This is a genomic window from Pseudomonas sp. NPDC089547 (genome assembly GCF_050280665.1).
In the GTDB taxonomy this organism is placed as follows: Bacteria; Pseudomonadota; Gammaproteobacteria; order Pseudomonadales; family Pseudomonadaceae; genus Aquipseudomonas.
Map to the genome: position 1 here is coordinate 57,672 of NZ_JBNNVS010000006.1, position 109,677 is coordinate 167,348.

Sequence of the window (109,677 nt, forward strand, 5' to 3'; positions counted from 1 at the left end):
GCCGAAGTAGAACAGGCCCAGCGCCTGGGCGCGGCTGCGGGCGGGGAACCAGTAGGTGAGGTAGAGGATGATGCCGGGGAAGAAACCAGCCTCGGCAATGCCCAGCAGGAAGCGCAGTACATAGAAGGTGGAGGCTGTGTCGGCGAACATCATTGCCGCGCTTACCAGCCCCCAGGTGACCATGATCCGGCACAGCCACACCCGCGCGCCAAGGCGGTGCAGCATGAGGTTGCTGGGCACTTCGAAACAGGCGTAGCCGATGAAGAAGATACTGGCGCCGAAGGCGAAGGCCGCATCGCCAAGGCCCGTGTCGGCCTGCAGGAACGCACGGGCATAACCGACGTTGGCGCGATCGATGAAGGCCAGGACGTACATCAGGATGAGAAAGGGCAGTAGCCGCGCGCGGCTGGTGGAAATGGCCGAAGCCAGGGTGCTGGCATGATCGCTCATGGAGGAGTTCCCCGTTTTTGCCTTGATCGCCCCGCGTAGTGCCTGGGCGGGCTTCTTGTTGTTGGTGTTGGGCTGACTGTAGAGGGGTCCAGGCCATGCGGATAATCACTTATGCGTATCCATCGATAGCCTGGGGTAATACTTTTTGCCGGGTTGGTAGTGACGAGGTTATAGGGGCACGCAGCCCCGGTTCGCTTAGAGCAGCTTCAGCGTGTAGCTGAGGATCAGCCGGTTCTCGTCCACATCGGCCACATGGTTGGAGCGCACCGTAGCGTTGCGCCAGCGCAGGCCAAGGTTCTTCAATGGCCCGTCCTGAATCACATAGGTGATATCCAGGTCGCGCTCCCAGGCCTGGCCGCTGCTGCCGCCCGCCACCTGGGCATGGTCACCGCTGACGTAGCGGGCCATCAGCGCCAATCCGGGGATGCCAAGGGCGACGAAGTCGTAGTCGTAGCGCGCCTGCCACGAGCGCTCCCCTGCGGTGGTAAAGTTGCGCACCTGAATGTCGTTGACCAACGGGGTGCTGGTACCGGCGATGTAGATCATCCCGTCATCACCATACATGCGCTGGTAGCCGACGCCCACGGTGTGCCCGCCGCGCCTGGCGCTGAGGAAACCGGTCAACGCCCGGTTGTCGAGGGCGCCGAGTGCTTCGCTGCCGTCCTCGCGGGTGGTGAACCACCCGGCGTTGGCGCTCAAGGTCCACTCGCCAACCTTCTGCTTGTGGCTGACGCTGTAGTAACGCTGCTGGTAGATATCCTCCAGCCGGGCCTGCCATAGACCGACCTGGGTGCGGTCGGCATTAAAGCGGTATTCGCCACCGAAGTAGTCGAAGCGATCGGCGAACACCCCGCCCCGACCATCCACCGAAAGGTCTTCATGGTTGGTGGAGTTGCGCTGGCTCAGTGAACGCATCTGCCCGGCCTGCAGGTGCAGGCCGTCGATTTCCCTGGAGCTGAGCATGCCACCCTGGAACGTCTGCGGCAGCAGGCGCCCATCATTGCGCAGCAGGATGGGCAGTTCAGGCATCAGTTCGCCGAACTTGAGTTCGGTTTTCGACAACTTCAACCTGGGCGCCACGCCGAGGCGCGAAAACTCGTCTGCCGCTCGGCCGTCGCTGTGCCGAGGCAGCAACCCCGAGCCACTGCGCGCCGGGCTGCTGTCGAGCTTCACTCCCAGCTGGCCGATCAGGTCGATACCCACGCCCAGCACTCCGGGCGTGTAACCCGAGCTGGCCTGCAGGAGAAAGCCCTGGGCCCATTCCTCCTGCCTGGACTGCGCCGCACCCGGTTGGCGAAAGTCGCGGTTGAAGTACAGGTTGCGCAGACCCAGGGTGACGCTGGCGTCGTCGACGAAACCCTCGGCATGGGCGCCCTGTGCCAGGGTGGCCAGCAGGCACGGGGCAAGTGCACCGGCGCTGCGCAGGTGAGAAAAGGCTTTTGTCATTGTTGTTTTTCCTTTTTCCGGGGTGAAACCGGCCGTGGAGCCAGCAGGCTCCAGGCACGGGTTGAGGTCAGAAAAGAGGCAGCCCCGAACGGAGCCGCCGAGTACTCAGCGGGCGTTGCGCCCCATGCGGCAGGCGATTTCGAATGCCTGGCGGGTGGCACCGACATTGGCCTTGCCGAGGCCTGCGATGTCGAAGGCGGTGCCGTGGGCCGGGGTGGTGATGGGGATAGGCAGGCCGCCTTGCACGGTCACGCCACGGGAGAAGCCCATCAGCTTGATGGCGATCTGGCCTTGGTCGTGATACATGGTCACCACCGCATCGAACGCCTGGGCGTCACCCTGCACCTTGAGGAAGATGGTGTCGCCCGGGTACGGGCCATCGGCATCGATGCCCTGCTCCACCGCCCGCTGTACGGCCGGGCCGATGATGTCCAGTTCCTCGCGGCCAAAGCTGCCGTTGTCGCCATTGTGCGGGTTCAGCCCGCAGACACCGATGCGTGGTCGCTGCAGGCCGTTGCGCTTGAGCGCGGTATCGATCAGGCCGATGGCCTCCAGCACCCGCTGCTGGCTGAGCAGGCCCGGCACCTCTGCCAGGGCCACGTGCGAAGTGACCCGCGAGGTCCACAGCGCATCGAGCACGTTGAATTCACAGAACGGCCCGGCGAAGTCCAGGCGCTCGGCAAACCAGTGCAGTTCATCGCTGTGGCCCATCCCGGCCATGTGCAGCGAGGTCTTGTTCAACGGGCCGAACAGAATGGCGTCGGTCTTGCCCGCCTGGGTCAGCTCCAGCGCGACCGCCAGCGTGTCCAGGCTGTAGCGCCCGCCGACCACGCTGGCTTCGCTGCGCGGGAAGGCGCCCTGGGCGTCACCGCGATAGTCAAACAGCAGCGGCGTTTCGTCGCTGAAGTCCAGTGAAGCCAGCGCGTCGATACGCCGATAGGGGAATTCGCACCCGGCAATCTGCATGCCCCGACGCAGCTCCTGTTCGTCGGCAATCAGTACCACGTGCGCCTTCGCCCGTACCTCTGGCTCGGCCAGCAGGCGGGCGATCAGCTCGGGGCCGATACCGGCCGGGTCACCCAGCACCATGGCCAGGCGCGGGAGGGGTTGGTTGCTCATGCGGGGGTCCTCTTGTCGGTCGACACCTGGGCGTGGCGCAAGGTGTCGGGCACGGTGCGGTAGATGCGCCGTGCATTGCGGTAGAAAAGCTGTTCCTGGGACGTGCGCGGCAGGTCGGCGACGATGCGCTTGAAGCCGCCATAGATGTCATCGAAGCTGCCGCACAGGCCGTCGACCGGGAAGTTGCTGGCGAACATCGCCCGCTCGCTGCCGAACAGTTCGATCACCTGATGCACGATCCAGGCGTTGTCATCGGCGCGCCACGGCGTGCCAGGCAGGCCGATGCCGGAAATCTTCACCGCGACGTTGGTGCATTCGGCGAAGCGCGCCATGGCCGCCTGCCAATTGGCCAGGCCCTGCTCGCTGCGGTCCGAAGGCAGCCCGGCGTGATTGAGGATCAGCAAGGTGTCCGGAAAGTCGCGGGCCAGCTGCGCCGCCTCGTCGAGGTTCCACCACGGGGTCTGCAAGTCGAAGTGCAGACCGTGGCGGCCAAGTTCGGCATAGCCCCGGCGCCATTGCTCATCGCTCATCAGGCTGCGCGAGCGGCCGGCTTCTGAGGGGTGAGTCGGCCCACCCGGCTTGTGGCGCACGCTGCGCACCCGCTCGAAACCTGCCTGGGCGGCGATTACGTCGGCGGCATCAGGGGCGTGCAGCCAGGCCTGGGCGACCACCGCGTTTGGCGCGCCATAACGCGCGGCCAGGGTATGGATGAAGCGGGTTTCGCCAATCGGGTCGCGTGGGTCCCATTCGGTTTCCACATACACCGTCTCGATCACCCGATGCGTGCCGGCATCGGCAAAATAGTCCTGGGGGAAGTAACGGCGCTTGATGGCGCTGTAGTCCCCATAGCGGAACGGGATGTTCTCGCTGCCGGACAGCCACGGATGGGGGTTGTTGGCAGGGTCCCAGAAATGATGGTGGGCATCGACGATCGGCCCGTCGTACAGCTCAGCCATGGTTCACCTCGGTCTTGTCCAGCGAAATCAACAGGGTGCCGACGATGAACAGTGCCGAGCACAGGGCAAAGAAACCGAGCACTGCTGGGTAGCCCCCCAAGTGCTGCAACAGCACGCCCACCAGGATCGGCACGACAATCCCGCCCAGGCTGCCCGCCAGGTTCATCACGCCGCCGATCAGGCCGACTCGCGACGGTGCAGCGAGCAATGCCGGGAAGCTCCAGTACAGGCTGCCCCACATCAGGAAGAAGGCGGTCAGTGACAGCAGCGCGACGGCAGCGTAGGCATCGCTCAGGCCAGGCAACAGCAGGAAGGCGCACAGCGCAACCAGGCCAGACAAAGTCAGCAGGCCCTTGGCGGCAAGGCCGCGGCGCACGCCCTTGCGAATCAGCAGGTCGCACAGAAAACCGCCGACCAGCGAGCCCAGCGCTCCACACAGGAAGATGATGAAGGTGGCAGCGCCGATGCCCTTGATATCGAAGCCGCGGGCATGCGCCAGGTAGCTCGGCCCCCAGGTCAGCAGGCCGAAGAACACCATGGCCCAGCTGGCGCGGCCGAGCAGGATGCCCGTTAGCGAACGCGCGGCGATGCCCAGGCCCTTGGCCGTTTGCCGGGCGGCATCCGCCAGCGGCACTGCGCGGCCCTGGTTGATCGTGTCCAGCTCAGCCTGGTTGACCGCCGCATGTTCGGCGGGGTTGTCGCGCAGGTAGTGCCAGGCCAGCCAGGCCATGGCCAGGGTGGCGATGCCGGCGACGAAAAAGGCGGTGCGCCAGGAACCGAGCACGGCGATCAGGTAGGCGATGATCAGCCCGCCCAGCGCAGCGCCGAGCGGGCCACCGCAGTCCATCAGCACCGCCCCGCGGCTGCGCTCGTTGGCACCCAGCCACAGCGAATTGAGCTTGCCGCCCGACGGGAACAGTGGCGCCTCTGCAGCGCCCAGGGCCACCCGGGCGAACATCAGCGACAGGCCCCCGGTGGTGAAAGCCGCCAGCGTCTGGAAGGTGCCCCACAGGCCGGTCGACCAACCGATCACCCGACGCGGGCCATAGCGATCGATCAGCCAGCCGCCCGGGATCTGCAGCAAGGCGTAGGCCCAGAAGAAACTGCTCAGGATCAGCCCCTGCATGCTCGGCGTCAGGGCGAACTCGGCGGCTATGGTGGGCATGGCGATCGACAGGGAAACACGGTCGATCAGGTTGATCACCGTGAGCGCGAAAATGATGGCGAAAATACGCCAGCGGACGTTGCTGGCCTTCAGGGCAGTGGCCTGGTCGGCCGAGCGCCCGGCGTTAAGCACAGCGGTTTGTGCCTGAGCCATGGGAGGTACCTCTGGTTGTTATTGTTGTGTTCGGGTGTTTTCCGGCCTGGCCACTATGGGCCGTGGCAACGATAACCGTCTAATCAAAGCTGCTCATACAGCCATTGCCTGTGGTTATCGCTCTGCCATAACCCTGGGCTATCGATGTATAGGCAATTTTGAGTAGACGCTTATCACCGCCCTTCGCACACTCCGCTGACCCATAACAAAGACAACAAAGAGGTCACCCATGCGATACGCCTACGCGCGTCACCTGTCGTCGTTCCTGGCCGGCTGCAGCCTGTTCTGCGCCACTGCCCTGCCCGCCGCCGCCGAGGCCTGGAAACCCGAGAAGAACGTCGAGATCCTCGTCGCCGGTGGCCCCGGCGGTGGTACCGACCAGCTGGCGCGGCTGATCCAGTCGGCGATCAGCCAGCACCACCTGCTGGACGTCAACACCGTGGTCCTCAACAAAGGCGGCGGCAACGGCGCCGAAGCCTTCCTCGACATGAAACTGGCTCGGGGCGACGCGAACAAGCTGGTGATCGGCACCAACAACGTCTACCTGTTGCCGCTGGTGGCCAAGCTCGGTTACCAGTGGACCGACCTGACTCCGGTGGCGGCGGTCGCCGAAGACGACTTCATCCTCTGGACCTATCAGGACGCCCCCTGGGCCGACGCGGCCGCGCTCAAGGGCGCGTTGGCCGACAACACCAGCAAGCTGCGCTTTGGCGGCAGCCAGTCCAAGGATGTCGACCAGACCCTGGCCTTGCTGATCGGCAAACAAGTCGGCAACAAACTTACCTACATTCCCTTCAAGAGCGGCAGCGAAGCCTCGATCCAGCTGGCCGGCAAACACATCGCCGCCAACCTCAACAACCCCGCCGAAAGCCTTAGCCAGTGGCGCGGCGGCCAGGTGCGGCCGCTGTGCGTGTTCAGCCGTGAACGCATGATCTACCAGGAGAAGGTGACCGCCGAACAGTCCTGGGCCGATATCCCTACCTGCCATGAGCAGGGCCTGGGCATCGACCAGTACCGCTTCCCGCGCACGGTGTTCCTGCCGGGCGGCATCAACGACGCGCAACGCGCTTTCTACGTCGAACTGCTGCGCAAGGTCAGCCAGACCCCTGAGTTCAAGGCTTACGTCGAGCGCTCGGCACTGGCCCCGACCTTCCTCGAGGGCCCGGCGCTGGTGAGTTACATCGAGCAGGACCGTGCGCGGGTCATCCCGCTGTTCAAGGATGCCGGCTGGCTGCGCCAGTGACCGGCGCAAGGGAGAGCATCATGAACATGACCGCAGACAAGCCGCTGATCACCACCCGCTGGGTGGAGATTGGCCTGGCGCTGTTCACCGCCGCATTGGGTGGCATCGTCATGCACGGCAGCCTGGCAATCGGCATCGGTTGGGGCGATGCCGGCCCAGAGGCTGGTTACTTCCCCTTCTACATCGGCCTGCTGCTGACCTGCGCCAGCCTCGGCAACCTGCTGCCAGCCCTGCTGCACCGGCAAGCCATGACGCAAGCGTTCGTTGGCCGCCAGGCGTTCCGCCGGGTGCTGGCGGTGTTTCTGCCGATCGCCGCCTATGTCGCCGCCATGCCGTTCGCCGGTATCTACCTGGCCTCGGTATTGTTCATCGCCTGGTTCATGTGGCGCGCGCGCAAGGCCGGCCAGAGCCATGGGCGCCTGACCATCGCCCTGGTGGCCTGCGGCGCGGCGCTGGCCAGTTACCTGATTTTCGCGGTGTGGTTCAAGGTGCCGCTGGAAGCCGGCGTGCTGGGTGACCTGGCCAGCTACCTGGGAGGGCTGCGGCCATGAGCGAAATCGATTCGTTGATGCAGGGCATGAGCCTGATCCTCACCGCACACCACCTCGGGCTGATGGTAGTAGGCGTGCTGCTGGGCATTCTGGTCGGCGTGCTGCCAGGGCTGGGCGCGCCGAACGGCGTGGCACTGCTGCTGCCGCTGACGTTCACCATGGAACCGGTGTCTGCAATCATCCTGTTGTCGTGCATGTACTGGGGGGCGTTGTTCGGCGGTTCGATCACTTCGATCCTGTTCAATATCCCGGGTGAGCCGTCCTCGGTGGCGACCACCTTCGACGGTTATCCAATGGCACGCAACGGCCAGGCCGGCGAAGCGCTGACGGCCGCGTTCACCTCGGCGCTGCTCGGCGCCCTGGTCGGCGTGCTGTTGCTGACCTTCCTGTCCACGCGCATCGCCAGCTTTGCCATGGAGTTCAGTTCGCCGGAGTTCTTCGCGGTCTACCTGCTGGCGTTCTGCACCTTCATCGGCCTGAGCAAGAACCCGCCGCTGAAGACCGTGGTGGCGATGATGATCGGCTTTGGCATGGCCACGGTCGGCATGGATACGGTGTCTGGCGAGTTGCGCCTGACCTTCGACCAACCTTGGCTGCTGTCTGGCCTGAGCTTCGAGGTCGCGGTCATAGGCCTGTTCGGCATCGGCGAAATCCTCTGCACGGTCGAGGAAGGCCTGGTGTTCCGTGGCGAACGGGCACGCATCACGCCGATGGTGATCCTGCGCACCTGGGCCAAGCTGCCGCGCTATTGGTTGACCTGGCTGCGCAGCGCCTTGGTCGGCTGCTGGATGGGCATCACCCCCGGCGGCCCGACCGCAGCGTCCTTCATGAGCTACAGCCTGGCGCGGCGCTTCTCCAGGCACCGCGAGCGCTTCGGCAGTGGCGAGGTGGAAGGTGTGATTGCCCCGGAAACCGCCGACCACAGCGCCGGCACCAGTGCCCTGCTGCCAATGCTGACGCTGGGTATCCCTGGCTCGGCAACCGCGGCAGTGATGCTCGGCGGCCTGATGATCTGGGGCTTGCACCCAGGGCCGACGTTGTTCGTCGAGCAGCACGATTTCGTCTGGGGGCTGATCGCCAGCATGTACCTGGGCAACGTCGTCAGCCTGATCGTGGTGCTGGCCACCGTGCCGCTGTTCGCTTCGATCCTGCGCATCCCTTTCTCGATCATTGCGCCCATCATCATCATGGTCTGCGCCATCGGCGCCTACTCGGTGCACAACTCGATGACCGACGTGGGCCTGATGCTGGTGTTCGGTGCCCTGGGCTATCTGTTCAAGAAGCTCGGTTACCCGATCGCGCCACTGGTGCTGGCTGCGGTGCTTGGCGACAAGGCCGAGGACGCCTTCCGCCAGTCGATGCTGTTTTCCGACGGGGAACTGTCAATCTTCTGGTCCAACCCGCTGGTCGGCAGCCTGACCGGCGCGGCACTGCTGATGCTGTGCTGGCCGTTGCTGGCCAGGGCAGTCGCCGGGCTGCGTGCCGGCGTCGGCCGCCACCTGGCACGCCGTAACGCCTGAAAACGGCCAGCGGTGGGGGCGTTGCCTGCCCCCATCGCTGGCGCCCTCTTGCATTTCTTGTCAATCTTGGCGACCTCCATGACCACGAGCCAGACCATGTCCCGCATCCCCGACGCCAATATCATCCACAGCCGCCTGCGCCTGCGGCAACTGCGCCTGATGCTGGCCCTGGACGAACTCGGCTCGCTGCGCCGTGCCGCCGAGGAGATCGGCATGACTCAACCGGCCGCGACCAAGATGCTGCACGAGGCCGAGGACCTGCTCGGCGTCGAACTGTTCGAGCGCCTGGCCCGTGGCATGCGCGCCACGCCGTTTGGCGAGACACTGATCTACTACGCACGGATGATCTTCGCCGAGCTGTCCGGCATGCGTGAGGAAATGGTCGCCCTCGAGTCAGGCAACCTCGGCCGGGTCACCATCGGCGCCATTCCGGCCCTGGCCTCCGGGTTGCTGACGCGCACCATCGCCACGCTCAAGCAGAGCCACCCGCGCTTGTCGATGAGCCTGCAGGTCGACACCAGCGACGTGCTGGTGCAGGCCCTGCAGCAGGACCAGCTCGATGTGGTGCTGGGCCGTATCCCCAGCAATGCGCGCGCCGAAGACCTGCAGTTCGACAGCCTGGGCGAAGAGGCCCTGTGTGTGATCACCGGCGCCCAGCACCCCCTGGCCAAGGCGAAAAAGATCGCCTGGACCGAACTTCAAGAAATGACCTGGGTATTGCAGCCGCATCCAAGCCCAATGCGCAACATCGTCAACCAGGCTTTTCACAACGCCCGTATCGACCTGCCCAGCAGCATCGTCGAGACCACCTCGATCATGACCTTACTGGCGTTGCTGCAGCAGACCGACATGATCGGCATTACCCCACGCTCGGTGATCGATGACTACCCGGGTCGCCATCTGCTGGCGATACTGCCGATCCTGCTGGAGCCCCGCTTACCGCCTTATGGGCTGATTACTCGGCGCAACCGGGTACTGTCCTCGGCGATGCAAACTTTCATGGCCGCAATACACGAACAGCAAAGGCAATCAGAGCGGCTTGGGTGATTCGTGTAACGGTCATTGCAGCCTTGATGTCAACCCGGCGCACCAGGCTCATCCTGAGCCAGGCAAAGGCTTTTTTCGAGGGGAACAAGCTTTGAGCACCTTGGAGAATACATCGGTGCCGGGTGGTCGGCATAGCCTTGGAGAGGGCCTCCACCGAACAGAAAACCGGAGCACGTTCGCGCCTCCGGCCTCGGCTTCGGTGAGTCTGGCCATGTTTCCTCGAAGTACAAAAAAGCCCGCTCGCGGCGGGCATAAGTCAGGCTGGAAGCATCAATTCGGCTGGATGCCTTTAATAAGCTGTAGCCGCATCGGGTAGCCTTGGGCAGGCTGTACCACGGTCTCGGTTTCAACGGTCTGCAGCACCTTGCCTTCAGCATCTTTGGTGACGGCAATTGTCCTGCTGTAGGTGCTTTGAACAACACAACCCGTCAACGTGACGCTCGCAGTGATAAGCGCCAGCCGGCTCATGGCCGCGACGGTCGGGTCGATCTTGCCCAGTAACTCTTCCAGCGTCTGGCCTTCGTCCCGATGCGCGCCGGCGGACTTCCTCGCCGCCTCCGCCTGGCGTTCCTCCGTGGCGATGAGTGCCTGGGCCCGGCTGTTGATGGACGCCTGACGGCAGGCACTGTCCGACAGAACTGCGTTCGCCCGGGCGGTGACCTCGGCGCTCTGCTCAGTCGCCCGGTTCAGCGACTGCACATACTGGCTGGCCTCCAGCGAGGCCTTGGCCACAGCCAGGATCCTGGCCTGTTGCTCGTCGGCGGACTCGGCAGCGTGCCGGCGTCCGTCAACTGATCGAAGTTATCCTTGGCCTCGACAGCATCACCGGAGTCGATCTGCAGGCCTAGGGAGGCGATGGTCGTCATGGTCAGCTCCAAGCGGACAACAAAAAGCCCGCACGGGGCGGGCTATAAAAAAAGGGGAACCAATCAGTTAGGAAGGCTGGAATCTCGTGTGACAAGCGTGGCACAACCAGGTACGGCGCCACTCCTCATATTCATCATATTGCTTCACGTTGTATCGACAGTGCCGCACAAACCCGATCACACCAACGATGATGAACGTCCCGCCGATGAAAAATCTGGTCCAATCCACCTCCCAAGACAGTTTTAGGCCATCGTATAGGATGATTGTGCCTACCCCAGCCAGGATAACTGGACCAAGCAGACGTTTGGCCCCAGGCGGGGCCACACTAGCAGCGAGGTTGGTTTGCTGACGTCCGGTCGTTCCAATACTCACACGCGGCCCGAAACCTGAGTGTGCTTCGTGAGTGGCTTGGATATGAGAGGTACCCGCGGCATGAATGGCAGACAGAAGCTGCACATTTTGACCCTGACAGTGCGGGCAGGTAATGGCGTTTTGACTCACCACAATTCAGTCCTTTGACATGGAAGAGCGGCGAATTCTAAGACAGATTTGGACACGAGCGCACCTTTACAGTCACTCAGTCTGGCTCAACCATAACCGCCAGAGCCTCGGCCTCCATATCACAACTCCATTGTTAGACGAGCAAACTATATGGAGTGCGGATATCTCGAAGTTGTGGAGCGGCAACGGGGACACTCGATTGAGGGCCTCATTAGCCTTGTCGGCGGCCTGGTTGGCGGTCGTGGCCGCCTTCGACGCTTTGGTTGCGGCGCTCTCCGCCTTGCTTGTGAGCTCGTCCAAGCGCTTGTCGCGCTCAGCCATGGCAGCATCGCGTCCATCAGGGTTCACGATTCTATTCTGGTGCGGAGCTGGGGCAGCTGATAGAGACGGCAAACAAAGTTTCAGCGACGGACTCGCGTGGGCCGGTGCTGACGATTCTGAAGAGAAGGCAGGCATAAAAACCTGAGAAGTCACGCAAAAGTCACGCAAAGGAAAAAGGCCACCCCTTTCGGAAATGGCCTAAGTCCTTGGAGTATTTGGTCGGGACGGAGTGATTCGAACACTCGACCCCTTGCACCCCATGCAAGTGCGCTACCGGGCTGCGCTACGCCCCGACTACATCCTCATAACCTCTGAGAACGATGAAGAATCTACCCTAACCTTTTGATAAATGGAAGCTTTTTCTCAAAAAAATTTCCACTCATCAGAAAAGCCCAGGCTCACTTCTTCAACACCACCAATACATCCTCCAATTCAACAATCATCTGCCGAATCAGCTGCTTGTACTGGCTGGATTCATCTTTAGCCTCATCACTGGAAAGCCGCAACCGCGCCCCGCCAATGGTGAACCCCTGGTCGTACAGCAGCGCACGAATCTGGCGAATCATCAGCACATCCTGCCGCTGGTAATACCGCCGGTTCCCCCGCCGCTTCACAGGGTTAAGCTGGTCGAACTCCTGCTCCCAATACCGCAGCACGTGTGGCTTGACGGCACACAACTCGCTCACTTCACCAATGGTGAAGTAGCGCTTGCCCGGTATGGGGGGCAGTTCGTCGTTATGGCTTGGTTCCAGCATAGGCCTCAACCCGGGCCTTCAACTTCTGCCCTGGACGAAAGGTGACGACGCGCCGTGCGGTGATCGGGATCTCTTCCCCGGTCTTGGGGTTGCGGCCCGGCCGCTGGCGTTTGTCGCGGAGGTCGAAGTTGCCGAAACCGGACAGCTTCACCTGCTCGTTCTCTTCAAGTGCGTGCCGAATTTCTTCGAAAAACAGCTCGACCAGCTCCTTGGCCTCACGCTTGTTAAGCCCCAGCTCCTCGTACAGCCTTTCGGCCATCTCAGCTTTCGTCAGAGCACCCATGCCGTTATTTCCTTAACGTGGTGTTCAACCTTTGTTCAAGCGAGGTGAGGATGTTTTGCAGGGTAGTGTTCACCTCATCGTCATTAAGAGTGCGCGATGGATGCTGCCAGGTCAAGCCGACGGCAAGGCTTTTTCTATCAGGATCAATGCCTTTACCTTGGTAGACATCAAACAGCCTGAGGTCTGTGAGCCATTCGCCTGCATTGTCACGAATTAATTCAAGCACCGCGCTAGAAGCAACATCACGTCCTGCAATCAAGGCCAGGTCGCGGCGGGTTTCCGGGAACTTGGACAGCTCGCTGAATTTCGGCAGGCGGCCTTCGACCACGTCGCCCAGCACCAGCTCGAACAGGAACACCGGGCGATCCAGGCCCAGGGCTTTGGCCAGCTCTGGGTGGATGGCGCCGAGATAGCCGACCAGTTTGCCGTCGCGCTCAATGGCGGCGGTCTGGCCTGGGTGCAGGGCTGGGTGTTTGCCGGCGCTGAAGGTGAAGTCGCTCAGGGCACCGGAGTAACCCAGCAGGGCTTCCACGTCGGCTTTAACGTCGAAGAAGTCGACGCCGTCGCGGCCGTTGGCCCAGCCTTCTGGCAGGCGGCTGCCGGTGATGACGCCGGCAATCATTGGCTGCTGCTGCAGGTCGCCGAGTTGGCCGACGAAGCGCAGTCCGCTTTCGAACAGGCGTACGCGGTCTTGCTGGCGGTTCAGGTTGTGTTGCAGTGCCTTGACCAGGCCCGGCCACAGCGAAGCGCGCATGGCGGCCATGTCGCTGGAGATAGGGTTGGCCAGCAGCAGTGGCTCTACGCCCGGGCTGAACAGCTCGAACAGTTTCGGGTCGATGAAGCTGTAGGTGATGGCTTCCTGGTAGCCGCGGGCAACCAGCAGGCGGCGCAGGGTTGGCAGGTCACCGCGGGTTTCCGGCTTGCCCTGTGGGGCCAGGCGGGCTTGCGGGTAACGAACCGGCAGGTTGTTGTAACCGTACAGGCGGGCCAGCTCTTCGATCAGGTCCACTTCCAGGCTGATGTCGAAGCGGTGGCTTGGGACGTTGACGGTCCACTGCCCTTCCCCGCTCTTGGTCGTGGTCAGCTCCAGGGCGTTGAGCAGTTGCTCGACCTGGGCTGGGTCCATTTGCATGCCGAGCATCTGGGTGATGCGTTCGTCGCGCAGGATGACCGGGGCCACTTGAGGCAGGTGCTGTTCGCTGACGGCTTCGACTACCGGGCCGGCTTCGCCGCCGACGATGTCCAGCACCAGCTGGGTGGCACGCTCGATGGCTTCGCGGGCCAGTTGCGAATCGACGCCGCGCTCGTAGCGGTGCGAGGCATCGGTGTGCAGGCCGTAGGAACGGGCTTTACCGGCAACGGAAATCGGCTCGAAGAAGGCACTTTCCAGGAACAGGTCGCGGGTTTTTTCGGTGTTTACACCGCTGTGCTCGCCACCCATGACGCCGGCGATGGCCAAGGCGCGGGTGTGGTCGGCGATGACCAGGGTGTCGGCGCGCAGGGCAACTTCCTGGCCGTCGAGCAGGACGAGTTTTTCGCCCTCTTCAGCCATGCGTACGCGGATGCCGCCGTTGATTTCTGCCAGGTCGAAGGCGTGCATCGGCTGGCCGAGTTCAAGCATCACGTAGTTGGTGATGTCGACAGCGGCGTCGATGCTGCGTACGTCGCTGCGGCGCAGGCGTTCGACCATCCACAGGGGGGTCGGCTTGCTGAGGTCGACGTTACGGATAACGCGGCCCAGGTAGCGTGGGCAGGCAGCCGGGGCGCTGACTTCCACCGGGCGCACTTCGTCGTGTGCAGGCGCTACGGCTGGCACCACCGGGCGGGTGACCGGGGTGTCGTACAGGGCGCTGACGTCGCGGGCCAGGCCGGCGATGGACAGGCAGTCACCGCGGTTCGGCGTAAGGCCGATTTCGATGCTGGCGTCGTCCAGGTTGAGGTAGGTGCGAATGTTTTCGCCAACCGGGGCGTCGGCAGCCAGTTCCAGCAGACCGTCGTTCTCTTCGCTGATTTCCAGCTCGGCTGCCGAGCACAGCATGCCGAAGGACTCGACGCCACGCAGCTTGGCCTTTTTGATCTTGAAGTCGCCAGACAGCTCGGCGCCGATCATGGCGAACGGAATCTTGATGCCTGGGCGGGCGTTAGGCGCGCCGCACACGACCTGGAAGGTTTCCTGGCCGTTGGTTACCTGGCACACGCGCAGCTTGTCGGCGTCCGGGTGTTGTTCGGTGGCGAGGATTTCGCCCACGACAATGCCGCTGAACTGGCCGGCAGCGGGGGTAACGCTGTCGACTTCGAGGCCGGCCATGGACAGGCGGGCGACCAGTTCGTCACGGGAGACCTGCGGGTTTACCCAACCGCGCAGCCACTGTTCACTGAATTTCATGCTGTTCTCCTAGAAGTTGCGTCGATTGGCCTAGCGGAATTGGGCTAAGAACCGCAGGTCGTTGTCGAAGAACAGACGCAAATCGTTGACGCCATAGCGCAGCATGGCCAGGCGCTCGGCGCCCATGCCGAAGGCGAAGCCCTGGAACTCTTCAGGGTCGATGCCAGACATGCGCAGCACGCTTGGGTGCACCATGCCGCAACCCATCACTTCCAGCCAGCCGGTTTGCTTGCACACGCGGCAGCCGTTGCCGGAACACATCACGCACTGGATGTCGACTTCGGCGGACGGCTCGGTGAAGGGGAAGAACGATGGGCGGAAACGTACCGCCAGTTCTTTTTCGAAGAACACGCGCAGGAATTCTTCGATGGTGCCCTTGAGGTCGGCGAAGTTGATGTCGCGATCGATCAGCAGGCCTTCGACCTGGTGGAACATCGGCGAGTGGGTGATATCCGAGTCGCAGCGGTATACGCGGCCTGGGCAGACAATGCGGATAGGCGGCTGGGTGGACTCCATGGTCCGCACCTGCACCGGCGAGGTGTGGGTACGCAGCAGCATGTTGGCATTGAAGTAGAAGGTGTCGTGCATCGCCCGGGCCGGGTGGTGGCCGGGGATGTTGAGCGCTTCGAAGTTGTGGTAATCGTCTTCAACCTCTGGGCCTTCGGCAATGCCGTAGCCGATGTGGGTGAAGAACTGCTCGATGCGCTCGAGTGTACGGGTGATCGGGTGCAGGCCACCGGTGGCCTGGCCGCGGCCTGGCAGGGTGACGTCAATGCATTCGGCTGCCAGGCGAGCGCTGAGCTCGGCTTCTTCAAAGGCGGCCTTGCGGGCATTGAGCACAACGGTGACGCGCTCTTTGGCGTCGTTGATCAGCGCGCCGACTTTCGGCCGCTCTTCGGCTGGCAGGTTGCCCAGGGTCTTCATCACCTGGGTCAGCTCGCCCTTCTTGCCGAGATAATTAACCCGGATCTGTTCCAGGGCGTTGATGTCTTCAGCGCGTTCCACGGCCTCTAGGGCTTGGGAGACCAGCGCATCCAGGTTTTCCATGTACAGACTCCAGATACGAAAATAGGGGAAGAGCTTTGAAGGCTCTTCCCCTATCGATGACGTTCAATGCCCGACGGCGCCAGCGCCGCCGGGTGATTGTCGCGGGTACTTAAGCCAGAACGGCTTTAGCTTTCTCGACAATCGCAGCAAACGCCGCTTTTTCGTTCACTGCCAGATCAGCCAGAACCTTACGGTCGATTTCGATCGAAGCCTTTTTCAGGCCAGCAATCAGACGGCTGTAGGACAGACCGTTGGTGCGGGCACCGGCGTTGATACGAGCGATCCACAGTGCGCGGAACTGACGCTTCTTCTGGCGACGGTCGCGGTAGGCGTATTGGCCTGCCTTGATGACCGCTTGCTTGGCTACGCGGAATACGCGCGAGCGTGCACCGTAGTAACCTTTAGCCAGTTTCAGAATTTTTTTGTGACGCTTACGAGCGATAACGCCGCGCTTAACACGAGCCATGAGTAACTTCCTCTATCTTAACCAGAATTAACGAACGCGCAGCATGCGCTCGACTTTTGCCACGTCGGACGGGTGCAGCAAGCTGGCACCGCGCAGTTGACGCTTACGCTTGGTCGACATTTTGGTCAGGATGTGGCTCTTGAAAGCGTGCTTGTGCTTGAAGCCCGAAGCTGTCTTCAGGAAGCGCTTCGCAGCACCGCTCTTGGTTTTCATTTTTGGCATGTTGAACTCCGCATTCGAAAAAAATTACACAATAATCATCAGGCCTGCCGTGCCCGGGAGATTACTTCTTCTTTTTGGGGGCGATGACCATCATAAGCTGGCGTCCTTCCATCTTCGGATGCTGCTCAACGGTGCCGTATTCGGCGAGGTCGGCTTCGACCCGCTTCAACAGCTCCATGCCCAGCTCCTGGTGGGCCATCTCACGGCCGCGGAATCTCAGAGAGATCTTGGCCTTGTCCCCATCGGTAAGGAAACGTACCAGGTTGCGTAGTTTTACCTGGTAATCCCCATCCTCCGTCCCTGGACGAAACTTGATTTCTTTGATCTGGATCTGCTTCTGGTTTTTCTTGGCTTCGTTGGCCTGCTTCTTCTTTTCGAAGAGGTGCTTGCCGTAGTCCATGACCTTGCAGACCGGTGGTACCGCGTCTGCAGAGATTTCTACCAGGTCCAGCTTCGCTTCATCAGCGATACGCAGCGCTTCATCAATCGAGACGATGCCAACCTGCTCGCCGTCTGCGCCAATTAACCGAACCTCGCGGGCCGAGATATTCTCGTTGATCGGGGCCTTCGGTACAGCACGCTTATCGTTTCTCATTTCACGCTTAATAGTCATTACTCCGATTCTTGGCGACCACGCCGGGAAACCGCTTGTGTCAGAAGCTCGGCGAATTGGGCGACGGGCATGGAGCCCAGGTCTGCGCCTTCGCGAGTACGCACTGCGACGGTTTGCGTTTCGACTTCGCGGTCCCCTATAACCAAAAGGTACGGGACCTTGAGCAAAGTATGCTCGCGGATTTTAAAGCCGATCTTCTCATTTCTCAAGTCCGACTTGGCACGGAAACCGCTACCGTTCAGAGATTTCTCAACCTCAAGGGCGAAATCGGCCTGTTTGTCGGTGATGTTCATGATCACGGCCTGGGTAGGTGCCAGCCAGGCCGGGAACACGCCAGCGTAGTGCTCGATCAGCATGCCGATGAAGCGCTCGAACGAACCGAGGATGGCGCGGTGCAGCATGACCGGGCGAATTCGGCTGTTATCTTCGGCGATATAGCTGGCGTCCAGACGCTCTGGCAGGTTCGGGTCGTACTGCAGGGTACCGCACTGCCAGTTACGGCCGAGGCAGTCACGCAGGGTGAACTCGATTTTCGGGCCGTAGAAGGCGCCCTCGCCTGGCTGGTATTCCCACTCCAGGCCGGATTCGTTCAGGGCGTCGGCCAGTGCGCTTTCGGCACGGTCCCACAGCTCTTCGGAGCCCACACGCTTGGCCGGACGGGTCGACAGCTTCATGGCGATGTCGGTAAAGCCGAAGTTCTTGTACACATCCAGGGTCAGCTTGATGAAGTCGGCGGCTTCTTTCTTCACCTGTTCTTCGGTGCAGAAGATGTGCGCGTCGTCTTGCACAAAGCCACGCACGCGCATGATGCCGTGCAGGGCGCCGGACGGCTCGTTACGGTGGCAGGCACCGAACTCGGCCAGGCGCAGCGGCAGGTCGCGGTAGCTTTTAAGGCCCTGGTTGAACACCTGCACGTGGCACGGGCAGTTCATCGGTTTTACCGCGTAGTCACGGCTTTCCGACGAGGTGGTGAACATGTTCTCGGCGTAGTTGGACCAGTGGCCGGAACGCTCCCACAGGATACGGTCGACAACCTGCGGGGTCTTGATTTCCAGGTAGCCGTTGGCGCGCTGGACCTGGCGCATGTACTGCTCGAGCACCTGGTACACCGTCCAGCCGTTGGCATGCCAGAACACCATGCCTGGGGCTTCTTCCTGCAGGTGGAACAGGTCGAGCTGCTTGCCGATCTTGCGGTGGTCGCGTTTTTCGGCTTCTTCGATGCGCTGGATGTACGCAGCCAGCTGCTTCTTGTCGGCCCAGGCGGTGCCGTACACGCGTTGCAGCTGCTCGTTCTTGGCATCGCCGCGCCAGTAGGCACCGGACAGCTTGGTCAGCTTGAATGCCTTGAGGAAGCGGGTGTTCGGCACGTGCGGACCGCGGCACATGTCGACGTATTCTTCGTGGTAGTACAGGCCCATGGCCTGCTCATCCGGCATGTCTTCGACCAGGCGCAGCTTGTAGTCTTCGCCACGGGCCTTGAACACGTTGATGACTTCGGCGCGCGGGGTCACTTTCTTGACCACGTCGTAGTCTTTTTCGATCAGCTCCATCATGCGCTTTTCGATGGCGGCCATGTCTTCAGGGGTGAAGGGGCGCTCGTAGGCGATGTCGTAATAGAAGCCTTCGTCGATGACCGGGCCGATGACCATCCTGGCGGTCGGGTACAGCTGCTTCACCGCGTGGCCGACCAGGTGGGCGCACGAGTGACGGATGATCTCCAGTCCCTCTTCATCTTTAGGGGTGATGATCTGCAGGGTGGCGTCGTGGCTGATCAGGTCGCAAGCATCGACCAGTTTGCCATCGACCTTGCCGGCAACGGTGGCCTTGGCCAGGCCGGCGCCGATGGAAGCGGCAACGTCGGCTACGGATACGGCGTGATCAAACGAACGTTGACTGCCATCGGGAAGAGTAATAACGGGCATGGCGCCTCCTCTCCTAGTGGTGACCCCTACCAAAGGTCACGTGGGTTGGGATGAGCCAGTACAAGATCCGACCTGCCTTCCTGAATAAGGAAGCCTGCCTCACAGTGGCAGAAGCCTTTCGGCTTGCAAGGGACGAACCAGAGTGACTGGAAAGAAATAAAGATAGCTGCAGGCTGGAAGTTGTCAGCTGCAGGCCGGGCATGCTAGCACGCGGGTTGCACCCCAGGCAGAAATATTTGGTAATTGCAGCTTTCGGGTGAACTAACGCGGAAAAATTCCTATCAGACCTTGGGAGGCAACCTACTCTTGATGAGACCTTAACCCAAGGAGTAACTGGTTATGCGAGTTCCGTCTCTTCTGGCCCTGGCGGCCGCTGGGGCCCTGCTGCTGCCGATGGCCGCGAATGCTGGCAACTTCCCACCAGGCAAGGAAGCTGGCTATATGGCTCAGTGCACGCAAGTGGCCAGCGGCCAAGGCGTTGACGCGGCCACCGCAAAAAAACACTGCGACTGTGGCGCCCAGGCGATCAAAAAGAATTTTACCGACGCAGAGATTGCTGACCTGGACAGCAACGATGGCGTAGATGCCAAGCTGATGCAGAAGGCCCAAACGGTCGTGCAACAGGCCTGCACGGCGAAGCGCTGAACCCTTAAAGCTGGGGCTGATCAGCTTTTTTTTGCGCTGGATCAACATCCGGTGGAGGTAAAAGGGGCTACATCCGCAGAATTAGACTATGATGTCACCTGTGCCAGACTGCTCAGGCGTCTATGGCACTTCGAAAAATATCAAGTTTCTGGAGATTCATCCCATGTCCAATCGCCAAACCGGCACCGTCAAATGGTTCAATGATGAGAAAGGCTTCGGCTTCATCACCCCACAAGGCGGCGGCGACGACCTGTTCGTTCACTTCAAAGCCATCGAATCCGACGGCTTCAAGAGCCTGAAAGAAGGTCAGACTGTTTCCTTCGTCGCCGAGCGCGGCCAGAAGGGCATGCAGGCTGCTCAGGTTCGTCCGGAGTAATTCGGAAGCTGCGAAAAAACCCGCCCTTGTGGCGGGTTTTTTTATGGGCGCTTGCCTGGCAGCATACGCTTGCTCTTTGTAGGAGCGGCCTTGTGTCGCGATGGGCCGCAAAGCGGCCCCGGCATTTAATGCGGCGAAGCTAAAAAACCGGGGCCGCTTTGCGGCCCATCGCGACACAAGGCCGCTCCTACAGGGACCGCATTAACGCCTAGTGCTGCATCAACCGCAGTTGACGCGGGTCACCACACCTTGCTCGTTCACATTCAGGTTCAGCCGCTCGGAGCGGTACTCCAGTGTTACCACATCATTTGGCTTGAGAATGCGTGCCATCTGCGAGCCGCTGGCCTTGCGCGCTTGCTCCAGCAGTTCGGCACTGCCCTGCTTGCCAATGGCAAAATCGGCACCACTGGCTTCGCAGCGGCCATCGTTGCCGGCCGACGCCGCAGGCGCGTTACCGCCATCAGAACTACCACCAGTGCTGCAACCAGCCAGGACAGCAGCCACCGCCAGGGTTGCCAGGTAAGCACGGGTACGGAACATGAAGCCTCCTAAATCGATCTGGGAACTGTCTGTTCCGACAGCTCCACCAAGAATTCGTTGCAAAACCGCGCAAGTCTGCCTGAACCATGCGCCCTGAGTGAAAGGCAATCGTGACCGAATTTTACCGGTCGGCCGACGAGGCGCTTGGTTTGCGCTGCAAAGTCATGATTTACTTTAGGAAGTGAAGGCACAGTGCCTTCCCCCGAATACCAGGATCCGGTATTCGCCCCTCCGCCCCGGGCCCCAAGCGAGAGCCTTTCATGAGCAACCACAGCATCGATGCCGATATCAAGGTCAAATGGGCCGAGGGCCAGAGCGCGTACAGCCCTGGCACGCCGGAGGAGTTGCTGTTGATCGCCATCGACCTGCTGGTGCGCGACAACGGTGCCGAAGCGGCACGCAGCTTCATCGACCAGGTGTTCGAGCGCTACGCGCCGCACGCGGCTATTCCAATCGCGCCAAACGGGCGCTGAGCAGGTCGAACAGGCCTTGCGCATCGCCCTGCTCCACCCACATCACGTTGGCGGGCTGCTTGAGCACGCCGTACCAGTCAGCGAGGGTCTGGCCGAAGGTCGGGCCTTCGCGGCTGTCGATGCTCATGTGGATGCGCCGGCCGCTGAACAGCTCGGGCTTTAGCAGATAGGCAATGACGCTGGCGTCATGCACCGGGCCGCCGGGCATGCCGTACAGGTCCATGTCGTGGGTGATGTAGGCGTTGAGGATATCCACCACCCGTTTGCTGGCCTGGTTGTTCACGGCGGCCAGCTGTTTCAGGCGGGCATCGCTGGTCAGCAGCTTGTGCGTGACATCCAGTGGCAGGTAGGTGAGTTGCACGCCACTGGCCAGCACCACCTGTGCAGCATGCGGGTCGGCGTAGAGGTTGAATTCCGCGGCCGGGGTGATGTTGCCGCCGTTGAAATGGGCGCCGCCCATGACCACCACTTCCTTGATGCCTTTGGCGACGTCCGGGCGCTGAACCAGCGCCAGGGCCAGGTTGGTCTGCGGGCCGAGCATGGCGACAGTGATGCTGTGGGGTTTCGCGGCGCCCAGGGTGTCGACCAGGTATTGCACGGCATTGCCATGGGCCAAGGGCTTTTTCGGTTCATGTACTTGTACGCCGGTCAGGCCTTCTTCGCCGTGGACATCGGCGGCGTAGATGGGCGATCGCACCAGTGGGCGGCCGGCGCCGGCGTACACGGGAATGTCTTCGCGGCGGGCCCATTCGCGGGCCAGCCGGGCGTTGCGGGAGGTTTTATCCAGGCGCACGTTGCCGGCCACGGTGGTGATGGCGCGGATGTTGAGTTCCTCGGGCGAGGCCATGGCCAGGAACAGCGCGACCACGTCGTCGGCACCGGGGTCGGTGTCGATGATCAGGTCGATCGGGGCGGCCTGGAGGGCGGTGGCTGTGGCCATGAGGGCGAGTCCTTGTAGCAGGGGTTTAAGCATGGGGTGGCACTCCTGTTGCCGGTACAAAACTCGCAAACACCGCGATCCCTGTGGGAGCGGCCTTGTGTCGCGATGGGGCGCGAAGCGGCCCCAGGATCTCAGCTTCGCCGCATGAATTGCCGGGGCCGCTTCGCGCCCCATCGCGACACAAGGCCGCTCCTACAAAAAGCACCGTGTTTCGACTGTTAGAACGTAACGCCAGAGATCAGGGCAATGTTGCTGTAGGGCTGGCACTCACCCGTGCGCACCACGGCGCGGGCACTGCGTGACAGCACCTTGAATTCTTCATGGCTCAGCCATTCGCGCTTGCCCAGCTTGCCTTTCAACCGTTCGATCTCGACCAGTGCCGGCGGTACCACTTTCTGCATTTCTTCAGCCAGCACGTGCCGCTCTACCTGCAATTCGCTCAGCACTGCGCGCAACACACTGGCGAAATCCGGCAAGCCTGCTGTGACAGCCAGGTCGATCAGTTCCACACCCGGCGGCACCGGCAGGCCGGCATCGCCGATCACCAGGATGTCGCCGTGCCCCATGCCGGCGATGGTTCGCGACAGGGCGACGTTCAGCAGCGGGGTTTTCTTCATGGTGCAAGCTCCGCCAGGTAGGGAATCGATGGCTGGGCGCCAGCACGGGTCACCGACAATGCCGCCGCACGCTGGCCGAAGGCGATGGCGTCGCCCTCCCCCAGGCCCCGCACCAGGCCTGCGGCGAAGCCACCGATGAAGGTGTCGCCTGCCGCGGTGGTATCCAGCGGTTGTACCCGCGGCGCCGGGAAGTGCTGGTGGCCTTGGTCTGTCACCAGCAAAGCCCCTTGCGCCCCCAGGGTGATGATCACTTTGCCCGCCCCCAGTTGCAGCAAGCGCTCGCCTGCGCGCCGGGCACTGTCCTGGTCGGTCACGGGCATACCGGTGAGGGTTTCGGCCTCGCTTTCGTTGGGCGTGAGGTAATCGATGCGGGCGAACCAGCCCGCCGGCAAGGGGCCGGTGGCAGGTGCCGGGTTGAGGATGACTTGCTTGCCCAGCTCGCGTGCCCTGGCCAGGGTCCAGGCCACGGTGTCGACCGGCACTTCCAGCTGGCAGATGACTACCTCGGCCGCCTGCAACAGCGCATCGAAGCGCTGCACCGACTGCGGCGTCAGCAGGCCGTTGCCGCCAGGAATGATGACGATGCAGTTCTGGCTGGCAGCGTCCACGGTAATCAGCGCCACGCCACTGGACACCCCAGGGCAGGTGCTGACGCCCTGGCAATCGATGCCCTCGACGTACAATGCCCGGTGCAGTTGCCGACCATAATCATCGTCGCCCACATTACCGATCATCGCCACGCTGCCACCCAGCCGCGCCACAGCCACGGCCTGGTTGGCACCCTTGCCGCCCGGCACGGTGAAAAAATGCTCGCCGGGAAGGGTTTCGCCGGCCCGGGGCAGGCGCTGGGCGCGGGCGACCAGGTCCATGTTCAGGCTACCCACTACCACGACCTTGGCACTCATGACATTTCCTTAGCGTTAGCGGTAATCGTTGAACAGATCCGGGCGCGGCCCGGTGGACTCGCGCAATACGATGCGCGGGGCAACGATGCGTTGCTCTGCCGCGCCCTGGCGGGGCGTGACGATGCGCGCCAGCAACAACGACGCGGCGTTTTCGCCCAGCTCGCGGATGGACTGGCCCACGGTGGTCAGCGGCGGGTACACGTAGCGGCTGAGTTCGATGTCGTCAAAGCCAATGACCGAAAGCTCGCCGGGGACGTTGATATTGCGCTCGGCCGCAGCGCGCAGCACGCCAAAACCGATCATGTCGTTGCCGGCAAAAATCGCCGTGGGCGGCTTGCCCTCCAGCAGCTGCGCCGCCGCTGCATGGCCGCCGGGGCTGGTGAAATCGCAATGCAGCACCCGGTTACCCTGCACCTGCGCCCCGGCCTCGGCCATGGCCCGGCGGAAACCGCTCAGGCGTAGCTGGGTAACCCCGGTTTCGACGGGGCCGCCGATGTAGGCGATGTCCCGGTGCCCCTGCTCCAGCAGATGCCGGGTAGCCAAGTAGGCGCCCTGTTCGTGGTCGATGCGCACCAGGTCGGCATCGACACCCTCCAGCTCGCGGTCGACGATGACCATCGGTGTGCGCACGCTGGCCAGGCTTTGCAGCAGGTCGCTGTCCTGGCCTACCGAGGCCACCACCAGGCCGTCGACGCGCTTTTCCAGCAGCACGCGCAGGTAGTTGCGCTGCTTCTGCGGGTTGTCGTCGGAGTTGCACAGGATCACGCAGTAGCCGTTGCGCTCGCAGGCGTCTTCGATGCCCCGCGCCAGTTCGGCAAAGTACGGGTTGACGCTGTTGGGCACCAGCAAGCCGATGGTGGCCGTGCTGCGCGCCTTGAGTGAGCGCGCCACGGCGCTGGGCACGTAGTCCAGTTCGAGGATGGCGGCTTCAACCTTCACCCGCACCTGTTCGCTGACCGGTCGGGTCTTGTTCAATACATGGGACACGGTGGTGTAGGAAATACCCGCCAGTGCCGCGACGTCTTTGATGGTTGCCATGTTTTCAGTTCCGCCGGCCTGCACGCCGGCTACGGTAAGTGTCGAGCACCACGGCGATGACGATTACCGCCCCGGTGATGATGCGCTTGGTGGGTTCGCTGGCACCGATCTGCGCCAGCCCGGCGGCCAGCACCGAAATGATCAGTACGCCAAAGAACGTGCTGATGACCGAGCCGCGCCCGCCCATCAGGCTGGTGCCGCCGATCACCACGGCGGCGATCACCTGCAGCTCCAGGCCGGAGCCGGCATTGGGGTCGGCCGCTTCAAGGCGCGAAATCTGGAACAGTGCGGCCAAGCCGGCGAGCAGGCCCATCAGGGCGAACACCAGCACCTTGTAAGGGCGCGGGTCGATACCGGCCAGGCGCACGGCCTCCTCGTTGGTGCCGATGCCGATCAGGTAGCGGCCGAACACGGTGCGGGTCAGCACCAGCTGGGCCAGCACGATCACCAGCAAGGCAATGATGAACGCGGGTGATATGCCAAAGGCGACCGGGTTGGAGAACCAGGCATAGGCATCGCCGATGTAGGCGGTGCGCGAGTCGGTGAACTGGTAGGCCAGGCCCCGGGCCATTTCCAGCACGCCAAGCGAGACAATGAAGGACGGAATGCGCCAGGCCACTGTGACGCCACCGGTAATGCTACCGGCCAGCGCAGCCACGGCCATGCCCAGCAACGCCGAGGGCAGTACGCCCCAGCCCCAGCCCAGAATCGCCACGCTCACCGTGGAGGCAGCCAGGGCCAGTACCGAGCCTACCGAAAGGTCGATGCCGCCGATGATCAGCACAAAGGTCATGCCCACCGCCAGCACCATCAGGTCGGGGATCTGGTTGGCCAGGGTGCTGAAGGTGTTGTACGACCAGAAGTGGCTGCTAAGGAACGAGAACAGCACGATCATCGCCAGCAAGGCGCCGGCCAGGCCCAGGTAGGTGCCCAGGCCAAAGTAGGTGCCACTGCGGCGCACGGGGGCGGCGCCTTGGCTGTCGAGCGGGGTGGTTTTCATGCATCCATCCTGGGGGCTGCATCGTGCAGCAGTGCGTCACGTTTCTGATAACCGGCAAAGGCGGCGGCCAGCAGCTGGTCCTGGCTCCAATGGTCGCGGTCGAAGGTGTCGATCAGGCGACCGGCAGACAGCACGGCGATGCGGTCGCAAATCAGCATCAGCTCGCGCAGGTCGCTGGACACCACCACCAGGGCCTTGCCCTGGCGGGCCAGTTCGGCCAGCAGGCCATAGATGTCGAACTTGGCGCCAACGTCGATGCCACGGGTAGGCTCGTCGAACAGCAGCACCTGGCAGTCGCGCTCCAGCCAGCGGCCGATCACCACTTTCTGCTGGTTACCGCCAGACAGCTCGCCCACCACTTGCTGCGCGCCGGCACTGCGAATGCGCATGGCCTGGATCTGGCGGTCGGCCAGGGCCTTTTCTGCCTCCCCGTCCAGCACCCCGGCACGCGATACCGCGCCCAGGTTGCCCAGGGCAATATTGGCGCTGATCGATTGCGTAAGCAGCAGGCCTTCGCCTTTGCGGTCTTCGGTAATCAGTGCAATACCAGCCCGTACTGCGGCCTTTGGCGAATCGATGGTGACCGCCTGTGGGGGAGTGCCCAGCGCAATGCTGCCGCTGTCGGCGCGGTCGGCACCGTAGATCAGCCTCAGCAGCTCGGTACGGCCTGCGCCGATCAGGCCGGAGATGCCAAAGATCTCCCCTGCCCTGACTTCGAACGACACCTCACGCACCTTGTCGGCACGGCTGAGCTTGTCGACCTTGAGCAGTGGCGCACCGATCTGCCGGCGGCCAAGGTCGATATGCTCGCCCAGCTCGCGGCCGACCATCAGGTTGACCAGTTCGGCGCTGCTGTAGCGCTGGATAGGTTCGTCGCACACCCGCTTGCCGTCGCGCAGCACGACGATGCGCTGGGCCACACGCTGCAACTCTTCAAGGCGGTGCGATATGTAGACGATGGCCACGCCGCGCTCGCGCAGGCGTTCGATCTGGGTGAACAGCAGCTCCACCTCGCGGGCGGTGAGCATGGCGGTGGGTTCGTCGAAGATCAGCACATGGCAGTCGCCGATCAGGTTGCGGGCGATCTCGACCATCTGCTGGTGGCCGATGCCCAGCTCGCCAACCGGGGTGTCTGGGTCGATGGCATCGAGCCCGACCTGGGCCATGGCAGCCGTGGCCAACTGGCGCAGGCGTTTGTGGCTGATCCAGCCGAAGCGGCTGGGCAGGTTGTCGAGAAACAGGTTTTCCGCCACGGTCAGCGTGGGCAACAGGTTGAGTTCCTGCATGACCATGCGCACACCCAGGCGCTCGGCCTCGCTGCGGCTGCCGGGCGCGTACGCCTGGCCGCGGTAGGTCATGTGCCCGGTGGTGGGCGTTTCCAGGCCACTGATGAGCTTGGACAGGGTGCTCTTGCCCGCGCCGTTTTCACCGGTAAGGGCCAGCACTTCGCCGGCCCGCAGGTTCAGGCTGACCTCGCCGAGCACGGGCTGGGCGTAAGTCTTGCCCAACCCGTTGGCGGCGAGTATCACTTCGTTGGCCGATGCAGCCATGGCCGCTTCTCCTGCCAGCAATCAGGGCTTGGTAATGAGTTCGACCGGGGTCTGGATGACGTTGTCGGCATCCACGTCCGGCTTCTCGCCCTTGACCATCTTCAGCGCGGCCTGGATGCCGAACACCGCCTGCTGACTGGCTGCCTGATCGAGGGTGGCGAGCACACGGCCATCCTTGAGCATGGGTTTGATGGCATTGATGTTGTCGTAGCCCACCACTTGCACCTGGCCGGCCTTGCCAGCGGCGCGCACGGCCGACACCGCGCCCAGGGCCATGCTGTCGTTGCCCGCCAGCAAGGCTTTCAGGTCGGGGTATTCGTTGAGCATGGAGGCGGCGACGGCGTTGCCTTTGTCGATTTCCCAGTTGCCGCTTTGCACCGAGACGATCTTCATCTGTGCCGCTTCCATGGCGTCCTTGAAGCCGGCCGTGCGTTGCTGGGCATTGGTGGTGGTCGGCACACCTTCGATGATGCCTACCTGGTCACCGGCCTTGAGTTTCTGGCTGGCCAGGTAGTCGCCAACCAGGCGCGCGCCCTTGCGGTTGTCGGGGCCGACAAAGGGCACGCTGATGCCTTTGCTCTTGAGCAGTTCAGGGTCCAGGCGGTTGTCGATGTTGATCACCACCACGCCTTGGTCCATGGCCTTCTTCACTGCCGACACAAGCGCTTTGGAGTCGGCCGGGGCGATCACCAGGGCCTTGGCGCCAGCGTTGACCATTTGCTCGACGATGCGGATCTGCTCGCCGGTGTCGGTCTCGTTCTTGATGCCGTTGGCGATCAGGTCGAATTCGTTGGAATGGGCCTTCTGGTAGTCCTTGGCGCCGTCTTCCATGGTGCGGAAGAACTCGTTGGCCAGCGATTTCATGACCAGGGCGACCTTGGGCTTGTCTTCGGCATGGGCGACAGACAATGGCAGGGCGAGCGAAAGGGAGGAAACGACAGCGAGGGCCAGCAGACGGCCGGGGAACGGCAGTTTCATGGACGATGACTCCGAATCTTGTTTTTTTATCGGATCGCAAACGTTTGCGGTACCTAACTATGGAAACAGGACCGGGGTTTGTCAAATCCGTTTTGCGGTCGGAGGCAAAAGACTACTGGTGCTGATTATCCAGAATTTTTCCGAAAAGCCGAACACCTTTTCCTATGCTTGTTCGGAATGTCGAATGGAATCCCCGTTGTAGGAGCGGCCTTGTGTCGCGATGGGCTGCGCAGCAGACCCGGCAATGTGTGCTAAGGCACCAATTCTGGGGGCGCTACGCACCCCTTTCGCGACACAAGGCCGCTCCTACAAAAAGCAGTACGCGCAAGCTGGTATGAAACATGCCTTGAGTCGTGTGCGACATACAAAAAATCTCACTAGGAAGAGAGAGAACAATAACGATGAATGCTACACTTAAAACCTTCGCCCCCAGCGCCCTCGCCCTGCTGCTGATCCTGCCCGCCACCGCCTCGGCCAAAGAAGCCGAAACCCAACAGAAACTGGCCAACGTGGTCATCCTCGCCACTGGAGGCACCATTGCCGGCGCCGGCGCCAGTGCCGCCAACAGCGCCACCTACCAGGCTGCCAAGCTGGGCGTCGACAAGCTGATTGCCGGCGTACCGGAACTGGCCGACATTGCCAACGTGCGTGGCGAGCAGGTGATGCAGATCGCCTCGGAAAGCATCAGCAACGAAGACCTGCTGAAGCTGGGCAAGCGTGTCGCCGAACTGGCCGAGAGCAAGGACGTCGACGGTATCGTCGTCACCCACGGCACCGACACCCTGGAAGAAACCGCCTACTTCCTCAACCTGGTGGAAAAGACCGACAAGCCGATCGTGGTGGTCGGCTCGATGCGCCCGGGCACCGCCATGTCTGCCGACGGCATGCTCAACCTGTACAACGCCGTGGCCGTGGCCAGCGACAAGCAGTCGCGTGGCAAGGGCGTACTGGTGACCATGAACGACGAGATCCAGTCCGGTCGTGACGTGAGCAAGTCGGTCAACATCAAGACCGAAGCCTTCAAGAGCGCCTGGGGCCCGATGGGCATGGTGGTGGAAGGCAAGTCCTACTGGTTCCGCCTGCCGGCCAAGCGCCACACGGTCAACTCCGAGTTCGACATCAAGCAGATCAGCAGCCTGCCGCAGGTGGACATTGCCTATGGCTATGGTAACGTCACCGACACCGCCTACAAGGCGCTGGCGCAAAACGGTGCCAAGGCGCTGATCCATGCCGGTACGGGCAACGGTTCGGTGTCGTCGCGGGTGGTGCCGGCGTTGCAGGAGCTGCGCAAGAATGGCGTGCAGATCATTCGCTCGTCGCACGTAAACCAGGGCGGGTTCGTGCTGCGCAACGCCGAACAGCCAGATGACAAGAACGACTGGGTCGTGGCCCATGACCTGAACCCGCAAAAGGCGCGGATTCTGGCGATGGTGGCGATGACCAGGACTCAGGACAGCAAAGAGTTGCAGCGGATCTTTTGGGAATATTGAGCCCTGATAGGGTGTGCCGGCGCATACATCGGCGTCGGCCACCTCACGAGGCAGATCGAGGCTCTACCGGAATTCATCTGCCATTCTGGCGGCAGCTGGCCCAAGTTACGCAGCGTCTGGGCCATTGTGATCAATCGCCATAACAGTTATCCCATCAGGGGCGCAGGTTGCCTGCGTGTATGAAGTGGGATATGAGGCTTGCCATTAAGTGCCGAGGATTCGACGGACGGCCACCGGCGTACACAGCTAACGTACGCTCAACGGCTAGACGCAGAGGGAGTCAGCGGTTGAGTGACAGCGAGTCTTCAAGCACCCTCAGCAACGCGGCAGCTCGCCGTTCATAGGCGGCGGGGCCGGCGTACATCAGTTCCACATACAGGCTGTCGATGATGCCCTGATAGGCATCGGCATACAGCGCCACGCGATCGTACCCGGCTGTCCGGCCGTGGCGAGCTTGCAGGGCCTGGCAGAACCCTTCACGGATGCCGTCCAGATATTGTTCAAATCCCGATGTAACAATCGGCTTGATGCTCGCTGGGGGCAGGAATGCGGTGCGCAGCACGAAGCGCAGCTGGGCCGAGCCGCAATAACGTTCGGCCAGGTGCAAGGCCAGCCAGTGCCCGGGCGCCAGGCCGTCGTCGGCTTCCTGCGCGAATGCGTGCTCGACAAAGGCCGTTTCCTGTAGGAGTGCTCGCTGGTAAACCTCCACGAACAAGGCATCCTTGTTGGCGAAGTGCGCATACAGGGAGGCCTTGCGCATGCCGGCCAGCTGGGCGATTTCGTTTAGCGAAGAAGCGTCGTAGCCGTACTCGGCAAAGTGGCCGACGGCGGCATCGCACACGCGCACCGCAGAAGGGGAAAGGTCTTTCAACTGCATCGCTCCGTCAGAGGCGCGGCGGGCCGCGTGCGTCTTGAGCAGGGGATTGTGGTGATCGAAATTGCTCGGGTCAATGCTTCTAAGGAAATTTGACAGCCCCATGAAAAGCCCCTGTTTGACCTTGCCGGGCTCGGCGCATAATATCCGACAACCTACCGGACGGTAGGATAAGAACCAGTCAGAGACAACCATGCAAGCAAATCCCTCTCCTCCGCTACCTTTCCGCTTCGCCCTGGGCCTTGGCCTGGTCGGCGCGCTTGGCCCATCCGCCGTCGACATGTACCTGTCGAGCCTGCCGGAAATCGCCAACCACTATCAGGCCAGCTTTACCCAGGTACAGCTGACACTCACCTTCTTCCTGCTGGCCATGGGCGCCGGCCAGCTGGTCTTCGGTCCCATCGTCGACGCCTGCGGCCGACGCAAGCCGTTGTTGGCCGGCCTGATGCTGTTCATCATCTGCTCGCTCGGCGCCGCAGCCGCCCCCAGCCTCGACACCTTGATCGCGCTGCGCTTCTTCCAGGGCCTGGGCAGTGCACTGACCCTGGTGGTGATCATGAGCATGGTCCGGGATGTAAGCCAGGGCGTCGAAGCCACCAAATTGTTTGCCCTGCTGATGACCATCGAAGGTGTGGCCCCCATTTTGGCGCCGGCTCTGGGCGGTATGATCGACACCCATTTCGGCTGGCGTGCGGTGATGCTGGTACTCGCCGGCATGGGCCTGGCGGTGCTGGCCAACAGCCTGTTCAACCTGCCTGAAACCCTGCCACCCGGCAAACGCGAACCCCTGCGCCTGGGCCACGCCTGCCGCACGTACATTGCCCTTCTGGCCGACCGCCGCTTCCTACGGCCGACCCTGGCAGTGGCGGCGGTGTTCTTCTTCCTGTTCGCCTACATTGGCGGCGCCACGCTGGTGTACCAGGCCCACTACGGCTTGAGCGCCCAAGCCTTTGGCCTGCTGTTCGGCGCCACCGGCGTATCGGTCCTGGTCGGCGCCATGGCCGCCAGCCGCCTGATCAACCGCCTGGGCCTGAAGACGCTGACACGCCTGGGCGTGCTGTGCATGGCCGGCGGTGCCTGCATCAGCCTGCTCGGCGCCCTCACCGGCCTGGGCCTGCCAGGTGTGGCCGGTGGCATGGTGGTGGCACTGTTCGGCCTGGGTATTGCCGAATCGACGCTGATGTCGTTGGTGATGGCTTCGCAGCAGAAGTCGCTGGGCTCTACAGCGGCCATGCTGGGTGCCATCCAGTTGTCGGTGTCTGCCAGTGCTGCACCCCTGGCCGCAGTGGTACTCAACCACGGCCCCACCGCCTGGGCCGCATTGCTGGCGCTGTGCACCCTGGTGGTGTGCCTGCTGACCGCCCAGAGCCTGCGCGACACCCCTGCCAGCTTTTCCCTCGCCGGGCATTGATGCCTAGGCACTGAGGGCTAATTCGCCTGATTATTGGCTAACGGCTCGAACCCTTCCACAATGATCACCTCGGCCGTCGCCACTCCCTGGCGATGGCTGCACGCCTCCTGGTACAGCGCGGACCGGTAGCACGCCACCGCCTGCTCGTACGAATCAAACTCGATCACCACGCTACGCTGAGGGGTAGGCCGCCCTTCCATCGCCTCGCTGCGCCCGCCACGGGCCAGGAAGCGGCCGCCGAACGCCTTGAAGGCAGCCGGGGCGCGCTGGGTGTACTGCTGGTATTGCTCGGGGTCGGTCACATCCACGTGGGCGATCCAATAGGCCTTCATGCGCTGCTCTCCTGTTTCGGCGATATTTGTGTATGATGGTATACCATAAAAATCACCCCACCACAGTGAGTGTGCAACATGGCTTTCAACACCATCGAGGAACTTCTCGAGGACTACCGGCAAGGCAAGATGGTCCTGCTGGTGGATGACGAGGACCGGGAAAACGAAGGCGACCTGCTGATTGCCGCCGAGCGTTGCGATGCCCAGGCCATCAACTTCATGGCCCGCGAAGCGCGCGGCCTGATCTGCCTGACCCTGACCGACGAACACTGCCAGCGCCTGGGCCTGGAGCAAATGGTACCGGCCAACGGCAGTGTATTCAGCACGGCGTTCACCGTGTCGATCGAGGCCGCCACAGGCGTGACCACCGGCATTTCTGCCGCCGACCGGGCACGCACCGTGGCCGCTGCCATGGCCGCCAACGCCCGCCCCGAAGACCTGGTTCAACCTGGCCACATCTTCCCCCTGCGCGCCCGTGAAGGCGGGGTATTGACCCGCGCCGGCCACACCGAAGCCGGTTGCGACCTGGCCCGGCTGGCCGGTTTCAGCCCGGCCTCGGTAATTGTCGAAGTGCTTAACGACGATGGCACCATGGCCCGCCGCCCGGACCTTGAGGTATTCGCGGCACAGCATGGCATCAAGATCGGCACCATCGCCGACCTGATCCACTACCGCCTGAGCACCGAACAGACCATCAAGCGCATCGGCGAACGTGAACTGCCGACCGTGCACGGCACCTTCCGCCTGGTCACCTATGAAGACCGTATTGAAGGTGGCGTGCACATGGCCATGGTCATGGGGGACATCCGCCGCGAGCAACCCACGCTGGTGCGGGTGCATGTGATCGACCCGCTACGTGACCTGGTGGGTGCCGAATACGCCGGCCCGGCCAACTGGACGTTGTGGGCGGCCTTGCAGAAGGTGGCCGAGGAAGGGGCTGGCGTAGTGGTGATCCTGGCCAACCATGAATCCTCCCAAGCCTTGCTGGAGCGCGTACCACAGCTGACCCAGCCGGTGCGGCCTTATCAGCGTGGGCAGTCGAAGGTGTACTCCGAAGTGGGCACCGGGGCGCAGATTCTGCAAGACCTGGGCGTGGGCAAGCTGCGCCATCTGGGGCCACCGCTGAAATATGCGGGGTTGGCGGGGTACGAGCTGGAGGTGGTGCAGAGCATTCCGTTCGAGCCCGGGATGGCAGGTTGACGCAGCCCCCCTGAGCGGCCTTGTGTCGCGACAGGGCCGCAAAGCGGCCCCAACAATTCCAGTGTCGACGCTGAAATCCCGGGGCCGCTTCGCGGCCCATCGCGACACAAGGCCGCTCCTACAAAGGTTCGCGGCAGCGTGCAGAGGACGGAGTGATGGCCGGTCGCCTCATGCCTCTTGCGAAAAGTTTGGAATACCATAATATGATATCCCGTAGACCTTGAATCTGCAGGCCGGCACCTACAATTACAAACGGCCACCCAGACACTTTGTTTTAGCTGCTCCCCGAATACTGTTGGCGGGCGCTCCAAAAGCCCCGCCTCGAATAACAAAAGCAACGAGGGCGTAACCATGCTGTTGAGCAAACGTGTAACCGCAGTGCTGTCCGCCAGCCTGCTGACCCTGGCATGTCAGGCCGTCCAGGCCGCTGACAGCCTGAATTTCGTCAGCTGGGGCGGTACCACCCAGGACGCCCAGAAAGAAGCGTGGGCAGTCCCCTTCACCAAAGCCACCGACATCAAAGTCGTCCAGGACGGCCCCACCGACTACGGCAAGCTCAAGGCCATGGTCGAAAGCGGCAACGTGCAATGGGACGTGGTCGATGTCGAAGCCGACTTTGCCCTGCGCGCCGCCAGCGAAGGCCTGCTGGAACCCCTCGACTTCAACCAGATCAAACGCGACAAGATCGACCCACGTTTCGTTTCCGACCATGGCGTGGGCTCGTTCTTCTTCTCCTTCGTGCTGGGCTACAACGAAGGCAAGCTCGGCGCCAACAAGCCGGTGGACTGGACCGCGCTGTTCGACACCAAGACCTACCCCGGCAAACGCGCCCTGTACAAATGGCCGAGCCCAGGCGTGCTGGAACTGGCCCTGCTGGCCGACGGCGTAACGCCCGACAAGCTGTACCCGCTGGACCTGGACCGCGCCTTCAAGAAGCTCGACACCATCAAGAAAGACATCGTCTGGTGGGGCGGTGGCGCCCAGTCGCAACAGCTGCTGGCCTCGGGTGAAGCCTCGCTCGGCCAGTTCTGGAACGGCCGCGTCTACGCCCTGCAACAAGATGGCGCGCCAGTGGGCGTGAGCTGGAAGCAGAACCTGGTCATGGCCGACTTCCTGGTCGTCCCCAAAGGCGCCAAGAACAAGGACGCGGCCATGAAGTTCCTGGCCAACGCCAGCAGCGCCGAAGGCCAGGCCGAGTTCGCCAACAAGACCGCCTACGCGCCGGTGAACGTCGACAGCGTGGCCAAGCTCGACAAAGACCTGGCACCGAACCTGCCGACCGCCTACGTGCAGGACCAGGTCACCCTGGACTTCGCCTACTGGGCGAAGAACGGCCAGGCCATCGCTGCCCGCTGGAATGAGTGGTTGGTCAAATGAAAGTCGCCATCAACGCCCTGCATAACGCGCAAGGTGCCCCCACGGGCGCCGGCGCCCCGGGTACGGCCCCCCGTCGCGCCAGCCTGACCCAGCGCTGGAAAGGCAGCCGCAACCTGCTGCCGGCCCTGCTGTTCCTTGGCCTGTTCTTCTTTGCCCCGCTGGTCGGCCTGTTGCTGCGCGGGGTGCTGGAGCCAACGCCGGGGCTGGGCAACTACGAGCAGTTGTTCGCCAACTCGGCCTACGCACGGGTGCTGTTCAACACCTTCTCGGTGGCCGGTGTGGTGACCCTGATCAGCGTGCTGCTGGGCTTCCCGCTGGCCTGGGCGATCACCCTGGTACCCAAAGGCTGGGGCCGCTGGCTGCTGAACATCGTGCTGCTGTCGATGTGGACCAGCCTGCTGGCGCGCACCTACTCGTGGCTGGTGCTGCTGCAAAGCTCGGGGGTGATCAACAAGGCGTTGATGGCCATGGGTATCATCGATACCCCGCTGGAAATGGTGCACAACCTCACCGGCGTGGTGATCGGCATGAGCTACATCATGATCCCGTTCATCGTGCTACCGCTGCAGGCGACCATGCACGCCATCGACCCGATGGTGCTGCAAGCCGGCTCCATCTGCGGCGCCAGCCCGTGGACCAACTTCTGGAAGGTGTTCCTGCCGCTGTGCCGTTCGGGGCTGTTCTCCGGGGCGCTGATGGTGTTCGTGATGTCGCTCGGTTACTACGTCACCCCGGCGCTGCTGGGCGGGGCGCAGAACATGATGCTGCCCGAATTCATCATCCAGCAGGTGCAGTCGTTCCTCAACTGGGGCCTGGCCAGCGCCGCCGCCGCACTGCTGGTGGTCATCACCCTGGTGCTTTTCTACCTGTACCTGAAGCTGCAGCCGGAATCCCCGGTTGGCAACGCGAGGTAAACCGCCATGCTCCTGTCTCCCAATGCCATGGGTCGCCCGCTGCGTACGGGCCTGTACCTGACCACCGGGGTCATCGCGGCCTTCCTGCTGCTGCCGGTGGTGTTCATCGTGTTGTTGTCGTTCGGCTCGTCGCAGTGGCTGGTCTTCCCGCCGCCTGGCTGGACCTTCAAGTGGTACGGCCAGTTCTTCTCCAACCCGGAGTGGATGGACGCCGCACTGGCCAGCCTGAAGGTAGCCGTGCTGACCACCGTCGCTGCCGTGCTGCTGGGCCTGCCCAGTGCATTTGCGCTGGTGCGTGGCCGCTTCCCGGGCCGTGAGCTGCTGTACGGGCTGTTCACCATGCCGATGATCGTGCCGCTGGTGATCATTGCCGTGGCGGTGTATGCGCTGTTCCTCAAGCTCGGCTACACCGGCACGCTGTTCGCCTTCGTGGTCAGCCACGTGATCGTCGCCCTGCCCTTCACCATCATCTCGATCATCAACTCGCTGAAGCTGTTCGACCAGTCGATCGAGGATGCCGCGGTAATCTGCGGTGCCTCGCGCCTGCAGGCCATCTTCAAGGTCACCTTCCCGGCCATTCGCCCGGGGATGATCGCCGGCGGCCTGTTCGCCTTCCTGGTGTCGTGGGATGAAGTGGTGCTGAGCGTGATGATGGCCAGCCCCGACCTGCAGACCCTGCCTGTGAAGATGTGGACCACCCTGCGCCAGGACCTCAGCCCGGTCATCGCCGTGGCCTCGACCCTGCTGATCGGCCTGTCGCTGTTTGTGATGTTCATTGCCGCCGCCTTGCGCCGGCGCACCGAAACAAACGCCTGAGCGCGCGGAGAAAACAACAATGAGTGCAGTGATCAAAGACAACGCGCCCGCCAAGACCCTGGTCAGCCTGCGCGGCCTGAACAAGCACTACGGCGACTTCACCGCCGTGGACAACCTCGACCTGGAAATCCAGGACGGCGAATTCCTGACCTTCCTCGGCTCCAGCGGCTCGGGCAAGTCCACCACCCTGTCGATGCTGGCCGGTTTCGAGACGCCCAGCAGCGGCGAGATCCTGGTCGATGGCCAGTCGCTGGTGAACGTGCCGCCGCACAAGCGCGATATTGGCATGGTGTTCCAGCGTTACTCGCTGTTCCCGCACCTGAACGTGCGCGACAACATCGCCTTCCCGCTGGCCATCCGCAAGCTCAACGCTGCCGAGACCGCCAAGCGGGTCGACGCCATGCTCAAGCTGGTGCAGCTGGAGAAGTTCGCCCACCGCAAGCCCTCGCAAATGTCCGGTGGCCAGCAGCAACGCGTGGCCATTGCCCGGGCGCTGGTGTACGAGCCACGCATCCTGCTGATGGACGAACCACTTGGCGCGCTGGACAAGAAACTGCGTGAAGACCTGCAGGACGAATTGCGCCAGCTGCACCGCCGGCTGGGCATCACCATCGTCTACGTCACCCACGACCAGGAAGAAGCCATGCGCCTGTCCCAGCGCATCGCCATCTTCAGCCATGGCAAGATCGTCGGCCTGGGCACCGGTTACGACCTGTACCAGAACCCGCCGAATGCCTTCGTCGCTTCGTTCCTGGGCAACTCCAACTTCCTGCGTATCAAGGCCAGCAGTAATGGCGCGGGCAGCTTCGAAGGCCAGCCGGTGGCCATTCGCCTGACCCCGGGTCTTACCGCCGCGCAGGACGCACTGATCATGGTGCGCCCGGAAAAAGCCTTGGCCCTGACCGCCGAACAGGCCGCGCGCGAGCCGCTGCCAGCGGGCTGGAACGAAGTCAGCGCCAAGGTTGGCGAAGTGCTGTTCCTGGGCGAGAGCCAGACCTGCCATGTGGTGACGGCGGGCGGTACCGAATTGACGGTAAAGGCGCTTTCGGCGGCGGGCATGCCGATGCAGCCGGGTGATAGCGTGAAGGTGCGCTGGGCAGTGGCGGATGCCTGCATCTATACCGAGTGGGCCGAGAGTGACTTGAGCAAGTCGGCCGGGGCGCATTGAGATCGCCGGGGCCGCTGTGCGGCCCCAGCAACCACCGCCCCACTGACTGTCACATTATCATCACGCCACTGTCGTAATCTGCCGGCCAACTCTATGCCATAGGCCACCCGGCATGCCTCGCCTGCTTGTCTTGCTGCTTACCTTGCTACCACTGGCGACCCTGGCCGAGCCCACTCACCTGCGCGTGCAAGGCTCCAACACCATCGGCGCGGCCTTGCTGCCGGCGCTTGTCCAGGGGCAACTGCGCGCACAGCACGCCACCGCCATTGCCCAGCAACCTGGCAACGTTGCCAACGAAACCGTGATCACCGCGCAGGACGCGAATGGCCAGCCGGTGCGCATCGATATTGCCGCCCACGGCTCCAGCACCGGCTTCGCCGCCCTTGGCCGGGGCGACGCCGACCTGGCCGCCGCCTCACGCCCGGTCAGCGACAGCGAAGTACGCCAGCTGCGGGCCTTGGGCGACCTGCGTGCGGCCAGCGCCGAACAAGTCATCGGCCTGGATGGCGTCGCGGTTATCGTTCACCCCGACAACCCGCTACCACAACTCTCCACGGCTCAACTGGCACAGGTTTTCTCCGGGCAGATCCAGCGCTGGGAGCAATTGGGCGTTGCTGGCGGTGCCATCCACCTGTACGCCCGTGACGACCGCTCCGGCACCTACGAAACCTTCAAGGCATTGGTACTGGAGCCCCAGCACGCTGAGCTGTGGAGCAAGGCCCAGCGCTTCGAGTCCAGTGACGAACTGGCTTTGCGAGTGGCCACCGACCGCCAGGCCATCGGTTTCAGCAGCCTGGCCGCCGTTCACGGTGCCAAGGTGCTGGCGGTGGCCGAAGGCGACGCGCCAGCCATGTTGCCAGAGCGTGCGCTGGTGGCCAGTGAGGACTATCCGTTGTCGCGCCGGCTGTTTTTCTACCTGCCGGCCAACCCCAAGCCGCAGGCCAAGGCGCTGGCCGACTTCGCCCAAAGCCCGGCTGGCCAGGCCATCGTCGCCCAGCAGGGTTTTGTGTCGCAGCAGATCAACGCCCAGCCGGTGTCGCTTCAGGCCGACATGCCGCCGCGCTACCGTACCCTGGCCCAGCAAGCGCAGCGGTTGAGCGTGAACTTCCGCTTCCAGGAAGGCAGCGCCAGCCTCGACAACAAGGCCCTGCGCGATGTGCAGCGGGTGGTCGAATACCTGCGCCAGGCCGGCAAGTTGCAGAGCAAGGCGGTGCTGGTAGGGTTCGGCGACCCCAAGGAAACACCCGGGCGAGCCGCGCTGCTATCGCGCCTGCGGGCCCAGGCAGTGCGCCGCGAACTGGCGCGCGATGGCGTGGAGGTGCTGGAGGTGACCGGGATGGGCGATGAATTGCCGGTGGCCGGAAACGAGCTTGAGCAGGGGCGGCTGCGTAACCGCCGGGTCGAAGTGTGGGTGTATTGATCTACAAAACGTCCCTCTGCCCTGTGTAGGAGCGGCCTTGTGTCGCGATGGGCTGCGAAGCAGCCCCGGCAATTCTGTGGCAACTCGGAAATCCTGGGGGTGCTTCGCACCCCTATCGCGACGCAAGGCCGCTCCTACAGTTGACCGCATTACCAAATCACTCGAGGTCGCCCTGGCAAAGAAATGTAACAGCTCCCCATTCGGTATCCCCTGCAAACGGGTCTAGGCTCAAATTCATGTGATACCGGGCCCCTCTGACGGCTGCCAAGCCGTGATGTCGGATCACTGTTGCCATGCAACGTCGACATTCAAGGAGGGGCTCATGACAGCTCTGCAAGCATTCCTCACCACCCCTGTACTCGGTACCAGCGCCTGGTTGTGGCTGGTATTCATGGCCATCGTCATCGGTTTGCTGGTGCTCGACCTGGGCGTGCTGCACCGCCACGACCGGGAAATCGAAATGCGTGAAAGCCTGCTGCTGTATTCAGGCTACTTCAGCGTCGGCGTGCTATTCGGCGTCGGGGTCTGGTACCAGTTGGGCGCGCAGTCGGCGCTGGAGTTCTACACGGGCTTTCTGGTCGAGCAGTCGCTGTCGATGGACAACGTGTTCGTCATGGCGATGATCTTCAGCTACTTCGCCATCCCCCGCCGCTACCAGCACCGCGTGCTGTTCTGGGGCATCCTGGGGGTGGTCTTCCTGCGGGCGATCATGATTGGCGTGGGCGCCGCGCTGGTGCAGAACTTTGCCTGGGTGCTGTACCTCTTCGGCGCCTTCCTGTTGTTTACCGGGGTGAAGATGGCGCTGTCGAAGGAAGACAGCCACCCGGACCTTGCCAACAATCCGGTCATCAAGTTCGTGCGCCGGCACATGCGGGTCACTGACCAGATCCACGGCTCGCACTTTTTCATACGCCAGACCCCGCCCGGGCACAGCAAGGCACTGCGCTATGCCACCCCGCTGTTTCTGGCACTGGTGCTGATCGAGCTGGCCGACCTGGTGTTCGCCGTCGACAGCGTGCCTGCAATCTTCGCCATTACCCAGGACCCGTTCATCGTCTACACCTCCAACATCTTCGCCATCCTTGGGCTGCGCTCGCTGTACTTTGCGCTGTCGGCGCTGATGCACCGGTTCGTATACCTGAAGTACGCGCTGGCGTTGGTGTTGATCTTTATTGGCTGCAAGATTTTCTACCACGGCATGGTAGGTAAGGTGCCGGCGTTGCTGTCGCTGGGGGTAACGTTCGGGTTGCTGCTGGGTGGGGTGGTGGTTTCGTTGGTCAAGACCAGAGGACAGAAAGTGGCGGCCGAGTCTGAGCAACCGAATCCTGTTTCGAATGCGACCACGACACGAGAAAAAGACGAAGACCCGCAACTGCGAGTCTGATTTGCTGTGATGCAGCCTGACGAGGGTGGATTTTTCCTAATCAATCCAACGATTTTTCCTACGCAGGGTATGCGAGTGGCCTGATTGTGAACACAGGGACAGCTTCGCCAGCATGGTGACTTTCCGCACAAGGAGTGCTCCATGCAAAAGCTGTCTGTTCCTGACCTTTCCCAATTTCGTATCAACCACAAGCTGGTTGCAGTCGTTGGCATCCCGATCCTGGCCGCTGGCTTACTCGCAACAATGTTCAATGGAGTGTTTTTCTATAACGAAGCGGGTCAGATGACCCACGTACGCACGATCTTTGGCGAAGAGAAAGTGGTCGAAGACGTTGGCTACGCCACAAAATGGTTCGGCCGCAGTACAGCCTGGCGCCGTACCATCGGCGTCCAATCTTCCTTGCGCATGGACAATCCGGAAGACGTTCGCGGCGGGCATCCGTCCATCACACTGGACAATCTGCCCATCGTGTTTCTGGGCAATGTCGATGCGAAGGCAGAATTCAGTACCCAGTTTCGCCTGCCTTCAGGTGAAGCCTTCTTGAAAATCGCCCAAGAGTACCGCACACCAGACAACTTCCTGCAACGTGCATTATTGCCGGCGGTAAAGGAAACGCTGCAAGCCACGGCCTCACTGATGAGTGCCGACGATTACTATGCGGGTAACCGTAGCCACTTCGGTGCCGAATTCGAGAATCAGCTGCGCAACGGCCTGTACTTGACCAGCCGCAAGGAGATCCGCGTTCAACGTGAAAATCATCCGGCCCAAACCGCGATTCTGCAGGCCGGCACCGAACAGGGTAGTTTCGGGGACAACAGCGCTACCCGTTTCGTCATCGAAAAGAAACTCGACAAAGATGGTCGAGAGTTGCGCAAGCAACAGCAATTCCGCCTGTTTGGCGTCGAAGTTGTCGACGCGCGTGTCACTCATATCGACCCTAACCCGCAGTATCAGCAACGTATGGTCCGCGTACAACAGGCGCTGGCCGAACTGGCCGTGGCCCGGCAAAACCGGCTCAAGGAAGAAGAAGAGAAGGAACTGGTCTCTGCCCGTGGCGCCAAGGACGTCGAGGCCAAACGTCAGGAAAGCCTGCGCCAGCAAATCGAACGTACCACCGAAGCCGAGACCGAGAAACAGCTTGCGCTGATCAACGCGGAACGTGAGAAGCGCCGCGCCGAGATCGACAAACAGACGGCCGAACTGCTTCGGGACAAGGCCCGTGTCACGGCAGAAGCGACCAAGATCACGGCCGATGCCGAAGCCTACGCCCGTGAGGCCACGCTCAAGGCGGATGGCGCCCTGCAAACCAAGCTGGATGCGATGGTGAAGATCAACCGGGCCTGGGCAGAGGCTGCTGCAAGGGCGCCAGTGCCGAGCGTAATGATGGGGAGCCCCGAATCAGGCATTGGGCGGCAGGATGAAATGAGCAAGCTCATGAGTGTACTGGCTACGAAAGCCGCCAACGATCTGGTGATTGACCTGAAGACTCAGTAAGCCTTCGCTGGCCTCTTCGCGGCTTAAGCCGCTCCCACAGGGATCGAGTACGCCCAAGACTTGCACAGTACCTGTGGGCGGCTTAAGCCGCGAAGAGGCCAGTACGAGCTGGCGAAGAGTCAACTTCTGTCACCACTAGAGCGCTCCCAGGTGACGTACCGCCGCCTGGAAGCCGCTCTAATGAGAATTGACGGGCCTGAGCAGTGATCATTTCTTGATAATGAAATAACCCACCGCCGCCCAGACTGATGAGATCAGGATCAGCCAAAGAGCTGCCCCTAATTTTCGCCTCAACTTGGGCGGAAACCTTTCAAGTTCCGCCTCGTCCAACCATCCCAAACGCAAATGAAGCCAAGGAAATGTGACCAAAGCGCTTACCGCGCTCATCAGTAGACATCGAGACCTCAGATTCCCTCCGCCCCATACGGGCTTCATCTGTTCCAGGTAGGGATTGCTGGTAATCGCTGAAAGAGCGATATCAAAATCCGTCGACAGCGCTATCTGAACATTCACAGCAATACCGACAAGGCCGATGATGAAGGGCGCAACTAAGAAAGCTATTCGCAGGTATGGCGACCAGCTATCAAAGTCAATCACCCTTCACCTCATAAATCATTTCACCCACCTTCTCGCCAGCTGCGCCAATACCAATAGAGCCTGCCGCAGAGCCGGCGCCAACTAGGACGATCCCGCATACGGGAACGCCAAGGCCGCCGGTACCCACCGCGAAAACACCGCATAGCGTCGTAGCGGCAGCACCTGCGATGTAACCTCCCACCATCCCTCCTCCTAAGCCACCAGCGAAACTACCCGTTTCGCCCCTGTTCGAACATAGTTGACGGCTGACTACGCTTTGGAAAGCTCGACTACTGCAACTGCAATAGCAATCCAGACAAACCCGACAATTGACAGCCACGCCGATATCCCAAGCCTTCGTTTGAGTTTTGGAGGAAATGTTTTTAACTCATTAATATCCAGCTTGCCGTATCGCAAAGCCAATCCGGGGAACGTAACAAGACCACCTATACTGCAGACCAAGAGCCATCGCCACTTCAAACTTGAAGTTCCCCAAGCCACCTTCACTTGCTCCACATATGGGTTACTCGTAATCGCTGAGCAGACCACATGAAAATCACGTGTTAGCGTGATGTAAAGGCTAATGAAGACCCCTATGAGGGAAACCGCGAAGGGAATAATCAGGAATAGTATCTTCAGTACGACAGGCCAGCTTTCAAAATCCATCACTTGAAACCTCATAGATGAATTCCCCCAACGACCCGCCCGCTATTTCCCCTACTTTTGCTCCAACGAGACTACCTGTTCCCGCAACAACTATGCCACAAATCGGAAGGCCTATCCCCGCAGTACCTGCAGCAAAGACTGCACACAATGTACCAACGGCAGTGCCAGTCAATGCTGCCCCCGCCGCAGCGCCACCTACCCCCATACTGAACGCTCCGGTTTCAACATATTGGATCCTTTCACAAGTTTCTGCGTTGCCGGCACGACAACCCTCCTGCACTTTTAAGTACGAAGAAGTCCCACCCAGCCCAATCGCAGCGTACCCGCCATATTCAAGGTACTTGCTCAGCCGCGCCACCTTATCCAGATGCGTCGCATACCCCGGAATCTGCCCCGGCCCACCGGCCTTCGACCAGTGGTGCACAAGGCTCTTGGTCGAGATATTCAAGCTCTTCTTCAGCCGCTCATAGCTACCCAAGTTCAGCTGTTTGTTAAGCAATGCCGTTTTCAACTGTCCATCCAGCATTCCTAGCAACCGCCGCCGTTCGGCAAAGAAGCTTGGACTGTTCAGGTGGCCGTGGCGCATGAACTCCCGCTGGTGCAGTTGCTCGATACTGGTCAGCGTCTGACTGACCTGCTTCAGGCCTTGCTCCAGCATGTCCTTGCCCACGCCCATGGACAGGCTAGCGTCGCTGAGCAACCCCGCAATCTCGGCCTGATGCTTCATCATGAAGTCCGCTTCGGCGAAATCGAGCACCGCCAGCGCACGGCGTGCGTGCTGCGCCGCCGCCATCAGCTGGCCTTCCTCGCGGGTGCAGGCGTCACCATTATCTGGGTCACCAATAACGAAAATTTCCCCGGCCTTGAACCCCTGTTCGAACGTAGGGTTAAGCCGCTGCAACCGGGAAATTGGCAACGTGGCATCGTGTTCGGCCAGCTCCAGCAGTACCTGTGCAAATGACATGCGCCGCGGAACAACGTAGAAGCCAGGCTCCAGGGTACCGGGCATGGCTACGGCAATGGGTTGCGAGAAACGTTCGGGGTAAACGGGGGTTGATGGCTGGGCAACGTGGGTATTCGCGCGCACTGCAATGGAATGCCTGGACGGCGGTACTTCATTTACTGGTGCAACCACCCGATTGCTACCCGGCGAGCAACCACAGAGCACCAGCGCACCGTCCATGGCCACCCGGCGGCCATCGGAAATAAAATGGTCCACGCCTTCGGCGACCATTCCCACCTGCCCACAAACAGGGCATGCCGTGGTGTGGTCGCCTTCGCGCAGCACCATTCGACCCTCGTCGAGATAGCCGGCACCCGTCGCAATACACACGGCCCCCGTTGTGGTCACATCACCATCTACCGCCTGACCTTTTCCCTCTAGGCTGACGCGCATCTTCAAGCTCCCTGTGGGTGGATAGGGTTGGAAACCTAACACCCACCGGGCGGCCTTAAGCGCTTGGAGCGGAGAATCAGAAGCGTCCTACAAGTTATCCTGAACTGGCGGTAGCAACCCGCTATCGCCCGCTGCGCAACATCTCCACCGGCACATACTTGCCAATCTCATACTTGCCAATCGCCGCCCGGTGCACTTCATCCGGCCCGTCAGCCAGGCGCAGGGTACGCTGCATGGCGTACATGTAGGCCAGCGGGAAATCGCCGCTCACCCCTGCCCCACCATGCATCTGGATCGCCCGGTCAATGACCTTCAAGGCCACGTTAGGCGCCACCACCTTGATCTGCGCGATTTCGCTGCGGGCCACCTTGTTGCCGACGGTGTCCATCATGTACGCCGCCTTCAGTGTCAGCAGCCGGGCCATGTCGATCTCCATGCGCGAGTCGGCAATCTTGTCGACGTTGCCGCCCAGCCGTGCCAGTGGCCGGCCAAAGGCCGTGCGTTCCACCGAGCGCTTGCACATCAACTCCAGCGCACGCTCGGCCATGCCGATCGAGCGCATGCAGTGGTGGATACGCCCAGGCCCAAGGCGCCCTTGGGCAATCTCGAAACCGCGGCCTGCGCCAAGGATCACGTTCTCATACGGCACGCGCACGTTCTCGAACAGCACTTCGGCATGGCCATGCGGCGCGTCGTCATAACCAAACACCGGCAACGGGCGGACGATCTTCACACCGGGCGCATCGGTGGGCACCAGCACCATCGAGTGCTGCAGGTGGCGTGGCCCTTCAGGGTCGGACAGGCCCATGAAGATCATCACCTTGCAGCGCGGGTCGCAGGCGCCGGAGGTCCACCACTTGCGGCCGTTGATCACCCATTCGTCACCGTCACGCACGGCGGTGGCGGCCATGTTGGTGGCATCCGAGGAGGCCACGTCCGGCTCGGTCATGGCAAATGCCGAGCGGATCTCGCCGCGCAACAGCGGTTCCAGCCACTGGCGTTTCTGCGCTTCGCTGCCGTAGCGCACCAGCACTTCCATGTTGCCGGTATCCGGCGCCGAACAGTTGAACGGCTCGGGCCCGAGCAGCGAGCGGCCCATGATTTCGGCCAGCGGCGCATAGTCCAGGTTGCTCAGGCCAGCGCCGTATTCCGACTCGGGCAGGAACAGGTTCCACAACCCTTCGGCGCGGGCCTTGGCCTTGAGTTCTTCCATGATCGCGGTGGGCTGCCAGCGGTCGCCTTCGGCAACCTGGCGCTCGAACACGGCTTCGGCGGGGTAGACATAAGCGTCCATGAACGCAGTAACGCGCTCACGCAGTGCCTGGACCTTGGGCGAATAGGCGAAATCCATCGGGGCTACCTTCACGGTTCGGAAAACATGGGCCTGAGCCTAGAGCAGCAAGCGCCCATCCACCTAGTCTATTTTCCGCGTGTATAAACATTCATAACCGATATATGATCGGCCCATAATTCCAACAAAGAGCGGCGCCCATGAACCTCAGCAAGGTCGACCTCAACCTGTTCATCGTGTTTGACGCGATCTACACCGAAGCCAACCTGACACGCGCCGGGCAAATTGTCGGCATCACCCAGCCGGCGGTGTCCAACGCCCTTTCGCGGTTGCGCGAAACCTTCAACGACCCGCTGTTCGTGCGCACCGCGCAAGGCATGGTGCCGACGCCCATGGCGCAGAACATCATCGGCCCGGTGCGCAACGCGCTGGCGCTGTTACGTACGTCGGTGCAGGAAAGCCGCATCTTCAACCCGCAACAGGCCAACAAAACCTTCCGCATCAGCATGACCGACCTGACCGAAGCGGTCATCCTGCCGCCTCTGTTCCAGCGTTTGCGCCGCCTGGCGCCGGCGGTGCTGATTGAAAGCTTTCTGTGCAAGCGCCGCGAGACCACCAAGGAACTTGCCGCCGGCCGCCTGGACTTCGCCATCGACGCGCCTCTTAACACCGACCCGCAGGTGCGCCACGTCAAGCTGATGCAGGACCGCTACGTCTGCGCCCTGCGCCAGGGCCACCCGCTGGCCGACAGCAAGCTGACCCTCGACAGCTATCTGGGCATGACCCACATCCATATTTCCAGCCGCCGCAATGGCCTGGGCTATGTCGACCTGGCCCTGGGCAAGATGGGCGTGCAGCGCAAGGTTGCCCTGCGCTCGCAGCACTACCTGATGGCTTCGCAGGTGTTGCAGCAAACCGACATGGCCATGACAGTGCCCGAACGCTTCGCCCGCCGTCATCAGCTGCGCTACCACCCTCTCCCGGTAGAGGTACCCGCGCTGGAAACGCACCTGTACTGGCATGAAAGCACCGACCAGGACCCGGCCAACCGCTGGATGCGCGAGCAAATCACCGAATTGTGCGAACGCGTGGTGGCAGAGGAAGAAAGAGCCCTGGAGCCCGCCTGAAGGCACGAACAAGGGGCGTTCAACGCCCCGCTTCAGAGAAATAAATCCTGCAAAACCTGAGTTTCATAGAAAGTTTTCTTCATTCAATTCAGAAAAACGCTACGGGAAGCGAAAAATATCTCGCAGGCACCGGATACGCTTACTCCATCAATCGCCGATTCCACGGCGACAGACATGGACCTGCCCAGATGCCTAGCGCCCCGCTCTACTTCGATTATGCCGCCACCACCCCCGTCGATGACCGGGTCATCGAAACCATGCTCGCTTGCCTTGGCAGCCAGGCCAACTTTGGCAACCCGGCGTCCAGTGGCCATGCCTACGGCCAGGCTGCCCGACATGTCGTGGAACAAGCCCGCCAGCAAGTGGCCGAGCGCGTTGGCGCGCAGGCCCAGAGCCTGGTCTGGACCTCGGGCGCGACCGAATCCAACAACCTGGCACTCAAAGGCATTGCCCAAGGCTTTGGCCAGCCCGGTCACCTGATTACCAGCCAGCTGGAGCACAAGGCCGTGCTTGACACGGTGGCCGAACTGGAGCGCCAGGGCTGGGCCGTTACTCGCCTGGCACCGGATGCCGCTGGTCTGATCCAGCCAGCCAGCGTACAGGCAGCGTTGCGTGCCGATACCCGCCTGGTATCGCTGATGGCGGTCAACAACGAGCTGGGCACGGTCACCGATTTTGCCGCCATTGGCGAGCGGGTGCGTACACACGGTGCCTTGCTGCACGTGGATGCAGCGCAGGCCGTGGGCAAGCTGGCCATCGACCTGAACGCAATGGCCGTAGACCTGATGTCGTTTTCGGCACACAAGGTTTACGGGCCAAAGGGCATCGGTGCGCTGTATGTCGGGCCACGCGCCCGTACGCTGATGCGCGCGCAGATGCACGGCGGCGGCCATGAGCAAGGCCTGCGCTCCGGCACCTTGGCCACCCACCAGATCGTGGGCATGGGTAGCGCCTTTGCCTTGGCCGGCCACCCCGGTGACAGTGAGCACCAGCACCTGGCACAGATGGCAACACGCCTGCGCGAAGGCTTGCTGGCCTTGCCCGGCGTAAGCCTGAACGGCTGCGCCAGCCAACGCATACCGCACACCCTGAACCTGTGCATCGACAGCAAAGGCTTCAACAGTGCAGCGCTGGCCAGCGAGCTGGCATTGTCGACCACCTCGGCCTGCAACTCCGCCAGCAATGCTGCCTCGCATGTGCTGCTGGCACTGGGGCTGGATGAGCGCCAGGCCCGCAACAGTGTGCGCTTGAGCATCGGGCGCTTTAGCAGCGAGGCCGACGTGGACAAGGCGCTTGAGGTGTTCGGCCGGGTGCTGGCGACTGCCTCGGTCGCGTTGTGGTGAACGTCAGCACGCCGTGCTATCAACCCGGTAAGTCGACCACCACCGCGTCGCCAATCGCATAAAAATGCCCACCCGCCACATAGTGCAAACTGCGCCACTGCGGGTCGGCATGTTCATAAGCCCAGTGCCCATCGCGGAACACCCGGTCATCGGCCCAGGCCGCCACCACTTCGCCAATGAACAGGTCATAGGTGCTCTGGTTGTGCGGTTCGTCGATTACCCGGCACATCAACCACGCTGAACACCCCTGCACCAGTGGTGCCGCATGCCCCTCGACCCGGGCCAGCTGCACACCGATGCTGGCCAGCTTGTCGGGTTGGTCGAACAAGCTGCGGGTACCCACCTGATGGGTCAGCTGCGCCTGTGCTGCGGTCGGTACCTGGATCACGAACCAGCCACTGCCCTCCACCAGCTGCCGGGTGCGGGCGATCTTGTCGAGCACCACCGTCACCTTGGGCGGGTCGAAGTCCAGCGCACACGCCCAGGCAGCTGCCATCACGTTGTCCACCCCTTCATGGCTGGCCGAAACCAGCACCGTAGGGCCGTGGTTCAGCAAGCGATAGGCCTTTTGCAGGTCGACGGGCTGGAAATGGCTGTTCATGGCAATCCTCGGCAAAACGGGTATCAGACGGCGAATTGTGCCGCAGGCCTCCACGACCTGCCAGACAGGGCTGGCATTTCGGCGCCTTCAGAAATTTCCCACAACACTCTCGGACGCATCCTACTTGCCGCCCCGGCGCACGGAAAACAAGATCGTCACTGGACAACGCCAGGTCGCGATCCAGAGGAGGCTCCGTATGCACCTGTACGCCCGCTCCATTGCCGAACTGCGCAGCAGCCTGCGCGAAATGCTAACCCATGACATCAGCAACCCCGATGAAGACCCCCACCTGTCCGGGGTGATGTTCTTCTGCGCTACCGACGAACACTCCCGGCAATTGGTCGAACGTATCGAGTTGCTGGCCAGCGAGGTGTTCTTCGACCCGAACGGGCGGGCCATCTCACAGCATATGAAGGCTGCGACGGTGGATGGCGTGCGCATAAAGCGCAACCGCAAGGCACCGACCGATGAGACGGTGATACGCATCGCGGTGGCGGATAAAGGCTACATCACCGTAAGCACCGCCCGGTTCTGACTTTTCGGGGCTGCCTCGCGGCCCCATGCCCTTCCCCGACCAATCCGCTATCCTGAGCACTCCCCCGCTTCGGACCGCCCCATGGAACTGCACATTCGCCTGGAGGGCCGCAAAGGCCTGGCCGACCAGCTCTACCAGCAACTGCGTGCCGGTATCGACAGTGGCCACCTGGCCGCCGGTACCCAGCTGCCGCCCACCCGCCTGCTGGCCGAGCAACTGGGCGTATCGCGCAAGACCGTGGCCGAGGCCTATTCGCGATTGACCTACGACAACCTGCTCAGCGGCGTGGTCGGCCGCGGCACGTTCATCAGCCCGCGCCAACCCCTGCGCCCCCCTGCATCCACCACCATCCCCCTGGCCGGCGCCGCGTCGCTCGAACGCTGGCAGCAGCGTGCCACCGTGCTCGGCCAGCGCCAGCTGCAAGCACCGTCGCGGTATGACTTTGTCGGCGGCGCATCGAGCAAGGCGCAGTTCCCGTTCGACCAGTGGCGCAGTTGCCTGAACTACGCCCTGCGACGCAGCCAGCGCCACCCCGAGCGGCAGTTCACGGCCCAAGGCTTGCCGGAACTGCGCGAGGCCATTGCCCACCACATCGCCTACGCCCGCGGCGTGCATTGCAGCGCGGCCGACCTGCTGGTGTGCAACGGCGCCCAGCAGGCGCTGGACCTGATCGCCCGGGTGCTGGTAGAGCCGGGTTGCCAGGTGGCCATGGAAGACCCAGGCTACCCGCCGGCACGGCAGCTGTTCCTGGCCTTGGGCGCACGCCTGCAATCCGTGCCGGTGGATGACGAAGGGCTATGCGTGGAGCAGATCGCCGAGGGCACCCGGCTGATCTACGTAACGCCTTCGCACCAGTTCCCACTGGGCATGCCGATGAGTGAGCCACGCCGGCATGCCCTGCTGGCACGGGCCGCCGAGCTGGGTGCACTGATTATCGAAGACGACTACGACTGCGAGTTCCGCTACCACGGGCCGGCCCCGGATGCCTTGCAGCGCCTCGACCAGCATGGCCTGGTGGCCTATGTGGGCACCTTCTCCAAAACCCTGCTGCCCGAGCTGCGCCTGGGCTATGCCGTGTTGCCGCCTGCAGTCTTGCAGGCCGCCTGTGTGGCCAAGCACCTCAGTGACTGGCACAGCCCGACCTTGCTGCAATGGGCGCTGGCGCGCTTTTTGGGCGAAGGCCACTTGAACAAGCACATCCGCCGCTGCCACGAAGTCTACAGCGCCCGCCGCGAACGCATCCTGACGCGCCTGGGTGGCGACCTGTCACCGTGGTTCAGCGCCATCCCCGCCAGCGCCGGCTTCCACCTCAGCGCACTGGCCAAACCCGGGGTTGATATCGAGTTGCTGGCCAACCTGGCGCGCAAGGTGGAAGTCGGCCTGTATTCGCTGGCACCGTTCTTCAGCGAGGCACCGGTGCGCCCGGGGCTGTTGCTGGGCTTCGGGGCCATCGAGCTGCTGGACATCGACCCGGCACTGGACCGGGTGCGCGACACCTTGCAGGGCCTCAGCTGACCGATGCGACCTTGCCCGGCGCGGGCGTACGTGCAACGGCTGCGGCATAACCACGGGGGTTGAAGCAGGTGGTTACCAGCAACATGGCCACCACAGTCACGGTCAGCAGCGTCCACGATGCCTGGAAGTTGCCACTCATGTCACGCAGCCAACCGGTGATATAGGGCACGATACCGGTGATGATAAAGCCAACGCCCTGTACGAATGCTGCCAGGCTGCCGGCCTCGGCAGGCGTTTTCAGGTGTTCCAGGGTCAGCGTCAGGCACTGGCTGAAGCAGGCGCCCAGGCCGAAACCGATCATCGCTACCCACAGCCCCGACGCCAGCGTTGGCGCCAGCAGCAGGCCAAGGAAACCCACCAGCTGGATGGCCAGCGCCAGCCACAAGCCCGGGCGGCGGTCTGCCAGGCGGCGCAGCAGCAACGGCAAACCCAGTGCACCCGCCACCTGGAAAATCGTCATCAAGCCGACCAGGTCTGCACCGCCCTGGGCGCTGCCGCCGTGCTCGATGTGGTACGCCGGCAACCAGGCCACCATGCTGGTGTAGCCACCGTTGATCAGGCCAAAGTACAGGGCCAGCAACCAGGCCCGGCGCGTGCCGAACCAGTGCCCGCCTGTTGCACCCGCCAGCTTGGGTGCCTCCTGACGTGGCCGCAGCACAGCCCAGGCCAGAACCGCCAGCAGCGCCGGTATCGCCCACAGGCCAAGGCCAGCTTGCCAATGGCCGAAGTAGCCACTGATATGTGGGCCGAGTACGGCGGCCAGGCCGCCGCCCGTCATCAGTGCCGCCGAATACAGGCCCATCGCCCCGGCCAGGCGCCCGGGGAACCAGCGGTTGACCAACCCCGGCATCATGCCCTGTACCACCGCCACTCCCAGGCCGGCGAACACCGCACTGGCAATCAGCGCCCACGTGCTGTCCAGTTGCAAGCGCCACAGGCAGGCCAGGGCAATGGCAGCCAGGCCACCGAGCATGCCGCCATGCTCGCTGATCCAGCGCCGCAACCACGGTTGCAGCAACGGCACCAGGCCCATGCACAGTACCGGCAACGCCGTCAGCAGGGCGGCCTGCTGGTAGCCCAGGCCGGTACTGGCGCGCATGGGTTCGAGCAAGGGGCCGATACTGGTCAGGATCGGCCGCAGGTTCAGCGCCAGCAGAATCACCAGCAGCAGGTTCAAGGCAGCTCTCATTGCGAATCGGTTCTCTGGTAACAAGATCCGGCCATTATCCCGGCTCGACCGGCCAGGCAGAAATGAAGAGATTGGATGCTTGTCAGTGGCCACCTGAATGGTCGATTGGCCTCCTGCTTATGCGCACGATTGGCTATCGGGGAGGCCAATGGGCGGCGTTACAGTAGCGCCATCCCCACTGCACACCCTTTTGGAGACAGCCATGCACAACCGTATCGAATGGGCCAAACACGCACCCGAAGCCTACAAGGCCATGGTCGGCCTGGAGCAGGCCCTGGCCAAGAGCGGCCTTGAGAGTTCCCTGCTGGAGCTGGTGCGCCTGCGGGCTTCGCAGATCAACGGCTGCGCCTACTGCGTCAACCTGCATGCCAATGATGCACGCCAGGCAGGTGAGACCGAAGCACGCTTGCAGACATTGTGCGTGTGGCAGGAAACCGCCTACTTCACCCCCCGCGAACGTGCGGCGCTGGCCTGGGTCGAGAGCCTGACCCGCTTGCCTGAACAGGGCGCGCCGCAGGGGCAATATGAAGCCCTGCAGGAACACTTCGAACCGGCCGAAGTGGCCAACCTGACCCTGGCGATTGCCACGATCAATGCCTGGAACCGGTTTGGTGTCGGGTTTGCCATGGTGCCGGCCTGATCGTTGATCGCTAGCCTGTGCCGGCCTCTTCGCGGGCTTGCCCGCTCCCACAGGGACCGCACCGAGCCTGAAACCGGTGCAGTACCTGTGGGAGCGGGCAAGCCCGCGAAGAGGCCAGTGCAGGTAACCGCTAACGCCCGGCCAGCCGCGCCCGGTAGCTGCCAGGGCTGTGCCCGGTCCATTTCTTGAACGCCCGGTGAAACGCACTGGGCTCCTGGAACCCCGCCTGTTCGGCGATCTCGGCAATACTCAACACCCCTTCACGCAAGCGCTCGAACGCCATTGCCCGGCGCACCTCGTCCTTGATCTGCTGGTACGAACGCCCCTCCCGCTCCAACTGCCGCCGGAACGTACTGGCACTGATCCCCTGCTGCTGCGCCAGCGCCGTCAGCGTCGGCCACTGCCCATAACACCGCGTGCGCAAGTGCCGGTACACCTCGGCCACCAGCCCGTTCTGGTTACGAAAGCGAATAACCAACCCTTGTGGCGCACTGCGCAGGAAGGTTTTCAAGGCGACCACGTCCTGCACCACCGGCAAACGCAGGTAGTCACTGTCGAACTCCACCTCGGTACGCCCGCTGCCCAGGCGCAGGTCCGGCCCCCACAGCAGCAGGTCGTCCTCCTGGGCCGGGCGCGCCACTGCCAGCTCGGTGCGGTCGATGGCGATGCGCCGCCCGGCCAGCCAGCACAGCATGCCGATCATCAGTACCAGGTAGGTTTCTTCGGCATACACCCGGGTCAACGGGTCGGCAATGCTGGACTGCACACTGATCAGCGCCCGCCCGCCCCGCACCGTCAGGCTGCCGCGCAGGTCACGCAGGAAAAGGCCGAAGCCGGCCATGCACTGGCGCAAGGCCTTTTCCAGGTTGGGTTCAAGTATCAAGCCCCGGCAGATCAGGGCAAAACTGCCCAGCGGCATGCCATGGCTGTCGAGGCGGAAAAACTCGTCGTTCAGGCGCTGGATCATCGCCAGCCAAAGCTCGGCGAACGCCTTGGCCGGCACACGCGCCTGTGGCTGTTCAAGCAGCCGTGGGTCGATGCCCACCGCACGCAGTTGTGCATCACGCTCGGCTGGGCTGTCGCGCAGGGCATGGAGCATGGCGTTGAGAAAGTACACGGCGACCGAATCGCTATCGCGCATGGCGGTTTTCGCTGTCTATGCTGAGTGGCAAAAAGTGCCAGGTTGTATGAACAGTTCCGGCATAGGCTGAAACAGAGCCTTTGCCTAGACTCGATCCCACTCCGGGACCGCCGGCCATTCTCGCAGAGCCAGGCCCGGTCCCGCCATGCCTTCGCAATCGGAGCCCCTATGAGCAACGCAGAAATCTACGTCGTCAGTGCCGTCCGTTCATCCATTGGTGGCTTTGGCGGCTCCCTCAAGGACCTGCCGCTGGCTGACCTTGCCAGCACCATTACCCGCGCCGCCATCGAGCGCTCTGGCCTGGCCGCCGAGCACGTGGGCCACCTGGTGATGGGCACGGTGATTCCGACCGAGCCGCGCGATGCCTACCTGGCCCGGGTGGCGGCGATGAACGCCGGCATCCCCAAGGAAACCCCGGCGTTCAACGTCAACCGCCTGTGCGGCTCGGGCTTGCAGGCCATCGTTTCCGCGGCCCAAGGCCTGTTGCTGGGGGACACCGATGTGGCTGTAGCAGCCGGCGCCGAATCCATGAGCCGTGGCCCCTACCTGCTGCCACAGGCGCGCTGGGGCGCCCGCATGGGTGACATGCAAGGCATCGACTACACCGTCGGCGTGCTGCAGGACCCGTTCCAGCACTTCCATATGGGCATCACCGCCGAAAACGTCTCGGCCAAACACGGCATCACCCGCGAGATGCAGGACGAACTGGCCCTTGCCAGTCAGCGCCGCGCCGCCCGTGCCATTGCCGAAGGCCGCTTCGACAGCCAGATCGTGCCGCTGGAACTGAAAACCCGTAAAGGCAGTGTGCAGTTCAGCGTCGACGAACATGTGCGTGGCGAAGTGACCGCAGAGCAGCTGGCCGGGATGAAACCGGTGTTCAAGAAAGACGGCACCGTCACCGCCGGCAACGCCAGCGGCATCAACGATGGCGCCGCCGGCCTGGTGCTGGCCACGGGTGATGCAGTGCGCCGCCTGGGCCTGAAACCACTGGCACGCCTGGTGGGTTACGCCCATGCCGGTGTCGAGCCCGAGCTGATGGGCCTGGGCCCGATCCCGGCCACCCGCAAGGTGCTGGAAAAGACCGGCCTGACCGTGCAGGACCTGGATGTGATCGAGTCCAACGAAGCGTTCGCCGCCCAGGCCTGCGCCGTGGCCCGCGAGCTGGGCTTCGACCCGGAAAAGGTCAACCCCAACGGTTCCGGCATCTCCCTGGGCCACCCGGTGGGCGCCACTGGCGCGATCATCGCCACCAAGGCCATCCATGAGCTGCAGCGCATCCAGGGCCGCTACGCGCTTGCGACCATGTGCATCGGTGGCGGCCAAGGCATTGCCGTGGTCTTCGAGCGCGTTTGAGGGAGACTGACACATGAGCATTGAACAGATCGCGGTGATCGGCGCCGGCACCATGGGCAACGGCATTGCCCAGGTGTGCGCGGTAGCTGGCTATCAGGTGCTGCTGGTGGACGTTTCCGACGCGGCGCTGGAGCGCGGCGTGGCCACCTTGAGCAAGAACCTCGAACGCCAGGTCAGCAAAGGCACGCTGGATGCGGACAAGGCAGCCGCCGCCAGGGCCCGCATTCGCACCAGCACGGACTATACCCAGCTCAGCGCGGCACAGCTGGTGATCGAAGCCGCCACTGAAAACCTGCAACTCAAGCAGCGCATCCTGCAGCAAGTGGCGGCCAACGTCGCCGCCGACTGCCTGATCGCCACCAACACTTCGTCGCTGTCGGTCACCCAACTGGCCGCCAGCATCGAGCACCCCGAGCGCTTCATTGGCGTGCACTTCTTCAACCCGGTGCCGATGATGGCGCTGGTGGAAATCATCCGTGGCCTGCAGACCAGCGACAGCACCTACGCCCAGGCGCTGGTGGTGACAGAAAAGGTCGGCAAGACACCGATCACCGCGGGCAACCGCCCGGGTTTCGTGGTCAACCGCATCCTGGTGCCAATGATCAACGAAGCCATCTTCGTGCGCCAGGAAGGCCTGGCCAGCGCCGAAGACATCGACACCGGCATGCGCCTGGGCTGCAACCAGCCCATCGGCCCGCTGGCGCTGGCCGACCTGATTGGCCTGGACACGCTGCTGGCGATCATGGAGGCTTTCCATGAGGGCTTCAACGACAGCAAATACCGCCCTGCCCCACTGCTCAAGGAAATGGTCGCGGCCGGTTGGCTGGGGCGCAAGAGCGGCCGCGGTTTCTTCACCTACTGAGGACCATGCGCCATGCCCCCGGTCAATGCCGCAATGCGCTGTGCCAGCTTTGAAGAGCGACGTGACCAGGCCATGGCGCTGTTTGCCGAAAAGGGCTTTGGCCAGGTCAGCATGCGCGAACTGGCAGCCCATATCGGGCTGACGGCTGGCTCGCTCTACCATCACTTCCCCAGCAAGCAGGACCTGTTGTACGACTTGATCGAGGAGTTGTACGAGGAGCTGCAGGCCACCCTGGAGCAAGGCCGTCGGGCCATGGCCCGCGGGGCGTCGGCGTTGAGTTGCCTCATTGCGGCGCACTGGCAGTTGCATGCCGAGCGGCCCCTGCAGTTTCGGCTGGCCGAGCGGGATTTGTGCTGCCTGAGTGACGAGCAGCGGGCGCGTTTAGCGTTGTTGCGTTCGCGTTATGAGGCAGGGCTGCTGAGGTTGATCGCGCCACAGGCAAAGTTGCAGGGGGAAGCGCTGGTGGCGACGGCGCATGTGGTGGCGACGCTGCTGAACCAGTTGCCGGGGATGCTGAAGGCATTGCCCGAGGAACAGGGGCTGAGGTTGATGGAGAGTATGCTGATGGGGGGAATAGAAAGAACCTTGAGGTAAGCGCAGATCCTGTAGGAGCGGCCTTGTGTCGCGAAAGGGCTGCGCAGCGGCCCCGGGGTATCAAGCCAGATGCAAAAAATGCCGGGGCCGCCTTGCGGCCCTTTCGCGACACAAGGCCGCTCCTACAGGGACCGTATCCTGTCTCGAGATGTCTGATCTCAGCGCAGCAGTGCCTGGATCTGCTCATGCAAGGTATCCAGGTCAAACGGCTTGGCCAGGATCGGTGCCTTGCGGGTGATCGGGCTGCCGGATTCAAGAATCTCAGCCGGGTAGCCGCTGATGAAGATCACCTTCAGATCCGGCCGCAGCTTGACCGCTGGCTCGGCAATGTCCACCCCGGAGATCCCCCCGGGCAAGCGGAAGTCCGTCACCATCAGGTCCAAATGGGGTTTGCTGGCCAGAATCGCGAACGCCTGTTCGCCGTCTTCGGCTACCAGCACGTGATACCCCTCACCCGCCAGGTAATCACGCAAGATCATGCGAATCGCTGGTTCATCCTCGACGACCAGCACCACATCTTGTGCATCTTCACTCATGTTAACGCCTTGAAATACTTACAGTTGGCCATCAGACCCCAAGCTCATGCAGAGGTTGCCCGCGCCTGGTCGTTTTGTTGTTCGTATGCTGCCAGCGGCAGTTGCAAGGTAAAGGTGGCACCTTGGCCCTCTGCACTTTCAACCTTTATGCAGCCGCCATGGGCGTGCACGATCTGTTCCGATATGTACAGCCCCAAGCCCAACCCGCCACTGGCCTGTTGAGCAGCCACCCGCTCGAACTGCTGGAAAATACGTTGCTGGTTGGCCGCACCAATACCGATACCCTGGTCCTGCACTTGCACGCACGCCACGCCGTCCTGCCTGAAAACACGGACGTGAACCGGCTTGCGTTCACCGTAACGCAAAGCATTGGACAACAGGTTGGCCACCACTTGTTCAATGCGAAATTCGTCCCACTCACCTTGCAGTGGCTCACAGCGTTGCAACTCGATGTGCGTGTCCAACGCGGTGGCCTGGGCCGCAAAATTCTCCACCAGGCCACGCACCAGCTGGCTCAGGTCGAAAGCTTTGGGCCGCAGCGACAGCTTGCCGGTACGGATACGCGACACATCGAGCATGTCTTCGATCAGGCGGATCAGGCTGTTGATCTGCCGTTCGTCGCGCTCGACCATCGCCTGCAACTTGTCGCCACTGAACGCTGCAAGGTTGCCACGGGCCAGGTGCATCTTGCGCAGCTGGGTTTCCAGGATCAAGCCATTGAGCGGCGTGCGCACCTCGTGGGAAACGATCGACATGAAGTCATCGCGCATACGCACAGCGTGCTCCAGTTCAGCGCGTGCGGCCTGTAGCTGGGCCAGCAGCAGTTCCTGCTCCTGGCGGCTGCGCTCCAGCGCCTGCAACTGGCGGTCGAGCACCTTGCGCTGGCGGTACAGGTCGACAAACACCGATACCTTGCTTTTTACCGCCATGGTGTCGAGCGGCTTGTGCAAAAAGTCCACCGCGCCACTTTCGTAGCCCTTGAAGGCGTAGTTCATCTCGCGCCCGGCAGCAGTGACGAACACGATGGGAATATTGCGTGTCTTTTCGGTGCCGCGCATCAGCTCGGCCAGCTCGAAACCGTTCATGCCCGGCATCTGCACATCGAGGATGGCCAGGGCGAACTCGTGTTCGAGCAACAGCGACAGCGCGGCTTCTGCAGACTGGGCCTGGTGTACCTCGCGGTCTTCACCCTGGATCAGGGCGTCGAGGGCCAGCAGGTTCTCCGGAAGGTCATCGACGATCAGCAGTTTGGCGATGGTGTGGCTTAACATGCGCTGGGTTCCAGGGCGGCGAGCAACTGCTCGATGCCACTCAAAGGAAGAATATGGTCAGGCTGGTGCAGGGCCAGGGCGGCCTCGGGCATCAGCGCAACCTGTGCGTCGCGAGGGTCCTGAACGATTGTCCGGCCCCCGCTGTTCTTGATGTAGGCAAGGCCTTCGGCACCATCTTCATTGGCACCGGTCAGCAACACGCCAAGCAGGCCTTCACCGTAGGCATCGGCCGCCGACATGAACAGGAAATCGATCGATGGCCGGGAAAAATGCAGCGCTGGCTCCTGGCTCAGCGACAAGGTGAAGTCGCGTTCTACCGACAAGTGGTAACCAGGCCCGGCCACATAAACCTGCCCGGGCTCGACCGGTTGCTTGTCGCGGGCCTCGCACACCGGGCGCTGCAAACGCCGTTGCAGCACCTCGGCCAACTGGCTGTGGCGGTTATCGGGCAGATGCAGCACGCAGATGACCGGGATACCGAAACCGATGGGCAACCCACCGAGCACGGTGAACAGTGCCGTCACCCCGCCCGCCGAAGCGCCGATCACTACCGCGCGCACGCCGTTCATGATTTGCGGTAGATCCGTTCAGGCTTCACCAGCGGTTCGAAATGGTCGCCGTAAGCCGAAAAGTCCACCGATTCCTTGCTGCCCAGTACCAGGAAGCCGCGGTGGCACAGCGACTCATGGAACAGGCCCAAAGCACGGTCCTGCAGCGCTTTGTTGAAATAGATAAGCACGTTGCGGCACGACACCAGCTGGGTTTCGGAAAACACACTGTCAGTGGCCAGGCTGTGGTCGGCGAAGGTCACGTTGTCGCGCAGGGTGCTGTCCATGATGGCGTTGCCGTAGGCCGACGTGTAGTACTCGGAAAAGTCCCGGCGCCCACCGGCGATGCGGTAGTTTTCGGCGTACTCGCGCATGCTCTGCATCGAATAGATGCCCTGCTTGGCCTTGTCCAGCGAATGCGGGTTGATGTCGGTGGCATAGATGATGGTGCGCTCCAGCAGGCCTTCCTCGCGCAGCAGGATGGCCATGGAATACACCTCCTCGCCTGTGCTGCAGCCCGCAATCCACACCTTGATCGACGGCCAGGTGCGCAACAGCGGCACCACTTCGTTGCGCAGGGCCAGGAAATGCCCCGGGTCCCGGAACATCTCGCTGACCGGGATCGTCAGGTACTGCAGCAACTGCATGAACATGCCCGGGTCGTGCAGCACGCGCTCCTGCAGCGCCGACACCGTCAGGCAGTCGAACTGGCGCAGCGCATGCAGGATCCGGCGCTTGATCGAAGCGCCGGAGTAATTGCGAAAATCGTAGCTGTACTTGAGGTAGATGGCCTCGATCAGCAAGCGGATTTCGATGTCGGTGTTACGTTCGCTAGTCAAATTCGCTCCAGTTGCGGCAGCCATACACGGATCAGCGAGAACAGGCGGTCCAGGTCGATCGGTTTGGCCAGGTAATCATTGGCGCCCGCCTGCAGGCAACGCTGCTGGTCATCCTTCATGGCCTTGGCGGTCACGGCGATGATCGGCAGCTTGCGCCAGCGCGGTTGCTGGCGGATCAGGCGGGTGGCCTCGAAGCCGTCCATTTCCGGCATCATCACGTCCATCAGCACCAGATCGATGTCGTCATGCTGCTCCAGGCGCTCAATGGCCTCACGCCCATTACGGCCGATCTCGACGATCGCGCCCTTGTGCTCCAAGGCACTGGTGAGGGCGAAGATATTACGAACATCGTCGTCCACCAGCAGCACCTTGCGGCCTTCGAACACCTTGTCGCGGCTGCGTGCTGTCTTGAGCATGCGCTGGCGTTCGTTGGACAACTGCGACTCGACTTTGTGCAGGAACAGCGTCACTTCATCCAGCAGGCGCTCCGGCGAGCGTGCGCCCTTGATGATGATCGAACGCGAATACTTGAGTAGGTCGGCTTCTTCTTCGCGGGTGAGGTTGCGACCGGTATACACGATCACCGGCGGGAATGAACGGATATCCTCGGCGGTCATGCGCTTGAGCAGCTCGTTGCCGAGCATGTCGGGCAGCTTGAGGTCGATGATCATGCAGTCATAGATGTTCTCGCGCAGCAGTTCCAGGGCATCCTGGGCCATCGCCACGGCAGTGATTTCCACATCGTCGTCGCCAATCAGCAGGGCAATGCTCTCGCGCTGCAGGTCGTCGTCTTCCACCAGCAGGATGTGCTTGAGCTTTTGCGTCAGCTTGGCCTCCAGACGGGCGAACACTTCTTTCAGTTCTTCGCGGCTGGTGGGTTTGACGGCATAACCGATGGCGCCCATGTGCATGGCGGCCTCGACCCGGTCTTCGACAGAAATGATATGCACGGGAATGTGCCGGGTGCCGGCCTGCTCTTTCAGGCGTTGCAGCACGGTCAGGCCAGAATGGTCGGGCAGACGCATGTCCAGCAGGATTGCATCGGGAATGTACTGGGCAGCCAGCTCGAAGCCTTCGTCGGCACCCTGCGCCACCAGGCAGCTGTAACCCAGTTCGTGGGCCAGGTCGAACAGAATACGGGCAAAGTTTGGCTCGTCCTCGATCACCAGGATGCAGCGGTTGCCGAACGGCGCACGCTCGCGGTCGTCATCAAACGCCAGCAGCGGGCGTTTCGGGGCTGCCAGCACCGGCACCTGCGGTGCGGGTGGCAGGGTGTCGACTGCCGGGCGCAGGCTGAGGGGTTCGATATCCTGCCCGGCACGCTCGAAGCGTTCGGGCAGGATCAGGCTGAACACGCTGCCTTGGCCGGGGCTGCTGTCGACGCTGATCTGCCCACCGAGCAGATGCGCCAGGTCGCGGGAAATCGACAAGCCCAGGCCAGTGCCGCCATAGCGGCGGTTGCTGGTGCCATCTACCTGGTGGAAAGCGCCGAAAATCGCCTGCTGCTGGTCGGCAGCAATGCCGATGCCGGTATCGCGCACGGCAAAGACAATGCCTGTGCCGGGCTGGTAGCCGATGTTCAGGCTGACCCGGCCCCGTTCGGTAAACTTGATGGCGTTGGACAACAGGTTCTTGAGGATCTGCTCCAGGCGCTGGCGGTCGGTGAACAAGGTGGCCGGCACGTTCGGTTCGGCATTTACCTCAAAAGCCAGGCCCTTGTGACCCGCCAACGGCTCGAACATACCACGCAGGCCCTCGACCAGTCGCTCCACCTGGGTGCTTTCCGGGCGCACTTCAAGTTTGCCAGCCTCGACCTTGGCGATGTCGAGAATGTCGTTGATCAGGTTGAGCAGGTCATTGCCCGCCGAATAGATCGAATCGGCGAACTTGACCTGCTCGTCGCTAAGGTTGCCCTCGGCGTTCTCCGACAGCAGCTTGGCCAGGATCAGCGAGCTGTTCAGCGGCGTGCGCAGTTCGTGGGACATGTTGGCCAGGAATTCGGACTTGTACTTGCTGGAGCGTTGCAGCTCGTCGGCACGCGCCTGCAGTTCATCCTGGGCCTGCATCAGCTCGTCGTTCTTGCGGTCCAGCGCCTCGGTGCGCTCGGACAACTGCTCGTTGGTCTGCTCAAGTTCCGCCTGCTGGGTTTCAAGGTAGGCCTGCGACTCCTTGAGCACACGGGACTGTTCTTCCAGCTCTTCGTTGGCGGTTTTCAGCTCTTCCTGCTGCACTTGCAGCTCTTCGTTCAGTTGCTGGGTCTCGGCCAGCACTTCCTGCAGGCGCTGGCGGTAGCGGGCGCTTTCGATGGAAATGCCGAGGTTGCCGCCCAGGCGCTCCATCATTTCGTGATCACGCGCCTCCAGGGGGCGCAGGAAGCCCAGTTCAATCACACCGTTGATATGGCCGTCGTCAGTTGCCGGCATCAGCAGGGCATTGCGTGGCAGGCCGCTGCCCAGACCGGAACTCATGCGGTAATAGTCTTCAGGCAGGTCCTCAAGGCATAGCAGACGACCTTCGCGTACGGCCTGAGCCAACAAGCCGTCATGATCACCTTTAACTTGCTCCCGTGCCTGTTCTTCTGCATCCAGGCCATAGGTAGCCACCCGCACCAGCCGCCCGTGCTCGTCACGCACATAGACCGCCCCCACCACGCTACTCAGGTAGCTGGCAAAGAAACGCAATATGTTGTCACCCAGCATGGGCAGCGTCAGTTGGCCCAGCACCTGCTCGGCCAGTTGGGTCTGGCCATTGCGCAGCCAGGCCTGATGCTCCAGGCGCTCGGCCGCGCGCTGCTGCGCCTTGAAGTTTTCTTCGTAATTGTTCGACAACGCCAGCAGGTCGCGACGGCCCAGGTAAGCCAGCAAGGCGCTGAGGCCAACAATGAACAGCACGAATACCGAGATAGCGGTAACAGTGACGCTACTGACCTTTTCGTTACGGGCCATGCGCAGCTGCTGTTCGGTGCCGATAAGGGCGTCGAACTCCTTGCGCACTTCGTCAGTCAGGCGCTTGCCCCGGCCATTGCCGACCGACGCCTGGTAGTCGCCCTGGCTGCGGCGCAGGGCAATCATCTCGCTGCCGAAGTTGTTCCAGGCTTGCTGCAAGGCAATCAGACGGTCGATGCGGTCAACCTGCTGCGGGTTGTCCGCAACCATGCCCCGCAAGCTTTGCAGGCTGCCAAGAATGCGCGGCTTGGCCACCTCGTAGGGGTCGAGAAAACGCTCGTCGCCAGTGATCAGGAAGCCGCGCATGCCGGTTTCCATGTCGATCGACAGCTTGACCGTCTCGTTGGCATTGCCGATGACCCGGTCAGTGTGTTCGACCCACTGCATGGCTGACAGCAGGTAGTTGATCACCGCGACAAATGCCACGGCCCCCAACAGGCCTACGCCCAGAGGCAGGCCGACGTTTCGGCTCAACAGCTTGCGAAAGCTACGTTGGTCCATCGAGGCTGTTTGAATCATGTGAGAAGGCCCAAGCAAGAAAAGTCCATTGAAAGCGTGGCGGATCAATTGTTGTCGTTATCTGCCACTGCGCCGTCCTGTTAAGCGAGTCTAACCAGCTTTGCCGGGTCTGGCAGGGCATTTAGCCAGTATTTGAAGGTAGTGTGCGCCAATCGTTCCATCTGATTGCACGTATCGGTATCCTCGGGAACTTCTGCTGCCATGCGGTGCACAGATTAAAGACATTCATTGCACAGGACCCGAACCATGCACCTTCTGGTAGTCGAAGACGACGACATCGTTCGTATGCTGATGGTCGAAGTGCTCGACGAGCTGGGCTACACGGTCATCGAGGCAGAAGATGCGACAGCCGCCCTGCGGGTGCTCGAAGACCCAAGCCAGGCACTGGCACTGATGATGACCGATGTGGGGTTGCCGGACATGCGCGGCGAAGTGCTGGCAGGCAAGGCGCGCGAATTGCGCCCGCTGCTGCCCGTGCTGTTCGCCAGTGGATATGCCGACAGCCTCAATGTGCCCGAGGGCATGCACATGATCGGCAAGCCGTTCAGTATCGACCAGTTGCGGGAAAAGGTAGTGGCCATTCTGGGCCAGGCTTGAAACCTGTATTGGCTGTGCCGGCCTCTTCGGGGGTAAACCCGCTCCCACAGAACTGCACATTACTTACTGATTTAGCAGGGACCCTGTGGGAGCGGGCGAGTCGATGCGTCGAACCGCCGCGAACACCGGCGCAGCCGGTGCCATGTACCGCGTTGGATTCTTCGCGGGCACGCCCGCTCCCACAGGGATCGCATGGATTGAAGGTTTGTGCACTTGCTGTGGGAGCGGGTTTACCCGCGAAGGGGCCAGCAAAGGCAACACACTTCACAGCTCCCTGCGCAAAAGGTAGGTATCCATGATCCACCCCTTGCGCCGCCGCTCCCGCTCACGCACTTGCAGAATCTGCGCCTTGACCGCCCGTAACCGCCCGGCAATCAGCACTTCATCCTCGGTCCCCAGGTAAGCGCCCCAGTAAATCATCAACGCCGGGTCATCAAGCTGGGCAAACGCACACTGCCCGTCGAGCATCACCACCACGTTGTCGACCTGCCCCTGCCCGGCCAGACGCCGCCCGGGCAGCACAGTCAGCGGCTCGCCGACACGGTTGAGCGGCACCTGATGGCGCGCCGCCAGCGCCTGCACACTGCTGATACCCGGGACAACCCGCAGACGCAGCGCCACGCCCCGGTCGCGGACCAGGTCGAGAATGCGCAAGGTGCTGTCGTACAGGGTGGGCTCGCCCCACAGCAGAAAGGCGCCGGTTTCCCCGTCGCCGATTTCCTGCTCGATCAATTGGGCATACAGCCCGGCGCGCTGCCTGTGCCAGTCCTGCACCGCGCCCAGGTAGTCACTTGCCCGGCCATCACGCAAGGGGTCGGCCACCTGCACCAGCCGAAACCCGCCTTCGGGACGGTAGCGTTGCAGAATAGCTTTGCGCAGGCGTACCAGTTCATCCCTGTCGCCGCCCTTGTCGAGCACGAAGAACACGCAGGCGCTACGCAGCGCGTCGACTGCCTCATAGGTGATCTGGCGCGGGTCGCCCGGGCCGATACCGATCAACAACAGGTCTTTCATTGCCCTGCCCTTTACGGGAACCAGCAGCCATTGTCAGGCGGCTGCCGGTATTTGGCAAAGCGACCGCTTAGAAGATCGAGAAGTTGTAGCTGACAATAACCCGCGTCTCATCCATGTCGCGTGCCCACTTTTCGTAGTTACTACGGTAAGTGGAATTACGCAGGCGTACACTGACATCCTTGAACGTGCCACTTTGCACCTGGTACTTGAACTCGGTGTCGCGTTCCCACTCTTTGCCTTCGGCCATGCTGCCCGGCACTTTGATGTTGTCACCATTGATATAACGGGTGAAGAAGGTCAGCCCAGGCACACCCAGTGCCTTGAAGTCATAGTCATAACGCACCTGCCAGGAACGCTCCTGTGCAGCGGCGAAATCGTTGACCTGCGCATAGTTCACCAGGTAGGGGTTACTGCCATCCAGATAGGGCATGGCGCTGTCGCCGTACATGCGCTGCCAGCCGGCACTGACCTTGTGACCGCCCAGGCTATAGCCGAGCATTGCACTGAAGGCGCGATGGTCGATTTCGCCGGCGCGGGCATTGCCGATGTCATCACTCTTGATCAGGCGCAGGTCGGCAGACACGCTACCCACCGCCAAAGGCTGGCTGGCCACCAGGCCAAGGAAGTGCTGGCGGTAGATATTCTCAAGCTTCGCCACCTGGTACTGGGCAGTGAGCCGCTCGTTGAAACGGTAATCGACACCGGCCAGGTCAAAGTGATCAGCCTCGGTATCGCAGGCATAGCGCTTGTTCTTGCAATGCACGCGAATGTCCTGACGGTCAGTGGAGTCGCGTGCGGTGTACTTGTCCAGGCGGGCCAGGGTGAACCTGAAGTCGCGTACCTCCTCGGAGGTAAGCATGGCGCCATGGAACAGGGTGGGCAGCAGGCGACCGTCGTTGTACTTGAGCAACGGTACATCCGGCATCATCGAGCCGTACTTGAGCACGGTATTGGACACCTTGACCTTGGCCGCCAGCCCCATCTTCGCGTACTGGTCAGCCGAATGCCGCGGATCGTGGCCCGACGACGGCAGCAAGCCGCTGTTACTGTCTGCCGGGCTGGAGTCGAGCTTGAAGCCGAACATGCCCAGGGCGTCAACACCAAAACCCACCGGCCCCTGGGTATAACCCGACTGTACATTCAGGATAAAACCTTGCGCCCACTCTTCCCGCTTTGACGCGCCCTGAGTGGAACTGGTGTGGCCGTCACGAAAATCCCGGTTGAAATAGACATTGCGTGCTTCAACCTTGGCACTGCTGTCTTCAAGAAAACCGACGGCCTGGGCATTGGCACCGGCACACAACAGGAACAGGCCGGCAACACGACGCCCGCAGGCGTGAGGAGATGGGGGAAACATGCGGAGAAACATCCAGAATCAAAGGCGAATTAACACACTGTGGCACGCACTGGCCACGGTACTGCGACACGGCCGAACAATCGCCGGCCATCATCTGAAATGATCGCGCAAAGGCCCTGGCACAGGCCATTGGACCATGGTCTAAACGTAGCAAAAGGCAACCGCCAAAAAATCGGAAAATACCGCACGCAAAACTAGGAAAGTTCCCACCTTACTTACAAAAGTTTGCAGTTTACCCAGTAGCAATGAATGACTACACTCGATATCAGCGAACAGCGGAACCCACCCGCGTGGCTGGCGTTTTATGTGTATTCAATGTTCGTCACGCCCTGCCACGACCGACGTACAGGAGTGATTACAGTGTCCAGACTTGCAGAGTTTCGTGCTGCCGAAAAAGCGCTCCAGGAGCAAATGGCGCAACTGGAAGCCTTGAAAAAGGATGCCGGCCTCAAACGCGAAATCGAATTCGAGCAGAAACTAGTCGGCCTGATGAAAAGCTATGACAAGAGCCTGCGCGATATCATCGCCATCCTCGACCCCAAAGCCGTGACCAGGGTTGCCAGCACCGCGCCCAAGCAAACGCGCCGCCCGCGCGTGGTAAAGGTGTATCAGAACCCGCACACCGGCGAGCGGATCGAGACCAAAGGCGGCAACCACCGTGGTCTCAAGGCCTGGAAGGAACAGTACGGGGCCGCTACGGTTGAAAGCTGGGTGCGCTGATGAAACATCAACGCCCACTTCACACTTTTTTCACAAGGGCTGGCTCAGTATCGAGACAGCTAAAGGACTAGCGACCCCACGCGCCCGCACATGCGGGCCTCTAATTCCAGCGCCCTGCCTCGTGCAGGGCGCTTTCATTTGCGCTATCGGCGCACTGCCGTATCATGGCCAGCCTGTCTGTTTTGCCGGTGCCCTGCGCCCGGCCCCGTCTCAGGAGTTCCCATGAGCCTGCACGATCTGCAAACCCTGCCTGGCGTCACTGCCCAGCCGGACACTGCCACTGCCCAGTTCGTTTTCAACCACACCATGCTGCGGGTCAAGGACATCGAGAAGTCGCTGGACTTCTACACCCGCGTGCTGGGCTTCCGCCTGGTGGACAAGCGCGACTTCCCCGAAGCCGCCTTCAGCCTGTACTTCCTGGCGCTGGTCGACCCGGCGCAAATCCCTGCCGATGACGCCGAACGCCACCAGTGGATGAAGTCTATCCCTGGCGTGCTGGAACTGACCCACAACCACGGCACCGAAAACGATGCCGGGTTTGCCTACCACAACGGCAACACCGACCCGCGTGGCTTTGGCCACATCTGCATTTCGGTGCCGGACGTACGCGCCGCCTGTGCCCGCTTCGAAGCACTGGACGTACCGTTCCAGAAACGCCTGCAGGACGGGCGCATGAACCACCTGGCATTCGTCAAGGACCCGGACGGTTACTGGGTAGAAGTGATCCAGCCAACCGAGCTGAAAGGCTAAGCGTTCATCGTCGTTCGCTCGTCGGGCCGGGAACTCCCGGCCCCTTGCTGTGGTATATGAAGGTAACTGCTTCACATGCCACAGCGAGGTAATGACGATGCAATCTCTTCACTGTGAATACCGCAAGCACACCATCACCGCCAGCGTGATGCCGCACCCCGACTCCCCCCTGCCCTATGCCGCCGGCTGCCTGATCACCGCCCCTGACGGGCATACCAGCAGGCGCATGTCGATGCCGATGAAGTTTTTCTCAGACGTTGAAAATGCGCAGCACGTGTCGCTGGCCCATGGCCGGGCATTGGTGGATCAGCAGCTGGACGAGGGGCACAAGGTGTTCTGACCCTGTTGCAGTCTGTACTGGCCCTTTCGCGGCTAAAGCCGCTCCCACAGGTACCGCACAGATTTCAGATGCTGTGCTGTACCTGTGGGAGCGGCTTTAGCCGCGAAAGGGCCAGTACAGGAGTAACTAGATATCCCGGGCGTACGCCACCGCCGCATCCACTTGCTCCTGCGTCGGCCTCACCCCGGTGTACAGCACAAACTGCTCCAGCGCCTGCAAAGCAATCACCTCCAACCCGGTGATGACCGGCTTACCCTGCGCCTGCGCCCGGCGGATCAGCGGCGTCTGTGCCGGCATCGCCACCACATCGAACACCCGCTCCGCCGCCGCAATGGCATGTTCGGAAAACGCCAGATCCTCAGCCTGCGGCCCCCCCGCCATCCCGATCGGTGTCACGTTCACCAGCATTGGCGGGCAGATGTCTCCCAGCTCAGGCAGCCAGCGGTAGCCACACACATCCGCCAGATGCCGCCCGGCCTGCTCGTTGCGCGCAACGATGATGCCTTCGGTAAACCCGGCGTCCCGCAAGGCGCTGGCCACAGCCTTGGCCATGCCACCACTTCCCCGCAGGGCAAACGCGGTGCCCGGGTCAACCTGATGCTGGGCCAGCAACTGACGCACGGCCAGGTAATCGGTGTTGTAGGCCTTCAGGTGGCCATCAGCATTGACCAGGGTATTGACCGACTCGATGGCCGCCGCCGACGGGTCGATTTCGTCGACCAAGGCCATGCAAGCCTCCTTGTACGGCATCGACACGCCGCACCCGCGGATCCCCAATGCACGGATACCTGCCACTGCTGCCGGCAAGTCATCGGTGCGCATCGCCTTGTAGTAGAAATCCAGACCCAGCTGTTGGTACAGGTGATTGTGAAAACGCACGCCGAAGGTGCCAGGGCGACCGGCCAGTGAGATGCACAGCACAGTGTCCCTGCTTGGAGTTGTCGACATAACCTGCTCCTTTGTCATAACTGAAACGTTTGTGCAGCGTAACAGAGGTAACCACTGGTCGTCCCTTACACAACCTTTACCGTTCCCCTGTGCTCAGCTGACGAAGACCGGAGTCATAGTAGTAAGGCCCCGAACGTGGGGTTTGCCTGCGAGGTTGTTTTATGAACCGTCTCATTCCCGGAATCGCCCTGCTGGTCGGTGCCTTGGCTGCCAGCGGGCCTGTTGCCGCGCACGGCGGCCATGGTGGCGGTGGTTGGTATGGGCCCGGCCCGCTGCTAGGTGCGGCGGTGGTCGGTGCCGTGGTCGGGGCGACGGTATATGGCGGGCGCGACCGTACCGTTTATGTCGAACGCCAGCCGATCTATTACGGGCCGCCACCGGTGTACGTGCAACCGCCACCACAGCCGGTGTACTACCAGCCGTACTACGCGCCTGCGCCACCGCCCCCGGGCTACCGCACGTACTACGGCCCGCCGCCGGTGTATTACGGCCCTCCGCGCTGGTAACGGTTGATAGAACTAATGACCACTATCGAGGAAGTTGATTTCAAACCGCCCAGGCTGCTGCGTATGGTAGAGCCATGTTTCACAGGAGGTCCCCATGGCCACTATCCAGATCATGTCCGTTGTCGGCAGCGCCGTTCCCACTTCACTGCGTGAGCAGGGCCTGCTGGCGTGCTGGTACCTGGTACGTAACGGCGAAGCCGTAAGCGGCCCGATGCCAACCCTCGCCTCGGCGCAAGCCCTGGTTGAACAGCTGCAACCAGGCACCCTCGTCGCCTGACCCGAATTTGTTGTGCGTTGCTCCCTACGCCCTTATGGCCCACCAATATGGTGGGCTTTTTTTTGCCTGTGGCTGCAGCTTCAGCGTTGGGCGCCAGGGCCCTGTCGGCTACTCAGCGCCATGACCTTGCCTTGCAGTCGCCCGACCGTCAGCACCAGCCTGTTACGTTCTTTCGCCAACTCGTCGGCTTTGGCCTCTGCTTCTCGGCGAGCATCCCGTTCCAGGTCCAGCAACTCGGTCAGGCGGCGAATGACGGCAACATCTGCGTTGTCCATCGCGCGCTCAGTCGCATCCCTGGACAACCACTTGCGCAGCCACAGAAATGCACCTAGCAACACAGTGCCCGTGCCGCTCAGCCAAGTGACTGTGCCCGGGCCGAGGTCGGTCGGATCCATGTGAACCTCATTACGGATGATGATGTGATGAGCCATGGAGAAAGGTGTCTCGCCGGCTTTTCTTGTTTGTAGATTTAATTTAGCCTAGAGCTAATTCAACCACAAGAGCCAATTTAGCCATGCGTACATTTAGCAGCAAGCTAAACACTGGCATGCTTCGCCCCATGGACATCTACGACATTCGCAAGCACAACCTGGTCAAGTTGATCGGCAACCAGAGAAAGGGATCCTGCGCAGAGCGCTGGGGGATGGCGCCTGCACACCTTAGCCAGATCCTTTCTGACAAGACCGCAAAAAACCTGGGCGATGACGTGGCCCGCCGAATCGAGGGTATCGAGGGCCTGCCCCGCGGGTGGTTCGACGCACTGTCGGCAAGTGACCCGGTGCAGATGCCAGTCGAAGCTGGCGATGGCAGACTTTCTGCGGCCGACCTGGTCAAGCAGATGCTTGCCAGAAGCGGCAAAGGCATCGCGGAAGCAACCCGGCAACGGTTGCTGGCCGCCGCTGAAGAACCGCAGGACGCCACACTGATCAAAGCCGAGCGTGGCCGCCCTGGCCTGGTGGGTGACGAAGTGTGGATTGCCCACTACGACGTGCGGGCCGCCATGGGCGGTGGCCAGATCCCCCACGATTACCCGGAAATGTTCAAGGACGTTCGCGTCAGCCCCAGCCATCTTCGCGAACTGGGCCTGGAATTCATCGAACACCACCACCTCAAGATGGTGACCGGCTGGGGCCAGTCGATGGAGCCGACCATCAAGCACCGCGACCCCTTGATCGTGGACGTGAGCATCCGGGATTTCGTGGGCGACGGGATCTACTTCTTTTCCTGGGGTGATCACATCTACATCAAGCGGCTGCAAATTGCGGATGAGGACCACTTCGAAATGATCTCCGACAACGCACGGCACAAGGACCGCATGATTCGCCGCGAAGAAACCTACATTCAGGCCAGGGTGCTGCTGGTCTGGAATGCACACCTGGTTTAACGCCGCAGCCCGCCATCCAGGCGGGCTTTTCATGATGCTCAGAAAGGCGCTGCCTCTTCGACCTCCTCCTTGCTGCCCTGCTCGACGATGAAGTTGTCGCGCTCCTCTACACTGCTGCGCGCCCAGCGCACGGTCACGCTCTCGTCATCATTGAACGTAAGGTCCAACTCGGACGTTTCGGACAAAAGGCCCATCACCTCTTCCCACTCCGCATCACCGTCGGTATCCAGGCGATGCACCACAACCCAGCGCTGGGTCTGCGCCAGCGGGTGGTTGATCATCGACGACACCCGCAGGCTAAGTCGCTCTATTCCGGTCATTGCCAGGCGCTGCTGGGGGGTTGACTGCATGTGCATAGACATATTCTCATCCTGATAGCTGTATATTAGTACAGTGCTCGAAGAAAGCTTATCTCACCGCCAAATCCAGCGTAAAGCCCCGCCGCTAAAATTTTCGCCAGCGGGTAATTTTGCGCAAAGCGAAATTTATTTAGCCTAAAGCTATTGACCAACATTTAGCCTGCCGCTAACTTTTATACGGCAGGCGCCAACATGGCTGCCAGAGCACCCCAACCCCAGCATTACGTAAGGATTTCTCATGACCGTAGACATCAGCAACCTCATCATCGCCACACCGGTAGCCGTATCCTCGACCAACCCGGTAGCACTCGAACTGAACGGTGCCCAGGCCATTGCCCGGTACCCGAGCATCGTGAAGGTGCTCAGCGACGGTTCTGTCCAGTTTTCCGCCCCCACCAAAGGCGCTTCAAGCAAAAGCACCCGCAGGACCCGCTGCGAATGGACGGAAACTGAAGGCTGGAACCTGGACAGCGCTCAGGATCACTGGAATTACCAAACCATGACGCTGACCAAGGTCAATTCGGCGCAGAAGGTGGTAATCGCCCAGATGCACGTACGTGGGGACGATAGCCCGCCGGTAAAAGTGTTCTGGAACAAAGGCAACATCACCTTGGGGTTTCGGCGCACCTACAACCAGGCCGACCCGGTGAACTCGACAGTGCTCAAAGGGGTGCCGCTGGGGGGCAGGTTCATCGTCAGCATCCACACCACGTCTGCTGGTGTGGTCAATGTTACGGCCAAATACAATGGTGTATCCGGCTCTTCAGGTGACTTGCACCTCGACAGCACCTGGGCATCTCGCCTGTTTGAATTCCACGGCGGCATCTACAACCAGGTTGACTACACCGCTGCAACACCAGCCGATGACGGCTCGATCTGCATCATCAGCGAACTGTCGCTGATCCACCGCTGAACGACGCAAGCCCGAAAGGCAGCCCGGTGCCTTGCCCATCATGGGTTGCACCGGGATCGCCGTGACACGCCACGCCAGTGATTCGTCTCGATGAGTCATATTGTTGCCTTCCCGCTCTCAGACTAATAATTAACTGTCTGCCTGGGGAGGCGCGAAACATGCAACCAAGATTCGTTATCGTTCCTGCCGTGCCAGTGGAAGGCGAGTCCGTCCGCATCGGCAACCGGTTCTATGCCGCTACCACTTCGGGCGGCTTCGATATCTACGACAACCAGGAGAAACAACGGCTCAAGCGCGGCTTTATCAACAAGTCCGAGGCAGCGGCGGCGTGCACGTTGATGAACGATGAATCACGCAACCCACAAGCGCTGTTTCCCATTTTGCGTACAGATTGATTCCGGGCAGATCAATCCACCATCCTTAGGGAACATGGCCACGCCAAGTGGCCATGGCCAACCTGTATCGAAAATAATGCACTGACATGCAGGATGTGTGCGGGAGCTGCGTTGGGCCTTGACAGGGTTGTACAACGTTTTGTACCATCCCCGCATTGCTGACTTACAGCAATAACTGTCGGCCCTTCAGGACCTTTCCGATGTATTGGCCGATGTGTATGTAGCACAAGCACATCACAGGTCACCCAGGCAGTCCAAGACGCGGGTAAAAGACCATTAGAGACACCTTCCCTCGTAAACCTTGCCATTGCAGGTTCGATCGAGAGCTATAGGCTGGTAAGTAAGCAGCCGAGGATTGAAAAATGCACGTACTGACTTTTAGCCAGGCTCGCGCCGAACTGAAGCAGACAATGGATGATGTTTGCCGGGATCACGAGCCCGCCATAATCACGCGTCAGCGTGGCGAACCCGTCGTAATGCTCTCTCTGGAAGATTACAACGGACTGACCGAGACCCTGTACCTGACAGCCTCGACAAAGAACGCCTCACGCCTCCGTTCATCCATTGCTCAGCTCCGGGACGGTAAAGCCGTTACCAAGGAATTGACAATAAATGAGCAAGAAGAAGCAGAGTAACAAAGACAACACCCGCACCATCGCAGGGGTTAAGTTTACGGATGAAGCATGGGAAGACTACTGCCACTGGCAGCAGGCCGATGCCAAAATCCTGAACAACATCAACTCGCTGATCACCCAATGCCGCCGTACGCCCTTCACCGGAACTGGCAAGCCTGAAGCCCTCAAGGGCGATCTGACTGGCCTCTGGTCTCGCCGCATCAACCAAGAGCACCGCCTGGTCTATTTCTTCGAGGCCAACGTTCTCACTATCCTGCAATGCCGCTATCACTACGACAGCTGACACACTGTACTGCGTTGTGATCAACTGGGGCACACGCACCAATGCACATTTGAGTGCTACCCGTGCGCGAAAGCCTCAGCTGGGTCACTCAGTACAGGTACTGCTCACAACCTATGCCAAGTAGTTGAATTCAGCCAACGACTGGGCCGAACTGGCGAAGCTGGAAACGAACGTAATTGGTACAGAATGGGTACAGGATTAAATTTCCTTCACCTTGCGCCCTTTAGTCATAAGGCATTCGACAGCGTTTGGGCCATACTCCACAATGCAGCGGTTTTTAGGGGGAAAACCCTTGCACAGCCAACGACATACCAACTTTTAGTGAGCCTCAACGTGAAAACATCCCTGTCCATCCTCAGCCTGCTGCTGTTGCTCACAGGAACTGCGACCCTACCGTCGACCGCTGCTGCACAACCCCCGGCCCAGGTTCAACGCGACCCGTCCAAGCTGCATCTGGCTTCAGGCAGCGCCCTGCTGATCGACCTGAACACCAATCAGGAGTTGTACGCCAGCCATGCCGAGCGAGTGGTGCCCATTGCCTCGGTAACCAAGCTGATGACCGCGATGGTGGTACTGGATGCCAAGTTGCCCATGGATGAGATGCTCACCATGACCATTGCCAACAACCCGGAAATGAAAGGCGTGTATTCGCGCGTACGTCTGGGCAGCCAGCTCGACCGCCGTGAAACCCTGCTGATTACCCTGATGTCGTCGGAAAACCGCGCTGCCAACTCCTTGGCCAACGCCTACCCCGGCGGCTACCCGGCGTTCATCAAGGCAATGAATGCCAAGGCCCGTAGCCTGGGCATGGCACACACCCGCTACGTCGAGCCGACCGGCCTTTCGACACAGAACGTATCCACCGCCCGCGACCTGGCCAAGCTGCTGATGGCCTCGCGCAAGTACCCGATGCTGAGCGAGCTGTCGACCACCCGCGAAAAGACCGTGGCCTTCCGCAAGCCGAACTACACGCTGGGCTTCCGTAACACCGACCACCTGGTGAACAAGAGCAACTGGGACATCAAGCTGACCAAGACCGGCTTCACCAACGAAGCCGGCCATTGCCTGGTGCTGCTGACCCGCATGGACAACCGCCCGGTGGCCATGGTCATCCTTGATGCCTTCGGCAAGTACACCCACTTTGCCGATGCCAGCCGCATGCGCCAGTGGCTGGAAACCGGCGCCGCCAAGCCGGCGCCAGCAGTGGCCATGCAGTACAAGGCTGACCGCCAGGGCAAAGGCCGGGTGGTGGCGGAGTAACCATCGCCATCTGATGCTACGCGGTCCTGTGTAGGAGCGGCCTTGTGTCGCGATGGGCCGCAAAGCGGCCCCGGCAATCCATGCGACGATGCCGAAATCCTGGGGCCGCTGTGCGGCCCATCGCGACACAAGGCCGCTCCTACAGGGGTCGTACCAGCAGGTAGGTCGTCAGGCCGTTGTGCTGACCATCCCGCCTGAGCTGCTGCCACCTTCTTGCTGCAACAGCTCCAGCAACTGCGCCGTGGCCGCCATGATCTGGCCGTTGATGGTGGCAATGCTCGCTTGCTTGGCACCCACCGCAGCCGCCTTGGCGGCCTCGTCCATCTTGCTGTTTTGCAGCGCAGCCAGCTGTTTCTGCTCCTCGGCCAGCTGCTTTTGCAAATCCTTGATCAGCTGACGCAGCTCCTTCATGGATTCCGATTCGCCGCTGTCTTCAGTGTCTGCGGCTTGCGCCTGGCTACCCGCCGACACTTTCATGCTGTCGCTGCTGATGCTCAACGGCCCCAGTGCTTCACCGGCCTGTTTGGCCTGCTCACGCTCGGTCGCCGCGTTGGCGCTCAGCGTCTGTGCCGAAACGCCATTGATCATCAGGTTGCTTGCTGTAATTGCGCTCATGTCGATTCCTTGGCTGAAAGAACAGTCCTTGCCGTAACTACCCTATCGGCTAGCCCACGCAGATCTTTAGCCCGCTTAAATTCCCCCCCGGCTGGCTCGTTCCACCTCATGTACTTGCGCAGGAGCCGGAGCCCCGGCGGGCGTCCATATTCGACCATTCAGGGAATCGCAGCCATGAGCCAGTCATCACAGCAGGAAACCATCAAAGATCTGATCGGCGTGGGCTTCGGCCCTTCCAACCTGGCCTTGGCCATTGCCCTGGAAGAGCTCGCCGAATCCCAGGGCCATGCCCTCGACGCACTGTTCATCGACAAGCAGCAGGACTACCGCTGGCACGGCGAAACCCTGGCCACCCAGAGCGAGTTGCAGATCTCGTTCCTCAAGGACCTGGTGTCGTTGCGCAACCCCACCAGCCCCTACAGCTTCGTCAACTACCTGCACCAGAAGCAGCGGCTGGCCGACTTCATCAACCTCGGCACCTTCTACCCCTGCCGCCTGGAGTACAACGACTACCTGCGCTGGGCAGCCGAGCACTTCGCTACCCAGGCGGTGTATGGCCAGCAAGTACTGCGCATCGAGCCTGAAGTGCATGCCGGCAGGGTCGAGCACCTGCGCGTGGTCGCACGCGACGCCCAGGGCCGTGAATACAGCCGCCGCACCCGTTCAGTGGTGGTCGGCAGCGGCGGCACGCCGAAAATCCCGGAAAAGTTCAGCGCCTTCAAGGACGACCCTCGTGTTTTCCACCACTCTCAATACCTGAGCAGCCTGAACAAGCTGCCATGCACCGACGGCAAGCCAATGCGCATCGCCGTGATCGGTTCGGGCCAGAGCGCCGCCGAGGCGTTCATCGACCTCAACGACAGCTACCCGTCGGTGAAAGTCGACATGATCCTGCGGGGTTCGGCGCTCAAGCCGGCCGATGACAGCCCGTTCGTCAACGAAATCTTCTCGCCGGACTACACCGACCTGGTCTACAACGAGCCGGCTGACCAGCGCAGCAAGCTGCTGGGCGAATACCACAACACCAACTACTCGGTGGTCGACCTCAACCTGATCGAGCGCATCTACGGCATCCTCTACCGGCAGAAGGTTGCCCACCAACACCGCCACAACGTGCTGTGCCGCCGCCAGGTAGAAGCCGTGGTAGCCACCCGCGAGGGCCTGGAACTGACCCTGCGCGACCTCGCCACCGGCCAGCAGCAAACCCACCGCTACGACGCCGTGATCCTCGCCACCGGCTACGAGCGCCGGTCGCACCGCGACCTGCTGGCGCCGCTGGCCGGCTACCTGGACGATTTCAGCGTCGACCGCAACTACCGTGTGCTGGCCAGCCCCGACCTGCAAGCCTCGGTGTATTTGCAAGGCTTCTGCGAAAACAGCCACGGCCTGAGCGACACCCTGCTCTCGGTACTGCCGGCCCGCGCCGCAGAAATTGGCCGAGCGCTTTACCAGGACCTGGCGCAGCTGCATGGCAAGGCGCAACCAGCCGTGGCCCTGACCCGCGTCTGACGCCCCTGCTTCAGCCCTTCAAGGCCGGCCTGTCGCCTCGCGCGCAGGCCGGCCTTGTGCTTTTCGAAACATTTGCTTGCATTTAAAACGGCAGGTTTTCAATTCTCATTCGTCCTTATCAGTACAGCCCCCTTTGGTTGGGCATACGCTCGACCACCCATTGCAGAAGACTGTCTGATGGCCAAATCACCAAAAAAATCCAAATCCAGGCTGTGGTTCCTGGTCCATAGCTGGCTCGCCCTGCCGATCTGGTTCTTTGTGCTGATCGTCTGTTTCACCGGCATGCTCGCCGTGGTCAGCCAGGAAATCGTCTGGCTCGCCGACCCGGCGGTACGCGCCAACAAACCCGACAGCGACGTCGAGCGCATGAGTTTCCAGCAGGTGCTGGAGGCCTTGCACAAGGCCGAACCGGACATGGTGGTGGAGCGCCTGAGCCAACCGGACGGTTCGCACTTTGCGGTGAAAGCCAATGTCACCCTGCCTGACGGCACCAGCCCGACGCTGTATGTAAACCCCTACACCGGTGCCATCCAGGGCAAGACACCCGACTTCAACTTCGAGGCCTTCACCCGCGCCCTGCACGGTTGGTGGCTGGTGCCGTTCACCAATGGCTTCAGCTGGGGCTGGTACCTGGTGTCGCTGCTTGGCCTGCCGATGCTTGCTTCGCTGGTGACCGGGCTGGTGGTGTACAAGAAGTTCTGGAAAGGCTTCTTCAAGCCTGTGCGTACCGGCCATGGCTCGCGGATTTTCTGGGGCGACCTGCACCGCCTGGCCGGGGTGTGGTCGATCTGGTTCATTGCGGTCATTTCCATTACCGGCACCTGGTTCCTGATCCAGGCGATCTTGTTCGACAACCACATCACCATTTCCAGCCGCCCCATCGTGCCGGTGATTGCCCGGGAGGACGTGCCGCAAACGCAGGATGGCAGCCCGGCCCCGCGCATTGATTTGGACGAAGCCGCACGCATTGCCGGCCTGGCAATCCCGGGGCTGGAAATCAACTTCATTTCGCTGCCCGCCACCGCCTACAGCCATGTCACCTTGTCCGGCCCGGGCTGGTACCCGTTGATGTTCCAGAGCGCCTCGGTGAACCCTTATACCCGCAACGTCGACAGCCAGTTCCTGATCAGCGACCGCTCGACCCTGGAGTTCGTCACCGAGTCGATGCGCCCACTGCACACCGGCGACTTCGGCGGCTTGCCGATCAAGCTGGTGTGGTTCTTCTTCGGCCTGATCCTCACCCTGATGGTGTTCAGCGGCCTGTTGATCTGGACCAAGCGCACCGCCCAGGCCACCGCCGCCGCCCTCAAGCGCAGCGAGCGCGCGCCGCGTGCCGCACACAGTGAAACCACCGTGGAGATCCGCCCATGAGCCAGGCCCAAGCCCTGCCCGCCAGCCCGTTGAAGCAACTGTGGCTGAAGTGGCGTTTTCACCTGAACATCCTGCTGATCCTCATACCACTGGGCTTCATGCCCAAGTATTTCGCCGATGCCAAGTTGTTCCGTGGCGACGCAGGCCTGGGTGCCAATGTGATCAGCGACATCCAGGTCGGCCCCTACAGCCTCAACCTGGCCGAACTGCGCGACGAGGCGCCACGCGCCGACGGCCCGGCCGGCTACTTCAAGTCGTTCAACGCAGCGCTGTGCAAGGCCTGCATCAAGGACGTCAAGGCGGCCTACCTGCGCATCGGCAAACCGCGCAGCCTGCGCGCTGCCGGCACCATCTTCTTCGGCGCGCCGTACAACATGGGCACCAACCTGCCCATCCCGCCCCGTACCAAACCCGACGCGCAAATCTGGATCACCCTGGAGGGCTGGGACGGCAGCATGCACCAGGCGTCGGTCCCTCTGGCCAAGGCATCGCCAGCCACCGTGGCCTGGCTTGAAAAACAAGGAGGCAAAAAATGAAAAACCTGATGCGAACCCTCGCCCTGCCCTTGCTGGTGCTGGCTGCCGGCCCCGCCCTGGCGCACAACCCGATGTGCGAGTGCGAAGAGCTGGCCAGCGGTCAGGTCAAGTGCACAGGCGGTTTCTCGGACGGCAGCGGTGCCCCCGGCGTAACCCTGGACGTGATCGGTTATGACGAGCAGGTGCTGGTCGGCGGCAAGCTGGGAGACGACTCGACGCTCACTTTCAAGCGCCCGGACGGTGAATTCTACGTGCTGTTCGATGCCGGCCCTGGGCACGTGGTGGAAGTGGACTACGCCGATATCGCCCAACCATGAGCCGCGCACAAGTGATTCGCCCGGCCGGCGCCGGGCACGAAACCCTGTACGTGCTGCTGGCCAGCCTGCTGATCGTGGTGCTGGCCGCCAGCGTGGTGCTGCTGCGTGGCGAGCGCGAGGACGAGCAGGCCATCGCCAGCCACCAGATCGACGCCCGCCGCGACCTCACCGCCGCCGAGCAAGGCCTGTACACCGACCTGCGGGTGGCCTTCGACGAGATTCAACTGCTGCGTGAAGAAAACGCTGCCGTGCCCAGCGTGCAAGCCCTGGCCGAAGAAGGCCTGCCGCCGTTCGTGGTGGATGTCGGCAGCCAGAGCCGTGGCGGGCACCAGTGGTCGTGGCTGGAGCCCGGTGCCTACCTGGGCCGCAGCCAGGCCCCTGAAGTCGCCGGCAGCTTGCTGCTGGTCCTGCCGGCCGACAGCACGGGCGAGGCCGATGTCTGGCTGCGCCGCGACAGCGCTGCCGTCACCCCGGACGACCTCGGCCAGGCGGCCTTGATCGCTGCGGGCTGGCTGCAGGTGGTCAGCCACTACGACGCCGGGGTTACCCGCGAACACCGTCACTGAACCCAAGGACTCCCCCATGCTTCGCTCCGCCCTCGCCCTGCTCCTGGCCTTCGCCCTGCCGGCACTGGCCCTGGCCGATAATGGCAAGCCGCTGCGTATTGGCATCACCCTGCACCCCTACTACAGCTACGTGACCAACATCGTCGGCGACAAGGCCGAAGTGGTCCCGCTGATTCCGGCCGGCTTCAACCCGCACGCCTACGAGCCACGCGCCGAAGACATCAAGCGCATTGGCACGCTGGACGTGGTGGTGCTCAACGGCGTCGGCCATGACGACTTCGCCGACCGCATGATTGCCGCCAGCGAAAAACCCGGCATCGCGACCATCGAGGCCAACCAGAACGTACCGTTGCTGGCGGCCACCGGCATTGCCGCACGCGGCGCCGGCAAGGTGGTCAACCCGCACACCTTCCTGTCGATCAGCACCACCATCGCCCAGGTCAACAATATCGCCCGCGAGCTGGGCAAGCTCGACCCGGAAAACGCCAGGCTGTACACGCAAAACGCCCGTGCCTATGCCAAACGCCTGCGTGCCCTGCGCGCCGAGGCACTGGCCAAGGTCACCGAAGCGCCTGGCGCCACGTTCCGGGTTGCCACCATCCATGCTGCCTACGACTACCTGGTGCGCGACTTCGGCCTGGAGGTTACGGCAGTGGTCGAGCCGGCCCATGGCATCGAGCCCAGCCCTGCCCAGCTGAAAAAGACCATCGACCAGCTCAAGGCCCTGGACGTGCGGGTGATCTTCTCGGAAATGGACTTCCCGTCGGCCTATGTCGAAACCATCCAGCGTGAATCCGGCGTGCGCCTGTATCCGCTGACGCACATTTCCTATGGCGAATACACCAAGGAAAAGTACGAAGTGGAGATGAAGCGCAACCTCGACACCGTGGTGCGCGCCATTCAGGAGAACCGCGCATGACTGCCGCCGCCAACCTGGTAACCGCCAGTGGGCCGCGCATCGAGTTCACCGGCATCGACCTGACGTTGGGCCGCACACGCATCCTCGAACAGGTCAGCTTCGGCGTGGCGGCAGGCAGCGTGCACGCCATCGTCGGCCCGAACGGCGGTGGCAAGAGCTCGCTGATCAAGACCCTGCTCGGGCAAATGCCGCACCAGGGCCAGCTGACCCTGCACTGGCCAGGCGAGCGTGAAGTGATTGGCTATGTGCCACAAGCGCTGGAGTTCGACCGCGGCCTGCCGATGACCGTCGATGATTTCATGGCTGCCATGTGCCAGCGCCGCCCGGCCTTCCTCGGCCTGTCGGGGCGCGTACAACCGGCCATCGATGCCGCTCTGGCGCGGGTCGGCATGCTCGACAAGCGCAAGCGGCGTATGGGTGCGCTGTCTGGCGGCGAGCGCCAGCGCGTGCTGCTGGCCCAGGGCCTGATCCCCGAGCCGCAGCTGCTGGTGCTGGATGAGCCAATGTCGGCGCTCGACGAAGCCGGTATCCAGGTGTTCGAACAGCTACTGCAAGGCTGGCGCCAGGCCGGCACCACCGTGCTGTGGATCGAACACGACCTGGAAGCGGTGCTGCGCCTGGCCGACCGGGTAACCGGCCTGAGCCGCCAGGTCCTGTTCGACGCCCCGCCCGCCCAGGCCCTGACCCCGGAGCGCCTGCTCGGCCTGTTCTCCGTTCACCCGCGTAGCGAGAGCCTTGCCTCATGAGTTTCGAAGCATTTCGCCAACTGGTCCAGGACTGGGCCACCGCCGGCTACCTGCCCGAGGCACTGGCCTACGGTTTCGTGGTCAATGCCTTGCTGGCCGGCCTGATGATCGGGCCGGTGCTGGGCGGCCTGGGCACCCTGGTGGTGGTCAAGCGCTTCGCCTTCTTCTCCGAGGCCGTGGGCCATGCCGCGCTGACCGGCGTGGCTATCGGCATACTGCTCGGCGAACCCTACACGGGCCCCTACGGCAGCCTGTTTGGTTACTGCCTGCTGTTCGGCATCTTGCTCAACTTCCTGCGTAACCGTACCGGGCTGTCGCCGGACACACTGATCGGCGTGTTCCTGTCGGTATCGCTGGCGCTGGGCGCCAGCCTGCTGCTGATGCTGGCGGGCAAGATCAACGTGCACATCCTCGAGAACGTGCTGTTCGGCTCGGTGCTGACCGTCAGCGGCCAGGACCTGGTGGTGCTGGGTATCGTTGCGGTGCTGGTGCTGGCGCTGGCCATACCGCTGTACAACCGCATCATGCTGGCCAGTTTCAACCCGCAGTTGGCGGCGGTGCGCGGGGTGGCGGTGAAAACCCTGGACTACCTGTTCGTGGTGCTGGTAACCCTGGTGACCGTGGCCGCCGTGAAGGTGATCGGGGCCATTCTGGTCGGTGCCCTGTTGGTCATCCCCGCCGCTGCTGCACGCCTGGTCAGTCAATCGCTCAAGGGCTTTTTCTTCCTGTCGGTGCTGATTGCCACCGTGAGCACCCTGCTTGGCATCCTGCTGCCGATCGTGTTCGACCTGCCAGTGCCGTCAGGCGCCGCGATCATCCTGGTCGCCGGCATCTGCTTTGCCCTGGCCGCCCTGGCCCGCGCCCTCGTCCCCCGCCTGCAAGGAAACCCGGCATGAACCTGAAACGCCTGACCCTGGCGCTGGCCCTGGCCGGCCTGCCGTCGCTGTCCTATGCCACGCAAGTGCTGACCACACTGCCCGTTACCCACAGCCTGGCCAGTGCCTTGCTCGACGGGACGGCGGTGCAACTCAAGCGTGCGGCGCCGGCAAACCTGCCAGCCAGCCGCCAGCCCTCGTATTTCAGCTCGCGCGGTGGCCCCAGCCTGGAGAAAGCCGCACAGCAGGCCGACGCGGTGATCGGCGTGCGCTCGATCTGGCGTGACGACCCGCTGTACCCGATGGCCCGGCGCAGCAACATCCGCATCGTCGAGATCGATGCTGCGCGGCCGGTGGATGGCGCACTGCCAGGCATTGCAGTCACGGGTGACGATGCCTATGGCGCCTACCCCTGGCTCAACCCGACCAACCTCGGGCGCATGGCCGATGTAGTGGCCAATGACCTGGAGCGGCTGGCACCGGATGACAAAGCGAAGATCCAGGGCAACCTGGCGGGGGTCAAGCGTCAGTTGCTGGAGCTGACGGCCAGCAGCCAGACGCGCTTGGCCAAGGTCGACAACCTGACGGTGGTCAGCCTGTCGGAACGGTTGGGCTACCTGGCCAGCGGGTTGAACCTGGACGTGGTGGAGCAGCCGCTGCCGGCCGAGTGGGATGCCGCCGCGCTCAAGGCGCTGGGTGAGAACCTGAAGGCGCAGGATGTCGCACTGGTGCTGGACCACCGGCAGCCGGACGCGGCTGTGGCCGAGGTGATCAAGGCGGCCGGGGCGAAGCTGGTGGTGGTGGAGAGTGACGCTGAAGATGCGTTTGCAGGGCTCAAGGCTAGCATCGACCAAGTGGTTGGGGCATTGGCCGAAAGCTGATCTCGCCTGTACCGGCCTCTTCGCGGCTAAAGCCGCTCCCACAGGGATATCACCGGGCCATAAGGCTGTGCGGTACCTGTGGGAGCGGCTTTAGCCGCGAAGAGGCCGGTACAGGAACACACTGCTACCGCTTCATGCACCGCTGATAACGCTCATCCACCCGCCCGGCAAACCACGCCGTGGTCAGCTTGCGGGTAATCTTCGGGCTCTTCAGCTCGATCCCCGGTAATACTGCCCGCGGCACCGGCTTACCGGCCTTGGCATCTGCCAAAGCAAACACCCCGCTGTACAGCTTGCTGTCCTCGAACGCCAAGCTGTCGCCCTCCTCCAGCTGGCTGCGGATCTGCGGGTTACGCAGCCCCAGCTTCCCACCCAGCTTGCGCGCTGCCAGTTCGGTGGCGCCTGGCAGGATTGCACCCGGTGCAACCAGGTCGCCGTCCAAGGCAAGCGTCATGCCGGTCACCTTGCTCAGTGCGGCCTGGAATGCCGCGTTGCGGCTGGCGTACCAACCCGCATTGAAATCGGCAAACCGGTACAGCTGGCGCTCGTAGTTCACCGGGTAGCCCAACAGGTGGGCAATACCGAAGTACATCCCGCCACGCCGGCTGAACACCTCCTGGCGGATGCTGCCATCGTGGCTGTAGGGGTAACCCTGCGCATGCTTTTCGGCGAAGTCGATGCTGACCTGCATCGGCCCGCCGGTATGCACCGGGTTGAGCCCACCCAGTAACGTCTTGCCCAGTGGCACGCGGGCAATGACCTCGTCATACAGTTCACTCAATTGCTTTTCGCTGCGCACCGCCTGCAAGCGCTGCTGGTAGCTCTGGCCGTTGCCTGAAGGCGTTTTCAGCGCACCGTCGACTAGCAACCTGGGAATGTGCACACGCGCCGCACGCCGGTCAATTTCCTCGCGGGCAATCCGCCCCAGGTTGGGCACCTGCGGGTCGGCAGTGAAGGTGGACTCCTGCTCGGTCACCGCCAGTACGGCGCACAGGTTGCTTTTGCTGGGGGCGATGCGCTGCGCTTCAAAGGCTACCTGAATGTCCCGGGCCCAACCTTCGCGGTCCTTGGCCTGGGCTGGCAGCAACCGCAACAACTGTGCACGGACCTTGGCCGGGTCCGCTTCGGGCGCTTCCTCACGTCGCCCGGCGCAGCCTTGCAGCAGCGCCAGCGCCATCAACCCGGCGGCCAGTAACCGGCCGTTCAGGGCTGTTCACCGACCAGCATTGCGGCCGTGTGTGGATCGATCAGCATTGTCTGCCCCTTGCCTGGAGAAAGGCCTAGCGTCCCCCAGGCAAGGAGTGCCGTCAATCAGGCAGACAGCCGAAGTGGCTGCAACGATGCCGTCAGCACATCGAGCACGCGGTCTTCATGCTCGTGGATGAAGAAGTGGCCACCCGGGAACATCTGCAGCGAGAAATCGCCGTGGGATTCTTTGCGCCAGGCTTGCAGTTGCTCGTCGTTGGCCCGGTCGTCCACGCCACCCAGCACGTGCAGTGGGCACTGCAACGCCGGTCGCTGGCGGTAGGCGTAGGTGCCGCACAGCAGAAAGTCGGCGCGCAAGGTCGGCAAGGTCAGGCTCATCAGCTCGGCGTTGGCCAGCACTTCCTCGGGCGTGCCCTGAAGTTCGCGCAACTCGCTGATCAGCTCGGCATCGCTCTTGGGCTCGCGCCAGTTCTTGCCGTCGTAATCCTCACGCCGGGTCGGCGCTGCCGTACCGCAGGCGAACAAGGCCAGTGGTGGCGGGCAGCCCAGCGCTTGCAGTTCATGGGCCAGCTCGAACGCCAGCAGCGCGCCCAGGCTGTGCCCAAGCAGCGCATAGGGCGCACTGGCCGCCAGGCGCTGCTCGCGGGCCAGTTGCCGGGCCAGGGCCTGCATGTCGGTGTGCAGCGGCTCGGCCATGCGCGCGCCACGCCCGGGCAATTCCACCGGGCGCACCTGCAGCCAGGCCGGCAGCTTGCGCCGCCAGCGGCTGTAAACCATGGCGCTGGCCCCGGAATACGGCAGGCACAGCAGGTTCAGTGCAGTCACTGGGCGGCGGCTTCGGCCATTTTCTGGCGCAGGCTCAGTGGGCGCATGTCGGTCCAGACTTCATCGATGTAGGCCAGGCAGTCCTTCTTCAGGCCGCTCTTGCCCACCGCACGCCAGCCGTTGGGGATGGCCTTGTAGTCGGGCCAGATCGAGTACTGCTCTTCGTGGTTGACCACTACCTGGAACTGGATATCGTCGCGGTCGAAAACGGAAGTCATTGCCTGTCTCCTTGAATGATGAATGCCGCATTGCGCGTGGCGCAGGGGGGCTTTCAAGTAGACGTAGGGCATTGCGAAAAAATTAGTGAGGCTGACGCGATCCCCTGTAGGAGCGGCCTTGTGTCGCGATCGGGCGCGCAGCGGCCGCAAAACCTGCAACCCGGTACTCCTGGGCGATCACGGTGGCCTGTTTTGCGGCCGCTACGCGCCCGATCGCGACACAAGGCCGCTCCTACAGGGACCGAGTCAGCTTTGCCGTCAGGCATCGCGTAACAGGTCATGGGTGTCGAGCAGGCGGAAAGCCACCTGCGGATTGCGCTCCAGCCCGCGCCGGATCGCCGCCGGGATTGATTGCCGGGTCCTGCGGCACAAGCCTGGCTGGTCATCCAGTTCGATGACGATGCCGCGCATGGTGCGCACTTCGTTGAACCCGGGTGCGATGTGCACGCGGATGCCGAGATTGTCGTACAGCCGTTGCTGCAGGCGTTGCAGGTCTTCGAGGTCCTTGAGGTTTTCCAGGCGTTCGAGCAGGCGTTTTTCTTCCTGGCGGGTCAGCAGGAGAATGCGCTGGGCGGCCTGTGAGTGGTCTGCCAGTTGTTCGCGACCACAAATGCAGGCGCCAGGGGGGCAAGGTTGGCGCAAAGGAGGTGGTGTGCTCATGCTCCAAGCATAGCCTGTACTGGCCTCTTCGCGGGCATGCCCGCTCCCACAGGTGAGGTGAAATGCCAACAGCTCCACTCACCCTGTGGGAGCGGGCGTGCCCGCGAATGGCTGCAAGAACTTTCCTGTCAGGATAAAAAATTTCATAAACCTCTAGACCGTCACCCCCCTCTTCGCCTATAAATCGCCTAAAGGAAATTTATATTCCTACCAAGAAACACCTCTTCGCCTCGTCGCGAAGCTTCTTTTGCCCTTGTGCCCGACCTGCCCCACTCCATCACGAGGCCTATCCGACATGCACCCCGCTCCCGATCACTTCATCCTGCGCGTCAGTTGCCCGGCCGTGTCCGGTATCGTCGCTGCGGTGACCACCTACCTGGCCGAGCACGGTTGCTACATCAGCGAGATGGCGCAGTTCGACGACGAGGACAACGGGCGCTTCTTCATGCGCGCAGTGTTCCGCTACAACACCGGTACCACAGGGGACACACCGCAGCTGGAGGCCGGCTTTACCGACGTGGCCCAGCGCTTCGACATGCAGTGGAGCCTGCACAGCAGCGCCCGGCCGATGCGCGTGCTGCTGATGGTGAGCAAGTTCGACCACTGCCTGTCCGACCTGCTGTACCGGCATGCCAAGGGCGAGCTGGACATGCACATCACCGCCGTGGTGTCCAACCACCTGGACCTGCGCCCGATGGCCGAACGCCAGGGCATCCGCTTCGTCTACCTGCCCGTCGCCAAGGAAACCAAGGCCGAACAGGAAGCCGCACTGCTGCGCATCGTCGACGACACCGGCACCGAACTGGTGGTGCTGGCGCGTTACATGCAGATCCTGTCCGACGACTTGTGCCGACAGCTGTCTGGCCGGGCCATCAACATCCATCACTCGTTCCTGCCCGGCTTCAAGGGTGCCAAGCCTTACCACCAGGCCTACCAGCGCGGGGTCAAACTGATCGGCGCCACGGCCCATTACGTGACCAGCGACCTGGACGAAGGCCCGATCATCGAGCAGGAAGTGCAACGCGTGGACCACGCCTACGCACCGGACGACCTGGTGGCCATCGGCCGCGACACCGAAACCATCGCCCTGTCCCGCGCCGTCAAGTACCACCTTGAACACCGGGTATTCCTTAACCACGACCGCACGGTGATCTTCAAATGAACGCCATCCCCAGCGTCAAGCTGATCGACGGCAAGGCCACCGCAGCGCGGGTGCTGGCCGAGGTGCGCGAACAGGTGCAGGCGTTGCGCCAAAGCGGCGTGCAACCGGGCCTGGCGGTGGTGCTGGTAGGTGCCGACGCTGCCAGCCAGGTGTATGTGCGCAACAAGGTGCTGCGCGCCGACGAAGTGGGCATTCGCTCGCTGGAACATCGCCTGCCCGCCGACACTACCCAGGCCCAGCTGCTGACACTGATCGACCGCCTTAACCGCGACACCGAGGTTAACGGCATCCTCGTGCAACTGCCGCTGCCCGCGCACATCGATGCGCACCGGGTACTGCAGGCCATCAACCCACTCAAGGACGTGGACGGTTTCCACAGCGAAAACGTCGGGGGCCTGGCCCAGGGCCGCGATGTGCTTACCCCGTGCACACCCAGTGGCTGCATGCGCCTGTTGCGCGACGCCTGTGGCGAGTTGCGCGGCAAGCATGCGGTGGTGGTGGGCCGCTCGAACATTGTCGGCAAGCCCATGGCCGCCCTGCTGTTGCAAGCCGACTGCACGGTAACCGTGGTGCATTCGCGCAGCCACGACCTGCCTGCGCTGTGCCGCCAGGCCGACATCCTGGTGGCTGCGGTTGGCAAGCCGCGCCTGATCGGTGCCGACTGGCTGAAGCCCGGCGCAGTGGTGATCGACGTCGGCATCAACCGTATCGAAGAAGGCGGCCACAGCCGCCTGGTCGGCGATGTCGACTTTGCCGCCGCCCTGCCCCAGGTCGCCGGCATCACCCCGGTACCCGGCGGCGTGGGCCCGATGACCATCGCCTATTTGATGAAAAACACCCTGCTCGCCCTCGACCTGCAGCAACAGGCCAGCCACCAGGAGCGCACCCCATGCCTTTCGCCCTGCTGAAATACGGCCTGAGCGCCGACTACCCGGTGGAGGTCGACCTGCCGCCACCGTGCGAACTCAAGCCACGCTATGACGTGGTGATCATCGGCGGCGGCGGCCACGGCCTTGCCATCGCCTACTACCTGGCCAGGTACCACGGCATCACCAATGTCGCCGTGCTGGAAAAGGCCTACCTGGGCGGCGGCAACACCGCACGCAACACGGCGGTGATCCGCTCCAACTACCTCACCAGCGAGGGTGTGCGCTTTTACGCCGAATCGGTGCGCATGTTCCAGAACCTGTCGAACGAGTTCGACTTCAACATCATGTATTCCGAGCGCGGCCAGCTCACCCTGGCGCATACCGATGCCACCGTGCGCGCCTTCCGCCAGCGCGCCGAGGTCAACAAGCACTTCGGTGGCCGTACCGAAATGATCGACCGCCAGCAGATCCGCGAACTGGTGCCCAGCCTTAACCTCGACCCGGGCCACCTGCCGGTTCTGGCTGGCCTGTGGCACATCGACGGCGCCACCGCACGCCACGACGCGGTGGCCTGGGGCTACGCCAAACAGGCGGCCAAACGTGGGGTGGAAATCCACCAACTGACCGAAGTGCAGGACCTGCTGATTCGCAATGGCCGCATCGAAGCGGTCAAGACCAACCGTGGCACGGTGCAGTGCGGCTGCGTGGTACAAGCAGTGGCCGGCGCCAGTTCGCTGTTGATGGCCAAGGCCGGCATCCGCGCGCCGATCCACACCTACCCGCTGCAAGCCATGGTCACCCAGCCGTTCAAGCCGTTCCTCGATCCTTTGGTCAGTTCGTCGGCGCTGCACTGCTACGTACAGCAGACCAGCCGTGGCGAAATCGTGTTTGGCGGCGGCTCCGACCCCTACCCGCTCTACAACACCCGCTCCACCCTCGACCTCAAGGAAAGTTTGCTGGCGCATGCGATCGAGATGTTCCCGTTCATGGCCAACGCCAAGCTGATGCGTCAGTGGGCCGGCAGCACCGACATGACTCCTGACTACAGCCCGATCATGGGCCTGTCGCCGGTCGACAACTATTACCTGGATGCCGGCTGGGGCACCTGGGGCTTCAAGGCCACGCCCATCTGCGGCAAGACCATGGCCGAGCTGGTCGCCAGCGGCGGCAAGGTCCCCGAAATGATCGCCCCCTTCGCCCTGGAGCGCTTCAGCCGCTTCCAGCAAGTCAACGAAATGGGCGCCACAGCGGCCAGCCACTAGGAGCAACGACAATGAAGATCCTGACCTGCCCCTTGAATGGCCCGCGCAACATCAGCGAGTTCACCTACGGCGGCGAGTTCAAGCACATGCCCGACCCGGCCGCCTGCAGCGATGCCGAATGGGCCGATTATGTGTTCAACAGCGACAACCTGGCCGGGGTAGTGACCGAGTGGTGGCTGCACAACGCCTCCAGCTACTGGTTCCTGGCCGAACGGCACACGGTAAGCGACCAGGTGCTGCGCACCTTCGACCCGAAAGAACGGTTCGACCGCCGCGTCGACTTCACCCCCGCCGCCACCCCGGAGATCGCCGGATGAACAGCCACACTCGCCTCCCCGCGCCCATGGGCCTGCTGATCGACCGCGAGCGGCCCGTGCATTTCCAGTTTGACGGCCAGGCCTGCCAAGGCTTTGCCGGCGACACCATTGCCAGCGCCCTGCTCGGCAACGGCCGCTGGCTGCTGTCGCGCTCGTTCAAATACCACCGCCCCCGCGGCCCGCTGAGCATGGCCGGGCAGGATGCCAACACCTTGGTGCAGTTGCCAGAAGAACCCAATGTGCTGGCCGACCTGGAGCCCGCCCGCGAAGGCCGGGTGGTCGAGGGGCAAAACTTCAACGGCAGCCTTGAGCATGACCGCGACGCCTACCTGGGCAAGTTCTCGCGCTTCATGCCGGTGGGCTTCTACTACCGCTCGTTCTACAAGCCCAAGGGCATGTGGAAAGTGTGGGAGCCACTGATCCGCAAGAAGGCCGGCCTGGGCGTGCTGGACCTGGGTTTCAAACCGCAGTACTACGACAAGGCCTACCTGTTCGTTGATGTGGCCGTGATCGGCGCCGGCCCCGCAGGCCTGCGCGCCGCGCTGGATGTGGCGAATGCCGGGGCAAAGGTGCTGTTGATCGAGCAACAGCCGGTGCTGGGCGGCTCGCTCACCTATGCTCGCTTCGACATCGCCGGCACCCGCGCCGCCAGCCTGCGCCAGGAGCTGCTGGCCGCCATCGAAGGCCACCCGAACATCCAGGTGCTGCTGCAGGCCACCTGCAATGGCTGGTTCGCCGACAACTACTTGCCGGTGATCCAGCACAAGCGCCTGTACAAGGTACGCGCCAGCCGATGCCTGGTGGCGGCCGGGTCGTTCGACCAGCCGGTGGTGTTCCGCAACAACGACCTGCCGGGCGTGATGCTGACCAGCGCTGCCCAGCGGTTGATGAAGCTGTACGCGGTCAAACCGGGCCAGCGTGCGGTAATCCTCACGGGCCACGATGACGGCTACCTGGCCGCCCTCGACCTGCAAGAACAAGGGGTGGCTGTGGCCGCAGTGGTCGACATGCGCGCCGCGCCAGCCGAAGCCGCACTGGCGGCTGAACTGAAGCGCCGCGATATCCCCGTGCACCTGGGCAGCACCGTGTACGAAGCCTTGCACGAAACGGGCATGCGCCACGTCAGCGGCGTGGACATTCGCCCGATCACCGGCCAGGGCAAGGTCGGCCCGCACGGGTTGCGCCTGGCGTGCGACCTGCTTTGCATGTCGGCAGGCTATATGCCGGTGTACCAGTTGCTGTGCCAGGCCGGTGGCAAGCTGGCCTATGACGTCAACCGCGACGAGTTCACCATCAGCAACCTGCCGGCCGGGCTGGATAGCGCAGGTTCGGTGAACGGCCGCCACGTGCTGGCCAACGTCCTCGCCGATGCCACGCGCGCGGCCGCCGACGCATTGGCAGCGCTGGGCCTGCAAGCGCCGGCCCTGTCGGCGTTCGGCGCCGAAGCCAAGGTCAACTTCCCTTGGCCGATCTTCCCGCACCCCAAAGGCAAGGACTTCGTCGACTTCGACGAAGACCTGCAAGTGCGCGACATCGTCAACGCCACCCGCAGCGGTTACCGTGACGTGCAGTTGGTCAAACGCTTCTCCACGGTCGGCATGGGCCCGTCCCAGGGGCGCCATTCGGCGCTGCCCACTGCGCGCCTGGTGGCCCATGCCACCGGCCGCAGTATCAGCGAAACCGGTGTGACCACCGCCCGACCGCCGTTCCAGGCAGAGAAGCTGGCACATGTCGCCGGGCGCGCCTTCGACCCCTACCGGCAAACACCCCTGCACCGCCGCCACCTGCAAGCCGGGGCAAAGATGATGCCTGCCGGTATCTGGCAGCGCCCCGCCTATTACGGCAAACCGGAAGACCGCGAGCACTGCATGCAGGAGGAAGCCCGCCATGTACGCGAAAAGGTCGGCCTGATCGATGTTTCCACCCTGGGTGGCCTGGACGTACGCGGCCCGGACGCCGCCGAACTGCTGGAGCGCCTGTACACCTTCGGCTTTGCCAAGCTGCCCATCGGCCGCACACGCTACGCGCTGATGACCAACGAGCATGGCGTGGTGATCGACGATGGCGTTTGCGCACGCCTGGGCGAGCAGCACTTCTATGTCAGCGCTACCACCAGTGGCGTCGACCGCATCTACCAGCAGATGCTGAAGTGGAACGCGCAATGGCGCCTGGACGTGGACATCACCAACGTCACCGCCGCGCTGGCCGCCGTCAACCTGGCCGGACCGTTGTCACGCCAGGTGCTGGCCAAGGTGTGTGACGATGTCGAACTGTCGACCGAAGCCTTCCCCTACCTGGGCGTGCGCCAGGGCAAGGTGGCCGGCATCGCGGCGCGCATACTGCGGGTCGGTTTCGTCGGTGAACTGGGCTATGAGATTCATGTACCGGCCCGCCATGCCGAGCGCCTGTGGGACGCCCTCATGAGCGCAGGCTCCGGCCTGGGCATTCGCCCGTTCGGCGTCGAGACCCAGCGCCTGCTGCGCCTGGAAAAAGGCCATGTGATCATCAGCCAGGACACCGACGGCATGACCCACCCGGCAGAGATCGACATGCAATGGGCCATTGGCCGCAAGAAACCGTTCTTCGTCGGCAAGCGTTCCATCGAAATCCTTGAAGCGCAGCCGCTCAAGCGCAAGCTGGTCGGTTTTACCCTGCCCAAGGGCAGCCCGCAGCCGCTGGAGGGGCACCTGGTGCTGGACGGGCCGGATATCAGCGGCAATGTCACTTCCTGCGAATACTCGCAAACCCTGGGGCAGATCATCGGCCTGGCCTATGCCGGTGCCCACCAGGCCACCCCCGGCATGCACATCCCGATCCGTGTAGAGGGCGGTGCCATGGTGCATGCCAAGGTGGTGCAACTGCCCTTCCACGACCCCGACAACCTGCGCCAGGAGCTCTGAGCCATGACCAGTTTGCAAGCCAAAGCATTTATCCCTCGCAGCCCGCGGGCCGAGCTGCTGCACGCCTGTGCGTTGACCGACCTGACCGAGGTGGCGCGGGTCGGGTTTCGCGGGGGCGACAGTGCCGCCTACCTGCAGCAACGTGGCTACCGCTTGCCGCAGCAGCCGAACCAGGCCGTGCGCCAGGACGACGGCGGCTGGGTAGCGCGCTTGTCGCAGACCGAGTACCTGCTGCTGGGCAACCTGGCCGACGACGGCGCACGGGTGGCTGCCGTTGAGGCCGAGTGGGTGCAGGACGCCCAGCGCAACTACCTGCTGCCGCGCCAGGACAGCCATGCCTGGTTGCAGCTGTCAGGGGCACATGGCAGTGCGGTGATGGCCAAGTTGTGCGGGGTGGATTTGAGTGCCGAGGCTTTTCCGGTGGGCTCGGTGGCGCAGACTTCGGCGGCGCGGATCAATGTGATTGTGGTGAATGTGGGCAGTGATGGGCGGCCGGCGTTGCAGTTGCTGTTTGATCGGGCGTCGCAGGAGTATTTCCGTGGGGCGGTGCTGGATGCCATGGATGAATTCGAGGGTGGCTGGGTCGAGCTGGGTGAGTTGCCCGGTTTGTAGATAGTGCGAACAACCAAAGCTATACAGAAAATTTCTTCTGTATAGATTTCTACAGCGACCTGCACTATACCTTGTACAACAAACTTATTTTGTACAGGTATTGTGCATGTCCAGCTACCTGCAATCCTTCGCCCAACGCTTTGCCACGCTCGACACGCACAACCTCGACCTGCTGAACGACCTGTACAGCGAGGACGTCGAATTCCGCGACCCTCTGCACCAGCTCAACGGCCTGCCCGCGCTGAGGGCTTATTTCGCCCAGTTGTACGCGAAGGTGCCCGAATGCCATTACCGCTTCGAAGGCACCGACGAGCTGGAGCCGGGCCACGGCTACATTCGCTGGACCTTGCACTTTCGCCACCCGCAGCTGGCCTGTGGGCAACTGATCAGCCTGCAAGGCTGCAGCCACCTGCGCTGGCATGAGCGGGTGCACTTTCACCAGGATTACTTTGACGCCGGTGCACTGCTGTACGAGCACGTGCCGGTCTTAGGCAGCGTGATTTGCTGGCTCAAAGGCAGGCTGGCATGAGCCGTTGCTGGCTGACCGGCGCCAGCAGTGGCATCGGTGCGGCGCTGGCGTTGCACTTGCTGGAGCAAGGCCATCAGGTGGCGCTGGGGGCACGCCGGGTAGACAAGCTGACAGCGCTGGCAGCGCGGTTCCCGGGCCAGGTACTGCTGACCGTGGGTGATGTCGACCAGCCTGGGCACGTGGCGCAAATGGCCGAGCAGATCGAACGCGCCTGGGGCGCGCTGGACCAGGTGATTCTGAATGCGGGCACCTGCGAGTACCTGGAGCCGGGGCACTTCGACCCGATGCTGGTCGAACGGGTGATGCGTACCAACCTGACCGGCACCAGCCTTTGCCTGGCCGCCGCCCTGCCTTTGCTGCGCCGCGGCCGGCAACCACACCTGGTGGTCATGGGCAGTTCGGTCAGCTGGTTGGCACTGCCGCGTGCGGGGGCGTACGGCGCGTCCAAGGCGGCATTGCGTTACCTGGTCGAATCCCTGCGCATCGACCTCGTCGGCGAAGGCATTGATGTCACCCTGGTCAGCCCGGGCTTTGTCGACACCCCCCTGACCCGCCGCAACGACTTCCCCATGCCCCAGATGTGGAGCGCCGAACGCGCCGCCGCCCGTATCATCTCGCGCCTGCCGCGTCGCCCCCTGGAAATCACCTTCCCCGCCCCATTTACGCTAGTGCTGCGCCTGCTGGGCGCATTGCCGGCGCGCTGGCGCCTCAAGTTGGGCCGCCACCTGGCGCGCCAACCGCAGGGCTGACGTATGCGCATAGCCATCATCGGTACGGGTATCGCCGGCCTCACCTGCGCCCACCTGCTTGCGCGTCGCCATGAGGTCAGCGTGTTCGAGGCCGCGGACCGGGTCGGCGGACATACCCATACCGTCGACGTGCAATGGCAGGACCAGCACTACGCAGTCGATACCGGTTTCATCGTGTTCAACGACTGGACATACCCCCAATTCATCCGCCTGCTCAAGCACCTGGGCGTGGCCTCGCGGCCAACCGAAATGAGCTTTTCGGTGCATGACCCGCGCACAGGCTTCGAGTACAACGGTCACGACCTGGACACCCTGTTTGCCCAGCGGCGCAACCTGCTGTCTGCCGGTTTCTGGAGGATGTTGCGCGACGTGCTGCGCTTCAATCGCCAGGCTCCAGCCGACCTGGGCCAGCAACGCATCGACAGTGCGACTACCCTCGGTAGCTACCTGCACGCCCAGGGTTATGGACGGCGTTTCATCGATCATTACATCGTGCCCATGGGGTCAGCCATCTGGTCGATGTCGCCGGCCGACATGCTGAACTTCCCCTTGCAGTTCTTCGTGCGTTTCTGCCAGAACCACGGCCTGCTGTCGGTCAATCATCGCCCGCAATGGCGCGTGATCGAGGGTGGCTCGCGTGCATACCTCAAGCCCCTGTGCCAGCCTTTTGCCCAGCGCATACGCTTGGGCAGCCCGGTGCAGCAGGTATCGCGGGACGAGGGTGGTGTGGCAGTCACCTGGCCAGGCGGCAGCGAACGCTTCGACAAGGTAGTGTTCGCCTGCCACAGCGACCAGGCCCTGGCCCTGCTGGCAGCGCCCAGCGAACAGGAGCGCGCCATACTCGGCGCCATTCGCTATGCCAGCAACGACGTGGTGCTGCACACCGACACACGCTTGCTGCCGCAGCGGCGCAAGGCCTGGGCCGCCTGGAACTACCGGCTGGGCGACAACGCGCAGGCGCCCGCCGCACTCACCTACAACATGAACATTCTCCAGGGCATCGAGGCGCCGACCACGTTTTGCGTAAGCCTCAACCAGACCGCCCTGGTGGACCCGCACCAGATAATCGCCCGTTTCGACTATGCACACCCTCAATACAGCCTGGCCGCCATGGCGGCACAGGCCCGTCACGGCGAACTGCAAGGGCCGTTGCACAGCTACTACTGCGGTGCTTATTGGGCCAACGGTTTTCACGAAGACGGCGTGCTCAGCGCGCTGAACGTGGCCCGCCATTTTGGAGAGCAGCTGTGAACAGCAGCCTGTGCCAGGGCTGGGTCAGCCACCGGCGCGTGTGCCCAAGGCCCCATGCATTTCGCTACCGGGTTGGCATGTTCTACCTGGACCTGAACGAACAACAGCAGTTGCGCAACCTGAGCCGCTGGCTTGGGCCATCGCGGCTAGCGCCTTTGTGCTGGCGTGAAACCGACTACCTGCCGGCGCTGACGCGCCAAGGCAAATCACTGGCCGACGCTGCCCGGCTGCTGGTCGGCCAAGCCATCGGCCAGCGTCCCGAAGGTGCCGTGCACCTGCTTACCCAACCACGCTGTTGGGGGTTGTCCTTCAACCCGGTGAGCACGTACTTCTGCCATGACCGGCAGGGCCAACTCGCGGCCGTGCTGCTGGAAGTGCGCAATACCCCATGGCGTGAACGCTTCCATTATGTGCTGCCCGTGAACGGTGACCTGACCCGGCCATTTACCGTGGCCAAGGCGTTCCATGTTTCGCCGTTCATGCCGCTGGACATGGACTATCACCTGCGTTTCGCCCTCGATGCCCAGCGGGTGCATATCCACATGGAGAACTGGCGCGCCGGGCACAAGGTGTTCGAAGCCGACCTGGCACTCCAACGCCAACCGTTGGACCGCGCCGCCTTGCAGCGGCACATCCTTACGTTCCCCTGGATGAGCCTGCGCACCCTCACTGGCATCTATTGGCAGGCCTTGCGCCTGCTGCTCAAACGCACGCCCGTGCACGACCACATCACCAGCCAGCACGACCTGGCACTCGGCCAACCCACCGTTGAGGAGCCCGACCATGCCCGAACCGACCCTGAGCGTTAGCAAATCGGCAAGCATTGCCCCTCTGCTCGGCGGCCTGGCCAAGCGCGCCGTACTCGCACAATTGCGCCAGCTGCGCCATGGCAACCTGCGCCTGATCAGCCAAGGCCAGCAGTGGTCCTTCGGCGACGTTGCCAGCCGGCTTTACGCCGAAGTGGAAGTGATTGACGAGGCAGCTTGGGGCCTGGTTGCAGGCAATGGCTCGATTGGTGCCGGGGAAGGCTATATCCACGGTTACTGGCGCAGCCCGGACCTTGCTGCGGTCACCCGCTTGTTCGTGGCCAACCTGGATGTGCTGGATGCCATGGAGGGTGGCCTGGCACGCCTGGCACGGCCGGCACTGCGCTTGCTGCACCGTTTCAACCGCAACAGCAGGCGTGGTGCGCGGCGCAACATCCTGGCCCATTACGACCTGGGCAACGCGCTGTTCGAGCGCCTGCTCGACCCCACCATGATGTACTCCGCCGCGCAGTTCGACAGCCCTTTGCAAACACTTGAACAGGCCCAGAACCAAAAGCTGCGGCGCATCTGCGAAAAGCTCGAACTCATGCCCCACGACCACTTGCTGGAGATCGGCAGCGGCTGGGGCAGCCTGGCCATCCACGCCGCCCAGCAGCATGGCTGCCGGGTTACCACCACCACCCTTTCGGCAGCGCAGCACGCCCACACCCTGCAACGGGTAAAGGCATTGGGCCTGGAACAGCGCATCACGGTGCTGCTTGAGGACTACCGCGACCTGCGCGGGCGCTTCGACAAGCTGGTGTCGATCGAGATGATCGAAGCCGTCGGTCACCGCTACCTGCCCACGTACTTTCGCCAGTGCGCCGCGCTGCTCAAGGATGACGGCCTGATGCTGGTGCAAGCCATTACCATCCGCGACCAGCGCTACGCCCAGGCAAGGCGCTCGGTGGATTTCATCCAGCGCTACATCTTCCCCGGTGGCGCCTTGCCCTCACTGAGCGTGCTGCTGGATACCGCCAGCCGTCAGACCGGGTTGAACCTGGTGCACCTTGAGGATTTTGGCCAGGACTACGCACGCACCCTGGGCCATTGGCGCGACAACTTGCACCTGGCGCGTGCGGAGTTAATGGCACTGGGGTATGACGATACCTTCCAGCGCTTGTGGGAGTTCTACCTGTGTTATTGCCAGGGTGGGTTCGAAGAACGAACCATCGGCGTGGCGCAACTGCTCTGGGCCGCACCGCAGGCGCGCAAGGCACCGCTGCCGGGCCGCTGAGCGTGAGGCGCAGGTGGCTGATTGGCAACGCACTGTGGCTGCAAGCTGGCTGGTGGGCCTGCGTACTTGGCGCACGCCAGCCCTGGCTGCTGCTGGCGGCGATGGCTGGCGTGCTGGTACACCTGCGCTTGTGCCCGCACCCCCGCAGTGAGATGCGCGTCCTGCTTGGCGTGGCGATTGCCGGTTGCCTGCTCGACAGCCTGCTGGGCATGCTGGGTGTGTTCCACTTCGAACACTGGCCCTTGCCGCCTTGGTTGGCACTGCTATGGGTGGTACTGGCCAGCGGGCTGCGCCACAGCCTGGCATGGGCCGGGCGACCGCTGTGGCGCGCCGTGCTGCTGGGCATGCTGGGCGGCCCGTTGGCTTACCTGGCCGGGGCACGCGTGGCTGGCATCGAGTTGCCTATGGGGCCGCTGCGCACCGCACTGGTTCTGGCGCCGGTCTGGGCGCTTGCGCTGCCGCTGGCATTGCGCTTCGCGGCCAGGGGCTAACGCAGGTCTATAGCTGCACCAGGCGCTCGCGCAGGAACTCGACAAACCCCTGCACCGGCCGCGCCACCTGCCGATGTTGCGGGTACACCGCCGACAACTGCAACGCTGGCGGCGTCCAGTCTTCCAGTACAGTGACCAGCCGCCCATCTGCCAAGGCCTGGCCAACGATAAAGGTCGGCAGGTAGGTTACACCCATCCCGGCAATCGCTGCGTCCCGCAGCAACTCGCCGTTGTTGGCGCGCATACGCCCGGTTACCTGAATAGCCTGTGCCTTGCCGCCCTGGCGGAACTGCCACTGCACCTGCCGCGAATGCCCATAAGGCAAGCAGTCATGCCCGGCCAGCTCATCCGGCTGTACCGGTGTTCCTCGCGCCTGCAAGTAAGCCGCACTCGCGCAATACACCCGCTCGACACTGGCAATACGCCGCGCAATCAGGCTTGAGTCCTCCAGCGCGCCAATCCGCAGCGCAAGGTCATAGCCCTCGCCGATCAGGTCCACAGCGCGGTCGCTCAGGTCCACCTCCACATCCACCTGCGGGTGCAATTGCAGGAACTCGGTCAGCAGGCAGCCCAGGTGAGACATGGCGAACGACAGGGGTGCACTCAGGCGCAAGGTGCCACGCAAGGCCTGGGCCTGGCCGCTGATGTCATGTTCCACCTGCTGCACTTCGCCCAGCAGGCGCAGGGCCGACTGGTAGTAATGCTGGCCCAGTGGCGTGGCATCCAGGCGCCGGGTGGAGCGGTTGAGCAGGCGCACACCCAGGCGCTCTTCAAGCTGCATCAGGCGCCGGCTGACCGATTGCTTGGACATGCCCAGCCGGTCGGCGGCAGCGGTGAAACTGCCGGCCTCCATCACCTGGGCGAAAATCCGCATGTCTTCGTAAGGGTTCATTGTCTCGCTCTTGGTGACAGTCAAACGCTTTATAACGGCTTTTTCCCACAAGTGCATCTCCCTAATCTACGCACAGGTCGCAGCGATGGCCCAGCAGGCCAGGCAAGACGCCCATTACCAACACTTGCATAGAAAAGGATTCGCTCATGAACATTGTCCACAAAGCCCTTACCGCCTCCCTTCTGGCCCTGTCCGTTTCCAGCGCCTTTGCCGCAGGCAGCCCAGGTGTCGAGCAACAGACCCAGGCCTTCCTCGAAGCCCTGGAGAAAGGCGGTGGCAAGCCACTGGAACAACTCAGCCCGAAAGACGCCCGCGCAGTGCTTACCGGAGCCCAGGCTTCGGTCAAGGTCGACCTCTCCGGTATCGAGGTGAAGGCACACACCATCCAGGCCAACGGCGAGTCGATCAAGCTGCAAGTGGTGCGCCCGGCCAACGTCAAGGGTGACCTGCCAGTGTTCATGTTCTTCCACGGCGGCGGCTGGGTACTCGGCGACTTCCCGACCCACCAGCGGCTGATCCGCGACCTGGTGGTCGGCTCCGGTGCGGTGGCGGTCTACGTGGACTACACCCCGTCACCTGAAGCGCACTACCCGACAGCGATCAACCAGGCGTATGCCGCCACCCGCTGGGTAGCCGAGCATGGCAAGGAAATCGGCGTGGACGGCAAGCGCCTGGCCGTGGCCGGCAACAGCGTCGGCGGCAACATGGCGGCGGTGGTTGCACTCAAGGCCAAAGAGGCCGGCACCCCTGCCCTGCGCTTCCAGTTGCTGCTGTGGCCGGTGACCGATGCCAGCTTCGAAACGGCCTCGTACAAGCAGTTTGCCGAAGGGCACTTCTTGACCACCGGGATGATGAAGTGGTTCTGGGACAACTACACCACCGATGCCAGTGCCCGGGCACAAATCTACGCCTCGCCGCTGCGGGCCAGCAGTGAACAGCTCAAGGGCCTGCCGCCAGCGCTGGTGCAGACCGCCGAATTCGATGTGCTGCGCGATGAAGGTGAAGCGTATGCCCGCAAATTGAATGCGGCCGGCGTGACCGTGACCTCGGTGCGGTACAACGGGATGATTCATGACTATGGGCTGCTCAACCCACTGAGCCAGGTGCCGGCGGTGAAGGCGGCAATGCGGCAGGCGGGCGCTGAACTCAAAGTGCACCTTCAATAACCTCATCCATCCATACGGCAGGGCCTGGCGCCCTGTCGCCCCAGGAGTACGATCATGCTTACCGTACGCAACGCCCAAGACCGCGGCCTGGCCTTCCATGGCTGGTTGAAATCCTTCCACACGTTCTCGTTCGGCCATTACCGCAACCCGGACGAGCAAGGCTTCTCCGACCTGCTGGTGATCAACGACGACCGCGTCATCGCTGGCAAGGGCTTTGGCCAACACCCGCACCGCGACATGGAAATTTTCAGCTATGTGCTTGAAGGCGCGCTGGAGCACAAGGACACGCTGGGCACCGGTTCTGTGATTCGCCCAGGTGATGTGCAACTGATGAGCGCAGGCCATGGCGTGGCCCACAGCGAGTTCAACCACAGCCACGCGCAGCCTGTGCATTTCCTGCAGATCTGGATCGTGCCCAACGTGCAAGGGGCGACACCGCGTTACCAGCAACAGCATTTCAGTGCCGAGGAGAAGCGCGGCAAGCTGCGCCTGATCATCTCGCCGGATGGCGCCGAGGGGTCGTTGCAGGTGCGGCAGAATGCGCGGGTGTATGCCGGCCTGTTCGACGGTGACGAACGCGCCACGCTGACCCTGCCGGAAAACCGCCATGCCTATGTGCATGTGGCCCGGGGCAGCGTCGAGCTCAATGGGCAAAGGTTGAATGAGGGCGATGGGGTGCGGGTGAGGCACGAGCAGGCACTGGAGCTGGCTAAGGGGGTGGATGCCGAGGTACTGGTGTTCGACCTGCGGCCCCATGAGTTGCCAGGCATGCCATAAGCAGGATCGGCCATGTTGCGGGGAGCCCGTGGCAGATTCCATTGCCCTGGCAATGGCATCAGGGTTGCCAGATGCTCGCCGCGACAGCTTCAGCACCAGTGAGATCGAGCGCCGCCCGCGCGGCGCATCGCGAACAAGCTCGCTCCTACAGTTGTTTCGAGCCAATCATTGCTGTGGGATATGCGCGCGAACACTTTGGCGCACTGGCGTCATGCTGCCAGTTCTTCCCACGCTTCCACCACTTCTTGCGGTGTATAGCTAAGCGCAGGCCGTTGGCGAACTACAGCAACCACCACCGGTTTCAGGTAGAAGTTGGCCATCGCCCGACGATTGTCCTTGGCAGCGAAGATCACTTCCAGGCTTTTGGCGTTCAATACCTGGTCAAGGTTGCTGTTGACGCTGTCAATTTCTTCCTGGGCCAGCATGAAAGCGATGGCCAGGTATTCCAGCTGGGCCTGGATGATCTGGATGATCAGCACCTTGTCGTCCTGTACAAGTTTGCCCATCAGCTTGCTGGAAACCGCTGAAGCAACAATGCCGCCGATGATGCCTCCGGCCGTTCGCCCAACCATCATGCCCACCGGCCCAAGCGGGGCCGCAACGATGCCGCCAACGATGGAACCGGCAGCCCCACCCACCACGCCAGAAGACGTGACCGCCAGGTTTTTCGCGAACTGGGCCTTCGAAATGCGCCCACGGGCCAACTTGAGCAGGTCTGGCCCGGTGGTCACGGCAATGACCGCGATCGAGCTTACAACCGTGCCGCGCAAGGCCTTGTTCAGCCCCGACTTGCTGACACCCATGCCCTTGGCGAGCAACCCACGGGTACTTGGCGCCAGCCCGGTAACATCGATCAGGGCCAGCGAACGCTGCACCACATGCAGGCGATGCAACTGCTGGGTCGCCACATAGATCGTGAGGCTGCGGCCAAAACTGCGGCCAGCCTGCACACTGGCAACCTGCAGGGCTTTACGGCGGTCGTTGGTCTTCAGGTAGAACAGCGTCGCACTGACACCAAAGCTGATACCACCGGCCACTGCCCCCACGATGACACCTTCGGCAATATCGTAGCTGATCGACTCAAAGGTGCCGAACTTGGTCACGTTGCGCGCCTGGTCGTAGGTCAGGTGGCCTTTGCGAATCAGCTTCTGCGCTTCTTTCGGGTCGGTCACCCCCGGCACTTTCCCCGCCTCGATTTTTTTCTCGAGGGTGCGTACGGCTTGAACGTACTGATCCTTGGGGACCTCGATCTGCATCGGTCGCCCCTGCGCATCATAGTACCGGTACACACCCTGCTTGCCGGCAAAGGCAGCGCCGACACTACGGGCAGCCGTGGCGCAGTACTTGGTCTGGATCATCTGCCCCTGCACTAGGCGGTCAGCACCGTTCCTGGCATTGTTGTCACCCAGCAACTGCGCATCACGGCCCATCATCCGGTCGAGGCGATGGTTGCCCCGTTCGGCGGCGATACCATGCCCCTGGCCACCTGCGGCAAACAGTTTGTGGTTGGCGTCCCAGGCACTTCCCGCCGCCATGAGAATGAAGCCGGTGGTAGCCGCATCCGCAAGAAACTCATGGTCAGGCTTTTCTCGCACGGTCAGGCAGAGCTTTTCCGTCTCGGCGCAAATGGACGAACAGAACCACTCCGTGTCGTTTGCGCTGGGCCGCAGCTCGGCCAGACCGCATGCCGTGCAGCAACTGATGTGATGAGAAACGGCGAAGGCAACCCAGAAGCGCCCATCCTTGAAGTCACGATACTGGCCAAAGGTCATTTGCCTGTCGATGAAGTCTTGCCCCGCGTCACCTTCAAAACCGAAAGCACTACGCACAAGCCCCGCCAACGTCTCTGGCTTGTGCCGGGCTTGCTTGATCAACACACCGTGCAGGGCCTTGAAGCGGTTGCGGTACCAGTCGCCCTTGAACACCCAACGCCGGCCGGCGACTTCCATCTCTCTCAACGAACCGTTGGCCACCCGCAGCGAAAGCCGCCCATTGAACAGGGTTTCGACAGCCTCATCGTCCAGCAGGCTGTCCTTGGCCAAAACCTTGAGCTTGTCGCTGACGTTCAGCGAGGTTTTCACCTCCAGAGCCAGGGCGATGGCCTTCTCCAGCTCAATGCAAGCCTTGTCCTGGCTCATGCAGTAAGCCTGTACCAACAGCGCGAGAGCCCAATAGGTGTACGCAGCCAGTTCAGCCCCTGCCCAGCCCATCGCCGTAAACAGCGCCGGCATGAACGCTGAAGCCAACACCAGGGCGAAGGTACCGTGCACGCAGCGATGGAACGTCTTGTCATGTTGCGCAAGCCAGGCGTCGGCGCCATTCCCTGCCAGGCATGCCTTGCTCTTGCGGCGCAGGCCAAACATGCAAGGGTACAACACGGCAGGCGCCAGGAACTTGAGTGCGGCAAACGTGCCAGCGTCATGGAAACCATGCCAGCCAAGTGCGCCCCAGCCCACGGCCAGCAGCAGCGTTGTAGCAGCTGTAAGCCATGCCAGCGCCGCTCGCAGCCCGGGCTTTTTCAGCAGCGCCTCCAGGGCGACACCGTAGCCAACGGGTATTCCCAGCATGACGATTCCCGCGAGCCCGAGCATGGCCTGCAGCGCCACGCCAGCAAAACGCAACAGCTTCGCCATCAGCGCCAACGCGATCACGGTGACGATAAGTCCAAGGATGATGCCCACTATCGGATGCCCCCATGACACGCAGGCAGTGAACAGAAGAACAGGCGTCCAGGCATGGGTAGAGCTCCAGGTGGTAAAAGGGCGCGAGCTTGATAGCACATAGACATCAACGAGCCAATGCCAAGCGTGTAATTCGCCACTTTTGGCGCTTACGAAGCATGCCTGTTGACATCCGGACTGCTCAGTCACTAGATTGAATGCAGCATTGCATACAACAAAACAGGAGTCGTGGATGAACAGGTTCCAGAACAAAGTGGCAATCGTGACGGGTGGTGCCGGGGGCATTGGCGCTGCCATTGCCTCCCGGCTGGCAAGCGAAGGTGCGACCGTTGTGGTCAGTGATGTCAACCTTGAAGCGGCGCAAGCTGTCGCTCAGGCCATTGAGGCAACGGGTGGCAAGGCGCTGGCCATCGCCGCCGACATTGCCTCCGGCGAGGCATGCCGTGGCTTGGTAGAGCGAGTTGCGAGCGATTACGGGCGCATCGACGTGCTGGTCAACAACGCTGGCATCAACCGCCGTGGCAACCTGTTGGCCCTGAGCGAAGAGGACTGGCACACCAGCTTCGCAGTCAACCTGGATGCCATGTTCCACCTGTGCCGTGCAGTGCTGCCGGGCATGATCGAAGCGGGCGGCGGCGCCATCGTCAACACCGCCTCGCAGTGGGGGCTGTACCCGGCCCCCGGGCACATTGCCTACAACGTGACCAAAGCGGCGGTAGCCTCGTTCACGCAGAACCTGGCGCGCGACTACGCGCCGCAGAAGATCCGGGTAAATGCCGTATGCCCGGGCGAGATTCACACGCCGATGCTGGAGGCTGGCGTGCTACGTTCCGGCCGCACTATTGCCGACCTGGATCGCATGGTGCCGTTCGGGCGCATCGGCAAGCCAGAAGAAGTGGCAGCGCTGGTGGCCTTCCTGGCGTCGGACGAAGCGGCGTTCATGTGCGGGTCGCTGGTGGAGATAACCGGGGCACAGGCAGTGGCCTGACGTGTGTTGGGGCTGCTTTGCAGCCCCAACCCTGAGCAGCCCCGCTACCGGAACTGGTACTCCAGGCCCGCCCCCGCATACCACGAGCGCCCAGGCGCCGCCTCGTAATAACGCCCGTTGCTGTCCCCGACAATCACAGAACCGACGTACTGCCGGTCAAACAGGTTGTCCAGCCGCACCAGCTGATGGAACGTCCAGGCCCCGACATGCTGCTCAAAGCGCGTACGCCAGTTGAACACGGCATACGCTGGCGCCGGCTTGGCGTTGTTGCTGTCGTCTACATACACCTTGCTGCGGTACTGCCCTTCAAGCCCCATGCTGATGGATGACACCGGCTTCCACACCAGCTCGCCGTACAGGTTGTCGAGCGGCACGCCTGGCAGCCGGTTACCACGTTCTATGGCCTGGCTGACGTCATCGGCATAGCGGGCGTCGGTGCGGGTATACACCCAAGTGGTCTGCCACTGCTCGCTCAAGTCACTCTGCAGGCTTGCCTCAAAGCCGCGCCGTACCGTGCGCCCCGCATTGCGATAGCTGGTTCGGCCACCCGTGGCACTGGCAACGACAATTTCGTCATCGGTATGAATTTCATACACCGCCGCGTTCAGGCGCGTGCGTTCGCCAAGGCGGTATTTCACACCCATTTCGTACTGCATGCTGGTGGCCGGCTTGAGGCCGAAGTTGAAACGCTCAACGTCGCCCGGCGCATAGGCCATCTCCGCTTGCGTCGGGGTTTCGAAGCCTTTGCCAACACTCACGTAGCCACGCAGGTCGGGTGTGAACGCGTACATCACAGAAAGCGAGGGGGTCGCCTGCTGGTAGGTTTTCGAACCACTGGAGTCGCCGTTGGCCAGGTAATGGTCGTCGACTCGCATTTGCATGGTGCTGTAGCGCAGCCCAAGTTCGCTGGTCCAGTTGCCGATTTCCCAATGCGCCTGCAAGTACGGGTCCAGGCTGGTGGCGGTGTCCTGCTCGTCACGGCGCAGCTCGCCCTTTACGCCCAGCTGGTCGCCGCTGAAGTTCTGGTAGCCGCGGCGGTCGTCGTTGCTCTGGTCATAGTCGGCGCCGATAGTGAAGGTGAGGTTGCCGGGCACGTCGGCAACCGGCTGGATCCAGCGCAAGGTGCCGCCGTGGAATTCACGGTCGAAGTCCACCACCCCGCCACCCCGCTGGCTGTTGGAGGCCACCGTTCTGGGAATCGACAAGTACTGCACCACGCTGCGCCGCCCGGCATACAGGTTGAACTGCAACGTGGCATCACCGAAGTAGCGCTCGTAGTTCATGCCCAGTTGCTGGTGGTCGATGCTTTTGCGGGTGTTGTAGGTTTCGGCCACGGCCGCCGTGGAACGCGGGTCATGTTTGTAGGCCTCCCAGGTTTGCCCCAGCGGGTCCTGCGTATTGTTCTGCTCCAGGCTGCTGTAGATCAGCGCCAGGCGCGAGTCTTCATCAGGCTTGAAATGGACCTTGGCGAAGGTCTGGTCACGGCGCGCGGCGCTGTGGTCGCGGTAGCCATCGGTATCCAGGCGCGAGGCATCCAATACGAAGCCGGCGGTATCGCTGCCGCCTTCGGCCGACAGGTGGTTCTTGTTGAAACCGTCGCTGCCGAAGGTGGTTTCGGCGCCCACACGGGCCGGCCCCTGCCCGTCCCGGCTGAACATCTGGATCACGCCGCCGGCGTTGCTGCCATACAGTGTCGCGGCCGGACCGCGCAGCACCTCGAGCCGGTCGGCCACATCCAGGTTGAGCGTGGCTGCCTGCCCTTGCCCGTCCGGCGTACTGGCGGGAATACCGTCGCTCAGTAGCTTGATGCCGCGCACCCCGAATGCCGAGCGGGCACCGTAGCCCCGCGAGGATATCTGCAGGTCCTGGGCATAGTTCTGGCGGTTCTGCACCACCAGCCCAGGTACTTTGGTCAGCACTTCTGACAAGTTGACGCCAAGCTGGCCATGCGTACCTTGGGACAGGTCGATGCTATCCACCGAAAAAGGCAGGTCGAACGTGCTGGTGGGCGCGTACGCGCCAGTCACCACCAGCGGCTCCATGAGCACCGCATCGGGTACATCGGTGGCGGCATGGCCAAGGGTGCTCATGCCCCCTGTCAGCAACAGGAACAGCCCGCCACGGGCAGGCAAACGAGAAGGGAATGGGTACATGCAAAACTTCCTGAACCCGGGCACGACGCATTGCGCGTGTGCCCAGGGCAACGCCACCCTGCACAGGCATGGCAGACGCAAACTATGAAATCGAAACTGCAGAACAGTGTGGAAGCGCTATTACAACAGACCCAGGCAGCCAGCGCACTGCCTGTCTGCCTTCAAGCATGCGCCAGCGCTACACATTTGCGCGCCAGGATCATCGTAGGGTCCACCAACGCGACTGCCCTGCCACTCAGGTCGAAGGCATCACAGTGGCTGAGCACCAGCGGCAGCTCCGTACATCCCAGGATCAACACCTTTGCACCGGCTTGGGCAAGGTGCTCGGCAGCAACCAGCAACTGCTCCCGGCAAAGGCCCTGCGTAAAGCCGGCCTTGATGCCGCGCGCACCGTAAATGGCCTGCATGACCAGCTTCTGGTAATCCGGCGCCGGCACGATCACCGTCAGCCCGGCGCGGCTCGCAGCCTGGTGGTAGACCTGGCTGGCTACGGTCCCTGAGGTAGCCAGCAGACCAATCGCGTTGTCGGCGCCGTAGGTGTGCTTTATCCAGGCGATCGTCTCGCTGAGCATGTTGACGATGGGGACACGCAGGTGTTCCTGAATACGCTCGACAAACGCATGAGCCGTATTGCACGGGATTGCAATAGCATTGGCCCCTGCGCTCTCCAGCCGCTTGCAGGCCGCGTACATGGCCATCGTGGGGTCCGTTTCATCATTCACCAGATTGGCCGTGCGGTCCGGTATTTGCGGGTTCTGATCCACCACCATCTTGATGTGGTCCTGGTCACGATCTGCCGGGGTACTCGCGACAACCTTGCCCAGGAAGTCCACCGTAGCCGCGGGGCCAACGCCACCCACGATACCCAGTTTGAAAGGCAGGTCACGTGGCGCACGTGTGCCTTGGGTTGCAAAAGTGGCATAGAGGTCGTTGATATCCAGTACGTCGATACCACGGCGCTGCAAGCCGCCACTTACCAGGGAGAGCTCCGTCATGCCCGGAACGATCAGGGTCGCCCCCTGGGCCTTCAGTGACAGACAGGCCTGATGGACAGCCTCCAGTGGCACCCCATCCAGATGCCCATCCTTGATGCCGCTGCCACCATACATGGCCCGCATGAGGGCATCCTGTGCCTGCGCGTCGGGGTACACCAGCGCGTACTCGTCGCCCAGTGCCCGCTCAAAAAGCCCGCAATGGCGCACGTAGTCCGAAGCAAGCACGCCAAGCGTACTGCCCGGCCCGGCAATGCGGCGAATGTGCTGCACCAGGCTTTGCATCATGTCCAGCACCGGGATACCCAACTCGTCCTGAATCTCTGCACGAAAGGTCTGGCTGGCGAAGCACGGCAGCAAGATTGCTTGCACACCGTTTTGTTCAAATGACTTGCACACTTCGAACACGTAGAACTTTCGCGCGGTCATGCTCGCGCCTGCGTCCAACGGCAGTTGCGCGCCCTTGAAGGGGTGCTGTTCGAGCAGAAAATGAAAACGCCCCTGATCCTCCAGCACTGCCCGCGACTTCACAAGTTTGTAGAACAGGTCGCCGCCCGCAAGTGACCCAAGCCCACCGACAATACCGATCTTTTGCGTAATGGGTAGTTGGGCGGATGCCTTCTTCGACTTCATGAAGCTGCTCCTCAGGCGACCGATACTGGGCGGTCGAGGGTGGACGGTCGAGCGGCGGTGTCGTCTGCAGCCTCCGGCTCGGACTTGGCAATTACTGCCGTGGCGATGCTATTGCCAACGACATTGGTAGCGGTACGTGCCATGTCGAGGAACTGATCGATGCCGATGATCAGCAGCAGGCCAGCCTCTGGCAGGTTGAACATCGGCAAGGTCGCAGCAACTACCACCACAGAAGCACGCGCAACACCTGCCATGCCTTTGCTGGTGATCATCAGGGTCAAGAGGATCAGCACCTGCTGGGTAAAGCTGAGGTCGATGTTGTACGCCTGGGCGATGAACATGATGGCGAATGCCTGGTACATCATCGAACCATCGAGGTTGAACGAATAGCCCAGCGGCAAGACAAAGCTGGACACGCGCTTCGGTGCACCAAACTTTTCAAGCGCCTCCATCGTTTTCGGGTAGGCCGCCTCGCTGCTGGCGGTAGAAAACGCCAGCAAAACCGGCTCACGAATCAGTTTGGCCAGCGAGATGACCGACGTGCCCAGGAACAGGTAACCCACACCGAACAGCACAGCCCACAGCAGCAGGATGCCGAGGTAGAACTCGACAATGAGCTTGCCGTAATCGACCAACAAACCCAGGCCTTGGGTGGTGATTGCCGAAGCGATAGCCGCGAACACCCCGATTGGCGCAAACGCCATGACATAGTCGGTGATGCGAAACATCACTTTAGAGAGTTCATCGATGCAATCCACAACTTTCG

112 protein-coding genes and 1 tRNA gene (2 of these 113 running past the window's edge) are annotated in these 109,677 nt (G+C 62.5%); 61 read left to right on the plus strand and 52 right to left on the minus strand.

The annotated features are described in order from the left end of the window. The 5 genes from ACQKPZ_RS06110 to ACQKPZ_RS06130 all read right to left on the minus strand — a co-directional run. Positions 1-450 carry the start of an MFS transporter gene (locus ACQKPZ_RS06110; protein ID WP_427536176.1) on the minus strand. It extends 864 nt beyond the left edge of the window, so only the first 450 of its 1,314 coding nucleotides appear in the window; the start codon lies at positions 448-450; its stop codon lies beyond the left edge, outside the window. 195 nt (positions 451-645) lie between these two features. Then, positions 646-1,896, minus strand: a complete 1,251-nt coding sequence (locus tag ACQKPZ_RS06115) for an OprD family porin (protein ID WP_427536178.1) — start codon at positions 1,894-1,896, stop codon at positions 646-648. Positions 1,897-2,001: 105 nt separating this feature from the next. Beyond that, positions 2,002-3,015 (minus strand): 4-hydroxythreonine-4-phosphate dehydrogenase PdxA, encoded by a 1,014-nt coding sequence (locus ACQKPZ_RS06120; protein WP_427536180.1) that lies wholly within the window; start codon positions 3,013-3,015, stop codon positions 2,002-2,004. Continuing rightward, positions 3,012-3,971 carry an amidohydrolase family protein gene (locus ACQKPZ_RS06125; protein WP_427536182.1) on the minus strand — a complete coding sequence of 320 codons (960 nt, stop codon included), beginning with the start codon at positions 3,969-3,971 and terminating at the stop codon, positions 3,012-3,014. The genes ACQKPZ_RS06120 and ACQKPZ_RS06125 overlap by 4 nt, the downstream gene beginning before the upstream one ends. Next, on the minus strand, positions 3,964-5,289 hold the full coding sequence (locus tag ACQKPZ_RS06130) for an MFS transporter (RefSeq protein ID WP_427536184.1): 1,326 nt from the start codon (positions 5,287-5,289) through the stop codon (positions 3,964-3,966). Before ACQKPZ_RS06130 ends, ACQKPZ_RS06125 begins: the two co-directional genes overlap by 8 nt. Before the next feature lie 229 nt (positions 5,290-5,518). On the opposite strand from ACQKPZ_RS06130, the gene ACQKPZ_RS06135 reads away from it, so the two are divergent. From ACQKPZ_RS06135 to ACQKPZ_RS06150, 4 genes are all read left to right on the plus strand, one after another. Next, positions 5,519-6,532 carry a tripartite tricarboxylate transporter substrate binding protein gene (locus ACQKPZ_RS06135; protein WP_427536186.1) on the plus strand — a complete coding sequence of 338 codons (1,014 nt, stop codon included), beginning with the start codon at positions 5,519-5,521 and terminating at the stop codon, positions 6,530-6,532. 20 nt (positions 6,533-6,552) lie between these two features. Beyond that, complete coding sequence (locus ACQKPZ_RS06140) at positions 6,553-7,083, plus strand: tripartite tricarboxylate transporter TctB family protein (RefSeq protein WP_427536188.1); 531 nt, start codon at positions 6,553-6,555, stop codon at positions 7,081-7,083. Continuing rightward, the gene (locus ACQKPZ_RS06145) at positions 7,080-8,603 is read left to right on the plus strand and encodes a tripartite tricarboxylate transporter permease (RefSeq protein WP_391131609.1); all 1,524 of its coding nucleotides are present in this window, start codon (positions 7,080-7,082) and stop codon (positions 8,601-8,603) included. Before ACQKPZ_RS06140 ends, ACQKPZ_RS06145 begins: the two co-directional genes overlap by 4 nt. 96 nt (positions 8,604-8,699) lie before the next feature. Then, complete coding sequence (locus tag ACQKPZ_RS06150) at positions 8,700-9,650, plus strand: LysR family transcriptional regulator (RefSeq protein WP_391131611.1); 951 nt, start codon at positions 8,700-8,702, stop codon at positions 9,648-9,650. A 270-nt stretch (positions 9,651-9,920) separates the two neighbouring features. On the opposite strand, the gene ACQKPZ_RS06155 is transcribed toward ACQKPZ_RS06150, so the two are convergent. The 10 genes from ACQKPZ_RS06155 to thrS form a co-directional block, all read right to left on the minus strand. After that, the gene (locus tag ACQKPZ_RS06155; protein ID WP_427536373.1) at positions 9,921-10,118 is read right to left on the minus strand and encodes a hypothetical protein; all 198 of its coding nucleotides are present in this window, start codon (positions 10,116-10,118) and stop codon (positions 9,921-9,923) included. A 1,437-nt stretch (positions 10,119-11,555) separates the two neighbouring features. Next, positions 11,556-11,632 (minus strand) — tRNA-Pro (locus tag ACQKPZ_RS06160). Positions 11,633-11,737: 105 nt separating this feature from the next. Then, on the minus strand, positions 11,738-12,094 hold the full coding sequence (locus ACQKPZ_RS06165; RefSeq protein WP_003250681.1) for a MerR family transcriptional regulator: 357 nt from the start codon (positions 12,092-12,094) through the stop codon (positions 11,738-11,740). Further along, the gene (gene ihfA / locus ACQKPZ_RS06170; protein WP_003250679.1) at positions 12,075-12,377 is read right to left on the minus strand and encodes an integration host factor subunit alpha; all 303 of its coding nucleotides are present in this window, start codon (positions 12,375-12,377) and stop codon (positions 12,075-12,077) included. The genes ACQKPZ_RS06165 and ihfA overlap by 20 nt, the downstream gene beginning before the upstream one ends. Before the next feature lie 4 nt (positions 12,378-12,381). Then, positions 12,382-14,763 (minus strand): phenylalanine--tRNA ligase subunit beta, encoded by a 2,382-nt coding sequence (gene pheT, locus ACQKPZ_RS06175; protein ID WP_427536190.1) that lies wholly within the window; start codon positions 14,761-14,763, stop codon positions 12,382-12,384. 30 nt (positions 14,764-14,793) lie between these two features. Further along, positions 14,794-15,810, minus strand: a complete 1,017-nt coding sequence (gene pheS / locus ACQKPZ_RS06180) for a phenylalanine--tRNA ligase subunit alpha (RefSeq protein WP_016487883.1) — start codon at positions 15,808-15,810, stop codon at positions 14,794-14,796. Between the two features lie 109 nt (positions 15,811-15,919). After that, positions 15,920-16,276: a 50S ribosomal protein L20 gene (gene rplT / locus ACQKPZ_RS06185; protein ID WP_003250671.1), complete on the minus strand. Its 357-nt coding sequence runs from the start codon at positions 16,274-16,276 to the stop codon at positions 15,920-15,922. Between the two features lie 27 nt (positions 16,277-16,303). Beyond that, a complete protein-coding gene (rpmI, locus tag ACQKPZ_RS06190; RefSeq protein ID WP_003250667.1) occupies positions 16,304-16,498 on the minus strand; it encodes a 50S ribosomal protein L35 in 195 nt (64 codons plus the stop codon). Positions 16,499-16,559: 61 nt separating this feature from the next. Next, the gene (infC, locus tag ACQKPZ_RS06195) at positions 16,560-17,111 is read right to left on the minus strand and encodes a translation initiation factor IF-3 (RefSeq protein WP_012052879.1); all 552 of its coding nucleotides are present in this window, start codon (positions 17,109-17,111) and stop codon (positions 16,560-16,562) included. Beyond that, positions 17,111-19,033: a threonine--tRNA ligase gene (thrS, locus tag ACQKPZ_RS06200; RefSeq protein ID WP_427536192.1), complete on the minus strand. Its 1,923-nt coding sequence runs from the start codon at positions 19,031-19,033 to the stop codon at positions 17,111-17,113. Before thrS ends, infC begins: the two co-directional genes overlap by 1 nt. A 339-nt stretch (positions 19,034-19,372) precedes the next feature. Between thrS and ACQKPZ_RS06205 the strand changes: the two genes are divergently transcribed. Next, the gene (locus ACQKPZ_RS06205) at positions 19,373-19,678 is read left to right on the plus strand and encodes a hypothetical protein (RefSeq protein WP_427536194.1); all 306 of its coding nucleotides are present in this window, start codon (positions 19,373-19,375) and stop codon (positions 19,676-19,678) included. A gap of 163 nt (positions 19,679-19,841) precedes the next feature. After that, positions 19,842-20,054, plus strand: a complete 213-nt coding sequence (locus tag ACQKPZ_RS06210) for a cold-shock protein (RefSeq protein WP_012273095.1) — start codon at positions 19,842-19,844, stop codon at positions 20,052-20,054. Positions 20,055-20,273: 219 nt separating this feature from the next. Here the strand turns inward: ACQKPZ_RS06210 and ACQKPZ_RS06215 are convergent, their stop codons facing one another. Continuing rightward, entirely contained in the window at positions 20,274-20,594 is a 321-nt protein-coding gene (locus tag ACQKPZ_RS06215; protein WP_391129067.1) for an I78 family peptidase inhibitor, read from the minus strand. Between the two features lie 260 nt (positions 20,595-20,854). Here ACQKPZ_RS06215 and ACQKPZ_RS06220 point away from each other — a divergent pair, with 260 nt between their 5' ends. Next, on the plus strand, positions 20,855-21,067 hold the full coding sequence (locus ACQKPZ_RS06220) for a hypothetical protein (protein ID WP_391129070.1): 213 nt from the start codon (positions 20,855-20,857) through the stop codon (positions 21,065-21,067). On the opposite strand, the gene ACQKPZ_RS06225 is transcribed toward ACQKPZ_RS06220, so the two are convergent. The 7 genes from ACQKPZ_RS06225 to ACQKPZ_RS06255 all read right to left on the minus strand — a co-directional run bounded on the left by ACQKPZ_RS06225 (position 21,039) and on the right by ACQKPZ_RS06255 (position 28,095). Continuing rightward, the gene (locus ACQKPZ_RS06225; RefSeq protein ID WP_427536196.1) at positions 21,039-22,040 is read right to left on the minus strand and encodes a nucleoside hydrolase; all 1,002 of its coding nucleotides are present in this window, start codon (positions 22,038-22,040) and stop codon (positions 21,039-21,041) included. The genes ACQKPZ_RS06220 and ACQKPZ_RS06225 overlap by 29 nt on opposite strands. A gap of 185 nt (positions 22,041-22,225) precedes the next feature. Further along, positions 22,226-22,624 (minus strand): D-ribose pyranase, encoded by a 399-nt coding sequence (rbsD, locus tag ACQKPZ_RS06230; RefSeq protein WP_427536198.1) that lies wholly within the window; start codon positions 22,622-22,624, stop codon positions 22,226-22,228. Next, positions 22,621-23,529: a ribokinase gene (gene rbsK / locus ACQKPZ_RS06235; RefSeq protein ID WP_427536200.1), complete on the minus strand. Its 909-nt coding sequence runs from the start codon at positions 23,527-23,529 to the stop codon at positions 22,621-22,623. Before rbsK ends, rbsD begins: the two co-directional genes overlap by 4 nt. A 15-nt stretch (positions 23,530-23,544) precedes the next feature. Continuing rightward, entirely contained in the window at positions 23,545-24,567 is a 1,023-nt protein-coding gene (locus ACQKPZ_RS06240) for a LacI family DNA-binding transcriptional regulator (protein WP_427536202.1), read from the minus strand. 4 nt (positions 24,568-24,571) lie between these two features. After that, complete coding sequence (locus ACQKPZ_RS06245) at positions 24,572-25,567, minus strand: ABC transporter permease (protein ID WP_119370603.1); 996 nt, start codon at positions 25,565-25,567, stop codon at positions 24,572-24,574. Continuing rightward, the gene (locus ACQKPZ_RS06250; RefSeq protein WP_427536204.1) at positions 25,564-27,117 is read right to left on the minus strand and encodes a sugar ABC transporter ATP-binding protein; all 1,554 of its coding nucleotides are present in this window, start codon (positions 27,115-27,117) and stop codon (positions 25,564-25,566) included. Before ACQKPZ_RS06250 ends, ACQKPZ_RS06245 begins: the two co-directional genes overlap by 4 nt. 21 nt (positions 27,118-27,138) lie before the next feature. After that, positions 27,139-28,095, minus strand: a complete 957-nt coding sequence (locus tag ACQKPZ_RS06255; protein ID WP_427536206.1) for a sugar ABC transporter substrate-binding protein — start codon at positions 28,093-28,095, stop codon at positions 27,139-27,141. A gap of 401 nt (positions 28,096-28,496) precedes the next feature. On the opposite strand from ACQKPZ_RS06255, the gene ACQKPZ_RS06260 reads away from it, so the two are divergent. Next, positions 28,497-29,585 carry an asparaginase gene (locus ACQKPZ_RS06260; RefSeq protein ID WP_427536208.1) on the plus strand — a complete coding sequence of 363 codons (1,089 nt, stop codon included), beginning with the start codon at positions 28,497-28,499 and terminating at the stop codon, positions 29,583-29,585. A 280-nt stretch (positions 29,586-29,865) separates the two neighbouring features. Here the strand turns inward: ACQKPZ_RS06260 and ACQKPZ_RS06265 are convergent, their stop codons facing one another. Next, positions 29,866-30,462, minus strand: coding sequence for a TetR/AcrR family transcriptional regulator (locus tag ACQKPZ_RS06265; RefSeq protein ID WP_427536375.1), 597 nt, complete (start codon positions 30,460-30,462; stop codon positions 29,866-29,868). A gap of 190 nt (positions 30,463-30,652) precedes the next feature. Here ACQKPZ_RS06265 and ACQKPZ_RS06270 point away from each other — a divergent pair, with 190 nt between their 5' ends. Further along, positions 30,653-31,870, plus strand: a complete 1,218-nt coding sequence (locus ACQKPZ_RS06270) for a multidrug effflux MFS transporter (RefSeq protein WP_427536210.1) — start codon at positions 30,653-30,655, stop codon at positions 31,868-31,870. 17 nt (positions 31,871-31,887) lie between these two features. On the opposite strand, the gene ACQKPZ_RS06275 is transcribed toward ACQKPZ_RS06270, so the two are convergent. Beyond that, on the minus strand, positions 31,888-32,202 hold the full coding sequence (locus tag ACQKPZ_RS06275; RefSeq protein ID WP_427536212.1) for a DUF1330 domain-containing protein: 315 nt from the start codon (positions 32,200-32,202) through the stop codon (positions 31,888-31,890). A 78-nt stretch (positions 32,203-32,280) separates the two neighbouring features. Here ACQKPZ_RS06275 and ribBA point away from each other — a divergent pair, with 78 nt between their 5' ends. The 8 genes from ribBA (at position 32,281) to ACQKPZ_RS06315 (ending at position 41,975) form a co-directional block, all read left to right on the plus strand. Then, positions 32,281-33,402, plus strand: coding sequence for a bifunctional 3,4-dihydroxy-2-butanone-4-phosphate synthase/GTP cyclohydrolase II (ribBA, locus tag ACQKPZ_RS06280; protein WP_403197811.1), 1,122 nt, complete (start codon positions 32,281-32,283; stop codon positions 33,400-33,402). Between the two features lie 351 nt (positions 33,403-33,753). Beyond that, the gene (locus tag ACQKPZ_RS06285) at positions 33,754-34,779 is read left to right on the plus strand and encodes an ABC transporter substrate-binding protein (RefSeq protein WP_427536214.1); all 1,026 of its coding nucleotides are present in this window, start codon (positions 33,754-33,756) and stop codon (positions 34,777-34,779) included. Further along, positions 34,776-35,693, plus strand: a complete 918-nt coding sequence (locus tag ACQKPZ_RS06290) for an ABC transporter permease (protein WP_391129109.1) — start codon at positions 34,776-34,778, stop codon at positions 35,691-35,693. The genes ACQKPZ_RS06285 and ACQKPZ_RS06290 overlap by 4 nt, the downstream gene beginning before the upstream one ends. Before the next feature lie 6 nt (positions 35,694-35,699). Further along, positions 35,700-36,509: an ABC transporter permease gene (locus ACQKPZ_RS06295; RefSeq protein ID WP_132841412.1), complete on the plus strand. Its 810-nt coding sequence runs from the start codon at positions 35,700-35,702 to the stop codon at positions 36,507-36,509. A gap of 19 nt (positions 36,510-36,528) precedes the next feature. Then, positions 36,529-37,677: an ABC transporter ATP-binding protein gene (locus ACQKPZ_RS06300; protein ID WP_427536217.1), complete on the plus strand. Its 1,149-nt coding sequence runs from the start codon at positions 36,529-36,531 to the stop codon at positions 37,675-37,677. A gap of 112 nt (positions 37,678-37,789) precedes the next feature. Further along, positions 37,790-39,097, plus strand: coding sequence for a substrate-binding domain-containing protein (locus ACQKPZ_RS06305; RefSeq protein WP_427536219.1), 1,308 nt, complete (start codon positions 37,790-37,792; stop codon positions 39,095-39,097). A gap of 322 nt (positions 39,098-39,419) precedes the next feature. Then, positions 39,420-40,481, plus strand: coding sequence for a TerC family protein (locus ACQKPZ_RS06310; RefSeq protein ID WP_427536220.1), 1,062 nt, complete (start codon positions 39,420-39,422; stop codon positions 40,479-40,481). A 141-nt stretch (positions 40,482-40,622) separates the two neighbouring features. After that, a complete protein-coding gene (locus tag ACQKPZ_RS06315; RefSeq protein WP_427536221.1) occupies positions 40,623-41,975 on the plus strand; it encodes an SPFH domain-containing protein in 1,353 nt (450 codons plus the stop codon). A gap of 207 nt (positions 41,976-42,182) precedes the next feature. Here ACQKPZ_RS06315 and ACQKPZ_RS06320 read toward each other — a convergent pair whose 3' ends face one another. The 4 genes from ACQKPZ_RS06320 to ACQKPZ_RS06335 all read right to left on the minus strand — a co-directional run bounded on the left by ACQKPZ_RS06320 (position 42,183) and on the right by ACQKPZ_RS06335 (position 45,964). Further along, complete coding sequence (locus ACQKPZ_RS06320; RefSeq protein WP_427536222.1) at positions 42,183-42,572, minus strand: hypothetical protein; 390 nt, start codon at positions 42,570-42,572, stop codon at positions 42,183-42,185. 249 nt (positions 42,573-42,821) lie between these two features. Beyond that, entirely contained in the window at positions 42,822-43,217 is a 396-nt protein-coding gene (locus ACQKPZ_RS06325) for a hypothetical protein (protein ID WP_427536224.1), read from the minus strand. Further along, a complete protein-coding gene (locus ACQKPZ_RS06330) occupies positions 43,207-44,613 on the minus strand; it encodes a PAAR domain-containing protein (RefSeq protein ID WP_427536225.1) in 1,407 nt (468 codons plus the stop codon). The genes ACQKPZ_RS06325 and ACQKPZ_RS06330 overlap by 11 nt, the downstream gene beginning before the upstream one ends. A gap of 121 nt (positions 44,614-44,734) precedes the next feature. Next, positions 44,735-45,964, minus strand: coding sequence for an acyl-CoA dehydrogenase (locus tag ACQKPZ_RS06335; protein WP_427536227.1), 1,230 nt, complete (start codon positions 45,962-45,964; stop codon positions 44,735-44,737). A gap of 140 nt (positions 45,965-46,104) precedes the next feature. On the opposite strand from ACQKPZ_RS06335, the gene ACQKPZ_RS06340 reads away from it, so the two are divergent. Together ACQKPZ_RS06340 and ACQKPZ_RS06345 are read left to right on the plus strand one after the other, a co-directional pair. Beyond that, positions 46,105-47,031 carry a LysR family transcriptional regulator gene (locus ACQKPZ_RS06340; protein ID WP_060497224.1) on the plus strand — a complete coding sequence of 309 codons (927 nt, stop codon included), beginning with the start codon at positions 46,105-46,107 and terminating at the stop codon, positions 47,029-47,031. A gap of 188 nt (positions 47,032-47,219) precedes the next feature. Continuing rightward, entirely contained in the window at positions 47,220-48,374 is a 1,155-nt protein-coding gene (locus ACQKPZ_RS06345) for a cysteine desulfurase family protein (protein WP_427536229.1), read from the plus strand. 19 nt (positions 48,375-48,393) lie between these two features. Here ACQKPZ_RS06345 and ACQKPZ_RS06350 read toward each other — a convergent pair whose 3' ends face one another. After that, on the minus strand, positions 48,394-48,975 hold the full coding sequence (locus ACQKPZ_RS06350) for a flavin reductase family protein (protein ID WP_427536230.1): 582 nt from the start codon (positions 48,973-48,975) through the stop codon (positions 48,394-48,396). 196 nt (positions 48,976-49,171) lie between these two features. Between ACQKPZ_RS06350 and ACQKPZ_RS06355 the strand changes: the two genes are divergently transcribed. Further along, positions 49,172-49,510: a hypothetical protein gene (locus ACQKPZ_RS06355; protein WP_427536232.1), complete on the plus strand. Its 339-nt coding sequence runs from the start codon at positions 49,172-49,174 to the stop codon at positions 49,508-49,510. An 81-nt stretch (positions 49,511-49,591) separates the two neighbouring features. Then, positions 49,592-51,025, plus strand: a complete 1,434-nt coding sequence (locus tag ACQKPZ_RS06360) for a PLP-dependent aminotransferase family protein (RefSeq protein WP_427536234.1) — start codon at positions 49,592-49,594, stop codon at positions 51,023-51,025. On the opposite strand, the gene ACQKPZ_RS06365 is transcribed toward ACQKPZ_RS06360, so the two are convergent. Next, a complete protein-coding gene (locus ACQKPZ_RS06365; protein WP_427536236.1) occupies positions 51,018-52,214 on the minus strand; it encodes a CynX/NimT family MFS transporter in 1,197 nt (398 codons plus the stop codon). The genes ACQKPZ_RS06360 and ACQKPZ_RS06365 overlap by 8 nt on opposite strands. 202 nt (positions 52,215-52,416) lie before the next feature. On the opposite strand from ACQKPZ_RS06365, the gene ACQKPZ_RS06370 reads away from it, so the two are divergent. After that, a complete protein-coding gene (locus ACQKPZ_RS06370; RefSeq protein WP_391129150.1) occupies positions 52,417-52,854 on the plus strand; it encodes a carboxymuconolactone decarboxylase family protein in 438 nt (145 codons plus the stop codon). A gap of 130 nt (positions 52,855-52,984) precedes the next feature. Here the strand turns inward: ACQKPZ_RS06370 and ACQKPZ_RS06375 are convergent, their stop codons facing one another. Further along, positions 52,985-53,995 carry an AraC family transcriptional regulator ligand-binding domain-containing protein gene (locus ACQKPZ_RS06375; protein WP_427536238.1) on the minus strand — a complete coding sequence of 337 codons (1,011 nt, stop codon included), beginning with the start codon at positions 53,993-53,995 and terminating at the stop codon, positions 52,985-52,987. A gap of 168 nt (positions 53,996-54,163) precedes the next feature. Between ACQKPZ_RS06375 and ACQKPZ_RS06380 the strand changes: the two genes are divergently transcribed. From ACQKPZ_RS06380 to ACQKPZ_RS06390, 3 genes are read left to right on the plus strand one after another with little or no spacing between them, the layout of a single operon-like run. After that, complete coding sequence (locus ACQKPZ_RS06380) at positions 54,164-55,348, plus strand: acetyl-CoA C-acyltransferase family protein (protein ID WP_427536240.1); 1,185 nt, start codon at positions 54,164-54,166, stop codon at positions 55,346-55,348. A 13-nt stretch (positions 55,349-55,361) separates the two neighbouring features. After that, positions 55,362-56,210 carry a 3-hydroxybutyryl-CoA dehydrogenase gene (locus ACQKPZ_RS06385; protein ID WP_427536242.1) on the plus strand — a complete coding sequence of 283 codons (849 nt, stop codon included), beginning with the start codon at positions 55,362-55,364 and terminating at the stop codon, positions 56,208-56,210. A gap of 12 nt (positions 56,211-56,222) precedes the next feature. Further along, on the plus strand, positions 56,223-56,804 hold the full coding sequence (locus ACQKPZ_RS06390) for a TetR/AcrR family transcriptional regulator (protein ID WP_427536244.1): 582 nt from the start codon (positions 56,223-56,225) through the stop codon (positions 56,802-56,804). 158 nt (positions 56,805-56,962) lie between these two features. On the opposite strand, the gene ACQKPZ_RS06395 is transcribed toward ACQKPZ_RS06390, so the two are convergent. From ACQKPZ_RS06395 to ACQKPZ_RS06415, 5 genes are read right to left on the minus strand one after another with little or no spacing between them, the layout of a single operon-like run. Then, entirely contained in the window at positions 56,963-57,340 is a 378-nt protein-coding gene (locus ACQKPZ_RS06395) for a response regulator (RefSeq protein WP_136914262.1), read from the minus strand. Positions 57,341-57,384: 44 nt separating this feature from the next. Beyond that, positions 57,385-58,611: a hybrid sensor histidine kinase/response regulator gene (locus ACQKPZ_RS06400; RefSeq protein ID WP_427536246.1), complete on the minus strand. Its 1,227-nt coding sequence runs from the start codon at positions 58,609-58,611 to the stop codon at positions 57,385-57,387. After that, positions 58,605-59,180, minus strand: a complete 576-nt coding sequence (locus ACQKPZ_RS06405; protein WP_427536248.1) for a chemotaxis protein CheB — start codon at positions 59,178-59,180, stop codon at positions 58,605-58,607. The genes ACQKPZ_RS06400 and ACQKPZ_RS06405 overlap by 7 nt, the downstream gene beginning before the upstream one ends. Continuing rightward, complete coding sequence (locus tag ACQKPZ_RS06410; RefSeq protein ID WP_427536250.1) at positions 59,177-59,998, minus strand: CheR family methyltransferase; 822 nt, start codon at positions 59,996-59,998, stop codon at positions 59,177-59,179. Before ACQKPZ_RS06410 ends, ACQKPZ_RS06405 begins: the two co-directional genes overlap by 4 nt. Next, positions 59,995-63,462: a response regulator gene (locus tag ACQKPZ_RS06415; protein WP_427536252.1), complete on the minus strand. Its 3,468-nt coding sequence runs from the start codon at positions 63,460-63,462 to the stop codon at positions 59,995-59,997. The genes ACQKPZ_RS06410 and ACQKPZ_RS06415 overlap by 4 nt, the downstream gene beginning before the upstream one ends. A 246-nt stretch (positions 63,463-63,708) precedes the next feature. Between ACQKPZ_RS06415 and ACQKPZ_RS06420 the strand changes: the two genes are divergently transcribed. Then, complete coding sequence (locus tag ACQKPZ_RS06420; RefSeq protein WP_427536254.1) at positions 63,709-64,059, plus strand: response regulator; 351 nt, start codon at positions 63,709-63,711, stop codon at positions 64,057-64,059. A 264-nt stretch (positions 64,060-64,323) separates the two neighbouring features. Here the strand turns inward: ACQKPZ_RS06420 and cobF are convergent, their stop codons facing one another. Together cobF and ACQKPZ_RS06430 are read right to left on the minus strand one after the other, a co-directional pair. Beyond that, the gene (gene cobF, locus ACQKPZ_RS06425; RefSeq protein WP_427536256.1) at positions 64,324-65,073 is read right to left on the minus strand and encodes a precorrin-6A synthase (deacetylating); all 750 of its coding nucleotides are present in this window, start codon (positions 65,071-65,073) and stop codon (positions 64,324-64,326) included. A 67-nt stretch (positions 65,074-65,140) separates the two neighbouring features. Beyond that, positions 65,141-66,430, minus strand: a complete 1,290-nt coding sequence (locus tag ACQKPZ_RS06430) for an OprD family porin (protein ID WP_427536258.1) — start codon at positions 66,428-66,430, stop codon at positions 65,141-65,143. Positions 66,431-66,790: 360 nt separating this feature from the next. Between ACQKPZ_RS06430 and ACQKPZ_RS06435 the strand changes: the two genes are divergently transcribed. The 3 genes from ACQKPZ_RS06435 to ACQKPZ_RS06445 all read left to right on the plus strand — a co-directional run bounded on the left by ACQKPZ_RS06435 (position 66,791) and on the right by ACQKPZ_RS06445 (position 68,240). Then, positions 66,791-67,150, plus strand: coding sequence for a histone-like nucleoid-structuring protein, MvaT/MvaU family (locus ACQKPZ_RS06435; protein ID WP_391129203.1), 360 nt, complete (start codon positions 66,791-66,793; stop codon positions 67,148-67,150). 222 nt (positions 67,151-67,372) lie between these two features. Beyond that, a complete protein-coding gene (gloA, locus tag ACQKPZ_RS06440; protein ID WP_427536259.1) occupies positions 67,373-67,900 on the plus strand; it encodes a lactoylglutathione lyase in 528 nt (175 codons plus the stop codon). Positions 67,901-67,997: 97 nt separating this feature from the next. Further along, positions 67,998-68,240: a hypothetical protein gene (locus ACQKPZ_RS06445; RefSeq protein ID WP_427536261.1), complete on the plus strand. Its 243-nt coding sequence runs from the start codon at positions 67,998-68,000 to the stop codon at positions 68,238-68,240. A 126-nt stretch (positions 68,241-68,366) separates the two neighbouring features. Here the strand turns inward: ACQKPZ_RS06445 and ACQKPZ_RS06450 are convergent, their stop codons facing one another. Next, the gene (locus ACQKPZ_RS06450) at positions 68,367-69,188 is read right to left on the minus strand and encodes a shikimate 5-dehydrogenase (protein ID WP_427536263.1); all 822 of its coding nucleotides are present in this window, start codon (positions 69,186-69,188) and stop codon (positions 68,367-68,369) included. Positions 69,189-69,349: 161 nt separating this feature from the next. On the opposite strand from ACQKPZ_RS06450, the gene ACQKPZ_RS06455 reads away from it, so the two are divergent. Both ACQKPZ_RS06455 and ACQKPZ_RS06460 read left to right on the plus strand, forming a co-directional pair. Further along, positions 69,350-69,694, plus strand: coding sequence for a hypothetical protein (locus ACQKPZ_RS06455; RefSeq protein WP_427536265.1), 345 nt, complete (start codon positions 69,350-69,352; stop codon positions 69,692-69,694). A gap of 94 nt (positions 69,695-69,788) precedes the next feature. Then, on the plus strand, positions 69,789-69,971 hold the full coding sequence (locus tag ACQKPZ_RS06460) for a hypothetical protein (protein WP_028613209.1): 183 nt from the start codon (positions 69,789-69,791) through the stop codon (positions 69,969-69,971). An 80-nt stretch (positions 69,972-70,051) separates the two neighbouring features. Here ACQKPZ_RS06460 and ACQKPZ_RS06465 read toward each other — a convergent pair whose 3' ends face one another. Further along, entirely contained in the window at positions 70,052-70,366 is a 315-nt protein-coding gene (locus ACQKPZ_RS06465; RefSeq protein WP_427536267.1) for a chemotaxis protein, read from the minus strand. Between the two features lie 164 nt (positions 70,367-70,530). On the opposite strand from ACQKPZ_RS06465, the gene ACQKPZ_RS06470 reads away from it, so the two are divergent. Continuing rightward, the gene (locus ACQKPZ_RS06470) at positions 70,531-71,355 is read left to right on the plus strand and encodes a S24 family peptidase (RefSeq protein WP_427536377.1); all 825 of its coding nucleotides are present in this window, start codon (positions 70,531-70,533) and stop codon (positions 71,353-71,355) included. A 38-nt stretch (positions 71,356-71,393) separates the two neighbouring features. Here ACQKPZ_RS06470 and ACQKPZ_RS06475 read toward each other — a convergent pair whose 3' ends face one another. Continuing rightward, the gene (locus tag ACQKPZ_RS06475) at positions 71,394-71,717 is read right to left on the minus strand and encodes a DUF1654 domain-containing protein (RefSeq protein ID WP_427536269.1); all 324 of its coding nucleotides are present in this window, start codon (positions 71,715-71,717) and stop codon (positions 71,394-71,396) included. A gap of 235 nt (positions 71,718-71,952) precedes the next feature. Between ACQKPZ_RS06475 and ACQKPZ_RS06480 the strand changes: the two genes are divergently transcribed. The 5 genes from ACQKPZ_RS06480 to pbpG all read left to right on the plus strand — a co-directional run bounded on the left by ACQKPZ_RS06480 (position 71,953) and on the right by pbpG (position 75,200). Then, on the plus strand, positions 71,953-72,627 hold the full coding sequence (locus tag ACQKPZ_RS06480; RefSeq protein WP_427536271.1) for a polysaccharide lyase family 7 protein: 675 nt from the start codon (positions 71,953-71,955) through the stop codon (positions 72,625-72,627). 158 nt (positions 72,628-72,785) lie between these two features. Next, positions 72,786-73,022: an Arm DNA-binding domain-containing protein gene (locus ACQKPZ_RS06485; RefSeq protein ID WP_427536272.1), complete on the plus strand. Its 237-nt coding sequence runs from the start codon at positions 72,786-72,788 to the stop codon at positions 73,020-73,022. Between the two features lie 362 nt (positions 73,023-73,384). Continuing rightward, positions 73,385-73,657: a type II toxin-antitoxin system Phd/YefM family antitoxin gene (locus tag ACQKPZ_RS06490; RefSeq protein ID WP_427536274.1), complete on the plus strand. Its 273-nt coding sequence runs from the start codon at positions 73,385-73,387 to the stop codon at positions 73,655-73,657. Beyond that, positions 73,635-73,940 carry a Txe/YoeB family addiction module toxin gene (locus tag ACQKPZ_RS06495; RefSeq protein ID WP_403201740.1) on the plus strand — a complete coding sequence of 102 codons (306 nt, stop codon included), beginning with the start codon at positions 73,635-73,637 and terminating at the stop codon, positions 73,938-73,940. Before ACQKPZ_RS06490 ends, ACQKPZ_RS06495 begins: the two co-directional genes overlap by 23 nt. Positions 73,941-74,273: 333 nt before the next feature. After that, positions 74,274-75,200, plus strand: coding sequence for a D-alanyl-D-alanine endopeptidase (pbpG, locus tag ACQKPZ_RS06500; protein ID WP_427536276.1), 927 nt, complete (start codon positions 74,274-74,276; stop codon positions 75,198-75,200). 168 nt (positions 75,201-75,368) lie between these two features. Here pbpG and ACQKPZ_RS06505 read toward each other — a convergent pair whose 3' ends face one another. Beyond that, a complete protein-coding gene (locus ACQKPZ_RS06505; protein WP_427536278.1) occupies positions 75,369-75,815 on the minus strand; it encodes a hypothetical protein in 447 nt (148 codons plus the stop codon). Between the two features lie 174 nt (positions 75,816-75,989). Here ACQKPZ_RS06505 and ACQKPZ_RS06510 point away from each other — a divergent pair, with 174 nt between their 5' ends. The 9 genes from ACQKPZ_RS06510 to ACQKPZ_RS06550 all read left to right on the plus strand — a co-directional run bounded on the left by ACQKPZ_RS06510 (position 75,990) and on the right by ACQKPZ_RS06550 (position 83,535). Continuing rightward, complete coding sequence (locus ACQKPZ_RS06510; RefSeq protein ID WP_427536280.1) at positions 75,990-77,324, plus strand: lysine N(6)-hydroxylase/L-ornithine N(5)-oxygenase family protein; 1,335 nt, start codon at positions 75,990-75,992, stop codon at positions 77,322-77,324. 177 nt (positions 77,325-77,501) lie between these two features. Further along, positions 77,502-78,695, plus strand: coding sequence for a PepSY-associated TM helix domain-containing protein (locus ACQKPZ_RS06515; protein WP_403201733.1), 1,194 nt, complete (start codon positions 77,502-77,504; stop codon positions 78,693-78,695). After that, the gene (locus ACQKPZ_RS06520) at positions 78,692-79,231 is read left to right on the plus strand and encodes a thiamine pyrophosphate-binding protein (protein ID WP_427536282.1); all 540 of its coding nucleotides are present in this window, start codon (positions 78,692-78,694) and stop codon (positions 79,229-79,231) included. The genes ACQKPZ_RS06515 and ACQKPZ_RS06520 overlap by 4 nt, the downstream gene beginning before the upstream one ends. After that, complete coding sequence (locus tag ACQKPZ_RS06525) at positions 79,228-79,548, plus strand: hypothetical protein (protein WP_391136409.1); 321 nt, start codon at positions 79,228-79,230, stop codon at positions 79,546-79,548. Before ACQKPZ_RS06520 ends, ACQKPZ_RS06525 begins: the two co-directional genes overlap by 4 nt. Beyond that, positions 79,545-80,114 carry a DUF6162 family protein gene (locus ACQKPZ_RS06530; RefSeq protein WP_427536284.1) on the plus strand — a complete coding sequence of 190 codons (570 nt, stop codon included), beginning with the start codon at positions 79,545-79,547 and terminating at the stop codon, positions 80,112-80,114. The genes ACQKPZ_RS06525 and ACQKPZ_RS06530 overlap by 4 nt, the downstream gene beginning before the upstream one ends. Positions 80,115-80,130: 16 nt before the next feature. Continuing rightward, a complete protein-coding gene (locus tag ACQKPZ_RS06535; RefSeq protein ID WP_427536286.1) occupies positions 80,131-81,033 on the plus strand; it encodes a metal ABC transporter substrate-binding protein in 903 nt (300 codons plus the stop codon). Beyond that, positions 81,030-81,779 (plus strand): metal ABC transporter ATP-binding protein, encoded by a 750-nt coding sequence (locus ACQKPZ_RS06540; RefSeq protein ID WP_427536287.1) that lies wholly within the window; start codon positions 81,030-81,032, stop codon positions 81,777-81,779. The genes ACQKPZ_RS06535 and ACQKPZ_RS06540 overlap by 4 nt, the downstream gene beginning before the upstream one ends. Next, positions 81,776-82,675 (plus strand): metal ABC transporter permease, encoded by a 900-nt coding sequence (locus ACQKPZ_RS06545; protein WP_391136422.1) that lies wholly within the window; start codon positions 81,776-81,778, stop codon positions 82,673-82,675. The genes ACQKPZ_RS06540 and ACQKPZ_RS06545 overlap by 4 nt, the downstream gene beginning before the upstream one ends. Then, on the plus strand, positions 82,672-83,535 hold the full coding sequence (locus ACQKPZ_RS06550) for a metal ABC transporter substrate-binding protein (protein WP_427536289.1): 864 nt from the start codon (positions 82,672-82,674) through the stop codon (positions 83,533-83,535). Before ACQKPZ_RS06545 ends, ACQKPZ_RS06550 begins: the two co-directional genes overlap by 4 nt. A 124-nt stretch (positions 83,536-83,659) precedes the next feature. Here ACQKPZ_RS06550 and ACQKPZ_RS06555 read toward each other — a convergent pair whose 3' ends face one another. The 4 genes from ACQKPZ_RS06555 to ACQKPZ_RS06570 form a co-directional block, all read right to left on the minus strand. Further along, complete coding sequence (locus tag ACQKPZ_RS06555) at positions 83,660-84,712, minus strand: DUF1615 domain-containing protein (protein ID WP_427536291.1); 1,053 nt, start codon at positions 84,710-84,712, stop codon at positions 83,660-83,662. Positions 84,713-84,846: 134 nt separating this feature from the next. After that, positions 84,847-85,566, minus strand: a complete 720-nt coding sequence (locus ACQKPZ_RS06560) for a thioesterase II family protein (RefSeq protein ID WP_427536293.1) — start codon at positions 85,564-85,566, stop codon at positions 84,847-84,849. Beyond that, positions 85,563-85,784 (minus strand): MbtH family protein, encoded by a 222-nt coding sequence (locus ACQKPZ_RS06565; protein ID WP_003256222.1) that lies wholly within the window; start codon positions 85,782-85,784, stop codon positions 85,563-85,565. The genes ACQKPZ_RS06560 and ACQKPZ_RS06565 overlap by 4 nt, the downstream gene beginning before the upstream one ends. Positions 85,785-86,042: 258 nt before the next feature. Beyond that, complete coding sequence (locus ACQKPZ_RS06570) at positions 86,043-86,444, minus strand: hypothetical protein (RefSeq protein ID WP_427536295.1); 402 nt, start codon at positions 86,442-86,444, stop codon at positions 86,043-86,045. Positions 86,445-86,739: 295 nt separating this feature from the next. Between ACQKPZ_RS06570 and purU the strand changes: the two genes are divergently transcribed. The 12 genes from purU to ACQKPZ_RS06630 all read left to right on the plus strand — a co-directional run bounded on the left by purU (position 86,740) and on the right by ACQKPZ_RS06630 (position 98,629). After that, positions 86,740-87,606 (plus strand): formyltetrahydrofolate deformylase, encoded by an 867-nt coding sequence (gene purU, locus ACQKPZ_RS06575; RefSeq protein ID WP_427536297.1) that lies wholly within the window; start codon positions 86,740-86,742, stop codon positions 87,604-87,606. Beyond that, entirely contained in the window at positions 87,603-88,514 is a 912-nt protein-coding gene (gene folD / locus ACQKPZ_RS06580) for a bifunctional methylenetetrahydrofolate dehydrogenase/methenyltetrahydrofolate cyclohydrolase FolD (RefSeq protein WP_427536299.1), read from the plus strand. Before purU ends, folD begins: the two co-directional genes overlap by 4 nt. Next, positions 88,496-89,737 (plus strand): FAD-dependent oxidoreductase, encoded by a 1,242-nt coding sequence (locus tag ACQKPZ_RS06585; RefSeq protein WP_427536301.1) that lies wholly within the window; start codon positions 88,496-88,498, stop codon positions 89,735-89,737. Before folD ends, ACQKPZ_RS06585 begins: the two co-directional genes overlap by 19 nt. 11 nt (positions 89,738-89,748) lie before the next feature. Continuing rightward, the gene (locus ACQKPZ_RS06590; protein WP_391136446.1) at positions 89,749-90,054 is read left to right on the plus strand and encodes a sarcosine oxidase subunit delta; all 306 of its coding nucleotides are present in this window, start codon (positions 89,749-89,751) and stop codon (positions 90,052-90,054) included. After that, positions 90,051-92,954: a 2Fe-2S iron-sulfur cluster-binding protein gene (locus tag ACQKPZ_RS06595; RefSeq protein WP_427536303.1), complete on the plus strand. Its 2,904-nt coding sequence runs from the start codon at positions 90,051-90,053 to the stop codon at positions 92,952-92,954. Before ACQKPZ_RS06590 ends, ACQKPZ_RS06595 begins: the two co-directional genes overlap by 4 nt. Before the next feature lie 3 nt (positions 92,955-92,957). Further along, complete coding sequence (locus ACQKPZ_RS06600; RefSeq protein WP_427536305.1) at positions 92,958-93,566, plus strand: sarcosine oxidase subunit gamma; 609 nt, start codon at positions 92,958-92,960, stop codon at positions 93,564-93,566. A 106-nt stretch (positions 93,567-93,672) separates the two neighbouring features. Next, positions 93,673-94,095 (plus strand): nuclear transport factor 2 family protein, encoded by a 423-nt coding sequence (locus tag ACQKPZ_RS06605; RefSeq protein ID WP_427536306.1) that lies wholly within the window; start codon positions 93,673-93,675, stop codon positions 94,093-94,095. Beyond that, the gene (locus ACQKPZ_RS06610; protein WP_427536308.1) at positions 94,092-94,844 is read left to right on the plus strand and encodes an SDR family NAD(P)-dependent oxidoreductase; all 753 of its coding nucleotides are present in this window, start codon (positions 94,092-94,094) and stop codon (positions 94,842-94,844) included. The genes ACQKPZ_RS06605 and ACQKPZ_RS06610 overlap by 4 nt, the downstream gene beginning before the upstream one ends. A gap of 3 nt (positions 94,845-94,847) precedes the next feature. Beyond that, positions 94,848-96,095: an NAD(P)/FAD-dependent oxidoreductase gene (locus ACQKPZ_RS06615; protein ID WP_427536310.1), complete on the plus strand. Its 1,248-nt coding sequence runs from the start codon at positions 94,848-94,850 to the stop codon at positions 96,093-96,095. Continuing rightward, complete coding sequence (locus ACQKPZ_RS06620; protein WP_427536312.1) at positions 96,092-96,904, plus strand: DUF1365 domain-containing protein; 813 nt, start codon at positions 96,092-96,094, stop codon at positions 96,902-96,904. The genes ACQKPZ_RS06615 and ACQKPZ_RS06620 overlap by 4 nt, the downstream gene beginning before the upstream one ends. Then, the gene (locus ACQKPZ_RS06625; RefSeq protein WP_427536314.1) at positions 96,879-98,138 is read left to right on the plus strand and encodes a class I SAM-dependent methyltransferase; all 1,260 of its coding nucleotides are present in this window, start codon (positions 96,879-96,881) and stop codon (positions 98,136-98,138) included. The genes ACQKPZ_RS06620 and ACQKPZ_RS06625 overlap by 26 nt, the downstream gene beginning before the upstream one ends. Positions 98,139-98,140: 2 nt before the next feature. Beyond that, a complete protein-coding gene (locus ACQKPZ_RS06630; protein WP_427536316.1) occupies positions 98,141-98,629 on the plus strand; it encodes a DUF2878 domain-containing protein in 489 nt (162 codons plus the stop codon). 7 nt (positions 98,630-98,636) lie between these two features. Here ACQKPZ_RS06630 and ACQKPZ_RS06635 read toward each other — a convergent pair whose 3' ends face one another. Further along, the gene (locus ACQKPZ_RS06635) at positions 98,637-99,521 is read right to left on the minus strand and encodes a LysR family transcriptional regulator (protein WP_427536318.1); all 885 of its coding nucleotides are present in this window, start codon (positions 99,519-99,521) and stop codon (positions 98,637-98,639) included. Positions 99,522-99,667: 146 nt separating this feature from the next. Between ACQKPZ_RS06635 and ACQKPZ_RS06640 the strand changes: the two genes are divergently transcribed. Continuing rightward, positions 99,668-100,687 (plus strand): alpha/beta hydrolase, encoded by a 1,020-nt coding sequence (locus tag ACQKPZ_RS06640; RefSeq protein WP_427536320.1) that lies wholly within the window; start codon positions 99,668-99,670, stop codon positions 100,685-100,687. A gap of 54 nt (positions 100,688-100,741) precedes the next feature. Next, positions 100,742-101,464: a pirin family protein gene (locus ACQKPZ_RS06645; protein WP_427536322.1), complete on the plus strand. Its 723-nt coding sequence runs from the start codon at positions 100,742-100,744 to the stop codon at positions 101,462-101,464. A gap of 209 nt (positions 101,465-101,673) precedes the next feature. On the opposite strand, the gene ACQKPZ_RS06650 is transcribed toward ACQKPZ_RS06645, so the two are convergent. Then, the gene (locus ACQKPZ_RS06650; RefSeq protein ID WP_427536324.1) at positions 101,674-104,145 is read right to left on the minus strand and encodes a hypothetical protein; all 2,472 of its coding nucleotides are present in this window, start codon (positions 104,143-104,145) and stop codon (positions 101,674-101,676) included. Positions 104,146-104,377: 232 nt separating this feature from the next. Between ACQKPZ_RS06650 and ACQKPZ_RS06655 the strand changes: the two genes are divergently transcribed. Continuing rightward, positions 104,378-105,133, plus strand: a complete 756-nt coding sequence (locus ACQKPZ_RS06655; protein WP_427536325.1) for an SDR family NAD(P)-dependent oxidoreductase — start codon at positions 104,378-104,380, stop codon at positions 105,131-105,133. 44 nt (positions 105,134-105,177) lie between these two features. On the opposite strand, the gene ACQKPZ_RS06660 is transcribed toward ACQKPZ_RS06655, so the two are convergent. The 3 genes from ACQKPZ_RS06660 to ACQKPZ_RS06670 form a co-directional block, all read right to left on the minus strand. Beyond that, the gene (locus tag ACQKPZ_RS06660) at positions 105,178-107,286 is read right to left on the minus strand and encodes a TonB-dependent receptor family protein (RefSeq protein ID WP_427536326.1); all 2,109 of its coding nucleotides are present in this window, start codon (positions 107,284-107,286) and stop codon (positions 105,178-105,180) included. A gap of 161 nt (positions 107,287-107,447) precedes the next feature. Beyond that, a complete protein-coding gene (locus ACQKPZ_RS06665; protein WP_427536328.1) occupies positions 107,448-108,911 on the minus strand; it encodes an amino acid racemase in 1,464 nt (487 codons plus the stop codon). A gap of 11 nt (positions 108,912-108,922) precedes the next feature. After that, positions 108,923-109,677 carry the 3' portion of a dicarboxylate/amino acid:cation symporter gene (locus tag ACQKPZ_RS06670; RefSeq protein WP_427536329.1) on the minus strand. It continues 532 nt past the right edge of the window, so the window shows 755 of its 1,287 coding nt (coding positions 533-1,287); its start codon lies beyond the right edge, outside the window — the gene reads right to left on this strand; its stop codon occupies positions 108,923-108,925.

What these genes read in the sequence shown, in the direction of transcription:
- ACQKPZ_RS06490 (WP_427536274.1), top strand. Translation starts at nt 73,385, where the DNA reads ATGCACGTACTGACTTTTAGCCAGGCTCGCGCCGAACTGAAGCAGACA.
- ACQKPZ_RS06335 (WP_427536227.1), bottom strand. Translation starts at nt 45,964, where the DNA reads ATGGATTTCGCCTATTCGCCCAAGGTCCAGGCACTGCGTGAGCGCGTT.
- ACQKPZ_RS06530 (WP_427536284.1), top strand. Translation starts at nt 79,545, where the DNA reads ATGAGCCGCGCACAAGTGATTCGCCCGGCCGGCGCCGGGCACGAAACC.
- ACQKPZ_RS06550 (WP_427536289.1), top strand. Translation starts at nt 82,672, where the DNA reads ATGAACCTGAAACGCCTGACCCTGGCGCTGGCCCTGGCCGGCCTGCCG.
- ACQKPZ_RS06635 (WP_427536318.1), bottom strand. Translation starts at nt 99,521, where the DNA reads ATGAACCCTTACGAAGACATGCGGATTTTCGCCCAGGTGATGGAGGCC.
- ACQKPZ_RS06600 (WP_427536305.1), top strand. Translation starts at nt 92,958, where the DNA reads ATGACCAGTTTGCAAGCCAAAGCATTTATCCCTCGCAGCCCGCGGGCC.
- ACQKPZ_RS06420 (WP_427536254.1), top strand. Translation starts at nt 63,709, where the DNA reads ATGCACCTTCTGGTAGTCGAAGACGACGACATCGTTCGTATGCTGATG.
- ACQKPZ_RS06205 (WP_427536194.1), top strand. Translation starts at nt 19,373, where the DNA reads ATGCGAGTTCCGTCTCTTCTGGCCCTGGCGGCCGCTGGGGCCCTGCTG.
- ACQKPZ_RS06565 (WP_003256222.1), bottom strand. Translation starts at nt 85,784, where the DNA reads ATGACTTCCGTTTTCGACCGCGACGATATCCAGTTCCAGGTAGTGGTC.
- ACQKPZ_RS06240 (WP_427536202.1), bottom strand. Translation starts at nt 24,567, where the DNA reads ATGGCAACCATCAAAGACGTCGCGGCACTGGCGGGTATTTCCTACACC.
- ACQKPZ_RS06370 (WP_391129150.1), top strand. Translation starts at nt 52,417, where the DNA reads ATGCACAACCGTATCGAATGGGCCAAACACGCACCCGAAGCCTACAAG.
- ACQKPZ_RS06535 (WP_427536286.1), top strand. Translation starts at nt 80,131, where the DNA reads ATGCTTCGCTCCGCCCTCGCCCTGCTCCTGGCCTTCGCCCTGCCGGCA.
- pheT (WP_427536190.1), bottom strand. Translation starts at nt 14,763, where the DNA reads ATGAAATTCAGTGAACAGTGGCTGCGCGGTTGGGTAAACCCGCAGGTC.
- ACQKPZ_RS06265 (WP_427536375.1), bottom strand. Translation starts at nt 30,462, where the DNA reads ATGCAGTTGAAAGACCTTTCCCCTTCTGCGGTGCGCGTGTGCGATGCC.
- ACQKPZ_RS06145 (WP_391131609.1), top strand. Translation starts at nt 7,080, where the DNA reads ATGAGCGAAATCGATTCGTTGATGCAGGGCATGAGCCTGATCCTCACC.
- ACQKPZ_RS06605 (WP_427536306.1), top strand. Translation starts at nt 93,673, where the DNA reads ATGTCCAGCTACCTGCAATCCTTCGCCCAACGCTTTGCCACGCTCGAC.
- ACQKPZ_RS06525 (WP_391136409.1), top strand. Translation starts at nt 79,228, where the DNA reads ATGAAAAACCTGATGCGAACCCTCGCCCTGCCCTTGCTGGTGCTGGCT.
- ACQKPZ_RS06120 (WP_427536180.1), bottom strand. Translation starts at nt 3,015, where the DNA reads ATGAGCAACCAACCCCTCCCGCGCCTGGCCATGGTGCTGGGTGACCCG.
- ACQKPZ_RS06625 (WP_427536314.1), top strand. Translation starts at nt 96,879, where the DNA reads ATGCCCGAACCGACCCTGAGCGTTAGCAAATCGGCAAGCATTGCCCCT.
- ACQKPZ_RS06150 (WP_391131611.1), top strand. Translation starts at nt 8,700, where the DNA reads ATGTCCCGCATCCCCGACGCCAATATCATCCACAGCCGCCTGCGCCTG.
- ACQKPZ_RS06485 (WP_427536272.1), top strand. Translation starts at nt 72,786, where the DNA reads ATGCAACCAAGATTCGTTATCGTTCCTGCCGTGCCAGTGGAAGGCGAG.
- ACQKPZ_RS06330 (WP_427536225.1), bottom strand. Translation starts at nt 44,613, where the DNA reads ATGCGCGTCAGCCTAGAGGGAAAAGGTCAGGCGGTAGATGGTGATGTG.
- ACQKPZ_RS06325 (WP_427536224.1), bottom strand. Translation starts at nt 43,217, where the DNA reads ATGGATTTTGAAAGCTGGCCTGTCGTACTGAAGATACTATTCCTGATT.
- cobF (WP_427536256.1), bottom strand. Translation starts at nt 65,073, where the DNA reads ATGAAAGACCTGTTGTTGATCGGTATCGGCCCGGGCGACCCGCGCCAG.
- ACQKPZ_RS06590 (WP_391136446.1), top strand. Translation starts at nt 89,749, where the DNA reads ATGAAGATCCTGACCTGCCCCTTGAATGGCCCGCGCAACATCAGCGAG.
- folD (WP_427536299.1), top strand. Translation starts at nt 87,603, where the DNA reads ATGAACGCCATCCCCAGCGTCAAGCTGATCGACGGCAAGGCCACCGCA.
- ACQKPZ_RS06395 (WP_136914262.1), bottom strand. Translation starts at nt 57,340, where the DNA reads ATGAGTGAAGATGCACAAGATGTGGTGCTGGTCGTCGAGGATGAACCA.
- ACQKPZ_RS06275 (WP_427536212.1), bottom strand. Translation starts at nt 32,202, where the DNA reads ATGAAGGCCTATTGGATCGCCCACGTGGATGTGACCGACCCCGAGCAA.
- ACQKPZ_RS06450 (WP_427536263.1), bottom strand. Translation starts at nt 69,188, where the DNA reads ATGTCGACAACTCCAAGCAGGGACACTGTGCTGTGCATCTCACTGGCC.
- ACQKPZ_RS06365 (WP_427536236.1), bottom strand. Translation starts at nt 52,214, where the DNA reads ATGAGAGCTGCCTTGAACCTGCTGCTGGTGATTCTGCTGGCGCTGAAC.
- rbsD (WP_427536198.1), bottom strand. Translation starts at nt 22,624, where the DNA reads ATGAAGAAAACCCCGCTGCTGAACGTCGCCCTGTCGCGAACCATCGCC.
- ACQKPZ_RS06385 (WP_427536242.1), top strand. Translation starts at nt 55,362, where the DNA reads ATGAGCATTGAACAGATCGCGGTGATCGGCGCCGGCACCATGGGCAAC.
- infC (WP_012052879.1), bottom strand. Translation starts at nt 17,111, where the DNA reads ATGACTATTAAGCGTGAAATGAGAAACGATAAGCGTGCTGTACCGAAG.
- ACQKPZ_RS06545 (WP_391136422.1), top strand. Translation starts at nt 81,776, where the DNA reads ATGAGTTTCGAAGCATTTCGCCAACTGGTCCAGGACTGGGCCACCGCC.
- ACQKPZ_RS06415 (WP_427536252.1), bottom strand. Translation starts at nt 63,462, where the DNA reads ATGATTCAAACAGCCTCGATGGACCAACGTAGCTTTCGCAAGCTGTTG.
- ACQKPZ_RS06520 (WP_427536282.1), top strand. Translation starts at nt 78,692, where the DNA reads ATGAGCCAGGCCCAAGCCCTGCCCGCCAGCCCGTTGAAGCAACTGTGG.
- ACQKPZ_RS06640 (WP_427536320.1), top strand. Translation starts at nt 99,668, where the DNA reads ATGAACATTGTCCACAAAGCCCTTACCGCCTCCCTTCTGGCCCTGTCC.
- ACQKPZ_RS06405 (WP_427536248.1), bottom strand. Translation starts at nt 59,180, where the DNA reads ATGAACGGCGTGCGCGCGGTAGTGATCGGCGCTTCGGCGGGCGGGGTG.
- ACQKPZ_RS06505 (WP_427536278.1), bottom strand. Translation starts at nt 75,815, where the DNA reads ATGAGCGCAATTACAGCAAGCAACCTGATGATCAATGGCGTTTCGGCA.
- ACQKPZ_RS06295 (WP_132841412.1), top strand. Translation starts at nt 35,700, where the DNA reads ATGCTCCTGTCTCCCAATGCCATGGGTCGCCCGCTGCGTACGGGCCTG.
- ACQKPZ_RS06645 (WP_427536322.1), top strand. Translation starts at nt 100,742, where the DNA reads ATGCTTACCGTACGCAACGCCCAAGACCGCGGCCTGGCCTTCCATGGC.
- ACQKPZ_RS06540 (WP_427536287.1), top strand. Translation starts at nt 81,030, where the DNA reads ATGACTGCCGCCGCCAACCTGGTAACCGCCAGTGGGCCGCGCATCGAG.
- ACQKPZ_RS06350 (WP_427536230.1), bottom strand. Translation starts at nt 48,975, where the DNA reads ATGAACAGCCATTTCCAGCCCGTCGACCTGCAAAAGGCCTATCGCTTG.
- ACQKPZ_RS06270 (WP_427536210.1), top strand. Translation starts at nt 30,653, where the DNA reads ATGCAAGCAAATCCCTCTCCTCCGCTACCTTTCCGCTTCGCCCTGGGC.
- ACQKPZ_RS06375 (WP_427536238.1), bottom strand. Translation starts at nt 53,995, where the DNA reads ATGCGCGATAGCGATTCGGTCGCCGTGTACTTTCTCAACGCCATGCTC.
- pheS (WP_016487883.1), bottom strand. Translation starts at nt 15,810, where the DNA reads ATGGAAAACCTGGATGCGCTGGTCTCCCAAGCCCTAGAGGCCGTGGAA.
- ACQKPZ_RS06165 (WP_003250681.1), bottom strand. Translation starts at nt 12,094, where the DNA reads ATGCTGGAACCAAGCCATAACGACGAACTGCCCCCCATACCGGGCAAG.
- ACQKPZ_RS06380 (WP_427536240.1), top strand. Translation starts at nt 54,164, where the DNA reads ATGAGCAACGCAGAAATCTACGTCGTCAGTGCCGTCCGTTCATCCATT.
- ACQKPZ_RS06390 (WP_427536244.1), top strand. Translation starts at nt 56,223, where the DNA reads ATGCCCCCGGTCAATGCCGCAATGCGCTGTGCCAGCTTTGAAGAGCGA.
- ACQKPZ_RS06345 (WP_427536229.1), top strand. Translation starts at nt 47,220, where the DNA reads ATGCCTAGCGCCCCGCTCTACTTCGATTATGCCGCCACCACCCCCGTC.
- ACQKPZ_RS06495 (WP_403201740.1), top strand. Translation starts at nt 73,635, where the DNA reads ATGAGCAAGAAGAAGCAGAGTAACAAAGACAACACCCGCACCATCGCA.
- ACQKPZ_RS06315 (WP_427536221.1), top strand. Translation starts at nt 40,623, where the DNA reads ATGCAAAAGCTGTCTGTTCCTGACCTTTCCCAATTTCGTATCAACCAC.
- ACQKPZ_RS06360 (WP_427536234.1), top strand. Translation starts at nt 49,592, where the DNA reads ATGGAACTGCACATTCGCCTGGAGGGCCGCAAAGGCCTGGCCGACCAG.
- ACQKPZ_RS06355 (WP_427536232.1), top strand. Translation starts at nt 49,172, where the DNA reads ATGCACCTGTACGCCCGCTCCATTGCCGAACTGCGCAGCAGCCTGCGC.
- ACQKPZ_RS06155 (WP_427536373.1), bottom strand. Translation starts at nt 10,118, where the DNA reads ATGAGCCGGCTGGCGCTTATCACTGCGAGCGTCACGTTGACGGGTTGT.
- ACQKPZ_RS06570 (WP_427536295.1), bottom strand. Translation starts at nt 86,444, where the DNA reads ATGAGCACACCACCTCCTTTGCGCCAACCTTGCCCCCCTGGCGCCTGC.
- ACQKPZ_RS06595 (WP_427536303.1), top strand. Translation starts at nt 90,051, where the DNA reads ATGAACAGCCACACTCGCCTCCCCGCGCCCATGGGCCTGCTGATCGAC.
- ACQKPZ_RS06340 (WP_060497224.1), top strand. Translation starts at nt 46,105, where the DNA reads ATGAACCTCAGCAAGGTCGACCTCAACCTGTTCATCGTGTTTGACGCG.
- rpmI (WP_003250667.1), bottom strand. Translation starts at nt 16,498, where the DNA reads ATGCCAAAAATGAAAACCAAGAGCGGTGCTGCGAAGCGCTTCCTGAAG.
- thrS (WP_427536192.1), bottom strand. Translation starts at nt 19,033, where the DNA reads ATGCCCGTTATTACTCTTCCCGATGGCAGTCAACGTTCGTTTGATCAC.
- ACQKPZ_RS06305 (WP_427536219.1), top strand. Translation starts at nt 37,790, where the DNA reads ATGCCTCGCCTGCTTGTCTTGCTGCTTACCTTGCTACCACTGGCGACC.
- ACQKPZ_RS06135 (WP_427536186.1), top strand. Translation starts at nt 5,519, where the DNA reads ATGCGATACGCCTACGCGCGTCACCTGTCGTCGTTCCTGGCCGGCTGC.
- ribBA (WP_403197811.1), top strand. Translation starts at nt 32,281, where the DNA reads ATGGCTTTCAACACCATCGAGGAACTTCTCGAGGACTACCGGCAAGGC.
- ACQKPZ_RS06515 (WP_403201733.1), top strand. Translation starts at nt 77,502, where the DNA reads ATGGCCAAATCACCAAAAAAATCCAAATCCAGGCTGTGGTTCCTGGTC.
- ACQKPZ_RS06310 (WP_427536220.1), top strand. Translation starts at nt 39,420, where the DNA reads ATGACAGCTCTGCAAGCATTCCTCACCACCCCTGTACTCGGTACCAGC.
- ACQKPZ_RS06245 (WP_119370603.1), bottom strand. Translation starts at nt 25,567, where the DNA reads ATGAAAACCACCCCGCTCGACAGCCAAGGCGCCGCCCCCGTGCGCCGC.
- gloA (WP_427536259.1), top strand. Translation starts at nt 67,373, where the DNA reads ATGAGCCTGCACGATCTGCAAACCCTGCCTGGCGTCACTGCCCAGCCG.
- ACQKPZ_RS06480 (WP_427536271.1), top strand. Translation starts at nt 71,953, where the DNA reads ATGACCGTAGACATCAGCAACCTCATCATCGCCACACCGGTAGCCGTA.
- ACQKPZ_RS06130 (WP_427536184.1), bottom strand. Translation starts at nt 5,289, where the DNA reads ATGGCTCAGGCACAAACCGCTGTGCTTAACGCCGGGCGCTCGGCCGAC.
- ACQKPZ_RS06610 (WP_427536308.1), top strand. Translation starts at nt 94,092, where the DNA reads ATGAGCCGTTGCTGGCTGACCGGCGCCAGCAGTGGCATCGGTGCGGCG.
- ACQKPZ_RS06460 (WP_028613209.1), top strand. Translation starts at nt 69,789, where the DNA reads ATGGCCACTATCCAGATCATGTCCGTTGTCGGCAGCGCCGTTCCCACT.
- ACQKPZ_RS06255 (WP_427536206.1), bottom strand. Translation starts at nt 28,095, where the DNA reads ATGAAACTGCCGTTCCCCGGCCGTCTGCTGGCCCTCGCTGTCGTTTCC.
- ACQKPZ_RS06455 (WP_427536265.1), top strand. Translation starts at nt 69,350, where the DNA reads ATGAACCGTCTCATTCCCGGAATCGCCCTGCTGGTCGGTGCCTTGGCT.
- ACQKPZ_RS06585 (WP_427536301.1), top strand. Translation starts at nt 88,496, where the DNA reads ATGCCTTTCGCCCTGCTGAAATACGGCCTGAGCGCCGACTACCCGGTG.
- ACQKPZ_RS06215 (WP_391129067.1), bottom strand. Translation starts at nt 20,594, where the DNA reads ATGTTCCGTACCCGTGCTTACCTGGCAACCCTGGCGGTGGCTGCTGTC.
- rbsK (WP_427536200.1), bottom strand. Translation starts at nt 23,529, where the DNA reads ATGAGTGCCAAGGTCGTGGTAGTGGGTAGCCTGAACATGGACCTGGTC.
- ACQKPZ_RS06555 (WP_427536291.1), bottom strand. Translation starts at nt 84,712, where the DNA reads ATGGCGCTGGCGCTGCTGCAAGGCTGCGCCGGGCGACGTGAGGAAGCG.
- ACQKPZ_RS06400 (WP_427536246.1), bottom strand. Translation starts at nt 58,611, where the DNA reads ATGTTAAGCCACACCATCGCCAAACTGCTGATCGTCGATGACCTTCCG.
- ACQKPZ_RS06445 (WP_427536261.1), top strand. Translation starts at nt 67,998, where the DNA reads ATGCAATCTCTTCACTGTGAATACCGCAAGCACACCATCACCGCCAGC.
- ACQKPZ_RS06430 (WP_427536258.1), bottom strand. Translation starts at nt 66,430, where the DNA reads ATGTTTCCCCCATCTCCTCACGCCTGCGGGCGTCGTGTTGCCGGCCTG.
- rplT (WP_003250671.1), bottom strand. Translation starts at nt 16,276, where the DNA reads ATGGCTCGTGTTAAGCGCGGCGTTATCGCTCGTAAGCGTCACAAAAAA.
- ACQKPZ_RS06665 (WP_427536328.1), bottom strand. Translation starts at nt 108,911, where the DNA reads ATGAAGTCGAAGAAGGCATCCGCCCAACTACCCATTACGCAAAAGATC.
- purU (WP_427536297.1), top strand. Translation starts at nt 86,740, where the DNA reads ATGCACCCCGCTCCCGATCACTTCATCCTGCGCGTCAGTTGCCCGGCC.
- ACQKPZ_RS06510 (WP_427536280.1), top strand. Translation starts at nt 75,990, where the DNA reads ATGAGCCAGTCATCACAGCAGGAAACCATCAAAGATCTGATCGGCGTG.
- ACQKPZ_RS06125 (WP_427536182.1), bottom strand. Translation starts at nt 3,971, where the DNA reads ATGGCTGAGCTGTACGACGGGCCGATCGTCGATGCCCACCATCATTTC.
- ACQKPZ_RS06300 (WP_427536217.1), top strand. Translation starts at nt 36,529, where the DNA reads ATGAGTGCAGTGATCAAAGACAACGCGCCCGCCAAGACCCTGGTCAGC.
- ihfA (WP_003250679.1), bottom strand. Translation starts at nt 12,377, where the DNA reads ATGGGTGCTCTGACGAAAGCTGAGATGGCCGAAAGGCTGTACGAGGAG.
- ACQKPZ_RS06660 (WP_427536326.1), bottom strand. Translation starts at nt 107,286, where the DNA reads ATGTACCCATTCCCTTCTCGTTTGCCTGCCCGTGGCGGGCTGTTCCTG.
- ACQKPZ_RS06115 (WP_427536178.1), bottom strand. Translation starts at nt 1,896, where the DNA reads ATGACAAAAGCCTTTTCTCACCTGCGCAGCGCCGGTGCACTTGCCCCG.
- ACQKPZ_RS06615 (WP_427536310.1), top strand. Translation starts at nt 94,848, where the DNA reads ATGCGCATAGCCATCATCGGTACGGGTATCGCCGGCCTCACCTGCGCC.
- ACQKPZ_RS06655 (WP_427536325.1), top strand. Translation starts at nt 104,378, where the DNA reads ATGAACAGGTTCCAGAACAAAGTGGCAATCGTGACGGGTGGTGCCGGG.
- ACQKPZ_RS06140 (WP_427536188.1), top strand. Translation starts at nt 6,553, where the DNA reads ATGAACATGACCGCAGACAAGCCGCTGATCACCACCCGCTGGGTGGAG.
- ACQKPZ_RS06220 (WP_391129070.1), top strand. Translation starts at nt 20,855, where the DNA reads ATGAGCAACCACAGCATCGATGCCGATATCAAGGTCAAATGGGCCGAG.
- ACQKPZ_RS06250 (WP_427536204.1), bottom strand. Translation starts at nt 27,117, where the DNA reads ATGGCTGCATCGGCCAACGAAGTGATACTCGCCGCCAACGGGTTGGGC.
- ACQKPZ_RS06210 (WP_012273095.1), top strand. Translation starts at nt 19,842, where the DNA reads ATGTCCAATCGCCAAACCGGCACCGTCAAATGGTTCAATGATGAGAAA.
- ACQKPZ_RS06285 (WP_427536214.1), top strand. Translation starts at nt 33,754, where the DNA reads ATGCTGTTGAGCAAACGTGTAACCGCAGTGCTGTCCGCCAGCCTGCTG.
- ACQKPZ_RS06225 (WP_427536196.1), bottom strand. Translation starts at nt 22,040, where the DNA reads ATGCTTAAACCCCTGCTACAAGGACTCGCCCTCATGGCCACAGCCACC.
- ACQKPZ_RS06470 (WP_427536377.1), top strand. Translation starts at nt 70,531, where the DNA reads ATGGACATCTACGACATTCGCAAGCACAACCTGGTCAAGTTGATCGGC.
- ACQKPZ_RS06475 (WP_427536269.1), bottom strand. Translation starts at nt 71,717, where the DNA reads ATGTCTATGCACATGCAGTCAACCCCCCAGCAGCGCCTGGCAATGACC.
- ACQKPZ_RS06260 (WP_427536208.1), top strand. Translation starts at nt 28,497, where the DNA reads ATGAATGCTACACTTAAAACCTTCGCCCCCAGCGCCCTCGCCCTGCTG.
- ACQKPZ_RS06465 (WP_427536267.1), bottom strand. Translation starts at nt 70,366, where the DNA reads ATGGATCCGACCGACCTCGGCCCGGGCACAGTCACTTGGCTGAGCGGC.
- ACQKPZ_RS06290 (WP_391129109.1), top strand. Translation starts at nt 34,776, where the DNA reads ATGAAAGTCGCCATCAACGCCCTGCATAACGCGCAAGGTGCCCCCACG.